The sequence below is a fragment of the Acinetobacter sp. ANC_7635 genome (genome assembly GCF_056779945.1).
In genome coordinates, this window is the sequence record NZ_JBWYIS010000001.1 from 690,186 (window position 1) to 778,208 (window position 88,023).

The following is an 88,023-nucleotide window of genomic DNA, read 5'->3' on the forward strand; positions in this document are numbered from 1 at the left end:
ACTTTGGCATTGACTGCTTGCGGTGGTGGCGGGGGTAATTCATCTTCTTCTAATAATGAGGGAGATAAAACACCTGTAGCTAATGCTGAAATCACTGGTGTTTACACTGGCAAGACCAATCAAGCGCAAAATGTTATTGGGTTGGTAGATAAAAATAATAAATTCTGGTTTCTATATACACCACCTTATTCTAACGGAATTACTGGCTTCATGACTGGTGACTTAACTGTTTCTGGTAACACAGTAAAAGCGATTAAAGGGAAAGACTTTTATTTTGGTGGTAGTGCAGTTTACGACACATCTATTAATGGTACTTTTGAAACTAAAAAGAGCCTAAATGGAACGATCACTTATACGCCTTCAAATCAGGTTACATTTGACACTTTATATGATGCTGAATTAAATAACTCGGTATCCAATCTCACGACAATTGCAGGATCTTATATAGGTCAATCAGCGATAGTTGAAGGTATTGAAGAAGCAACCTTAACAATTTCAAATACGGGAGTGATTTCAGGTAAGGGACAAAGTGGCTGCACGTTCTCGGGGAAAATAGCAGTTGAAGAAAATGCACCTTACTACAATGTTGATTTAGCTTTTGGTTATTCACCTTGTCTCTTAGCGGGACAGACAGTTAAGGGTGTGGTTTATTATGATTCATCAATTAAGTCACTTTATGCTGTAGCAGAAAATAGCAGTCGTCAAAATGCAGTGTTGTTCCTAGGAACAAAGCAGTAATTTAGATCCTCGAATTAAGTAAAGGGCGTGATTCCGCCCTTGCATGAAAGCACCTTAGGGTGCTTTTTTAGTGTCTCTCATATTTGAGGGGTGCTCTGCAAATTTGCAGATGCTTGATGCTCAGATTTGAGCATCATATCCAAACCTCATATTTGAGGAGTGTTGTTTCATCAAATTAACCTTTGTTTCAAGAGGGTTAATAAGCTCGCCCATCAATGCGATCAACATCTCTTCTTAATTCGGATTGATCGTATTTTAGACTATCAACTTCATTTTCAAGGCTTTCGAGACGACATATAAGATCTTTTAGATGATCGTCTTGCTCAAATGTGGTCTCAAGTCGCAATATTAATTCAGCAGTTAGTGTTCTGCCATTTTTCTTGGCAGCTTCGTCCAGCTTATCTTTGAGTTCAGCAGGTATTCTAAAGTTAACTTGTGGGTCTGTGCGTGCCATAGGTTTATAACAACTAATGTTCCAATGTACATAAACTATAGAGTGCTATAAATAAATAGTCAAAAATTTGTTGACACCAAATAAAGCACCTGCTTTAATGTGATTGTGATGTTAAATTACATCACATGCTATAAGGAGAATCTAATGGCAAGACAAGACCCACAGGTAAACGTGCGTATACCTGAAAAAACTTTAGAGCGATTTAGAGAGGAAACTCAGAAAGACCGCAGAACTATCACGGCTCAGCTAAATATGATCATTGAAGAATGGTTAGATAAGCGAGAAAAAGAGAGTGCGAAAGCATGAAATCAACAGACAACAAAAAAGCCCAACACTTGCAGGCGGCGGGCTTCAATGTTGTTAACAAAGGAATATCAACAATGAATAGTTTACAACAAATCACAGTACCTTTCCACAATGCTGAATTATTTTTAGTTGAGCATAATGGGCAACCATACACACCTATGAAGCCTATTGTTGATGGCATGGGTTTAGACTGGGGTTCTCAATTTGTGAAGCTAAAACAGCGCTTCGCTTCAACCATTGTGGAAATCACAATAGTTGCAAATGATGGTAAAGATCGTCTTATGACGTGTTTGCCAGTTAAAAAGTTATTTGGCTGGCTTATGACTATTAGCCCAAACAAAGTAAAACCTGAACTTCGAGACACGGTTATTAAGTATCAAGAAGAATGTGATGATGTACTTTGGGATTATTGGGCTAAAGGTAAGGCTGTTAATCCACGTAAAACAACTCCTAAAGATCGTGAGAACTTACGTCATGCTGTATCAAACTTAGTATCGCGTGTGAAAATCAACTTTTCAGATGCGTATATCATGGTTCAACAGCGATTTAATGTTGATCACATTGACGAAATACCATTAGAAAACTTGGATGATGCGGTCGAGTATGTTCATGGATTAATTTTGACTTTCGATAAATACCAATCTCACGCCCCAGTAGATGTAAATGCTATTCAGAATTGTCACGGCGTTTTACAGTATCGTTTGATTGAGTACCAAAAGAATTTGGAAGCCGAGGTTAAACGCTTAGGTGGAAAAATGCCTGAACATCCATCCTTTAATCCTGAACAAGTTGCTCAGGCATTAATGTCGGAGATACTTCAAGGCAAGCAAATGACTGTAAAACTGAATTATCAGGGTGGGTTTGCTATTGACCTTGTGCCCGAAAACGCCGTGATGATTGAGTCTAATAAAATCCCAGAATTGGTGAATCGTACAGATTTAGTTTCAAAAGAGCAGCTCCCTTTAATTATGCAAAATGCTATGGAACGCCTAGTTAAATAACCCTAAAAAAAATTCGAAGGTGTGGTGATTTTCACCATACCTTGACTGACTACAACCGCCTCACGGCGGTTTTTTTATGCCTGCGAGATAGGAATTATGAGCAACAATCGAGTGGAAGTGCACGTTGGTGCGAAGACTTCTGAACTTAAAAAAGGCATGAATGAAGCCGAAAGTATTGTTAAAGATACGGCGCAGGAGATTGAAGTCACAGGTAAGAAAGTGGACTTTCAGATTGACGTGTCTGGTGTGCAAAAGATCTTCGATAATCTTTCAAGCAATATCTCAACGCAGATGCTGGGCCTAGGTAAAAAAATTGCTGCTGGTATTGGTTCTGCCTTAGCTGTAGATGGATTGGTCAGTTTCACTCGCAATGCAATTAGCACCGCTTCAGAAGTTCAGAAAATGTCTGACATGCTGGGTGAATCGGTAGAAGACCTCCAATACTTTGCCAAGGGTGCTCAAACAGCTGGATTGTCATTAGAACAGTTCGGCATGATGGGTAAGGACGCGCTAGATCGGCTCGGTGAAGCACGCCGTGGTGAAGGCGAAATGATGGACTTCTTTGAAAAGGTTGCGCCTAAGATTGGTGTGACCATCGATATGTTCAAAGATTTAAGTGGTCCAGAGGTTATCCAGGCATATTACGATGGTTTGGAAAAAGCCAATTTATCGCACGCTGAAACTATCACTTACATGGAGCAGATCGTCAATGATGGCAGTTTGCTTATTCCGTTACTCAAAGACGGCGGTGCAGGATTTAAAAAATGGGGTGAAGAAGCCAAGAATGCTGGCGCTATCATGTCTAAAGATATGGTGGACAACCTCGGTAAGGCTAAAGAAAACCTTTACACACTAGAGCTTCAGTTCCAAGGCTTCCAGGCAATGCTGATCAATTCAGTAACGCCTGCAGTGACTGCTATTGCGCAGAACTTTGACAATATCAAAGCTGTGGTCATCGCTTTAGGTGCAGCTATTTCAGCTAAACTGGTTCTTCAATGCGCCGTATTAGCTAAAGAGTTTGTGATTGGTGTTGCCCAAGGCATGGCTTATCAAATGCAATTGTCTGCGCTTCAAGGACAGGCAATGCGTACTGCTACGGCGATGGGTGTACTGCGAAGCGCATCCGCATTGCTCGGTGGACCTGCTGGCTTAGGTATGTTGGCATTTCAAGGTTTAGCGGCAGGTGCTGCATTCCTTTACATGAAACGAAGCAGTGATGAAGCTGTTACCGCCTTAAGCACACAAGGCAAAACAGTTGCTCAACTTCGTGAGGAATATGAAAAGCTCGATAAGGCTCAACAGCGTGTATTGACGCGACAAGCCACAGCGGATCTAGCAAAAGCTGAGCAGGGTTTCCGTAAACAGGAAATTGCATTACTTGGCTTAGTGCGTGCGGTTGTTAATCATTCCGATGCATCAGATGCTGATAAAAAAGCAGCTAAAGAGCTCCACGATCAATATATTCAAGGCAAGCTGAATTCAGATCAACTAGCCACAGGTATTAATAACCTACGAACAGTTGAGTCTAAACATAAGGCTGGAATTGATGAGAAAGCTGCTGCCGTTAATAAAGAGCGTAAAGCAGTCATTGATGCTCAGGGTGTTCTAAAGACTTATAACCAAGTTGTGACACAAGGTACTAAGGATAATAAGGAACACACCAACTCCATCAACGATAAAGCAAATGCATTAGCCAATTTGACTGCGAAGCAAATGGAGTATGTTCGTGAATCCAACAAACAGTCTGAACGAGAACGCTATATTCAACACAACATGAAAGTTGGTGGTGTGTCGCGTGAGCGTGCTGAGCACATGGCAGATGCTCGTGATAAGGCTGGTATGGGATACACCGCTAAAGACGGTGCAATGCCTGAAGCTGTTAAACAGGCTGAAGAGGCGGACTGGAAACGTAAGCAAGCAGCTGAAGCGCGTGAAGATGCAGAGAAAAAGGCTGAAGAAACTCAAAAACGTCAAACTAAGGAGCTTGAAAAACAGCAACAGATCTTGCAGGTCAATGCGCGTGTAAAAGCGAATGCTGAAAAGTTTAACTATTCGGGCTTTGAAGCCAAGTATGGCTTGCCGAGTGGCATGCTATCAGCTCTTAACATGCAAGAGACTAAGGGGCGAAATGTTGAAGGCGTTCAGACTAAATACGGCACGGCGAAAGGCAACTTTCAAATGCTGGATATGACCGCCAAGCGCTTTGGCGTATCTGATCCATTCGACACAAAACAAGCTGCTGAAGGCGCAGCCAGATACATGCGTTTCTTGCTAGATAAGTATGGTGATATCAACAAGGCTATTTCTGCTTATCATGCAGGTGAAGGGAATGTTGATCGTAGTACCGGTATTGGTCCAATTAATCGCCAGTACGTGAAAAACGTCAAGGGTTACATGGCTGGCGTTAACGGTGTAGAAGCAGGGACTGAATCTTCAGATTTTGATAAATCACTTCAAGAGCAAATCCGCAAAGCTGAAGAAGCTGAAAAGGAAATGCTAGCACTGCAGTATAAATATGCAGATGAAAGCAAGCAGGTTGCTTTAGATCTTAAGAAAGAACTAAGTGACATTGATTCTTCTATATTGTCAGCTGAAGAAAAGAAAGCTTTTTCAATCAAAGCTGAGCAGGAAGCCGCCGACAAAATCAAAGCGATTCGTGTTGAACAACTTGAAAAACTCAAGACGCTTCATGAGGAAGAGCTTCAAGGCAAAATGATTTTGTCTCAGCAAATATTCGAGCTAGAAATGGCACGTTTGGATGCTGATTTTGATGCTGGAAGAATCAATAATGTTGAAAAGGTACGTCTTGCAAAGCAACTTGAAGAACAGTTGTATGCCATCAAGCGTATTGGATTGGAGGAGCGCCTAGATCTTGAACAAGAGCTAAGTCAACTCACTGGGAATAGTTCTGGGGTAAGTGGCGTAACCAATGAAATCAGTGCATTAGATCATCAAAGATCAGTGTCTGATATCCAAGCACCAGGCATGATTTCTGATGCCCAAATGAAAGACTTTGAAGATAAGTTTGGGAATCTAACGTCACGAATGTCTGGTCTATGGGATAAAGGCATTCAGTCCATGATGAATGGAACATTGACCTGGAAAAATGCCATGAATGCCATTTTTACAGAACTAGCAGGGGCATTTATTCAAAGCATGATTAGTGAACCACTGAAAAAATACGCTGCAAGTTTAGCAACTCGTATGGCGATTAAATTAGGGTTTATCAAATCAGAGACGGCGGCTGAAGTAGCTGGACAAGCTGCTCAGACTGGTGCTGTGGTGGCTGGTGAAGGCATGAAAACCGCTGCAACTTCAACAGGTGTAATTGCTCGTTTAGGTTTAAAGCTCATGGAAGTCTTAAAGTCAATCATGATGTCGGCTTGGGAAGCTATGGCTGGTGCTTGGGCGGCGCTTTCGTCAATACCAATTGTAGGCCCTGCATTGGGTGTAGCTGCTGGTATTGCCGCATTTGCTGGTGTATCTGCAATTGTGGGAAAAGTGGCATCAGCCCGAGGTGGTTACGATATTCCTGCAGGTGTAAACCCTATGACACAACTTCACGAAGAAGAAATGGTTTTACCTAAGCAGCACGCAAATACGATTCGTGCCTTAGGTAAGTCACTAAGTGCAGATGGAGGCTTTGGCACACCTCAAACTCCAAGTCAGCAAGTGAGTAACCATTTCTCAATTCAAGCCTTTGACTCACGTGACGTAAAGCGTTTCTTTGAAAAGCATGGTCGTGAATTGGCGAGTGGATTAAAGGGCCATCGCCGTAATTTCGGTACCTAAGGAGGTTTTTGTGTCTGATGTATTATTTCCTGAATTACCTGGTCTTGAATGGGAGTTGTCAAAAACTCCCATTTTTAATACCAAAATAATGACGTCTGTGAACGGTCGGGAACTTCGCGCAAGTTACCAAGCCATTCCTAAGTATGAAATCTCAATGTCATTTGCATTTTTACGTGAAAACAATGGTAGGAATGAATTACAGCAACTTGAAAGTTTCTTTTTAGAGCGCCGTGGTGCTTTCGATTCATTTCTTTTCAAGATGCCTGATGATTATGAGTTTAATTGCACTTTTCAAGGTGATGGTGAAACCACTTCTTTTCAATTGCATAAGAAAATGGCCAGCCTAGAAATACCGGTAAGTCATACGGCTGAGTTTGTATCTGAAGACCCTCTTATGTGGAGTGATGATCTTGATCAACCAATGTGGACTGATCTTGAGGCAAAAATGTGGGTAACACAGTATGAAATTACAAAGAACGGTTTGTTAAATTTACCGATACCCCTTGCTGAAGGTGATACGTTGCAAGTTGATGGCATTTTTTATTATCGGTGTCGATTTGCTGATGATGAGCAACAGTTTACGAACTTTATGCATAAACTTTGGAACGCAAAAAGAGTTGATCTGGTGGGATCTTTAGGAAATAAAGTATGAGAGCTGCTTCTCCAAAATTAATTGCGTTGCTTGATGCAGATCGGTTTGTAATGGCAGATCTCTATACGATTACAACTGTGCAGGGTGATGTATTCAGATATACCAATTATGATTTTGATTTGACTGTTGCAGGTCAAGCATATAGTTCGAGAGGTCCGATCATCAGTCGTGAAGGAATTAGCCTGTCACTCGGTATTGAAGTTGATAATTTATCGATCAGCATTAATTGTATTGATGATAATGAATGGAATGGCATTAATGTTGTTCAAGCGTTTCATAATGGCCAATTAGATGGTGCTCGATTTAAGCTGGAGCGCATATTTATGGATATGAGTATGCCAACGGACACCAGTGCCGGCACCATTAAGTTGTTCGAAGGTCGAATCATTGAGCCTGACTTAGATCGTAATTCAATTCAAGCCAGTGTTGCATCAGATCTGGATGAATTGAATGTGCAAATGCCGCGAAATCTGTATCAGCCAAGTTGTACCAATACGCTATTTGACACGGCATGCGGTCTCTTGCGGCAAAACTTTATGGTGCAGACAACCATTGAAGCAGGCAGTACTTCAGCTCGAATTTTATGCCAGGTGAATCAGCCACAAGGTTGGTTTACCCAAGGCGTGATCGAGTTCTTGGACGGTGGTAATGCTGGTCTAAAACGGACGATCCGAATGCATGAATCGGGGGCTTTATTATTGACTTTGCCATTGCTGGAAACACCGCAGGCAGGGCAACGAATCAAGGTTTATCCAGGATGTGATAAACGCTTAGAAACTTGCCAAAACCGTTTTAATAATTTTGTTCGTTTCCGTGGTGCGCCTTTTATACCGGTACCTGAAACCGCAGTTTAATCAAATTTGTAATAATCCATACCCAGCCTTGAGCTGGGTTTTTTTATGGGGTAGGAAAATGCCTTTACCAAATATTATTGAATTCATTGGTACCAATATTACTCAGCGTAAATTTCAAGCTGCCCAAGAAAAGCTTTTAAATTATGTAGCTACTGAGCTACCAACAAAAGTTGAAATGTCGTCAAAAGCCGAGAAAACTTATGTAGATGGCGCATTATCAAGCTTTCAAAATGGAGCAATAAAAACTTATCCAACTCTTGCTGCAGCAAATGCTGATATTGCTAATATTTCATTAAATACCAAAGTATCGGTACTTAGCGAAACAGATGGTGGTGATTATTACAAAGAATCTGTAGAGGCTACAAGCTTAACAAAAAGCTCTTATGATCCATTATCAAGTTCAAAAAATTATACGGATCAAAAAACAGCGTTTTGGCAAGTTTCCAACACGAATGTAAAAATGTTTGACTCATTTTCAGAATACTCAGTTGGTTTTGTGGGGCAAAACGGGAAAATGCCATTAGGCATTAAAAAAGATGGCACTGTAGTTTCTGAAAAAATAGAAGCTCAGAATCTTGCTGTTGAAGAATTTAATGTGAATGAATTTCAAGCAGAACAACAATCTATCGCAGGCATGAAAATGCAAGCATTAGATCCATTCTCTGGGTATGTTTTTGGCATCGGCAACGGACATAAATACCCTATTGCACTCCGCAATGATGGTGTTATTCAGATTGATAAATTGAAAGTCAATAAAATTGAACTTTCAACCGAAGAAACAAAGAGTGAAAAATTTGGAAAAGCATCTCAAGAGTGGTGGATTCATCCGATCCACACATATACAGAAAAGCCATACCCTCGCGTTATTTCTGGTATTTATGGGGAAGATGGTTCAATTTACGTTGGAGAATACGTCATTGGTCGCGGGATTACACGAAAGGTTAAAGTTGGACAAACTGCGCTTATAGATGATCACAACGCCCCATCTGTGTTCATAAAAGATAATCGCAGATCAATTGTGATGTGGCAAAATCACGATAAAACGCAGTATTTATCAGCCAAGGTTTCAACGAAAGATGGCGACATTTCAACATTAGAGTTAGCTGCTGAACAACAGATTGCAGCGGGTGTAAATATCTCATATACACAATTGCATCACATTGAAAGTGAAAGCACGGAAACAGAAGATATTTTCTATATTTTCTCGCGATTTGCGCAGAGATCATGGGGTTTTACAAAGATTTCTGTAAATCAAGAAACAGGAATTATCACAACCCTTGATCAGCATAATATTTTAACTGCGGATGCACAGTATTACATAACGTCAACGCTTGCAGACAATAAGTTGCGTATTGCTTCTTATTATAACCCTTCTCAAGCCCTAAACAGCATTCATTATTGGGAAATTGATATTGTCTCTGGTGATTTAACAGATCATCTCGGTACGACAATAGCAAACGTAAAGACGCATGCAAATCTTCCAATCAATATAGCTAATTTTGTCCCTGTTTTGGCTCATAACGCATCTATAGATCGGCGCATGTTCTATGTTCGATCATTACCTATGTCGCCTGCAATTCTTTATTTAGAGTGGACCGCAGGGCAGCTACAAAACACAGGGAATTACAAAGTAATTTCTCTTGAATCTGACGGCAGCTGGAAAATTCGCACCTATGCAGCATCAGGTAAGCCCTTTTATTCCAACTACTTCGACGGTGCATCATTTCCTGATCCATGTATGAAAGATGAAATTATTGTTTGCAGGTATGACAACGCAAACAACCAAGGTGTACTCGAACGAGTAATTAATGACAATGAAACAATGATTACGATTGAATCTGCTCGCGTTGATGCAGAACATTTAATCAGACCTATTTCGCCAAGAAATGGTGGGAATTTGTGCACGTACGTTCAGTTGCATGCTTACGCAACTACAAGTGCTTTCAGTTTTGAAAGTGATGTTAATTTTATATTTTTAAAATAAGGAAAAATCATGACTGGCGTAAAATTTATTATTGATCGTGACTTCGATTACGGTATTAATGTAAATGAAACAGACGTGCGCTTAAATGCTGGCTCATTAGTTTTAATTGAGCCGGCACGCGATGGAGTAGCTGGTATTCCAACTCACTTGGTGAACTATGCCGCTGATCAAGCACGCACAATCACAGGTGCAACAATTAACAGTATTGAAGTGCGCAATACTTTAGCAGAAGTGGGTGGACTTGCAGAACGAACTTCGAAAGGCGGTCTTCACGGCATTTATCCTCAAGATATAACTAACCAAACTCCCCGAGGTGTTTTAAGTGGTGTTCTACCTACTGCAATTAATGATTACTGCATGGCACACCCAAACCATGCGTTTTATATTTCTTTAATGGGCGTAGTAACTAGAAATTCACTTGAAAATGCGTCTGCGTTTACTTTAGCTGGCGTGCGTAGTTTAAGTAATCCGATTACTGCTGCAAGATATACACCATCTGTTTATCAGCAAACTTCAAACGGGACAATTGTAGGAGCTAAGCCAGGTGACAACTTGATTGGTCGTCAAAATGCGGCAACCCCAAATTCACCCTGGCTGGCTGATGGTGCTCAAACGCTATTTAATCCTCAAGACTCTACGAATGTAAACAGTATTGCATTTGAGTTATTCACGATTGGTTCTCATTCAAATTCAAGCGTAATCGTAGGTCAACCATCTTGGATTTTGTATAGCCTCTATCTTGAAGATCTAACTGTGAGTGGTCAAACTTATGAACAAGCACATGAGAGTTCGCAAGCTGTATTCGACTTACGATTTGGTGAAGGTGGAATCTATTCAAATGACAGTTGGTCTACACCATAAAGCAGTTGCCGAAGCCATGACTTGGCTCGGCACACCATACCATCACCAAGGTCGTGTGAAAGGTGTGGGTGTGGATTGTGGAACGCTGATCTGTGAAGTCTATGAAAAAGTGGGCTTGATGGAACATTTAGATCCGCGTCCATATCCACCTGATTGGCACATGCACCAGCTCGGCCAACGATATTTGGAGCACGTTTTATCTGTGTGCTATGAAGTCGATAAGCCACAGCCTGGTGACATTGTTCTCTATCATTTTGGCAAGTGCATCAGTCATGGTGCAATTGTCGTTGAATGGCCAACAATCATTCATTCATACATCCATCAGGGGGTCATCCTGCAGGATGGTACCAAGGGAAGTCTAGCTCGCAGAATTGCGGGCTTTTTTCGTATGAAGAGGCTAAAAGAATAATGGGCGGAATACTTGGAAGTACGACGATCAGTACGTCTGATAAGCGCATCAATTCGATGCGCATTCAGCAATCTGCATATGGTCTGACTCAGCCGTTGGTCTATGGCAAAAATCGTGTTGCAGCCAATATGTTTTGGTACGGGGATTTTAAATCCACTGCTCATACTACGACGACTAAATCTGGTGGTAAAGGTGGAAAAACCAAGACCAAAAACACAACATATACTTATTCTGCATCTTTGATGCTTGGTCTATGTGAAAACAAAATTAAAGACATTGGCATCATTTGGCGTGATAAAGAACAGATCGTCACAAAAACCGAAGGCGGTGTGCAACTCAAGCCAATAGATCAAGTTGGATTTGAACTCTTTGATGGTGATCACAATCCTGTTTGGGGATATTTAGCATCCAAGCATCCTGATGAAGCAGTGCATTATCCGTTCCTTGGATATGTGGCATGTGCAAATTATGATCTAGGTGGTAGTGCAGCATTATCGAATCATAATTTTGAAGTGATTAGCGATATTACATTTTCAGAAACGATCCATGATGCGAACCCAGCGGATGTGATTGAAGACTTCATCACAAATCCACGGTACGGTGCAGCACCGAGTTTGAATATGGCAGATTTATCTGAATTTCGAACCTATTGTGCAGCCACTAATTTGTTGATCAGTCCTGCTTTGACAGAACAACGTGAAGCATTTGAAATCATCAATGAAATTGTGGAAGCGGTGAATTGTGCTGTGGTACCGAGTCCAGACGGCTTGAAAATCCGTTCATTCGGTGACAGTGCAGTGACGGGTAATGGTGTGACATTTACGCCAAATCTTGAACCGGTATATCACTTAACAGATGATGATTTCTTAGGTGAAGATCAGCCAGTACGTGTACGTCGAAGTCGTGATACAGATGCATACAACCACTGCCAAATTGAGTACGTGAATCGTTTTAACCAATACAATACTGAAACGGTTGAAGCAAAGGACCAAGCAAATATTGAAATGTTTGGGCTACGTACACAAGATCCAGTTAAGTTTGACTTTTTCTGTGAGCCAAAAATTGCTCGTCATGCGGTGCAATTGCTATTACAGCGAAAACTCTATGTTCGAAATGAATATGAGTTTGAATTGGGCTGGAAGTACTGCCGACTTGAGCCGATGGATATTGTGACGATTACGGATGAATCCTTAGGTTTGAATCAGTTTCCAGTACGAATCACACGAGTTGAAGAAGATGAAGAAGGAGTGCTTTCGATTACAGCTGAAGAGTTAGCCGTCGGATCTCGCTCAGCAGTTGAGTATGACCTGCAATCATCGAATGGGTATCAAGGTGGCAATGAAGAACCAGGTAATGTCAATGCACCGGCTATTTTTGAGCCTCCTTTAGAATTGACTGATGGTAAAAATCAGATTTGGGTAGCTGCGTCAGGTGGTATTAATTGGGGTGGCTGTAACGTCTGGGCAAGTATAGACAATACGACTTATGAAATGATCGGCACTATCTATGGTTCAGCGCGTTACGGTACATTAGTTTCAGCAATTGATGCAGATGACACATTGATGCAAGTTCAATTGAATACTTCTAGTCAAATCTTTGGTGGTACGCTTGAAGACGCTGAAGTTGATGCAACACTGTGTAAAGTCGGTGATGAATATATCAACTATATCGATGCAACCTTGGATGGATCAGGACGTTATACATTAAGTGGCATGCTTCGTGGGCGTTTTGACGATGCAGGCTCACACAATGCAGGTGAATCATTTGTTCGTATTGACCGAGCCATTTTTGAGTATGACTTCAACTCAAATATGGTTGGTAAGCAGATTTATCTGAAGTTCACAAGCTTCAATGGTCTTGAGCAAAAGGAAGAAACCTTGGATGAAGTGACGGCATACAGTTACACAATCAATGGTGGTCGTCCTGCAGGTGTTAAAGGTTTATCGCTGCAGTCTGCATTTGAAGGCACAAGCTTTAAAGTTCAATGGCAAAGTGCAGCTGGTGCGACAGGTTATATTGTGCAGATTTGGTCGAATGGTGTATTGCTTCGAACTGTTGATACAACAAATACCGACTATTCATACAGCATGGATGAAGCAAAAATCGATGGTATTCAACGTGCTTATACAGTACGTGTTGCAAGTAAAAACGGTTCGATTGTCAGCACTTTTGCAGAGCTGAATATCAGTAATCCAGTGCCACCACAATTGTTGAACGTGTACACATCGGCAACTGCAGATTCGATCACAGTGACTTGGATTCCAAGTGAAGTGCCTGATCTGAAAGATTACCAGGTGTGGATCAGTACCAATGCGAACTTTGATCCTGATACAACGGCAGCACGTTGGACAGGGACTGAAAATGCTTGCACGATTACTGGTTTGCAATCAACGACTACATATTATGTGCGTGCTGCTGCGCGAGACGTGTGGAAGCCGACCTCGTGGAACTATTCAACACGAATCACACAGGCAACTGCTGATAGTTAAAGTTTTCAACCATAAAGCACCTTCGGGTGCTTTTTTATTACCAAAATTTAGGGGGCGAGATGTCTGAAAAGGCGCAATTAGCCGTAGATGCTGCGGTTGCCGCGTCCACAGCTACAAAATTTACATATGGGTGTCTAGGAATAGGCACCCTTTTTTCATGGGTGGCAACTATCAACTGGATTCCTTGGCTGAGTCTGCTATTGGCATTTCTCACATTTCTAGTGAATTGGCATTACAAACGACTTGAAAACAAACGTGCTGAAGAAAAGCACAGAGGTAAAAATGAAATTAATTGATAATTGGAAACAGGCTTGGAAACTCAAGTCAGTACAAGTGGGCGCATTTGGCGCCTTTTTTTATGCCTTGATTTTATTCTGTGATCAGTTTGTGCAGGTGTGGAATGTTATTCCACCAGAGCTAAAAACCTACATTCCAGAACAATGGAAAGAATTTGTCGGGTGTTTTGTTGGTGTAGCAATGGTGCTCGCGCGCTTAAAAGCTCAACCTGAACTGCATGGCGTAAATCAGTTTGTAACTGTAACAGCAGGGCATTCAAATTCTGATCCTGGTGCGGTAAATGGCAGTCTTAAAGAAGCAGATTTAGTTGTAACCATTCGAAATGCTTTGGCTTATTACTTAAAGCACGCGGGCTTACAGGTTAAAACTGATGGTATCGGTACTCAGAACGATCCATTGTCTTCAGCACTCAAATTGATCAAAGGCTCTAAAATTGCTCTAGAGATTCACATGAATGCAGCAGCAAACAAAACTGCTGTTGGTATTGAAACAATCTCATTACCTAAAGATAAGAAATTGGCTCAAGAGATCTCTAAAGCCGTTCAGAAAATCACAGGTTCACGACTTCGTGGAGATAGTGGCTGGATTGATCAATCTAAATCGGCTCGAGGCAAATTGGCTTTCGTACAAAATGGAGGTTTAATCCTTGAAGTTGGTTTTATCTCTCATGATGCTGAAGCAAAGCTAATTCAAGATCAAGCATGGTTGATTGCCAGGGAAATCTCAAAAGTAATTATTGCTAATCAGTAAAGAGATAGCCCTCTAAATGAGGGCTAATTTATTTAAATATAATAAAATTTTTAAAATACAGTTTTCTGCCTGATTCACTATCTATTAATTTATATACATATAAATCATAATTATTCCTATGCTTTAAATCATATACATTTTGTTTGTAATCACCATCGAGCATTAATTTTCTGAAATATAAATTACGTTTTAAATCGAATGCACTTAGAATTTTTTTCATTTGCGACCTCTATCTCTATATACCTTGTGTAGATGACTTTCCAGAACCCAAATATCACCATCGATGACAACTTTATTGCCATCGTAAATAGATAAATTCTGGCCATAAAAATCTGTAATGTTATTTAGTTTCCCTTGATAATTATAGTTTGCCCAAGCACATCTACGATCACTGTGGTTTGACTCTTTGTGAAAAACGAGGATTACTTGAGGGTATTTAATCATCATGAGTTTAATTCTCGGCACTAATATAATCTGGTATTTCAACAAAGTAAGCTTGATTAGTAGCAATACTTACCCATTGCAACGTCCCGATTTTATTAATGAGTTTAATATTATTGTTATCGTATAAGCTGATTAATACATTATTATCATCAAAAAACCCAACATATTGAATAGCTGGATTTCTGTGAAAGTTTTCATACATTTTATGGACTTTAACTTTAACAATATTCATTATTTATCCTAATCACCTAAAAGGAGTTAAACCTTTTAAATGATTTAAGAATTCTGAGTTATAAGTTATTTTTTAACTTCGACCTCAGTATGCTCTTTCGGAGCATCTTTAGTTTGTCTGTTCTCAGCATTTAATTGCTGTTCCTTATTTTTTTCTTGCTGAGTTTTTTGCGTATTATCGCCTGCAGGATTTGATTGTTGCTGGTTATGTTGTTGCTGGGTTTTAGAGTCACTTGACTTTGTGAAATTTGACATAATGATTGTCCTTGAATTGTCAATAGTATTATCGACAAACTCAGCATGTGCCTTATATTTATTAATAGATACCCTGAATATGTATCAAGATTTATAGTTTTAGAAATATTTATTATGAGTGCCTGATATTAATCGATTATTAATATAATATTTAAATTAATATATTTGTAATTTATAAAAACTCTTACTCATGCATTGTCATAAATTTATACATTAGCAATTTAGCAGTAATTTCCTCATCAAACTCTATTACCGCAGTCTAGTACGATTCAATCTATAGATTGAAATTTTTTCAATACTTTGCAAGTTATGCTATCCGCTGAATTCTCAAAAAAGAGAAATAGCAAAATTGGGTAGGAAACCTTATAGGTAAAGTATAAAATTTCTTTAGTAACTTACTAACAATTAATTCTGATGAAAATGATCACAGAATTATTTTCTAAGACGTAAATATCTTCAGTCTACAAAAAATGAAGAGTCTACAAAAAAATAAATTTGTAGACTGATTTGTAGACTGATGAAGTGCAATTACACCTAAGTGGTAACAAATGTATGCAACTATTAAATGATATTAACTTATTGAAAATACTGGTAATTGCAATATGATACAAGCGTTGCCAATTAAAACAAAATTAGGTGGATTCTACTTTTTCTACTATGCGATTGTCGGTACCTTCATGCCGTATTGGAGTCTATATCTGCAAGATCAGGGATTTAGCTTTTTAGAGATTGGGTGGCTTAGTGCAATTGCAATCATGACACGTTTTTTTGCGCCGTTTATTTGGGGTTGGGTGGCGGATAAAACGGGTAAAAGAATGCTATTGGTGCGAATCGCAACATGGATGGAAGCGAGTATATGGTTCCTCATTTTTATTATACCCAATAATTTTCAATCAATTGCCTTGTTAATGTTGATCTTCAGCTTTTTTCAAAATGCGATACTTGCTCAATTTGAAGGCGTTACATTATTTTGGTTAGGCGAAAAACGAAATGAACTTTATGGCAAAGTGAGAAAATGGGGATCGATTGGGTTTATTGTTGGTGTTTTCTTTATTGGTCTAATTCTTGAAATCATCGATATTCAGTATCTCCCGATTTTATTACTGAGTATTTCATTTCTAGCGTTCTTATGGTCATTTACAGTAAAAGAACCGAAGGGCGCACCAAAAGCCCAAAAAACACTTGAATCCATTATTCCAGTCTTAAAACAACCAGTTGTGAAAGCAATTTTCTTAATTGAGTTCATTATGTTGTTTGCTCAAGCACCATTCTATAGTTTTTATAGCAATTACTTACAGTCATCTGGATTTAGTACCACAGCAACAGGATTTCTTTGGTCAACAGGTGTTATTGCTGAAATCATGATGTTTGCCTATGCATCATTTTTTTTAAATCGTTTTACATGGCGTCAGTTGGTTGCGATCTGTTTATGGATGACTGGGCTTAGGTTTTTGATTGTTGGTTTATTTCCTGAAAGTTTTGTTCTCCAATTTCTCTCCCAGACAATGCATGCATTCAGTTTCGGTTTATTTCACTTATTGGCGATGCGCATTATTTTTGAGCACTTTTCTGCTGGGCAGCAGGGTAGAGCTCAAGCTTTGTATAGTACGATGTGGGGCTTGGGTGTGGCATCTGGAAGCGTATTGGCAGGACAATATTGGGAGCTGATTTCTGGCAGCTATATTTTTATCATTGCAGGAGCTTCAACGTTGATTGGTTTCATATTTTTATCCGCTTTACCAAATCTCAAGCCCACTGAAGCAAGATAGTGACTTATGATGTTTGAGTAAATAGTAATTGCGGATCCACGCATAATCTATTTCGTCCTTCAGATTTCGCTTGATAAAGGGCAACATCTGCACGATTAATCAATTGTTGGAATGGGGTGCCAGACGGAAGTTGTTGATAACTTAAACCTATGCTTACACTAATATTGAGATGTTGATTTTGCCTGATCATAATCGGTGTTTCTGCCACGCTGTCGCATATACGCTGTGCGATTTTAATGCAGGCTGGTAGGTTACTATCTTTAATTAAGATGGCAAATTCTTCACCGCCAACTCTACCGAATAAATCATTTGATCTAATTTGAGATCTGACGATATTGCTAAAGTCTTTGAGAACAATATCACCTATTTCATGTCCATATTGATCATTAATTTTTTTAAAGTGGTCAATATCGAGTAGTAGAATAGACACGCTGTGAATATTGGATTTCGCCTCCCTATGAGTTGAGTCTATCGTCTTTTCGCTTTCTTCATAAAAATATCGGCGATTCATAGTTGTTGTTAAACTGTCATGGTTCGCTAAATATAATATTTGGTGATATAGCTTTTGGCGATTCAAACTAATAATTGATAATGTTAGTGGGCCTAAAGCCAGCATGAAAAGACCGATGCGAACAGACAGTGTTGTCGAAATAAATGCTTCGGGAGATTCTGTTAGATAATATGCACTTAAGCTGTTGTATAAGAACATACATACAAAGCAGTTGATGATTGCAACCAACAATAAATTGTAGGTTAATGCTGCCCAGATGAGTGCTCCGATCGGGAACATGATGGCGCCAGGGCCAATAAAAAAGTGAGTTAGAATTACAGATACAACGACAAATATGAAGGGTAAGACAAGGGGCAAACTTAAACGTTGATTTTTTTGATTTACAAAATATTGTTGAACTGTAGTTTTGTTTGGTAATGCGAGAACAATAGGTAAAAAAGCGACAAAGTTAAGAATTTCACCACTCCACCACATGCCAAAATCAACCCAAATACGGCTGAGTTCCATAAAGCTGTTAGGAACATAAGGGATGGTTAAAATCGCAAAGGTTGGGCTCGCTAGGCACCCTCCAAAAGCACTAATTAAAAATAAGTAAACAAATGTAAGACCTTTATTGAATTCTTGATAATTGATTTTTAACCGGTTCAGTAGGTATAAGGTCACTAATGGGTTTAGCAAGTTAGCAAGAGTTAACAACCAAGTAAGTTGTAAAGTGTTGCCAGTACCTAGGTCTGCAAGCATATACCCAGAAAAGGCCCCAAGCCAGCCACCAAGATTATTGAGATAACTAAATCTTAAAAAAAGACCAAGTAGTACGGCATTTGCAGGCCAGAAAATTGCAAGAAATGAGAGAGGTCGACCAAGTATTCCAGCCAAAGCACAAAGTGTAATGATGAGCATGACAATCAAAAAAGATTGTGCATTGTTTTTAATCAGCTCTGTTCGTATCCATATGGTCATACTTAACGTATATTCCCTTGCATAAAATCTTATATTTTTAAGCTTTCTGTGAGGTATAGAATGAATATTATTCTGATAAGAATATATTTTTGGACTAATAAATCAATAGATCGCATTAAACTGCTGATGATTTAAAGTTCATCAATAGGGAATTCATTTTCTTATATAAAATTGTTCTTATCACGTTAATTCTATGAGTTTTCTTGCTGAAATGTGCTAATTTAGTTCTAAACGTTGACCTATAGATGTTGTATGAAAAAAACAGTTTTTTTTGCACCTTTACTTTTATTAATGACGTCTTTTTCTTCTGCCGATCAAAATGTCCAAGCGCAAGCTAAAGGTGCTGATTTACAACAGCCTGAAAATAATATTCGAATCAACATGCGCCCAGAAATTTTAGGTTTATGGGGAATGGAAATTCCAAATAATAAAAAATGTGTTGAGTATTATAATTTCCGTGGTAACAATGAGGTGGTCGTGAATAGTGCTAAAGAGTGGTCGGTCGGTTTATTTGAGTATCAACCATCTCAAGACAGCTCTTCGGGCTTGTTGCCTACCTTGGTCATGCAAGTCAATTATGAGAACAACGAAAAAGACTGCTCTGGTAATCAAGTAGATCAGGCAGGAGATTTGTCTCAATATTTTGTAAAATGGGACAATCCGAATCAAATCAATTTCTGTGCATCTGAAAAGGGTGGACAATGTTTTGCAAAACTTAATCGTATATTGCCTTAAGCTAAAATCTTTGCAGTCTATTCTTCAATAATAAAAAAGCCTCTTGAAAAAGAGGCTTTTTTATTCATCTTGTAAAGCTGTAATTACTCAGCTTCGCTATGTCCTTGTACCTGTTTCAACAAATGTTTCTCTAAGTAGTGAATATCCATAGCCTGTTCTGCAAAGTTCTTATCTTCAAGGATGAGATCTTTGTGTAGCGGAATATTGGTTTTGATTCCAGTTAAGATCATTTCATCTAAGGCTTGTTTCATACGAGCCAAAGCGGTTTCGCGATCTTTACCATGTGCGATTAATTTAGCAATCATCGAATCATAGTAAGGTGGAATGCTATAACCTGGATAGATATGAGAATCTAAACGGATGCCTGCACCACCAGGTGTGTAGAATTGCTCGATTTTACCTGGTGATGGAAGGAAGGTGGTTGGATCTTCTGCATTAATACGGCATTCAATTGCATGACCGTGTACTTTGATTTGATCTTGTTCTAGATTTAAACCAAGACCAGCGGCTACACGAAGCTGTTGTTCAATAATATCGACACCCGTTACCATTTCTGTCACAGGATGTTCTACTTGAACACGTGTATTCATCTCAATAAAGAAGAACTCACCATCTTCAAATAAGAATTCGAACGTGCCTGCGCCACGATACTGCATTAATTCGCATGCTTTTACGCAAGCTGCTAAAATTTCAGCACGAGCTTCTTCTGGAAGGTTCGGAGCAGGAGCTTCCTCAAGAACTTTTTGATGACGACGTTGTAATGAACAGTCACGATCATATAAATGTACGGCGTGACCATTACCATCGCCAATCACCTGTACTTCAACATGGCGTGGCTTTTGAAGGAAACGTTCCATGTAAACCGTATCATCACCGAACCACATTTCAGCATCACGTTGAGCTGCTTGTACAGACTCCAACAGTGTATCAACACGTTCAACAATTCGCATACCGCGACCGCCACCACCAGCAGCAGCTTTTACGATAAGTGGGAAGCCAATCTCTTTTGCTTCCGCCAAGGCATTGTTTGGTGTTACAGCATGAGCTGAACCTGGAACGGTTGGTACACCAGCTTTACGCATCGCCATAATCGCTGACACTTTATTCCCCATAAGGCGAATATGTTCAGGACGTGGACCAATAAAGATAAAACCAGAACTTTCTACAATCTCAGCAAATTCAGCATTTTCTGATAAAAAGCCATAACCTGGATGAATTGCATCTGCACCAGTCACTTCCGCTGCTGTAATAATTGCAGGAATATTTAGATAACTTTCGCTACTTGCACCAGGACCAATACAAACGGCTTCATCAACAAAGCGTAAATGCATGAGGTCTTTATCGGCATCCGAGTAGATACCGACTGTTTTAATACCGAGTGTTTTGCAAGCACGTGTAATACGCAGTGCAATTTCACCTCGGTTGGCAATGAGAACTTTTTGCAACATACCAACCCCCAACGATTACGCGCGGTAGCGGAATAAAGGTTGACCGAATTGGATTACATCACCATTTTTAACTAAAATTTCTTCAATCACACCACTTTGAGTTGCCTCAATTGGGTTCATGATTTTCATTGCTTCAATAATTCCAAGCGTTTCGCCTGCTGAAACAGTTTGTCCTACATTTACAAATGGTGCTTCGCCTGGACTTGGTGCAGCATAGAACACGCCAACCATTGGTGAGGTTTCAACAGCACCACGAGAAGCGGGTTTCACAACTGGAGCTTCTGGCGCAGCAGATTGTATTGGTGCAACACCAGCGGCTACGATAGGATTACGACGCGCTAAAGCAATGGATTGATCACCTTCTTTTACTTCAATAGATTGAAGATCCGATTCAATCATTAAGTCGATGAGCTTTTTAATTTTGCGAATATCCATGAATTCGTATTCCTAAGGTTAAAGAGGTGTAGAAGTTTGAATTTTTTGCACGGCATGAGTTAATGCAAATGAATAACCCTGTGCGCCTAGTCCACAAATGACACCGACAGCTTTATCTGAGAGATAAGAGTGGTGTCTAAATGCTTCACGTGCGTGAACATTTGAAAGATGAACTTCAATAAATGGGATCGCAACACCTAATAGGGCATCACGTACTGCTACTGAGGTGTGGGTCAGTGCAGCAGGATTGATGATGATAAATTTTATACCATCAATCTGGGCTTGATGAATTCGGTCGACAATGGCACCTTCCCAATTGCTTTGGAAGGTTTCAAGTTGAATTGAACTTTCTTGAGCTTGCTGTATGAGTTGATGATTGATATCGTCTAAAGTTAAATGTCCGTAAACTTCAGGTTCTCGCTTTCCTAGCAAGTTTAAATTTGGTCCATGTATGACCAAAATGGTCGAACTCATGAAGACAGCTCCAATATGAAAGTTGCAATATAACCTTGCAAGATGTCTGCAAAGTTTGCATATTATGGCATGTTTTTAAGCTTTTCATTTATATTTTGTTTCAAAAATAGCAAAAAAACAATGTCGTCAGTGAGCTGTATTTTGAGAACTTTGCAGTCAATTGGCAATGTTAAAAAATTACATTTTTCTTTTAATTCTTCGAGTCTGCTATTTTAAACCGAATTGACCAAAAGTATTCATTTGTTTTGTGTAACCGCCATATGTGAGTCATCAATAGTCAGCATTTCTGACCATGAGGTGGTATAGCGTGGAGAGTGGTGCAATTGCTTCATTTTCCATTGTTGTTGATTGGTATGATAGCCCACTTGAATACAATGCTTTCCAAAGCGGTTTTTCATAGCGCCAATTGTTGTCATGAGCGAATCTCGCTGCTGGATTAAATCATGAGGCTGCCAAAGGTCGTGTGTATGTGTTTTTTTAGCACTCAAAGCAGAAAACATGACGGAAACTTTTACATAACGTATATTTTCTTTAAATAAAACATCAATTTGCTGTTGTGCTGCATGAGTCAGGAGTAATAAATCATCCGTCGGATATTCCAAACCAATTACATGAGAATGTGATTTCTTGAATGGTTTTACTGGAATTTTTTCATAAAGAGACACATGGACACAGGCGCATAATTGTTCTTGCTTGGTTAAACGCTCATGAGCCCGACTTAAATGAAAAATCATGGCTTGCTTGATTAATGCTTTATCCTTTAATGCTGATGCAAAACTTCGTGATGCTAAGATTCGTTTAGACGGTAAATCAGGATCTTCTAGTGAAATACAGGACTGACCTTTTAGCTCACGAATGGTACGCCCCATAAGCACTGAAAACTGCTTCATTAAATAGTGTTCATTGGCAAAAGTTAAGTCATAGCAATTATAAATACCGTAACTTTCAAGTTGTTTACTAATTTTTCGACCTACGCCCCAAATTTCCGACACTGAGGTTTCTATAAGTAATTGATCAAAACTGCATGGATCCAAATCCAATAAAGAACAAACTCGGTTAAAACCAGAACGTTTTTTGGCAAAGTGATTGGCGAGTTTAGCTTGCGTTTTACTGTAACCAATCCCGATACAACAAGGTAAACCGATCCATTGTTGAATACGGTCGATTAATTCCCGACAAAATTTTTCTAAATCAAAAAGACTTTGATAATGTGTTAGACGAATAAAACATTCATCAATTGAATAGGGCTCTAGATCTGAATCTGCATGAAAGTGTTGCTCTAAAATAGTGAAAAAACGACTAGACATATCGCCGTAGAGGGCATAGTTGCTTGAAAATACTTTAACACCAGCTTTAAGCATATCTTTTTCAATTTCATACCATGGCACGGCCATGCCAATATTGAGAGCTTTCGCTTCCTCACTACGAGATACGACACAACCATCGTTATTACTTAAAACAACGACCGGTTGACCATTTAAACTTGGATTAAATACACGCTCACAACTGACATAGCAGTTATTAATATCAATGAGCGCAAAAATCTCTTGATGATAAATATTTTGCATAGGAGTAGGGTGAATTGCTTAGATCAATTTATTTCAGTTTTTTTAAAATACAAGTCACTACACCCCAGACCATGATTTGTTCTTCGCTACGAGGATAGATGTCAGGGTAGTCTGGATTCTCGGCTTTTAACCATAAAAGGATCGTTCCATCATTCTGTTTTTCTAGCATTAATCGTTTTACTGTGAATTCATTATTAATCAGCGCCAAGACGATATCACCATGTTCTGCATTCAAACTCCGGTCAATCAAGATTTGATCACCAACTTCAATCCCTGCATTTTTCATTGATAACGAATTTACGCGTAGTATAAAAGTAGAAGCTACGTTGTGAACCAAGTATTCATTTAGATCAATATGTCCTTCTACATAATCTTGTGCTGGGGAAGGGAAGCCTGCTGCCACAGATTCAATAGGATAGGCGATTTTTAAACGTGTTCTAAATTGGATCGGTGAAATTTCAATTTGTTGATTGAAATCATCTTCAGGTCGTATTTTTAACCATTCTTTAATTTGAATCACTTTTGATTCAGGAACACGCATTACTACTGTTTTTTCTGAAAACTGTGATTTTCGACCTGCATTGGCACGTTTACCACCATGTAGAGAAGCGGTATTTGTTGCTGAAATATTTGAATTGCTGCTCATATGAAATTCCCCCCATTTAATCTTGAATATGTAACAAAATCAAGATAGCAAAAAAAACATTGTAAAAACAGATTGTTTCGTCGGATTGATTGTGCTTATACGACACTATGCTTAAAATTAGGTCTGAATTTATGATGAAAATGGAATCATCCATGTTGCAAGATTTTATTGAAGAGCAAAAATTAGTCTGTGAGGAGTTTGATTCTGCTTACATCAAAGTGAATGAAGATGATGTTGTTGCTGTGGCTAAGCATACTTTAGATCAAGAGCCAATCGTCGGTTTGCGTAATAAGCCTGAACCAGGTGAGAAAGTGGCATGGTTTATTTATGGTGGTGAATTAGGCGAGGGCGAAGATTTTTTTGAGACGATGACGGTGAAAGAGCTTGAAGAAATTTTACCCGACGCAATTCCATTTCTTGCATTGGAAACAGGTTTCCGTTTTATGATTGATCGAGATGATTATGAGGATGTTTGGAAAGCTGAGCCTGATTTAGGAATCTAATGTGCATGTTATGGGTGAGGTTGATTTTTGTAGGTTTAAGTTTTTTTGTATCACAACAGGTTGTAGCGAATGATTTGATTGATGCACAACAGATGGTGTATCAGCAAAAACTGGATCATGAAATGCAGCTGATCGAACAAACCAAGCAGATTTTAGATGATGAACACAGTACAGCCACACCGATGGAGCAACAACTTGCTTTATGTGGAAGGTTAAAGGCCTATCTAAACATTGTTGGTTTAGCAGACGAGTTTATTCAAGTTGAACAAGCACATGTAGTGAAACGTATTGCGCAATTTTATTTAAATCAGCAATCTACGAGTTTTCAACAATCGGGCATGACAATTGATGATTGGTGTAGCGCAAACTAGCAAATTTGTCAGATATTGATATGAATTTGGACTGAATTGATAACTCGAACTTTATTATAATTTTTTGCGTTGAGTTGACGTATTCCAATTTCCCTGATTGACACGCGACATCTTAACCATCATTAGTCTAGGTGATGTCTAAACCCGCTGCATAGCGGGTTTTTTAATGTCTATTTCACTGATTAATTCATTTTTTAAAGCTACGAACTGACTCGATATGCTATGTAAATCAAAAAGTAGTTTTGGTTTACAGACAATTGGCAGGCTTTGGTATTCCGGCTAATCGACTTAGATGGCGAGCAACTAGGCCTGTTTTAAACTTTTCTTGCAATACTGCATTATCAATGTCAGCGCTGACGTGTTTCATTAAAAATTTGATTAAGGGACGAGTTGCAGGAGAATGACCAAATTGAGCGTAGAACTGACGCACCGCATGCAATACTTCGAAATGCCAAGCTGTTAGCTCAAGCTCGAGCGTATTCGCGAGTACTTGCGCTACATTTTCATTCCAAATGGTATAGTCAACTAAATGACCATCTTGATCGAGTTCAAGGGATAATTCAGTGGTCATGGTAAAACCTAAGTCAATAAATTTGTTTTATTTAAGGCTAATACAGCGTGTAAAGCCCAGAATGATATCTGCAAAAGTGGTGTAATCAATCACTTCAATTTGAAAATACTCGCCGTTCAATAGATGCGAAGGTAATAACTCAGCATCTCGATCTAAAACGTAGACCTTGTTTTGAATCGTAAGTACAGATGGTGTAAACAATGCCAACACCGCATCCCCCATAAGCACTAAAGCATCATTGGTATCCAGTGTTTTTTGAACCTGTTGAATACAATGTTCAGTATTTGCAAATTGAGATTGTATTAAATAAAGCGTTTTATCGGTCATATGAGTTACCAATACAGTACATGGTCAAAGCTTTGAATTAACTCTTTATTAAATTCAATAAATTTAATTTCATGCGTAGTATGTTGAACAAAGGGATTATCTTGTTGATTTGATTCAACCAAAATAGGGCTTAGATCATAAAACTCAAAGCTATCGACGAGGTTGGAAGCCAGTTTAAACGCATGTTTAATGGGTTCGAAGCTTAATTCGGAACGGAGTAAACTTAAGGCTGCGCCTTGCAATAAAACTTTTACTTCAGCGCCAAAAGTTGCTAAAACCATGGTTGCAGAAAGGCTCTCATGAACTTGTAGCGAGTTGAGATTTGATTGGGTTAATATAACCAGTACAGATTTCACACAATTTACCTTTCAATTGCAACAATCAATGAAAAATGAATAATTTAGAATTGAACTAGACGTGCTGAAGATGAGACAGCATCTGCCAATTCACCGAGTCCTACCAGCTGAAAACCTTCAGCCAGATTATGGGACTCAATGTGATGGCGTTGAGCATTTTCAGCATCAGTGATTCCACGTGCTAGGGCAGCACTTACGCAAACAGGAAGTTTGATATTTAATTTTTGCCACTCTTGTGTGAGACTTCTTTGATCATCTGGCGACCACTGTAAGTTGTTTGCAACTTGAACGCCGTCTTGATAAAAGAAAACTCGAAAAATTTCGCCTTTCGCTTGCAATGATTGTGCGAGTCCTAATGCATGCCAAGCATGGATTGAGCTAGGTGCCGAGGTAATTAGTAATAACGTACTCATTTAAAACTTCGCATAGGGTGATCAAACTGAAAATAGCTTGTTCAGGCTTTTAAACAAAAAGGTAGTATACAATGATTTTAGTGACAGGTGGATTAGGCTTTATAGGTTCACACGTTGTTTTAAGCTTATTGGCACATGGTCAAGAAGTCGTCATTGTAGATAATCTTGCCAATGCGAATTTACAAACGCTTGAACGTCTTGAATACATTTCTGGGATGTATGTACCTTTTGTAAAGCTAGATGTTAGAAATACGCCTGCTCTGAATAAAGTTTTTGAGCAGTACTCAATCCGTGCTGTTATACATACTGCAGGATTTAAGTCTTTAGAGGAGTCTCGCTTAAAACCGCTTGAATATTATAATGATAATGTCAGTTGCATTATGAGTCTGATGCGTGCAATGCAACGAACTGGTGTACGAACATTATTGCATCTTTCAAGTATGGCGGTTTATGGCACTTCGAGTTTGAATTTAAATGAAGAACATCCTCTCAATTTTGCCAATCCAAACCCTTATATTAAATCCCAGCAAATGATCGAAGAGATCATCCGTGATACCTCTAAAACGGACGAAGAATGGAGTATTGCGATCCTGAGACTAGCAAATGTAGCTGGTGCTTTTGAACATGGAGTTTTGGGTGAAGTGGTTGCCCCTTTACCTAAAAATATTTTGCCTTTGGTGTTACAAATCGCAGCCATGCAGCGCGATTCCATTCAATTACAAAAGAATGCCAAGACAAAAGACCAAACGGTTGAACGAAGTTTTGTGCATGTCATTGATGTGTGCGAGGCAGTCATTGCAACTTTAAAGTGGTTATTTAATCAAAGATCAACGTGCGAAGCATTTGATATCGCAGGTCAGCCAAGTTCAATTCAAAACTTGATTAATACTGTAGAAAAAGTGACTGAAACAAAAATTAGAACTGAGGAAACTGATTATGTTTTCCAAGAATTAGATCAAATTGGTTCGAATAGTTTAAAAGCATTAGAATTATTGCAATGGAAAGCACATCGATCACTAGAACAAATGATTGAAGATCAATGGCGATACTATCAAAGCACCTTTAATAATTAAAATGATAATCATTTACATTTATGGGTTTTTTGATTAGCATCAAATCAACGGTGGATGAATCCGAATCAAACATGATTCTTCCAAGGAATAGCGAAATATTTGAGGCTGATATGCAAACACGTATAGAACACGACACGATGGGTGATGTAGAAGTACCAAGTGATGCGATGTGGGGGGCTCAAACCCAGCGCAGTTTGCAAAATTTCAAAATTGGTGGTGAGCGACTTCCTCGTGCGATGATCCGTGGTATGGGGCTGGTCAAAAAAGCTTCTGCACTTACTAATGCTGAGTTAAATCAGATTCCTGCTGAATTGGCGAATTATATTGTGGGTGCTGCAGAAGAAGTGATTACGGGGCAATGGGACAGTCAATTTCCATTAGTGGTATGGCAAACAGGTTCTGGTACTCAAAGTAATATGAACTGTAATGAAGTCATTGCAAATATTGCGAATCAAAAGCTGGGTAATCCGCTTGGAGCACAGAAACCCGTTCATCCAAATGATCATGTTAATCGAGCTCAATCTACAAATGATTCATTTCCAACAGCGATTCATGTCGCTGCTAGTTTACAGATCAATGAGTTACTGATTCCAGCAGTTCAAGCTTTACGTGAAACTTTACATCAGAAGTCTCAAGAATTTTCAAATATCGTTAAGATTGGGCGTACACATTTACAAGATGCAACGCCGTTAACTTTAGGCCAGGAATTCAGTGGTTACGTATCCCAACTCGATCATGGATTAAAGCGTCTAGAGCAAGCTTTAGAAGGGTTATATGAATTGCCATTAGGTGGTACAGCTGTCGGTACAGGTCTAAATGCTCATCCTGATTATGCTATAAATGCAGCAAAAAAATTGGCTGAGCTTACGGGTTTACCTTTTGTGACTGCACCAAATAAGTTTGAAGCACTAGCAGGACGTGATGCTGCAGTATTTGCTTCTGGCGCACTGAAAACACTTGCTGCGAGTTTAAATAAGATTGCCAATGATATTCGTTGGTTAGCGAGTGGTCCTCGTTGTGGTTTTGGGGAGATTCGTATTCCTGAAAATGAACCAGGTTCGAGTATTATGCCAGGTAAGGTGAATCCTACTCAAAGTGAAGCTATGACGATGGTTGTTGCGCAGGTTTTGGGTAATGACACGACAATTAATATCGCTGGTGCTTCAGGTAATTTTGAACTAAATGTTTTTATGCCGGTTATTGCTTATAATTTACTGCAATCAATTCAACTGCTAGGTGATGCATGTAATAGCTTTAATGAGCATTGTGCTGTGGGGATTGAGCCAAACCAAGATAAGATCGATTATTTCTTGCATAACTCGTTGATGTTAGTTACTGCATTGAATCCTGTGATTGGTTATGAAAACGCGGCTAAGGTTGCGAAAACTGCCTATAAGGAAGGAAAGACTCTGAAACAAGTTGCTGTAGAGCTGAATTTAGTCACAGCTGAGCAGTTTGATGAAGTCGTTGTACCTGAGAATATGGTTTCACCTAATGTGAAGTGATTTTGATTTGGTGAATTTTATGATTTGAATGTTGATAACATATATTGACAAGCAACTGTCTTTAATATATTGACCAATTATTCATTTCAGAATACTATTTATATAACGACCTTTCATACGTCACTTAAGGCTTTTATAAAGGAGACAATCATGAATAATTATAAAGCTCGTCTAATCCTTGAAGAAGGCTATGGATTAGGTTGAGACTCATTTAAATTTGTGTAATAAAGCATCCATTAGGGTGCTTTATTTTTGAGTAAAATAAAATTGAATTACTTTTATACTTATCTTTTGATTATTCCATATGTCACTGTAATTGCTTATTTTTATATTTATCGTAGAGATAATTTCTTTATTAAGATTAGAAGTAGTAATCAACTCCTTCTCATCTTAATTTTATTAGGTATCACGTTTGTAGAAATATTAATTTGGAAAAGTTTTTTTGAAGATTATAAATTTCTAAATTTTGATATAGAAAATACAGATGGGCAGTTTAAAACGACAGCATTAGTTACGGTTTTAGCAGCTATAGCTGCCGTTTTTGGTTGGATTTTTACTTCAAGGGTGCAAATTATAAACACTATAAGAAGTCATTCAGTACAAGTATTGATGAATAGTAGGAATTCTACTGCGTATATTGCTAAGGTTGATATTGCAACCAAAATAAGAAGGAATTTGGGGAAGGATCAAAACGTAGAGTCGAAAGATAAAGTGCAATTGACTAGAGAAAAATTTAATTCATTGGAAGATGAGGAAAAATCGGCTGTAACATATTTATTAAATTTTTTGGAATTTGTAGCAATTGGAATCAGACATAACAACTTAGATGAAGAATTAATAAAAAGTAGTTTCAAATCAATACTTAAAGCTAATTACAACCTCTTCCAACCTGTAATTGAATATTTAAGAGAGATTGATAGTCCTAAAATTTACAATCAACTCGAAATTTTGCATAAAAGGTGGGAAGAGAACAAAGAACCAGAATGTATCAATTGTAAGCAAGGTATTGATGATGAAGTTCAGAATAGAAAGAAACATAAATTTAATAATCTTCGGAACATTACATTAACAATTTTAACGGGCTCAGGGTGGCTAATAATGATAGCTATCATGAGATTAATAGAGAAATTAACGAAATATTCAACGGAGGAAGATTTATTATGCGATAACTGTAAAACATTAAAAAAATAAGTAAAAACTTCATCACATAGTCATGTAATTATTATGAGATTGATTAACTCGTCACAATTGTTAAAATACACATTGCTTTTAATTGCTGTTGTATCAAAGTTCTTATCTTAGACTTAAGACAGCCAATCTACGGAAATTTTCAATGCTCGATATATATTTAACAGATGTTCAAAAAAATGTTCAATTTCAAGATTATCCAGGTGAACATCCTGTTAAATTTATTCTTAACTTTAAAAAAATCTTCCCAAGTATCATGGAATTACTACTTCCTGTTCTGCCTAAAGATGAAAATCTAGAAGACATGACGTGGGAATCAACAACAAAAGATTTTGAAACGTTCAAACTTCTACTGACAGGTTGGGGTGTTATTGAACTGCGTCTAAATGCCATTACACAATTCAAAAATCGTGAATTTGCAGATCAGCTAGTAAAAACTGCTCAACAAAAAAGAGCAAAGTTTTCTAAAGAACAACCTAAGCTCAGTACGGTAGATTTAGACTATTTGTTCATGCATGAAGTTCATACGGCGATTGATGCTGAATTAGTAGAGTTAGGTGAAAAATTCTATTTGCCAACCTTACGCTCCCTATGGAAAAACCAAGTATCGGCTCAGGTTCTTGAGGCTAAATTTTAAGCTTACATATGCCAAGAAAAGCCCTCTATCATGGAGGGCTTTTTACTATTGGGTAAAAAAATACGAATAAAATCAAATCTTCGAATTAGGGTTCAAAATGGATAGATGTTGGTCTGATAAATGCTTAATGTAACACTACAACATATTTGATTTGTTGAATATTTAATGTTTGGTTAAGTATTTCTAAAGAATTAAAGGTCATAGTATCGTATTTCCCCGAGGAAATACCAAAGGATTTCAGAAAATGTCGAATCAATTTTTAGATTTAATTCAAAAACGCCGTACGATTTATGCTTTAGGAAAAGCAGTTGAACAATCTCCTGAGTACTTAACAGATCTTATTCAGAATGCGATTAAACAAAGCCCATCATCTTTTAACTCTCAATCTTCACGTGCGGTGATTTTATTTAACGCTGAACATGAAAAGTTTTGGGGCTTTGTGAAAGAGAAGCTAAAGTCATATGCGAAGGACGAGGCGAGTGCAGCAAAAACTTCTGCAAAAATGGATAGCTTTGCTGCAGGCGTAGGCACTGTATTATTTTTCGAAGAAATGGATACAATCACTGACTTACAAGAGAAATATCCTTCGTATGCGGAAAACTTCCCAATTTGGGCGGAACATTCAACAGCAATGGCACAGTTTGCGGTTTGGACAGCTTTACATACAGAAGGTTTAGGTGCAAACCTTCAACATTATAATCCGATTGTAGATGATCAAGTCCAATCTGAATGGGCTGTACCGGCTTCGTGGAAACTACGCGCACAATTGGTATTTGGATCTAAAGAAGGAGAGGCTTTCGATAAAGGCTATATTGACGACGCCACACGTTTTAAAATGTTTAAATAAAATATGGAAAAGCACTCATTGGAGTGCTTTTTTTAAACCCATAAATAGCCTAAGCAATATTCATATTTCTAACTTTATTCCCATGTAATACATAATATAAGACAATGCAAAATAAAGTACCCATAGCACTATATAAATAGAGTTGTTGGTAACTGATCAAATCTAAAGCTAAACCTAAGAAATAAGGACCGAATCCCAAACCTGCATCTAAAAAGATAAAATAAGTTGAGGTTGCAAATCCCATTCGTTCCAAACTAGTACTTTTCACTGCAATCGTTTGGCAAATTGACTGGATATTACCGTAGCCTAAACCTAATAATCCTGCGCAAATCAACAAAAGGCCCGAACTGTTAGCTTGGCTCAACAAGAAGAATGCAAGTGCCATAATGAGAAAGGCCGGATACATAATTATATTTTCGCCTTTTTTATCCATCAGTGGTCCCGTAATAGGACGAGAGAGCAGAATCGTCAAAGCATAAATGAGAAAGAAAAATGATGCTGCTTCAACCAGATCAATTTCTTTGGCATAAAAATTAATAAACGATAGAACACCAGAGTAAAAGAGGGAGCTTACCAACATGATCAGAGCAATGGGTAAGGCGCTCTTTTCAATATATTGAGATAGAAAACTATTTTGAGTATGGGCCTGATCAGGTATAGACGAAACCTGTTGCAATTGAGGAACTTGAATAAATAAAGCTGTAATTAAACATAAAACTGCAAGGATTGAAGATAGGGCAAAAATAATGTTGTAACTGACATGAAGCATTAGCCAGATTGCCAAAAATGGTCCAATTGCAGTTCCTAAAGTACTACTCATACTGTAGTAACCTATACCTTCACCACGACGAGTAGCTGGAATAATTTGAGCGATAATTGTGCCAAATACGGTGGAGGCAACCCCCATCATAAAGCCATGCAAGAATCGAACGATTAATAAAGCTCCAACCTCTAAATGGAGAAAATAAAAGCCTGAAAATATGAGAAATCCAGTGAGTCCGACCAGCATGGTGACTTTAGAACCGAATTTAACGAGGAACTTAGCCACCAATAAACGACCAATCAGTGTACCCACAATAAAAAGTCCTGATACTAAACCAGCCTGCGCCGTCGTCGCTCCAAGTTCTGCTATCGAAAATCCCACAATGACAATGACGAGAAGATAAAAAGTCAGTACCAATAGAAAGTTAATTAAACTGACCAAAATAAAGTTACGTGTCCAAAGAGGCTGATTAACTTGATTTGAGGAAGTACTCATAACTCCTCCACAATATTTAAGCTTTTATAACGCTCTAAAATAGACAAAAACAGTTGAAGTGTCTCAGCACTTTGAGCAATGTCTTCAGGATTTACTTGATTCAAAAACTGTTGTTCAAATTGATCAATCTGAATTGTACAAATTTGATAAAGATCTCTACCTTTTTCGGTTAATTGAATTAATTTTTGGCGTTTATCAGATGATTCTAAAAACTGAATAACATCTAATTTATGTAAAGTATTAATGCGTTTTGCAATTGATGGTTTCGAAACATTGAGTTCATGAGCCAAATCAATTGAAGTGATGGAGTCATGATCATAGATATGATAAATCAACTGCCACATTGAATAGTTCAGTTGGTATTGAGCCAAGATATCATTTAAACGGTCACTAAAGAGTCGCGCACTTCGCAGCAATACGACACGGAATTTGGGAGAGTTTTGCATATAGTTAACCAAGCTAACTAGTTTGTTGGCTTGAATTTACGCTCAATTATTAGACAAATCAAGCGTAATGAACTTATTGATAATCAGGGTATTGAAAATATTAGTTTTTTTGTTTTCTAAAAGTACTTGGTCGAATAGGACGGGTCCCGCGCCATAGACCACGTTTATTGCGTTTTGCATTATCTTGCAGCGAGATCATATATTTTAATTGCTTTGGATCACGTATGTATTCTTCGTAAACCCACGCACCACCACGCCTCACTAATTCTTCATTCATATTCTTGCGATAGAGGTAGACCACACCTACGCAACGTCCATAACGATCTATATCCGTGATTTTTACACGAACAATTTTACCTTGAACCATTTTCTTAACTAAACGTTGAGATTCAAGCCCATAACTTTGATTAGATTCAGGCGCATCTACAAAAGCAAAGCGTAATTTAGTTTTAGAACGTCTCAAATTCAAACGACGGCAGGAGAGGGTGTCACCATCACTCACCGCTGTAACACGGCACCAATAAGTTTTTCCTTTTTTAAAAGGTTTAAATACTTGAAGAAGATAAATTCTTACTTGTCTAAAAATGATAAGAAGTAATAAGCATAAAATCGCACCTAGCCCAATAAGCCATGATGCAGGGAGTTGATCAAACATAGAAAACACAAGAGAAAACAAGCCTTAATATGATAAATCAACTCGAAGTGAGTGTTTGATTCAATATTGAACAGATGGTGTTCACACAGATTTTCAACTAAATAGCCTAAGCAAAAATTTTATTAATTTCTGAAATTAAATATTCAAACTTTTGATGTGATGCTAATTGTGAGTTCCAATAAATTCCCATTTTCATTAAAGGAAATTCAACAGGAAGTTCAGAAATTTTTAAATCTTGAGGTAATTTCAAATTTTTTAAAATACTAAAAGGTAAGGTTAGCAATGTGTCAGGATACTCCTTCAAAATTTGTAGTGCTGTTGAATAGTGTTGACAGCGTAAAAAAATATCACGTTGAATATTCAACTTTTTAAAATGTAAATCTTCAATAAGCACACCAGAATGCCTTGATGAAACACCAATATGTTGGGCATGTTTGTATTGTTCTAAATTTTCGATGGTTGTCAAACCACATATGACAAAGCGATCATTCACTAAAGGGTTAAAATAAATTTTCTCATCAACTTTCTGTTGAAGATCGACCACTAAATCAAGTTGCTGTGACAATAAATCTTTTGCCCAGTTAGTTCGATCTAACTTGATACTTTGAAACCGTGTCGCTAGTCCTAAATCACGAAAATGACGAATTAACTGCGGAAAAATTAAAGGCTCAATTTCATCATGAATTGCTATACGAATAGATTGAATCGTCAGTGGATCAAAAGATATATGATGAGTCGAGATATGCTGAATTGCGATTAATGTTTCTTTTATTCGTGGATAAATTTGATGTGAAAAGGGTGTCGCAACCATCTTTATACCACTTCGGATAAAAAGATCATCTTTCAATTGTAGTCTTAATCGCTGTAAAGCATGACTGGCTGCAGATTGTGTAATACACATCAAATTTGCGGCTTTGCTGATACTTTGATGTTCGTATATCGCAATAAATAATGGATATAGATTGATATCAATGTGTGAAAAAGCGCTCAGGTCCACAGATTCCTGATGAATTCTATTCATAAAGTAATATTTAAATAAATCATTTTATTCATAGTAGATTTCAAGCTATGTTGATGTAAAGCGTGACGAGAATATAGTTTGAGGGATTAATGTTTGAATTAACGGAAAAAGCTAAACACTTTTACGATTTAGCACAACGCTTTATTCAAGACGAAATAGAGCCTATAGAACAAGAATTTTGGCATAAAGTTCATCAATTAAATCCAAGTGATGATTGGACATCATGGATGTGGCCAGCAGAACTTGAAGTACTCAAACAAAAAGCTAAATCACAAAATCTGTGGAATCTTTTTTTACCAGACCCAGAATTTGGTCAAGGTTTAACAGTTCAAGAATATGCACACATTGCTGAGTTAACTGGCCGTAATTTATTGGCTCCTACAGTTTTCAATTGTAATGCGCCAGATAGCGGTAATATGGAGTTAATTTGGCGTTATGGCTCAGCACAACAAAAAGAGCAATGGTTAAAACCTCTTTTAGACGGAAAAATTCGATCCGTATTTTGCATGACTGAACCAGAAGTTGCTTCTTCAGATGCAACGAATATGCAAGCCACTGCTGTAATTGAGGGAGACGAAATTGTTTTAAATGGACGCAAATGGTGGTCGTCAGGCTTAGGCGATCCTAATGCAAAACTGATTATATTTATGGCACATACACCAGACGCAAATAAAGGTCGACATCAACAACATTCAATGGTTTTAGTTCCAGTTGAAACTGAGGGCGTGAAAATTGAAAGAATGTTACCTGTATTTGGTGATTATGATGCGCCACACGGTCATGGAGAAGTAACCTTTAATAATGTTCGTGTTCCAGTCACTCATTTTATTGGTGGAGCAGGTCAAGGGTTTGAGATTGCACAGGGGCGACTTGGTCCAGGACGTATTCATCATTGCATGCGTTGTATCGGGGCTGCTGAGAAATCATTGGAATTAATGATTGATCGTGGAATGCAAAGAAAAGCATTCGGCAAGGAAATTTTGAAACTTGGTGGTAATTTGGAAAGAGTCGCGGAAGCACGTGTTGCCATCGATCAAGCACGTCTTTTGACCTTATATGCGGCATATAAAATGGATAAACTGGGCAATATGGCTGCACTCACTGAAATCTCTGCAATTAAAGTCGTTGCACCTAGTGTTTTGGAAAAAGTTGTCGATATGGCAATGCAAATTCACGGCGGTGCAGGTCTATCTAGAGATACGCCATTGACAGGTTTTTTTGCACAAGCGCGTGCATTACGTTTGGCAGATGGGCCAGATGAGGTGCATAAAGGCATGATTGCAAAATTGGAACTTGCGAAACGTGGTTTTTCAACTCGTCATTCTCAATAAGATGAGCACTCGATTTAAGGAAGAAATATGTCAGTTATAGATACAGCAGGGCAAGTCAGACGTGGTGAAGAGCTCGATATCGTTTCAGTCACAAACTGGTTAAATCAAAATGGCGTGGAAGTGATTGAGCCTGTAGAAGTTACACAATATTCTGGTGGAGCTTCAAACTGGACATACCGGCTCAAATATAGCAATGCAGATCTGATATTAAGAAGACCACCCACAGGAACCAAGGCCAAATCTGCTCATGATATGGTTCGAGAACATAATGTTCAGAAAGCTTTAAAAGATCTATATCCAGTCGTGCCCAAAATGCTGACATTATGTCAGGATGAATCTGTACTCGGATGCGATTTTTATGTGATGCAGCGAATCGAGGGAATTATACCAAGGGCAAAGCTTCCACCAGAACTAAAACTCACTGAATTTGATGTGCATCAGCTTTGTATAAATGTTTTAGACAAATTGATTGAATTGCATCAAGTTCCTTATCAAGGAACAGCACTTGAAAAAATTGGAAAAGGTGAGGGTTACTGCCGTCGTCAGATCGAGGGTTGGGACAGTCGCTACGACAAAGCCCATACCATCAATGTACCGACCTTTAAGTTTGTAAGAAATTGGCTTAAAGACAATATTCCTGAGGATTCAACCAACTGTATTATTCACAACGATTGGCGTTTTGATAATGTCATTTTGAATCCTCAACAGCCTACTGAGGTCATCGGGGTGTTGGATTGGGAAATGGCGACAATTGGTGATCCACTTATGGATTTAGGATCAGCCTTAGCATATTGGGTTGAAGAAAACGACAATATGATCTTTAAATCGACACGTCGACAACCTACACATCTTAAAGGCATGTTTACACGTAAAGAAGTTGTGGATTATTACCTTGAAAAAACAGGACTAAAGCCATCTAACTGGACGTTTTATGAAGTATTTGGGATCTTTAGATTAGCGGTCATAGCACAACAAATTTATTATCGTTATTACCATAAACAAACGGATAATCCTGCATTTAAGGATTTTTGGATTGTGATTCATGCATTACATATTCGTGCTTTAAAACTCATAGGTATACAAAAGCTTGAAGCGAATGAAATTGCAAAAACTTATCTCGCAAAATTACAGGATATTCTGCCAAGATGACGACAATATATTTGGTCAGACATGGTCAAGCTTCATTTGGTGCTGAAAGTTATGATCAGCTTTCTCAGAAAGGTGAAGTTCAAGCACGTGTGTTGGGACAATATTTTCAAAAGTTAATACAAGAGCAGCCCTATGTATTAGCTGGCTCGATGAAACGTCATCAGCAGACGGCGGATATCTCTTTGAAAGAGTGTTTTCCTGACAGTCAGATTGATATCGATCCACATTGGAACGAGTTCAATCATCAACAAGTGTTTGCAAAATATGAACCACGTTTTGCAGATCCTGCATTACTTAAAAAAGATGTTAGTCAAGCGGTAGATCCACGTGCCTATTTAGGAAAAATTTTTGAAGGTGCAATTCAACGTTGGACCAATGGTGATCATCATCATGATTATGACGAAAGCTGGCTTCAATTTCAGCAAAGAGTACTTCAAGGCTTGAACAAACTATGTGTACAACTTGAAAAGGAAAAACCTCGCTATGCCGTAGTTTATACGTCTGGTGGTGTTATATCTGTTGTTGCAGGGCATTTACTTGGTTTAAGTGCAGACAAAACTTTTGCATTGAACTGGGCAATCACCAATACCAGTTTTACCACCTTAAGATTGGTTGGTACAGAACCACAATTACTCAGTTTAAATGAACATCATTATTTAAAAGAACAAGATCGTGATTTGCTCACTTGGATTTGATCAAGGCTATATGCCATAGAGAGAAAATGGAATGAACAAAACTATATTAATTACAGGTGCAAGCTCAGGTATCGGTGCTGGGATGGCACAAGAGTTTGCAAAAAAAGGATATAACCTAGCGATCTGTGCACGTCGTTTAGAAAGGTTGTATGCTTTAAAAGATGAAATAGAACAACGCTATCAGGTAAAAGTAAGTGCGAAGGTATTGGATGTCACGGATGATGAGCAAGTCTTCCGTGTATTTAAAGAGTTTAAAGATGAGCTAGGCACTATCGATCGAGTGATAGTCAATGCTGGTGTGGGCGAAGGACGTCGTATCGGTAAAGGTAATTTTGCGATTAATAAAGCAACAGTTGAAACTAATTTTATTTCTGCGATGGCACAATGTGAAGCAGCGGTCGAAATTTTTAGATCTCAAAATTCAGGACATTTAGTTGTAATTTCGTCGATGAGTGCTTTGCGTGGTATGCCAAAACATCTTACAGCTTATGCTGCCAGTAAAGCGGGAATTGCGCATTTAGCCGAAGGGATTCGGGCTGAACTTCTTGGAACACCAATTAAAGTTTCAACGATTTATCCTGGTTACATTCGAACTGAAATTAATGAAGGTGCTGGAAAATTACCTTTTGAGGTCGATCAAGCCACAGGATCACGACTATTAGCTGAAGCAATCGAAAAGCAACCAGTCAAAGCATATGTACCAAAGTGGCCATGGTTGCCATTGGGTTTTGCAATGAAGGTTTTACCGCTTCAGCTCGTCAATAAGCTGAGTTAAAATAACGTCTTATAAATCCCACATTTAGTGGGATTTATTTTTAAAGAAATATTTCAAAGCATCTTGTATGACGATTTGCCAAACGGCATATGAATGTCCGCCTATATATTCTTGATAGTGAACATTGTGTCCCTGATCGATTAAATCCTGAGCGACAATCGGAGAGGTTTCTAGAATGCTTAAGCTATTATTTTGTCTCGAATTTTCATAGCTATTGGCTGAAATATACCAATTGAGTTTCTTTGTATTGTCTAATGTTGAAGCTCTGATCAGTTTACTCATACCATTGATTGTATCGTTTGGATCAGATTTCCACCAAAATGAACCAGAAAGTGACACGACGTGACTAATATCATTGGATGTTTTTAACGCCAAATAAGCAGAACTCAGACCACCTAAACTTGAACCCAATAAGACTGTTTTGTTGTGATCACGTTGGTTGGGCAAATGTTGACTCATCCAAGGCAATAATTCTTCTTGAAAAAACTGTGTGTATTCTGGATTGGGGCTAAGTTCTTTAGCACGTAATTGATCATTTGGGTGTCCAACAAAAACAGCCTGTATAGGTGGGAGTTGCTGTTGTTCAACCAACTGATCTAATATCTGGGGAACTTTAACTAAATGCGCATATTGTTCACCATCAAAAAAAATCAGAGTGATATATGATTTTCCGACTTGAGGTGGAGTTGCATAAATCTGAATAAGACGATCATTTCCCAAAACTTTACTTTTCAACACGGAAGAAGTTAATTGTTTTTCACTTTTTTCAGCCATTTGAGTTGGATCAATAAAATTGGGCGCTCGACTGAGTTTTGCGATATTTTCATTCCTCAGCGTGGTATTCGTTTTTAAGGCAATGTTTTTAGAATCAAACCACTTATGAGGATTGAAAGGGTCGAGTTGTTGTACCTTTAAAATAGATCGACGCTGATCTCGTGATTCTTTTAAATTTGGGTTTAAATGTGGACAGTAATTTGATAAATATCCATCGATATTCGGTGAATCCACAGCAAAACTATAACTTCCGATAAATCTTGAATCGACAATACTTTCTTTAAACCAAATATCAGTACCTTTAAGTCGAGTTAACCACTCATGATCATTACTCGGACCACCGATTAATCGCACATTGTGTTTTGCACCACGATATAAATAAATGACACGTTGGTGTGTTTCATTAAAATCTTCAATTATTGGGGTTTGATTTTTACGAATTTCCGACCAAAATTGATCGAGGAGATGATTTTTTTGATCAGGATACATCTGAATCTGTTTTTGGATTTGTTGAAGCACCTTACTCTTAGCATCCATATCCTCACATACAGGGGCATAGGATTGAGTGCTGACTTGTAATGAATGATTTACAGAGAGATCAGCACTTACTGCGGAACGCACTAACATCAATATACAAAAAAATTTGATAGGATGATTCATGGATTTTAGCTTTGAATTAATTATGTAAATGATAATTATTTTCAATAATAAATAGCAATGAAAATATCAAAAAATCGTTTAAAATAGGAAATATCAAAACCTAAAATCAAATACATGTTTCTTAAATTAGCGACAATCGCACTCATTCCAGCTTTACTTGTGCAAGGTTACCAAGTCAAGAAAAATACACCTCGTTTAGCAGAAGCTTTGGGGGAAAGAAATGGTTTGGTTGGTAATGGCCCTCAAATATCAATTTTAATTTTAGGTGATTCAGCTGCTGCTGGTGTGGGTGTGCAATTTCAAGAAGATGCGCTAAGCGGAACATTGTTACAAGAACTAAGAGATCATTTTCAAATTCGCTGGTCATTAATTGCAAAAACTGGAAATCGTACTTCAGATGTAATTCGAACTATACAGGCTATTAATAACGATCAGTTTGATATTGTAGTAACTTCGATAGGGGTCAATGATGTAACACAGCTCATCTCACCACAAAAATGGATCTGCCTACAAGAACAATTATATTCACTGATCGCTGAGAAATTTTCACCCAAGCTCATTATCGCGACTGGAGTTCCACCGATGAATGAGTTTCCTGCATTACCAAATCCTTTAGCTTGGTTGTTTGGAAAATATGCCCATCAAATGAATGTTGAATTGGAAAATTGGATTGAACCACAACCAAAATTTGAATTGGTTAAATATGATTTGGATGAGTATAAACAACTCAATTTGAAGATGGCTGAGGATGGATTTCATCCAAGTAAAGAAATCTATCAGCTTTGGGCAAAAAAAATTAGTTCGATTATTCAAAATCACTGTAGATCGAAAAGTTAGACCGAAATTTGATATGAGTGATATCGAAACACATCCACTTGAGCCATTTGTACCTCAACAAGCCAAATTGCTCATGCTTGGCAGTTTTCCTCCGCCGAAAGCAAGATGGAAAATGGATTTTTATTATCCGAATTTTCAAAATGATATGTGGAAAATATATGGGTTGATCTTTTTTCAAGACTCTCATTATTTTCTAGACCGTGAAAATAAACAATTCAAAGAGCAAATGCTGAAAGATTTTCTAAATGAGTTGGGCATTGCAATATTTGATACAGCCTATCAAGTACGGCGTTTGAAAGACAATGCCTCAGATCAATTTCTAGAAATCGTTACACCGACAGATATGTTTCTATTGCTTAAAAAAATTCCATATTGTCGAGATATTATGACCACAGGTGATAAAGCAACTGAGACCTTATTAAAGTCAATGAATGCGTCTGTACACACTAAAGTTAAAATGGGTACAGTCGTGGATCTGCAATTTGATAACAAAGATATCCGAATTCATCGTATGCCATCTTCTTCAAGAGCTTATCCTTTAGCTCTTGAAAAGAAAGCCGAATACTATCGTGAACTTTTCCAGTCAATTGGATTAATTTAACAACCTGTTAAAGTCAATCGAGATGCTTATTACACATCATAATCTACATAATCCCACAAGTTTAAACGTGATTTAATTTCTTTACGAATATGTGGAAGCATATTGAGTAGAGTACCATCAATCCATAAAGATAATGCTTGAGCAGATAATTCTTGTCCTTCTTCATCAACTAAGCGGGCACCCTTCACAATCACGAGCGTTTGTTCTGAGACAGAGGTTTCAATGCCTTTGAAAAAAACTTGTAACTCATGACCATTGTCTAAAATTAACCAAGCCAATTCAATTTGAACATTATGGTTAGATTTTAACGTGATAGAACCTTCAACTAAGTCTTCATCAGTAAGGCAATCATAATCAACACTAATTTTAGCTAAATACCATTCATGCTGAGATAAATCTTCAAGTGATAAAAAAGGGGTGAGTATGTCGTTCAGATTATACTGTCGACTAAGATCAAAAAATTGCATGGGAGTAGAGTAGAACCAAGGGTTCAAAAAATAAAACGTGAATAATAATGCAATTTATCCTGGTTGTACAAACCAGTCACAACAAAGAATTTACATCATCCATTCGATTGGGAGATAGGACAAAGACTTGAACATAAATCTCTGAAAACGAGTCGTTTCAGGGTCATGATCATGTATTAACTTTTCTTCACCTCGTTGTTCTTCCCATCTTAAGTTTTGATGTGCATCCAAATGTAGTTGATAGGCAACTTTGGGAAGATTTTCATCTAAAGATTGAGATATCTCTGTTTTAAAATCGGCTGACTCAATGATCAGTCCAAGTTCAGTATTCAAATACGCTGAACGTGGATCAAAATTGAATGTTCCAATAAAAACTTTATCATCTACAGTAAAAAATTTAGCATGAAGACGCGACGCATTTTTTCCTTTCGCAGGAATAACATTACCCGTCATAATTTCATACCAAGTCCGATCAGACCGTTCAATATAAGGTTTAAACTCGTAAAGTTTTACATCTGACCTTAAGAGTGGGGTTCGATATTTTTGATAAAATGCATGAACAATCGGGACATCATTTGCCAAATATGAGTTTGTTAAAACTCGAACTTTGACATTCTGCTCACTCAATTGTTTGAGGAAAGACTCACCATGAACAGTAGGAACAAAATAGGCAGACACCAAGTTTATTTCTTGAGCAGGTTTCCCCATAATGGATTTGAACTGATTAAACAGCAGTTCATGAGATTGAGCTTTCGCTCTGATTTTATTGGGGCTGTCTGCAACAAAATGAGCTTTAGACCAACGAATAGGATGTTTTTTTAAATTTTCTTCTAAAAAACGTTCTGCTTGATCAATACGTTTTTTAGTTTCAGCACCTTGAAAATTTTGCTTGGTTGAATAATGCGATCTTAAATACGCTAATTCTTTTTGAGACTGAGGAATTATTTGCTGAATATTATAACTCAGCTCATCATTCCAAAATTGGTGAAACACCGTGTTTGCAGCTGAAACTGATTGACCTGCAAATAAAATATCCATATCCGCGAATTGAAAATTGTCACTGGCATCAAAATATTCATTACTGATATTACGCCCCCCAGTAACAGCAATCGCTCCATCAGCAATAATCAATTTGTTATGCATTCTATGATTGATTTTATTAAAGCGAAACACATAATCCAAAACTCTAAAGCTGCGAAATTTGTAGGGATTGAATAGTTTAATTTCAATATTAGGATGTTTAGACAATGCACTTAAGGTCGAGTCTAATTGAGTGCCATTTTGATCATCAATTAACAGTCGAACCTTCACATTACGATCAGCTGCTTTGAGTAGGTCAGACAATAAATGCTGACCTATCACATCATTTTCCCAGATATAGTACTGTAAATCGATCGTATGTTGCGCTTCACGTATTAAGTGAACACGTGAGGCCATACTCATAAAAGGATCATGAAGTGGTAAAAATGCGGTTAAACCTTGTTCAATATTGCGTCTTGTTTCTGGTGTATTGCTGAGCCAATGTGTGGTATGAGGTTGGATTGGGGCTTGTTTTATACTTGTATTCATCGCCAAATTACATCCAGTTAAAATAAAGAATGTGAGTAAACACAATATATATCGCAACATAAGCATCAAAGCTGTCGTTCCTAAATCTTATTATTCAGTTGTATGGCTATAATATCATCAATCAAATAGTTGAATGTTTTTATCAAAAGCGGTTACTGTAACTTATCTGTTAAATCTTAATTTACAAAGGAAGTTTTCATCATGAAATCTCGTGCAGCGGTGGCATTCGGTCCAGGTCAGCCATTACAAATTGTTGAATTAGATGTTGCTCCACCACAAGCTGGTGAAGTATTGGTGAAAATTACGCATACAGGTGTTTGTCATACTGATGCATTTACACTTTCTGGTGAAGACCCAGAGGGCGTATTCCCTGCGGTACTGGGTCACGAAGGTGCAGGTATTGTGGTTGAAGTTGGTGAGGGTGTAACCAGTGTAAAACCAGGTGATCATGTCATTCCGCTTTATACTGCAGAATGTGGCGAATGTTTGTTCTGTAAATCAAATAAAACAAACTTATGTGTCTCTGTACGTGCCACTCAAGGCAAAGGTGTTATGCCTGATGGAACGACTCGATTCTCTTATAACGGCGAACCTATTTATCATTATATGGGATGTTCAACATTCAGTGAATACACAGTTGTTGCCGAAGTATCGTTAGCAAAAATTAATCCTGAAGCAAACCCTGAACACGTTTGTTTATTGGGTTGTGGCGTAACGACTGGTATTGGTGCGGTTCACAATACTGCTAAAGTACAGGAAGGTGACACTGTTGCTGTATTCGGTTTAGGTGGTATTGGTTTAGCAGTTGTTCAAGGTGCTAAACAAGCCAAAGCTGGCCGAATTATTGTAGTGGATACTAATCCAGAAAAATTTAAATTGGCTGAGCAGTTTGGTGCTACAGATTTCCTCAATCCTAAGGACTATGATCAACCTATTCAACAAGTCATTGTAGAGATGACTGGCTGGGGTGTTGATCATTCATTTGAGTGTATCGGTAATACAAACGTAATGCGCTCAGCGCTTGAATGTGCACACCGTGGTTGGGGGCAATCTGTCATTATCGGTGTGGCTGGTGCAGGTCAAGAAATCTCAACTCGTCCATTCCAATTAGTGACTGGACGTAAATGGATGGGTACAGCATTTGGTGGTGTAAAAGGTCGTACTCAATTACCAAAAATGGTTGAAGATGCGATGAAGGGTGACATTCAATTAGAACCTTTTGTTACTCATACTATGGGGCTAGAAGACATTAATAAAGCCTTTGACTTAATGCACGAAGGTAAATCAATCCGTACAGTTGTACATTTTTAATTGGGCAATAAAAAACGGGCGATATGCCCGTTTTTTGTTTTTAAGCGGTAGCTTTCAAAACTTCTGCAATTGATTCAGCCACATAATCAATATTATTCAAGTTTAATCCTGCTGCGCACATACGGCCACTACGGACTAAATAAATACCATATTTATCTTTCAAAATATCCACTTGTTCGCCAGTCAAACCTGTATAACTGAACATACCTTGTTGTTTTACTAGATAGCTAAAGTCACGTTCAGGCAGAGCCGCACTCAATTTAGCATTTAACAATTCACGCATTTTAATAATACGTTCACGCATTTCTTGTAATTCAGCTTGCCATTGAGCAGTTAGATCTGCGTTGTTTAACACGTTTTCAACCAACAATGCACCTGTGCTTGCTGGACTAGAATAAATACGGCGTACAGTTGCTTTTAATTGTCCAAGCACTTTTTGAGCAGTAGCTTTATCATCACAGACAAATGTTAAGCCGCCGACACGCTCACCATACAGTGAGAAGATTTTTGAGAATGAATTACTCACAATGAAATTCATACCTGATTTATCTAAAGCACGAATAAGGTATGCATCTTCTTCAAGACCTTTACCGAAACCTTGGTAAGCGATGTCAAGGAATGGAATAAGATCATTCGTCTTAAGTACTTCGATCACTTGATCCCATTCTGCTGGCGTTAAATCTGCACCAGTTGGGTTATGGCAGCAAGGATGAAGTAATACAATACTTTTTGCTTTTAGTGTTTTTAATTCCTCAAGCATTGCTGGAACGTTAACGCCATTTGTTTCAGCATCAAAATAAGGATAGAAATGAGATTGGATACCAGCGCCATTAAAAATTGCGATATGGTTATCCCAAGTTGGCTGACTTACCCAGATATCTGACTCAGGGAAATATTTTTTCAAAAAATCAGCACCGACTTTAAGTGCTCCTGAGCCACCAAGTGTCTGAATCGTGACAGCACGACCATCTTTACGTGCTTGACTATCAGGACCTAAAACTAATGCTTGAGTCGCTTCGTTATAAGATTTCAAACCATCCATTGGTAAATAAAGTTTAACTTTATCGTTGCTCGGTTCAATATTTTTGTACGCAGCTTTGACCGCATTTAACTGAGGTACAATACTGTCTTCGTTATAATATAGACCAATACTCAAATTCACTTTTTGAGTACGCTCATCTTTACTATATTCTTCCATAAGTGAAAGAATAGGGTCACCTGCATAAGCATCTACATGATGAAACATGGTCTAAATTTCCTAAAATGTTCAAAGTAAAAAGTTTAATCGGATAATATATATAATTTCCGCACGATCACAAGATCGAATTACAGGACTAATTTTTATAAAACTCAATACTTTTACTTATAACCGAATTTTTTTGATTGTCTTTAATTTACTGAATTATATAAATAAAAATTAAACTAACACCAAAATACAAACTCTACTGTTAGAATTTGAATCACATTTTTAAAGCTATTTGAGTATATATATGCGACTAAATGCTGAGATCACCAAATCAAATGCGAATCAACGTCAACCTGCTCTTGTTCTGATTCATGGTCTTTTTGGTAGTTTATCGAACCTCGGCATGCTCGCGAGAGCATTTCAGGAAACGCATGATGTCATCCAAATTGATTTGCGTAATCACGGTTTATCACCTCATTCTAATCAAATGAGTTATCAACTCATGGCGCAAGATGTTGTAGAAACTTTAGATGATATGAATGTGCAACAATTTCACATCATTGGTCATTCGATGGGGGGGAAAGTTGCCATGCACTTAGCAAACCTTGTACCACATCGAGTAGTTAAGTTGATTGTACTTGATATGGCACCCGTCGCTTATCAAAAATCTCATCATGATCAAATTTTCAAAGCTTTAGAAGAAGTTCAAAAAGCTCAAGTTGTTTCAAGAAAGGAGGCAACCGAGTTGATGCAGAAATATATTAATGAAATTGGCGTTATTCAATTTCTGCTCAAATCTTTCCGCAATGGACATTGGCTATTCAACTTAGATGCACTTAAACAACAATATTTTCAGATTTTGTCATGGGAACGTCTTAATCCACAATCGAATGAAACTTTGTTTTTAAAAGGAGAATTATCCGATTATATTAATCTCGAGCGTGATAACGATCTTATTCGGTTCCAATATCCTAAAGCTAAATTTGTGACGATTGATGGCACTGGACATTGGTTACATGCAGAAAAACCAAGTGAGGTGATCAAAAACATTAAAGATTTTTTATAATAAATTAATAATAAGTTTAGATTATTTTTATATTATTCAACACCTACTTAATATAAGTAGGTATTTTTTTAATTAAAATCGGAATTATTTAATTCTAAGATGTCGAATTATCAAATAAATTCATTATTGTGTCGTATTTCATTATTTTTTATGCATTTTGTCTATTTAATATTCACAAGTGATAAAAATTATGTATCATGCAGAAATGGTATTTGTATTAATTTAGTCCATTTAAGTGTTATTATTATCACGTATTTTAAAATTAATGATGATTAATAATCATTATTAACTAAATTTAAATACTGATTAATTAAATTCTAAATTTTTACGCTGATTTTTGTATTCGTCATTTTGATGGGTTGTTATTTTCGAATAGGTGAACTATGAGCATTCTGGATCTGAATAGAGCTGATCATTTACAGTCCAAAGCTGTGCCTTTGCATCTAACACTGTCAGATGACTTTAAATTTGCACTCGATTTACTGCCCAATTTGATTTGGGTCAGTCACACCAACTCAGGGTATTGTAATCTCGCACTTAAACAATATATCGGTGCGGATACGCAAATCTTACGTGACGTAGACTGGCTTAAATTTGTTCATCCTGATGATGCTGAACATCTTTATCAGATTTGGAATGATGCTCAAAAAAACGGTCAGAAATTTGAAAAAGAGTGTCGTATAAAAAATAAATCAGGTGAATATCTTTGGTTCTTAATGCTTGCTGAACCTAAGGTGATTCAATCCAACCAGCAAAATTGGATGATAAGTTGCACAAATATCCATGATCGTACAATCAAAATGCGTGAAACTGCTGAGGCCTTGCGTGCGAATACAGATATGCTCGATGTCAGCGTAGACTGTATAAAAATTATCACACCAGATGGCAAGCTTGAACACATGAACAAATCTGGATGCATGGCATTACTGGGTCAAGAGCGTGTTAAGAAATTTGGAATGGATTGGTTAACGCTGTTACCACCTGAAGTACGTGAACAGGGGGCAAAAGCGATTAAAACAGCAGCTCGAGGGAAGAATGCCCGTTTTGCGGGGATGAGCACACACGGCGATACTGTGATGTATTGGGATAATATTTTAACACCTGTGCATGATGAACAAGGAAATACGACCAGTATTCTCTGTGTATCACGTGATATTACCCGTCAACGTGTTGCCGAAGCTAAACTAAAAATCAGCAGTGAATATGATGATCTGACGGGTCTGATGAATCGTCGTGCCTTCAAAAATAAATTAAAAGCGGCGATTTCACAAGCAAATCGTGAAAAAACACTTATTGGTATGATGTTTATTGATCTCGATCATTTTAAAAACATTAACGATACTTTAGGTCATCCTGCTGGAGATCATCTACTTAAAGTCTTATCTAAACGTCTGCAAAAGAGTTTGGATCGCAAGTGTATTGTTTCACGTTTAGGTGGAGATGAATTTGCAATTATTGTCTCAGGGATGACCTCAGAAGAAGAATTACATCAAACTACACAGAAAGTGCTTAAACAAAATATTGCCCCCATTACTTATGCAGGAAAAGTGATTAATAGTGGGATGAGTATTGGATGTGCCATTTATCCTAAAGATGCTCAAGATGTATTCGGATTGATGAAATGTGCGGATACCGCTCTAAATGATCTTAAAGAAAAAGGTCGTGGTGGGTATCGTATGTATGATGACGAAATGTTTGCACTTGCTGAAAAGAAGATGCAACAACTTGATACTGCTCGCTATATCATACAGGACAATTTAATCGAACCGTATTATCAACCTAAGGTTCGCTTAGATAACTGTCAGCTAATCGGATTTGAGGCTTTGATGCGTTGGCATGATACACAGCAGCAACTTCATTATCCAGCTTCAATCTCAGAAGCGTTTAACGATTATGAGCTGGCCAGTAAAATCAGTGAAATCATGCATCAAAAGATTTTCAGTGACATGGCAGATTGGATGTCTAAGGGCGTTCAACTTGTACCGATCTCAATTAATGCCTCTCCAGTTGAATTCATGCGTGACAATTATGCAGAATTGTTAATTCAACGTTTAGAACGACATCAAATTCCTGCTCATTTAATCGAGGTTGAGATTACAGAACATATTCTGGCTGAGCGTGGAATAGAATTTGTGATTCGAGCACTACAAAAGCTCAAAAATTATGGTCTTCGAATCTCATTGGATGATTTCGGAACCGGTCATTCTTCAATGACGCATTTAAGAGATTATCCTGTCGACTGTCTCAAGATTGATTATGCTTTTGTGAATCGAATGAATGAGGAGAAGTCAATCAATTCAATTGTAGAGGGCATTGCTAAGCTCGGACCTATTCTGTCATTGGATGTGATCGCAGAAGGTGTCGAAACATGCCAACAGCTCTTAAGTCTTCAGGATGTTGGCTGTGCATATGGTCAAGGCTTTTTATTTAGCCAAGCGATTTGTAAGTCTGAGGCTGAGCAACTGATGCTCAAACAAGTATGTGCTATAAAAGATTGGCTTCCTACAGATAAGCAATAAACCATTGATATATTTGAGTTATGATTGATATAACAATATTTTTTATATAAATTGCTTGTCAATCAGTCTATTTATGCGTATTTTACTTTTAAGGGTTATATTTTAGATAATTTGATGAAAACGACACACTTGATTACTAACGCTTATTATTATTTTTGGCAATTTAACATCTAGTTGCCTAGACGCGTTCGGGCAACAAAAATGTTGCCCATCAAGTTTATACCTGATTGGCAACACCAATCAGGTTTTTTTTCATCTCAACAAATATAGGAGCATCTCATGAAAACATTGAATACTTTTTATTTTAGCAACGGTTATTGGTTCTATTTTAGTCAAGAACAAAACCCAGCCAATAGACACCTCACGCTCAAATAAAAGATAGGGCAATTGCTGCCCAAAGGAATTCAAGATGAATGCAATTAATTCTCAGCTTATAACCACAGCTCAACATACTTTAGAAAAAAAATTAAGCTTACCATTAGAACTAAAATCAGCTTTACCAGTTAGTCCGATAGTTTCACTTCAAATTCGTCAACATCGCCAAACAATACAAGACATTTTAGCGGGTCATGATCCACGTTTATTGGTCATTACTGGTCCATGTTCGATTCATGATCCTAAAGCAACCCTCGAATACGCACAAAAATTAAAACAACTGCAAGAACAAGTCAAAGATCAGATTTTCATCGTGATGCGTACTTATATTGAAAAACCTCGCACCACTGTAGGATGGAAAGGCTTCTTGTATGATCCAGATTTAAATGGTTCAGCAGATATGCAAAAAGGACTTGAACAGTCTAGATCACTCTTCATTCAAATTGCTGAAATGGGTTTGCCGTTGGCCACAGAAATCTTAAGCCCAATGGCAACAGGATATTTTGATGATTTGATTTCATGGGGCGCGATTGGGGCGAGAACAAGCGAGTCGCAAATTCACCGTGAAATATCTAGCCATATGCCTTATAGCATTGGGTTCAAAAATGGTACAGATGGATCAATCCAAATTGCATTGGATGCCATTCAGTCCGCTTCACAACCGCATCAATTTCTTGGTTTAAGTCAAGATGGTGGTCCAAGCATTTTATCTTCAAAGGGTAATCCGCACGCACATTTGATCTTACGTGGATCGAATCAGGGTACAAATTACCAATTCGCTGAAATTAAAAAGATTCAAGAAAACAATAACCATGTATTACCAGCTTTGATTATTGATTGTAGCCATGGGAATAGTGCTAAAAATCCATTGAATCAACCTGCTGTATTAAAGCAAATTGTGAATGAACGACCTCAAACACAAGTCCGTGGCGTCATGCTAGAAAGCTTTTTAGTCGATGGCAATCAGAAAATTTCTGATCACATGACTTATGGTCAATCAGTGACTGATGGATGCTTGGGTTGGTTAAGTACAGAGCAATTGATTTTGGATGTTGCTCAACAACTCTCCTAATATAATTTATAAAAAAGAACCCATGAAATATGGGTTCTTTTTTTTGCCTTTAAGATTTGAATGTTTGTTTAAAGCATTAAATATTTGATGAAACAGCTGAAATAACCTTATATTTCTATTAGTATTTTAAGTATTTAATATTTATAACTTGGGGAAATTAATGTTCAGTAATGAATTACTTAGCGAAGCTCGGCAATTCATGTTCAGATTGCTTAAAAGCGTTTTTGAACATGAGGGATCAGATTTATTTATTTCAGCTGATTTTCCTCCAAGTATGAAACATCAAGGTTCAATGAAGCCTTTAAGTTCTCAAGCTTTGACTGCAGAAAAAACAAAACTATTCGCTTATAGCTTAATGAATGAAAAACAAAGAGCAGAATTTGAGAGTGAATTAGAATGTAATTTTGCCATTAATGTCCCAGATGTATCGCGCTTTCGCGTGAATGTTTTTCAACAGCAACTTAATGTAGGGATGGTCATTCGTACCATTACCTCTGAAATTCCAAACTTTGAAAAGTTGAAATTACCAGAAACATTGAAAGATGTGGTAATGGAAAAGCGAGGTTTAATTCTAGTGGTTGGTGGCACTGGATCGGGTAAATCTACTTCACTTGCTGCCATGATTGATTACCGTAATGAGAACTCAGCAGGGCACATCATTACTGTAGAAGATCCAGTTGAATACGTGCATAAACATAAAAAATCAATGGTCACTCACCGAGAAGTCGGAGTGGACTGTCACTCATGGCATAATGCGCTTAAAAACACACTTCGTCAGGCACCAGATGTAATTTTAATTGGCGAAATCCGTGATACGGAGACCATGGAGCATGCGATCGCTTTTGCAGAGACTGGTCATCTGTGCTTAGGCACGTTGCATTCGAATAATGCCAATCAAACCTTGGATCGAATTATCAACTTTTTCCCTGAAGAACGGCGCAATCAGTTGCTTATGGATCTTTCATCAAATATGAAAGCCATTATTTCTCAACGTTTAGTTCGAACTGAAGATGGTGTCGGACGTAGAGCTGCTGTAGAAGTCATGCTAAATACACCTTTAGTTTCTGATTTGATTTTGAAAGGTAACTTTCATGAGTTGAAAGAAATTATGACCAAGTCGCGAGAACTTGGTATGCAAACATTTGACCAAGCATTATTTGATTTATATAACGAAGGTGCGATCAGTTATGATGAAGCCATTCGTAATGCTGACTCTAAAAATGAATTACGTCTACAGATTAAGCTAAAAAGTACACGCGTCCGAGAGAATGCTGAAACCTCTTCACAAACCTTCAGTATGTTTGATGAAGATGCAGAGAGCTAATTGAATAAAAAAGCCTTCATCTGAAGGCTTTTTTTTGGACAAATTTTTAGCTCTCTAGACCACTTTTACTTTAGTTTGAACAACGAAGCGGTAAAACAGCAAGCTTAATAGCGTCAATATCGCGCATAATATATATGCAATCGAATACTGATAGTGTGTGATCACAATACCTAGAATAAAAGAACCTAATGCGATGCCAATATCGTAAAAGGTGTAAAAAGTTGAACTCGCATGTCCAACTCGTTCACGTGCTACAGCTTGAATGGCTTGCGTTTGGAGACATGGCTGAGCAGACCCAAAGCCTATACCAATAAAGACAGCAGATATCAATAATCCGGAAGCAGAATGAATTTGGCTTAGAATGAATAGCCCAATGCTAAAGCTCACAATCGCTGGATAGACAACGTAGGCAGGACCCTTAGAGTCATATAACTTTCCTGTGAAGGGTCTTAGAAGCATCATGGAAATTGCAAAAACAGCAAAGAATAAGCTCGCATAGGTCAATAAATTTTTTGATTCAGCATATGTCGAGATAAAAGACATGATACTTGCATAAGAAAATGAGATGAGCATCGCCATCATCGCAACAGGTAAAGCTTTAATCTCAACAAAATCATGAACACTAATTTTTGTTTTGCGCTTAACAGTTTGAAATTGTGTCTGGATCGGAATCAAAAAGCAGAACAAATAACCAATAAAAACAATTGCAGCTAAAAGTGTAGCCACTGGAATATATCCCCATGGTTGAATGAGAATCAAGCCCAACATGGGTCCTAGTACAATGGCAAGATTGACTGACATGACAAAATAGCCCATGCCTTCACCTTTACGCTGATTTGGAATGAAGTCATTGACGATTGGTATCATGGCAGTGGTCAAAATACTGAACCAAATTCCTTGTAGTAACCGAATGACCAGTAATAGGGTTAGATTATCAGCAAAGATATAAGCGAAAGAGAGCAGTACAAAAAATGACTCAGAGATATAAAGTGCTTTTTTAAGCCCAATCTTCTCGATAATGAGACCAGTAAACGGTCGTATTGCGATCGATGAAGCTAGAAACAAAGTCAGTGCAAGCCCAGCTTGGGTAATATTACCATTTAAATCATTAAGAATATAAATTGGCAATATCGTTGTCTGAGCAAAATAGAAGATGAAAATAAATAAGTTATTAATTAGACACAGAATAAAAGATTTATTCCATAGATGCTCAGCATGTATAGAAGACATAGACAACCTTGAAATATTGAACCATTAAAAGCTTCAATCTGTGCCAAATAAAATTATTTTTGGTTTTGGTCAGCAATGAAGTAGGGAGAGAAGTTGAATTAATTATAATCAAATTACATGAAAATTACAGCAAAAAGTGAGCCATTCATCCGAAAATGTATAAATAAAAAACCAGTCCGTAGACTGGTCATAAATATCACAAACCTGATTCATAATCTGTATTTGAGAGAAGTTGTTCTACATCTGCCAAATTAGATGGTTTAATTTTGTAGATCCAGCCTTTGCCATAGGGATCATCATTTACAAAATCTGGATCATCTTCTAGATTTTCATTAATTTCTACAACTACACCACTTACAGGAGCATGAATATCAGAAGCTGTTTTCACAGACTCAACTACACCCGCTTGTTCACCAGCAGTCAATTCACGACCTACTTCAGGTGCTTCTACATAGACAAGATCACCCAATGCATCTTGTGCGTGATCTGAGATCCCAGTAACAACGAGATCACCTTCAATACGTACCCATTCGTGTGTGCGAGCATATTTAAGCTCTGAAGGATGATTCATCACGACTCCTCAATTCGATTTGAAAAATTTTCTTGTGTTATACAGTGTTTTATTTAAAAACGAAAGTTCTATAAATATGGATCTTTACGCCAACTGCTTGGACTTCGACCACTCCAACGTTTAAATGCACGACTGAAATTCGCAACATCTGAATAACCGAGTTCATCTGCGATTTGTTCAAGTGAATAGTCAGTACGTGACAGTAGGGAGGTTGCATGACGATATCGAACTTCATCCACTAAGGTTGAAAAAGAAGTTCCTTCTGCAGCCAACTGACGTTTCAGTGTACGATCAGACATATGCAAGCGATCTGCCACATTTTCAATACTTAAATAGTGTTGTTCAGAATGTGTCAAAATATCGCGAACACGCATTGAAATTCGACGGCGTTCGCCCAGCTCTGATAGTTCTGCTTCGCACTGATTAATTGCAATTTGACTGGCAATCGGATCTGCGTTAACCATCTTCAAGCCTAAATAACTTTTATCGAAACTGGCAAGAAAATGAGTCTGGTCAAAATGAATAATCGTTTTGGGATGTAGACGACTGATGTATTTGTCAAAGCCTTCAGGTTTCGGGAAGTCAAAATTAATTTCGCCATACAAATCATTAATGCCTGTCAGTGCTTTTGCCATGGTAATGACACCAAAAGTCAAAGCCATGACAATTTCAGTTCTCAGCGGTTCAAGATCAATATCACATTGTAACTGCAAAGAAACTTGTTCTGTAAATGTCGAGAAATGAAATTGCAGAAAAGGCATACGCAGTTGTATAAAGCGATTGGCTAAAATAAGTGCATCAGTAATCTCATTCGAGGTCATAATGGCATAGCCAATAAAACCATGGATAGAAATCCGCATTTGGTTACCAAGATGATAACCAAGAGAACTTTCACCTGTCATTTTGCGCGCGAGAATAATCATCTCATTCGCTACATGTAGTGGAATTCTAAATTCAGGATCGGCAAGTTGCTCGTTGGTGAATCCAAAGGGAGCGAATAGCGACTCAGCACTATAACCCCAACGAGAAACAACATCTAAAAGTAAGAGTCCGTAAACACCTGGAATGCCTAAATCTGGGCGAACTGAAACTGTTTTCATGTGCGATCCATTGCTTTACACAATTTTTTTCATAATTTTTGGTGAAAATAATACTGACATAAATTCCAGATAGAAAATACCAATTTTGTCGGACAAATCTAGTGTGAAACCGATGTTTAAGCCTTAAAAACGACAATTTTTGTGGTTGAAATCAACAAAACATCACCATGCTGATTTTTTGTTTGTGTGACATAACTCACAATTCCACGATCTAGCTTTGTTTTTGAAGGATTGATAGCAACAATTTCAACTTCCACATGCAAACGATCACCTGCACGAGCTGGTTTTGGCCATCTTAAGCTTGACTCTGAACCGATAAGCCCCTTGGCAATTGGAAAACATTCAGTCCAGAGACGCATGGTAATGGCTGAAGTTTGCCAACCACTGGCTGCGATACCTTGAAAAATAGGATGATCTTTAGCAGCCTCTTCATCAGTATGAAAGACTTGAGGGTCGTATTTTTGTGCAAATTCTTTAATTTCTTCGAGTGTTAACTCATATTCACGACTTTTAAACTGATCACCCACTTTTAAATCATCAAGATAAAGCATCTTCGTCTAATTCCTTGTCTTTCACTTTTTGTTCAACTAAAAATCCACCCGTTTGGCGTTGCCAAAGTTGGGCATAAATTCCATTCTGTTGGATCAGCTCATCGTGAGATCCTTGTTCTACGATATTTCCTTGATCCAAAACAATTAATCGATCCATTTGAGCAATTGTTGAAAGGCGGTGTGCAATTGCAATTACCGTTTTACCTTCCATCAAGTCATCAAGGCTTGCCTGAATCGCAGCCTCCACTTCTGAATCGAGTGCGCTGGTTGCTTCATCTAAAATCAAAATTGGAGCATCTTTTAGGAATACCCGTGCAATTGCTATACGCTGTCTTTGCCCACCAGATAATTTTACACCACGTTCACCCACATAAGCGTCATATCCTGTCTGACCACGTAGATCTGTAAGCTGAGGGATAAACTCTTCTGCTCGAGCTTTACGGACAGCTTCATACATTTCTTCATCAGTCGCTTCAGGTCGACCATATTTAATATTCTCAGCAACACTTCGATGCAGCAAAGAAGTATCCTGCGTCACGAGAGCAATGTTTTTTCTTAAACTATCTTGGGTGACTTCATCAATCGCTTGGCCATCGATATAAATTTTACCTTGTTGGGTTTGATAAAAATGAAGTAGTAGTTGGATCAGTGTCGATTTTCCAGCACCAGACCGACCGACAATTCCAATTTTTTCACCCGGTTTAATTTCTAAATTCAAGTGATTAATAACATTTTTTTGATTATATGCAAAGCTCACATTATCAAATTTAATCGCACCAGAGTGTACCTCGAGTGGCAGTGCAGCTTCTTTGTCTTGAATTGCTATTGGTTTTGCTAGCGTGGTCATCCCATCTTGGATGGTACCAATATTTTCAAATAAGGCTGAAGTTTGCCACATCATAAAAGAAGCCATACTATTCAGCTTTAAAATCATGGCTGTCGTTGCGGCGATCACACCGATGTTTGCTTCACCAATAAACCAAAGCCAAACTGCTGTACCTAAAACGCCAAAGAATAAAATTGCGGTCAGTAGATTAATGCTAATTTCATAAGCAGTTCCCAGACGCATCTGGGTATACACCGTCTTCATAAAAAGTTGCATAGACTCTTTGGCATATTGGCTTTCACGACCAGCATGTGCAAACAATTTTACTGTTTGTATATTTGTATAAGCATCAGTCACACGACCAGTCATCACCGCGCGTGCATCAGCCTGCTTTTTTGAAATTTTTCCAAGTCGCGGGATAAAGAAGGATGCCGCGCCAATGAATAAAATCAACCATGCCATCAGGGGAATAAGGAGTAGAGGGGAGACGTTTCCTAAAACCACACTGATGGTAATAAAATAAATCACCACATAAGTAACGATATCCCCCAAAATTACCCAAAATTCACGAACAGCAAGTGAAGTTTGCATGACTTTAGCTGACAATCGACCTGCAAAATCATTGTGAAAAAAGTCCAAGCCTTGAAGAAGTAATAAATTGTGAAAACGCCAACGCAAGCGCATTGGAAAGCTGCTGAATAATATCTGATGCCTTATGATTGATTGCAAACTTGCAAAGAAAATATTAGCCAGTAGAAAACCAGATAAAATCATTAGATTTGTTTGGTTATTTTCGAGAAAATTTTCAGGCGTCGATGCGGATAACCAATCAACTAAATGACCAATTTGAGAGAAGAAAATAGCTTCAAATGAAGCTGTTGCTGCAGTAAATAACACCAACGCCAGGAGATAACGCTTAACTCCTGATGCTGCTTGCCAAACAAATGGAAAAAATTTCTTCGGCAAGGGCTGATTTAAATCTTTGGATGGATATGGATCAACGAGTCTTTCAAACCACTGCAGCATACGACTAATCTTAATTCATCTAATCAAAACTCAGTTTACTGTGTCTTGAGGAATCTTGAAATCATTCCCAGAAGGAATCTGGAATATTTTTAATCCAAACTCAGGAAGAATCGCCAAAAGATGATCAAAAATATCGGATTGGATCGCCTCATAAGCCACCCATGCTGTCGTATTTGTAAAAGCATAAATTTCTATAGGCAAACCTTCACCTGTCGGTTGTAATTGACGAACGATTAAGGACTGATTTTGTGCAATACCTGGATGATTTTTTAAATAGTATTCAATATATGCGCGGAATGTTCCTAAATTGGTTAAACGACGTTGGTTATTGACCCCATTATTTGCGTATTGCTGATTAAAGTTTTTTAACTCAGTTTGTTTCTCATCCAGATATTTTTCTAAAATCAGAAATTCTTTAAGTTTGCTGTATTCCATTGCAGATAAGAAGTGAACACTATTTTGATCGATATAGAGTGCACGTTTAATACGACGAACACCTTGCTCTTGCATACCTCGCCAGTTCTTAAAAGTATCTGTCACCAAACGATTGGTCGGAATAGTGGTATAGGTCTTATCAAAGTTTTGTACGGTCACCGTATGTAATGACATATCAATGACATCGCCATCCGCATTTAAGGTTGGCATTTCAATCCAATCACCAATCCGAACCATGTCATATGAAGAGATTTGAACTGAAGCCACTAGAGATAGAATTGTATTTTGGAAAACCAGCATGAGCACTGCTGCCATTGCCCCGAAACCTGCCAATAGCGTGAAAACATCTTTTTTAAGAAATGTTCCTATGACCATCAGTGCACAAACAACAAAAATAATGAGTTTAACTAACTGTAAATAACCCTTAATTGGCTTATTGTGAGATTTAGGATTACGTTGATAAATAATATTAAAAATGGTGAGAAGCTGACTAATTGCCAAGGCAATGGTTAAGAAAATGAAGGCTTGTGCAAACATCTGAATCAATGTAATGACTTTTTCAGACAGGTGAGGAACCGTCACAATTCCATTCATAATCACCAATGCTGGGACAATGTTTGCAATTCTTCGAATAACGCTATGTTCCGCTAAGACATCACTATAACTAAAACGTAGTTTGCTAATAATTTTGCGAATACCACGGACGACCACTTGTTTAGCAATAAAATTTGCGATAAATGCAATGAGAATAAGAATGCTCAGAGAGGTCAACATCTCTAACCAAGGAAATTGATCTGACCATTCTTGGATTTGAGTTACAAAATTTAATCTGTCCAACTTGATCACCTCTAAATGAATTGGCATTAGCTTAATGGTTTAAGTTATTAAATTTATTAGAGTTAACGTTTATCAAACAGAATAGATTAAATAAATTACTAAATACATTTTATGAACTTCTATTTTCAATAAAATTAAAGTGAAGTAAGGCACACTATAAAATTTCGTAGATTATCGTCATTACATTTTCAAATTATAAAACCCATGTTTAAATCTAATTTAATCTTTTTTATATCGATCTCTCTGTGTTCATTGCTTTTTGCGAAAGCTCCTCAAAGAAGCATTATTGAACTTGTGCATTTTCAGCATTTATAAAATGAAAAAATAATGTGAGAAAATCAATCCATTATTTTTTTAAAGCTCTCCAAAACAACATCGATTGAAAAACAAATCAGAGAATAGAATAAGAGCGCCGAAATTTGACAGATTCATCTAGTGTTGGTTAGAAAAAGCAATATAACTTCAAAGCATCTTTAATCGTGAATTTATAGCTGCTACACCGCAATCTGAATCACACATTAAGGGTAAAAAAGCCTAATAAATTAGGCTTTTGAGGAATTCACCACATTAAATCATCTGGAATAACATAAGCTGCATATGGATCTTCCTCATCTGTAATAGCCTCATTTTTCTCAGCATTATTCACAATAATAAATCCTTCGACTTTTTCATTAATCCGCTCAGATAACGCTCTTGGTAGAACAGCATAACCTGCTTGATCTTTGGCGATAACTAACGTGCCTGCCACGAGTGCATTGTAAACTTGTTGATTAATATAAATTTTCTTGATTTTATTTTCATCAACGAACTGGTAGCTGATTTCACCATCAATATCCTTGATTTTATGCTGACCAATCATTTGCACTACTGCTGCACGCAATGCTTTCTCATCTTGCTGGCGTTTGATTTCAAGATTAAGATTCTGATCTTTTTCTAATTTTTGCTTTAAATCTTGTTCAATTTTAGCTTTAATTTCAGCTTCATTGCTTTGACCCGTGCGTTGCTCATGCACAGCTTGTTTAGAAAGTTTTTTAGCCTTTTTTTGATCGACTAAACCAGCTTTGAGCAATTGTGCTTGCAAGGCATTTTTTACCATGAGTAATACCAACTACGATTTTTGAAAATAACAATGATGGAAATATAAAATCCAATAGATCAGGGTCAGTAAAAAACTTAAACCTGCAGGAATTAAAAACGCTTCTAATTGTAAATAAGGATAGCTGAATGCCGCAACAGTACTGCCAATAATAAAACCAAATAAAATCACTAAATGCAAAATAACTTTTCTGGATTCCGTTGTAAGACCTCTTACAAAATATCCAAATGCTAAACCAAGATCGGTTAAGACACCAGAAAGGTGAGTCGTGCGAATAATCGCACCTTTATAATGACTTACCATGGCATTTTGTACACCCATCGCACAACATGCCCATAGCAGTGCATAACGAGGATAATAGGGAATAAATACCCAACAGAGCAGAATAAAAAAAGTCACTAAACTCAATGGTAGACCATATCTGCGTCCGAGTTTAAATTGACTATTCCCCAATATCAGACCGCTAAAACTAGAGCCTAAAACATAACTCAGGATAATAAGAATCAGAAAAAATACAGCTTTGAAATCATGGTCAATAATACCGATCGCAAGCAGACTTGCATTGCCTGTCATATGTGAAACTGACTGATGTAATAGAGAAATGAGACCCAAAACGTTGATCATGCCTGCATTTACTGCAAGCATGAAAGCCCCAAATTGTACCCAGTTTGGAAGGAATTGAAATGGCATATCTTTCATTCTAAAAGTTTATGCCATGAATATATTATTTTGAAGGAGCGCGATCAACCGCAGCAGTAAACAATACATCTGTAGATGAGTTGAGTGCTGTTTCAGTTGAATCTTGTAGAACACTGATCACCATACCGATGGCTACAACTTGCATAGCCACATCAGGTGAGATATTGAAGAGCCCACAAGCGACAGGAATCAATAACAGTGAACCACCTGCTACACCAGAAGCCCCGCAAGCAGAAACTGTAGCAACAACAGAAAGAACAAGCATCGTGGTAAAGTCAACAGAAATACCAAGTGTATTCACCGCTGCTAATGTTAATACGGTAATCGTTACTGATGCGCCCGCCATATTAATTGCAGCACCCAAAGGGATTGCTACACTCGCTGTCGATTCATTCACGCCCAAACGCTTGGCAAGATCCAAGTTCACCGGAATATTTGCTGCTGAACTACGGGTGAAAAATGCGGTGATCCCACTTTCACGTAGACATTGAATAACCAATGGATAAGGATTTGAACGCATAACAAATGCCACCATAATTGGGTTAATTACAAGTGCAACAAAGAACATAGTCCCTAATAGAACAGACAATAATTGTGCATAACTTGCTAAGGTTTTAAGACCTGCATCTGCAAAAGTAACCGCAACAAGTCCAAAAATACCGAAAGGTGCAAAACTGATGACAAGACGAATCACGTGATTCACGGCATTCGCAGCATCCGTCAGACACTGTTTTGTGGTGTCTGTGGCATGACGAAATGCTATACCCAGTGCAACAGCCCAACCCAAAATCCCAATAAAGTTTGCTTCACTTAATGCAACGATAGGATTCGCAACAAAACTGAGTAATAAATTTTTAAGAATTTCAGTCAAGCTGCCAGGTGGTTGTAAATCAGCTTGCGCAGCGACATCTAAGAAAAGAGTGCTTGGAAATAGATTACTCACAATGACAGCAGTTAACGCAGATAAAAACATACCTACGGCATACATCATCATAATGGGTTTGATTTTCGCACTGCTGCTATCACCAACTTTAAAGTTTGCAATCGAAGAAAGGACCAAAACAAAAACAAGAATTGGTGCAACAGATTTAAGGGCTTTAATAAATAAATCACCCAGCAAGCTTAATTGTGGTGCAACTTGAGGAAAAAATATAGCCACCAAAACGCCAAGAATAATGGCGATAATGATTTTGGTGACTAAACTCAAACGTGCTAGAGCAGTGAACATAACTGAACCTAATAATGCCGAGTCTGGCTTAAAATCGGATAAATAAGTCGGGTATTCTATACTTAAAAATGATTTTAAATATAAAACTTATTCATAATAAAAATTAAGTGAATCAAATCACTGGATTTTTTTTGATAATTCTTACTTAAGAATATCAAATTCTTATGCAAAAGATGATTTATTTTGGCTGAAATGCGGGTCTAATTCATATACTGCTTGGAAATGAGTGAGGTATATTTTACCTGTCAGATGTTGTATCCAGTTGGTTGAATTTAAGCGATCCATAACAGGACCTTTGACTTCGCTTAAGTGTAGTTGAATATTGAGTTTAGATAACTCAGAATTCATTTCCTCAAGAGTCTCTAAAGCTGAGTAGTCAATATTACTGATACTGGAACAGTTAATGACAACATGTTGAAGCTCATCATGTTGGCTAACTTCTGAAATAATAAATTCCTTCAGGGTGTTTGCATTGAGAAAACTCAAATTTTCATCAATTCTCACCGAAACGAGCCTTTTACTGGTAATAACCTGGTGTCTTGAAATATTTCTAAAATGCTGCGTACCTTCAACGAGACCAATCACTGCAATATGTGGACGACTAATTCTCCATAACAGCAACACAAATGTTGAAATAATACCCACCATTAAGCCTGTTGTAATATCTACACACAGCACCCCTAAAAATGTAAGAGCCATTGCCAAACCATCTGCTTTGGAATATTTCCAAGCCTCTATAAAGGGTTTAATTTCAACAAGTTTCCATATCGACACAATGATTGTTGCAGCCAATACTCCTAAAGGTAAATATTCAAATAGGCTTGTAAAATATAGACTGACCACAATAATAAGTAGGGAGGATAAAACGCCAGCCATAGGTGTTTTAGCACCAGCATCAGCATTGACCACTGTACGTGATAAGCTACCAGTGACAGGAAATGCGCCACTGATTCCAGCGCCAAAATTTGCAACACCGAGTGCAACAAGCTCTTGATTACTGTTCAAATTGCTACGTGATTGAAAAGCCGTAGCTTGCGCGATCGAAATAGATTCAACGAAACTCACCATAGCGATCATTGCTGCACCAGGAAGCAGTATTTTCACCATGTCCCATGTCCAGTACGGCATTTGAATAGGGGGTAATCCACTTGGAATTTCACCTACTGTCTTAATTCCATAGGCAGTTAAATTAAAGGATTGAACCAGTAAGATTGAAAATAGCACTAAGCATAACGGTAATGCTTTTTGTACAAATTGCATTAATTTTTGATGATTTGAAAATGCTGAAATTTTAAGTAATTGAGGTAAATAAATGAGCGCTAAAATTGAAGCTAAACCCAAAGATAAGCTGGCCAAATCATATAAAGAAATGTATTGAGCCAAACTTGCAAAAAATTCGATTAAATTGCTGGATTGCAATGGAATATTAAGAATAAATTTTATTTGACCTAACGCAATTAAGACGGCAGAAGCAATGATAAAACTCTTAATCACAGGATGGCTTATGAGACGAATCAAAAAACCAAATCTAAACAGTCCCAATAAAAATGAAATTATGCCAACCATTACTGCTAGCAAATAGGCAGCTTGGATATAGACTGGTGAACCCACTTCATATAATGGCTGTAGCGTGGCAAAAGTCATCATGGAGATTAATGCAACTGGACCAATTGAAAGGGTAGTACTCCCTCCAATCAATGCATAAACAATCATAGGGATAATACTGGCATATAACCCCATAATTGGAGGTAAGCCTGCAATCATGGCATATGCCATGCCTTGTGGTACAAGCATTGCAAGTACGATCACAGATGCAAGGAGATCAGATTTAAAATCTTGAGTATTGTATTTTTTTAACCATTTCCAAGCTGGGATGATTCGTTCCACAGAATGCTTCGTTAAATCCATACAAATCTCTAAATCACATTTATGTATATATTATGCATAAAAAGTGATAAACAAGCACTGAGTATTGTTGATAAGGATCATCAAGAATTTGATTAATGATCCTTAGTGTATGAATTTAATCGTATATTTTTTTAAAAGGTTGTATCTGTTCAAGCTGATAAGCGAGATCTATCAGTAAACGTTCTTGTCCCAAATCAGCAGAAAGCTGAATACCTATCGGTCTTGAATCTAATTTGGTCATACCCATTGGTAATGATATCGCAGGCGCTCCAGCGATATTTTGAATAGGTGTGAATGCCACATAATTCCTTAAACGCTCAAATAAAACATCAAATTCGAGTTGAGGTGAAAGATATCCAATTTGAGGCGAAACATGCGCTAAAACTGGCGAAAGGATGACATCATATTGTTGGAAGATTTGTTGATAGATGCGCTGGATTTGCTTTAAACGGTATAAAAATAAAGGGGTTTTATAGAAATTTTTCTTGTACAAGTTTGCAAGCCCAACTGTTAGATGATCTAACTCATTCACGTTAAAATCTTTGCCAAGTAGCGGTTTTCCAAACTGTTGAATCATAAATGATAAAAAACCCCAATAGTGGCTGAAATCATCTACAAACGAATCTGAAATAGGAAGTGAAAATTCTTCAATATGATGACCTAAATTCCTGAGTAATTGAGCAGTAGACTCAACAGTTTGACGCGTCTCAGCATCAGTATTGGTTTGCAATGAATCATAAACAAGACCAATCCGTAAAGGTTTGCTGGATGGATGCTGGATTAAGCCAATTTCGGTTAATTTTTTTGGCTTATATTGTTTTTCCATTTCAGCAAAGAAAAACGCGGTATCACGCACAGAACGTGTTAAAACACCATCTGAAACAAGGTCAATTGGTAAATACTGCGAACCTTCATTTGGATGCCAACGACCACGTGTCGGCTTTAAACCGACTAAACCGCAATTTGCTGCAGGAATTCGTATCGAACCACCACCATCATTTGCATGTGCAATTGGTACTACGCCTGATGCAACGAGTGCCGCAGCTCCACCTGAAGAAGCTCCACACGAATAATCAGTATGCCAAGGATTGCGTGTGTAATCCCCAGACTTAAATTCTGTTGAAGCATTTAAGCCAAATTCAGGCATTTTGGATTTACCCAGTGCAATTAAGCCTGTATCTAACATTTGTTGAGTAATTTTAGAGTTTTTGATCTTTTCCTTGGATTTGAACGATGTTGATCCTTGTTGCGTAGGAAAACCAATAAGATCCAAATTATCCTTAATAAATGTAGGGATTGCAGAAAAAATCTGATTTGGTTTAAAAGTAGGCGATTTAAGTAATTGTTCGAAGTTTTCGAATTCAATTGCATTTAGCAGAGGATTTACGAATTTTGCGCGTTCAATCGTAGCTCTTAAAACTTCATCAATTGAGATGTCTTTAGATTGAATTCTGTTTGAGAGCTCAATCGCATCACTTGTACCTAATATATCATCCGTGAAAGCATGAATTCTTTTTTGATTATCCATAATCGATTTTCTTTAAAATTGACTAAGCATATGTATACACATGAAATATTGATTTGTCGATTGACCAGAGATTGATTCTCCATAATTTCGCATAATGTATATTATGTTAAATAGAATATCTGGAACAACAACCCTTAACATTGGTTTATATAGTTTGTGATGGCTAAGCATTCGGCATTAAAGAATCTTCGATGAAATTCGTCATTGAGAAATAAGTTTTGATGAAAGAATCAGATGTAATACATGCTCTGATTAAATATTACTTGAAGAATCTAAAGCCAAAAGAAGCTGTAAAATACCAATAATAAGTTTTGGGTTAAGAGGATTAACAGCCCTTTTTATTCTAAATTTAAGACTAGCGCCCACTATTAGATAATGTGGACTCTTTTTTTATATTATATTGTCAGCAGACATAGCACAAATAAGTCGATGATCACTGACACGATAAATACTAGGATCATCTAAATCTTGAGAGCCAATAAAAAATACCCAACTTTTTAGTTTCGTTTTATTATTCTTACTATAAGCGTTGATCCCTTCACGACGGACAAAATCTAACTCTTTAGTAATAACTGTTTTTCTATTTTTACTCCAATTACTAATATCAATAATTAGAAATGAATGTTTAGTTACACGTTTTTTCTGTATTTTATCATCATAACTCCAAAAACCTTGAGATAACTCAATACGTATTTCATTTTCTGTAACTTCTAATCTAGTAAAACGCATCTGACACATAAGTATTTTTGAGGTATCAGCTATTTTAAAATCACTAGGTATTTTTTTGAATAAATCCTTATAAGTCGATAATTCATTATTAGGTATTTTTAATGGTATTTCACGATCAAAAGGATAGTCTATATATACAGAACATAGTCTACGTATAGACTGTACTACCCCTCCTGACCGCCTAACAACTCTTTCATTTTCTGAATCAATTCCCTTTTCCACACCAGAAGAAATATTTTGAGAATTGCTTATTCCTGTTCCATCTGTTTTAGAATTAGTATCTATGAGCTTTAAAATTGTGGGAATGAAACTTGGCAAAGTTTCATTCGGATTAAAAACTTTTCGTTTTCTACCATTACTTTTAGATTCTTTTTCACCAATTACATCACAATCAATTTTATGAGGATGGCTACGATGTTCTCTGAAATGCGGTCGCTGAACATTAAACTCTTTATCGTATGATGCAGGTGTAACATTCACACCACATCCAATACAATAATAACCATCCCTATCAACATCACCATTCAATTCCCATAAATCTTCACCGTTAACAAGGTGACCATCTTTATCAAATGCAGTATCCATAAAAACTCAAAAATAAATAAATAAAAATTAGAAAAATAAATAAAAAACACTAATATACATTTAATAATTACCCCATAGGACAAAAAAATGTCAAGATCAACAACGTTAACAAATGTAGAACGTCTAATTCTTGCGAATCAATATGAAATTTTGAGCCAACAAACTGATAATGAGTATGACACTGTAAAATTTCTTAGAACTGCAAAACAGTTAAGAGATGGTCACAAATGGCTATATGAACAAATTTTCGAATATATTGATGATGACTTAGACAATGAAAATGCTGAATTTGTTGTAAACGTACTCTCATTGCATAGAGCACTTTTATCTAGCTATGAAGAATTAGATGATAAGAGTGATATAAAAGAAAAAGATGTTATTTTTAAAGGTTTTGATGGTAATAATGAAGGTTCACTGATGTATTTTGCGGAAGCACTTAGTGAAGATGGTCGCTTTTGTGAAGTTATTGAAAAAGGTAACTTAAATTCACACTGCCCAATGATTCGTAAATACCAAGAAATGCTACAAAAGTGGGAAAAATTCGATAAAGAATATGAGTTATCAAAAGAGCAAATTTTGGAAATTATTGATAAGTAGTCATTCTGAAGTCGCAACTTCATTTTATGTTAAATAGGATATCTAGGGACAGCACCCTAAACATTACTTGCAGTTGGTGCTGCACTTGACGGTTTCGATAATAAATAATCTTCCCGTCAAGTGTATCCCAAGAAACATAATATAAGTTATGCAGAAATTAGACCGCTACTAAACTTGCGTATTTGTCTAAGCCTAACGCAGGTCTGCGTGTCTATGACCTTTAAATCTTGTGAAAGCTCATTGTTAAGATGCCTATTGTGAATTTATTACCCGCATATTATAAATCGGGGGTTGAAGTCCTTCTTTCGCAGTCAAACTATGAGTATCTGTGTTTTTACACGAACTGGTTATTTTTTTATTCAATTTTTAAATTACTGAATTATCTTTATAATTAGAAACTTAAAACATTGTCGTATATTTAAATTATCTTTTTGTAGATTTAGTAGGTTTACAAACATCCTGGCATGGGTGAGGCTATATTAAGTAACGATATTAGCGACTAAATGAAAAACCAAAACACAATCTGTCATTTTTGATGGACCATTGAGTATAGAAAGCAACGTTCTCAATTTTTGTCTAGCTCAGGTTATAATGCTCATCTTACACAATTTAGTTGATCAATTATGAACACATCCAATGACCCTTTACATGGCAAAAAACTCGCTGACATTTTAGATGAGTTATTGGATTACTACGGAGGATTTGAAGGATTAAGTCGTAAAATTGAAATTCGTTGTTTTTGCATCGATCCAAGTGTTAAATCATCTTTACGATTCCTGCGGACTACACCATGGGCACGTGAAAAAGTAGAAAGCTTATATTTGTATGTTCTCCGTCAAAAAGCTAAACAGAAATTCTAGCCAACAAAAAACTTAAGATATGTTTAACTTTTTATACCCAATTGTAGAATAGCCTTAATGAGTATCTATCGTTTTTGTTCACATCGTGTAGTTATGGGTGGAAGCCCCACTCTCCTACTACATTGAACGACGATCAATCATCTAAATCCAGTCTTATCAAGTCTAGAGCTAAAAGCTATAATATGTTTTTAAAAAGTTTTAGATCATATGCTCGAACTCATTCACTCATATCCTCAAGCCAAATTGGTGAATACTTTCCAAGCATTAGCGAATGAAGTTTTTGAAGACCATGTCAATGCTTTATGTTGGTATAGGCATTTAGATTACAATTTCAAAGAAATCGTTGAAAAACTTACACTCATAGAAGATATTACTGAAATTTCCATCGCACAATTAGAGCAACTCAAACTTTCAGACTCTGCAAGCAAAGCGAGAGACGTTATTATTAATGATATAATGTTGCTCACCGAATTGGGTGCATCGCCGTCTTTAAACTTAATCAAAGAATATCAGCGTGATGAAGAATTGGATTTTATCAGCACTGATGTATATTCTTTTCATGTAGATCGATCGCCATTAGCAACGGATACATATCTATGTACCTATTACGGGGCGGCTAGCGATATTATTTCCAATGATGAGGTTGAACAAAAAATTCATATTCCAGAAATCCGTCAAAAAATTAAATCATTGTTTGATGGCGAAGACCATGAGTTTGAGGATTTTCTTAAAGAGACCTATATGGATCTTCACTATCAACCTAAAAATGGTGCAACACCTTTAAATTTAGGAATCGGTCATCTCTGGCGTTTGGCTGTAGATCATCCTGATCAGAAAGTACTTCCTTGTGTTCACCGTGCTCCAAAAGAAAATGCAGGAGAACTCAGATTACTCTTAATTTGTTAAGGAATTCCTTGCTCAATTTAGGCGAGTAATTCTTTTTCAGCTTCAAATGGATTAAAGAAATTACACCAAACGATTGGTCCTAAACTCATCTCCGAATCAGTAAGTAAACATTGATCAAAATTTTGGATTAATTGCTCTTTATCCATCTCTTGTCCAATTAAAACAATTTCCTGTCTGGCATCACCCGTTTCTGGATGCCAACTCGATTCAATTTCCTGAATAGATTGCGTATCTTGTGGCCATTCCTCTTGTGGTACCGAAGCCCACCAATATCCTGCTTGACCATGCCGAGCCATACCTCCAGCTTGTGACCAAGACATAGCCATTGTTGGTTCCGCAGCAAGCCAAAAAAATCCTTTTGAGCGTATAACACCTTTCCATTCTGAATGAATAAAATTGTAAAAACGTTGTGGGTGAAAGGGTCTTCTTGCTCTGTATACGAAACTTTCGATTCCATATTCTTCAGTTTCAGGCTTATGCTCTCCTCTCAACTCTCTTAACCAACCAGGTGCTTGTGAGGCTTCATCAAAATTAAAAAGCTCTGTGTTGAGTATTTTATCGAGTTCAACCTGACCAAATGTAGATGACTCAATTTTTGCTCTAGGGTTAAGCTTTTTGAGAATCGCATAAAGCTGGGACTTCTGATGCTCATCGATTAAATCAGTTTTGTTTAGAATAATAACATCACAAAATTCGATTTGATCTATCAATAAATCCACAACAGTACGTTGGTCAAATTCTCCAAGTGATTCGCCACGATCATGAAGAAGATCATATGAACGATAATCACGTAAAAAATTGAATGCATCGACTACGGTCACCATGGTATCTAAACGAGCGTACTCATTTAGAGATACGCCGTCTTCATCTTCAAACGTAAATGTTTCGGCTACAGGTAGAGGCTCTGATATTCCGGTAGATTCAATGACGAGTTGATCAAATTTTTTCTCTTCCGCTAATCGTCTTACTTCTACTAATAAATCTTCTCTCAAAGTACAGCAAATACATCCATTACTCATTTCAACGAGTTTTTCTTCCGTTCGTGATAATTCCGCCCCACCTTCTCTGACTAAAGCAGCATCAATATTGACTTCTGACATATCGTTCACAATTACTGCGACACGTTTTCCTTCTCTATTATTTAAAATATGATTTAAAAGTGTGGTTTTTCCTGCACCAAGAAATCCAGATAGCACAGTGACAGGTAATTTATACGGTTGTGAAGAATCAATATTCATGGTGAGTTACTCGTTTTCATGTTCAACCACATCATTTGATCGCTTATTGCAATCAATGAATGATCTTGATTTTTGATGTAACTAAATCATAATTGTTATGTTATAACATTTCAACATGTTTAATGTTTAGTTAAACTTTAATAAAATTTATTTATAGTGATTCTAAATTGTATTGATCACTGTAGAATCATAAGTAAAACTAAAGAATCTATGTCTTAATTTTTATAATCATATGAGCATATAACAATGAATTTAATCAATCTTATTATTCGTACCACTTTAAGTACTTCTCTGTTACTTGGAGTTTCGAATACGTATGCCGTGGTTGCAGGCGGAATGGTTTCTACTGACTACCATTGGAACAATATTCCTGCTAACGGCTTTGCAATACTTGAAAATCAAATCATCATTACCAATGAGCCAGGAAATGATGGTAATACATTTTGGGCCAATCAATTTTCTATCAAGCATGGAGATGGTGGCTATGTTGGATTGCAACAACGAAGCAATGATCAGAAATATTTAAATTTCTCAATCTGGAAAGCGACATCTTGGAAAACAGGATACCCTGCGTATTGCAGACAATTCGATCACGAAGGTGATGGCGTTCAATGTGACTTACCTTATGAATGGAAGGAAGGAACGAAATATAATTTTAAGATAGTGAAAAATAATGACAGTACAGTCTCAACCTTTGTTAAAGACATGAGTACTGGTAAACAACTTGAAATTGCAAAAATCAATGTGCCACAATCTTGGGGTGGTTTTGACAGCCTAACTACATTTACCGAAAATTTCAGACAACACAAACAAGCCAATGGCATTTATGGCTATAACAGCTGTGCTGATGTTCATACATCTGTTTCTGCGACCTATCCTGCAATAGCAAATTCTTCAATCAAGTCTAAATCACAAACGACTAAAACTTATGGAAACTGTGTACAAGTGGCATCAGCGCATTGCACGGATGATTCTACTTGTATTTCTACTGTGAATAATGCCAATTATACCCAGCAAAAACCTTTCATTTTGAAAAATGGTGCACGAGGTTTTTGTGCAGATAGCTTGAATGGTGGTCAACAAATGGGATTGTATTCATGTGATCTCAACAACGGTAATCAACGTCTGAGTACGGATCACACCCATCGCTTATATTTAACTCATCGGGATGCGTGTTTGATGGGCGATGTTAAAGATAATTTCGTTAAAGTTGCGCCGTGCAATAATGATAGTAGTCAACGATGGATGTATAGTCGCCACACAAGCCAATATATCAACTTAAAAACAGGTCTATGCCTTGATGCCGCTGATGGTGCAAATAGTATGGCACGCCTACAAATGATTGGATGTCAAAGCAATAATTTATATCAAACCTGGAAAATTACACGTTAACTTATTAAATTCAGAGCTTTAGCATTCAAAGCTCTGAATTTTAATGCTGAAATTTTAATTTTTTTGCTTTCTTTGAGTGACTCGTACTAATTTTAGTAAAATTAGATATCTAAATTAGAGATTTTACTCATAGATAAGCCAGCTCACTCAGGTTAAAAGCATTCTTAATACTGGCTCAAAAAGCGAAATAAGTTCAATGATTTTAGGGAGATATTGTCTAAGGTATATTTGTAATATTGATGACAGCAATAAAATAAAAACAATTAAAAATATTCTTCATAAATCTTTGCTATTTTTCCGATAGCGCCGTTAAGGATGAGAAAAATATTCTTCAAAATATTAAAACTTAATAAATGAGATTAGACGTTTAGTTGTTTATTTCTGAAGATAGAAATCAAAAGCCCTTTTTTAATATTGGAGAGAATCAAATTCTAACCTTATGTTTAATATGAACATTCATAGTTCTATTTTTCAATGCATTGCCCTTCACTAGTTATAAGTTATGAGTATCTAGTTGATTTATGAATTTGGCTGAAATGATTGAGTACTCGAGTATAGTCATCTATGTAACCTCAAAAAACCTTAGTGAACTTTTTTCACAACAACTATTTCTAAATAGATTCTTGAAAAATTTTGCGTAAAATTTTACTCTCCTCGTGACATTCATAACCTTATTTTGGTCAATCCTCACTTATATTACTCATTAAATAAATACTAAGTTGATAGGTTTTTTTAACAATCTTTTATGTGTCGAGATTTTATTTATTAATGAGTATAATTTTTAAATTACACTTTTGCTTAGGCTATTTTGGTATTCAAAATTTAAGCCTAAGCATTTGAAGATTTTCTTAAATTAGAAACTATAGGTGAAAGCCACTACACCTAAATTTTTCTGTTTTTCGTTATAGCGGTTCTTACCACCAAAAATATATTGTCCACTCAATCCGAGTTCTGGTGTCAAGGCATAATCTAGCCCGATAGATGAGAAGCGATAAGCAAATTCTCGTTTTGTATCACCGAGCTCTAGACCTTCATATTTCCCATTATCATTAAAATAGCTCGCTGCAGCACTTGCTGTAGCAGATAATTTATCATTGAGTTGGTGGGTATATATTACGTTTAGATAAGTATCCCCTTGGTTTGCATACACGACATCATATGTATATGCAGATAAACTGGTTGATAAAGAGTTTTTATCATTGAGTTGGTGTGTGGCAGTTACCCCCATTTCATTGGAAGTTGTATTTGACGCGTTCGGATAGAAATAAGTGGCATTCCAAATATTCCAATTTGTCCTACCAGTATCAAAACTGTAGCCGACAATAAAGTCGTGCTCTAATTTATCAGTTTTACGGCGCTTATCACCTTGAAGTTCAGCATAAGAGTAGCCTAGTGTAGAACCCCAATACCCGACATAGAAGTTGTTATAACTGAGGTTTAGACCTGTTTGAATTGCGAGGTCATCATTTTCTGGTGCATTTGTTAAACCACGTGAAATGTAATTGGAGGTTAATGTGACATATCCATCAAATTGAATTGGTGAATTTGTTTCTTGATTCGTAGAATTTGCATAACTGGGTAAAATAATAAAGCTAGCAGTGCTCAACAGCACTGCTTGAGTCGTTTTAATCATCATAAAATTTATAATTAAGAAAATGAAGGTGAAGTTTCTGCACGATAAAATGGTGCATCTGAAGGGGTTAAAGCAGGTCGATTACGAATGTGATCTGCAATCTTCTCGGCCATCATGATCGTCGTTGCATTGAGGTTACCAGTAATAATCAGCGGCATGATAGAAGCATCGACCACTCGCAACCCATCTATTTCATGGACACGACCGTAACCATCCACAACAGCTAAATCATCTTCGCCCATTTTACAGCTACACGAAGGATGATACGCTGTTTCTGCATGATTTTTTACAAATTCATCAATTTGCTGATCTGTTTTTAATGCTGAACCTGGACTAATTTCTCTACCTCGATACTGATCTAATGCAGGCTGATGCATAATTTCTCGTGTAATTCTCACTGCATCACGGAATTCGCGCCAATCTTGTTCAGTGCTCATGTAGTTAAATAAAATGCTCGGATGATCAAAAGGATTTTTCGAGGTTAAGCGAATTCTTCCTCTTGACGGCGATCGCATAGATCCAACATGTGCTTGAAAACCATGTTCATTGATTGCATTGGTACCATTGTAGTTAATTGCAATTGGTAAAAAGTGATACTGGAGATTCGGCCACTCAAACTCATCACTAGAGCGAATGAATCCACCTGCTTCAAACTGATTGCTTGCACCAATTCCTTTACCCAAAAACAGCCATTCAGCGCCAATTTTAGGTTGGTTATACCATTTTAATGCAGGGTAAAGACTGACGGGCTTCTTACATTGGTATTGAAGATACATTTCTAAATGATCTTGCAAATTTTCACCCACTCCCGGTAAATCTTGCACAACCTTTACATCCAGTGACTCTAATAATGACTTAGCTCCTACCCCTGAACGCTGTAAAATTTGAGGTGATGCAATAGCACCTGCGCACAGCAATACTTCTCGCTCAGCATAGACCTTGTGTAAATTTGTTGCATCTTGACCAAGAATGTATTCAATACCGATAGCTTGTTTTTTTTCAAATAAGATTCGATTGGTTGTGGCATGCGTAATAATCGTTAGATTCTGACGACCTTTAGCTATATCTAAATAGCCACGAGCGGTACTGGAACGTCTGCCTTGAGGTGTCACCGTACGATCCATTGGACCAAAGCCTTCTTGTTGGTATCCATTTAAATCATCCGTACGTGGATATCCAGCTTGCACACCCGCTTCAACCATTGCATGAAATAACTCATTATTGTCTGACTTTGGCGTAGCAACACTAACTGGGCCTTGATCACCGTGATATTCATTTGCACCAATATCTCTAGACTCTGCTTTTTTATAGTAAGGTAAACATTCAGCATAACGCCAATGACTGAGTCCTTTTATTTGAGACCATTGCTCTAAATCCATGGCATTCCCACGGATATAACACATACCGTTAATTAATGATGAACCACCTAAACCTTTACCACGTCCACATTCCATACGGCGGTTATTCATATGTGGTTCTGGATCGGTCAAATATGCCCAATTATAACGTCGACCTTGTAAAGGATAAGCCAAAGCAGCAGGCATTTGAGTTCTAAAATCTAAACGGTAGTCAGGGCCACCCGCTTCAAGGAGCAGAACTTTAATATCTGGATCTTCGGTGAGTCTCGCTGCAAGTACATTCCCAGCAGAACCTGCACCTATGATAATGTAATCATATGTCATAGTGTTCTCCTTAGGCTTTAAATACAGATTGAAATGGACTTAATTCCACTTGTACCGATTTGATTTGCGTGTAGTGTTGTAAAGTCGTTAAACCATTCTCTCTTCCTACACCAGAATGCTTATAGCCACCGACTGGCATTTCAGCTGGCGATTCACCCCACGTATTGATCCAACATATACCTGCTTCAATTTGGTGGATGATTCGATGTGCTTTGACAATATCAGGGGTAACCACGCCAGCAGCCAATCCATAAGAAGTATTATTAGCGCGACGAATCACTTCTTCTTCTGATGTATATGTCAAAATACTCATCACAGGACCGAAGATTTCCTCTTGAACAATGGTCATCTCATCTCGACAATCACTGAAGATTGTAGGCAGTACAAAAGCACCATTTTTTAAATGATCATCTGTTGCTCTAGAACCACCACACACTAAACGTGCTCCCTCGCTTTTAGCAGAATCGATGAATGCCAAAATTTTATTCATATGCGCAAAGCTAGATAATGGTCCAAAATTTGTTTCTGAATCGAGCGGATTACCTAAGCGGATATAAGGAATACGTTCTAATAGCTTTTCTTCAAATTTTAGTTGTAATGATTCTGGAATAAACACTCGTGTCCCATTCGTACATACCTGTCCAGAACTATAGAAATTTGCCATCATTGCAATATCTGCAGCTAAGTCTAAATCAGCATCTTCACAAATAATTAATGGTGACTTCCCACCCAACTCCATCGTGACCTCTTTAAGACTCGATTCAGCAGCTTGAGCCATCACTTTTTTTCCAGTGCTCACACCACCAGTAAATGAAATTTTCGCAATATCTACATGCTGGCTTAAATAGGCACCAATATCACCGCCCCCTGTTACAACATTGAATACCCCATCTGGCACTCCAGCTTCGGTATAAATTTCTGCCAATTTAAAGGCTGTTAATGGGGTAATCTCGCTGGCTTTGAAAATCATTGCATTCCCCGCCGCCAAAGCAGGTGCTGACTTCCATAAGGCAATTTGAATTGGATAATTCCATGCTCCTATACCAGCTACAATTCCCAAAGGTTCACGGCGTGTATAGACAAATGAATCTGTTCTTAAAGGAATCTGTTGACCCTCGAGTACAGGTAAAATTCCAGCGTAGTATTCGAGTACATCAGCACCTGTCACAATATCTACAGTCGATGTTTCACTATAGGCTTTCCCACTATCTAAGGACTCAATGGTGGCAAGTTCATCATTTCTTTCACGTAAAATAGCTACAGCTTTATTTAAAATTCTTGAACGCTGCATATAAGTCATTTCAGCCCAAACTTTCTGTCCTTGTTTGGCAGATAGAATGGCTTGATCCACATCCTGTTGAGAACATGCTTGAATGGTCGCGAGAACTTGCCCCGTGGCTGGATTAATCGAATCAAAAGTTTGACCTGATTGAGCATCGACGAATTGTCCATGAATATAAGGACGTTGTAATGGGAATTTATTCATACGATTAGCCTCAGATATAGTAAATATTAAAAATTATTGTGTAAGTTGCTGCTGGATAAAGGCATGGCAAAGACGGATAGAAAGATCAGTATCAATCTCAATTCTTGTTAATGCGCCCCTTAACCAGAACCCATCAATTAATGCAGCCAACCCTTGAGCTGCTTGCTCAGCTTTTAGGGGGCTTAAACGTTTTAAAAACTCATGTTTTAAATTTGAATGTAGACGACAGTGATTCACTTGCTGTAATCGGTGTAGATCGGGTTGATGCAAACTAATAGCCCAAAACGCTAGCCATACTTTCATCGCGGCTTGATTGGTCTGAGGAGTAGCAAAATTCGCTTTAACAATCGCCATTAAACGATCTTCTGGAGAATGTCCAACCTCTGATTTTAGATCCCTTACACTTTCTCCAAGTTGCTGTAGTAAATAGCGCATGGTTGCCTCAATCAATCCATTCTTGCCACCAAAATAATGACTAATAATACCCGTGGAGACACCTGCTCTTTGCGCGATCTGTTGAATGGATGCATCAGCAAAACCGAGCTCATTTACAGTGGAGAGAGTGGCATCAATCAATTGTTGACGACGAATGGGTTGCATACCAACTTTTGGCATAAGATGACCTAAACTTACAGGAGATTATAATTAGCGTTTATCAATAAGAACGCTGTAACATTAGTAAACGTTTTTTTAATTGAACGTTCAATCAATAAAAATTATAGTGCTATTACTTCCATGATGTACAGCTCAGTTTGTTTTGTATTTGCAAAAGTTTGTAATTGTGGATCAAGCAAGCTTCTATCAGGATATAAATCGAACTGCGCTGTAGATCATTTCATTACACATTGAATGGTCACGAATTTATGCATAACAAAAATGATCAAACGCAGGATAGTTTGAATAAGGTCGTGTTCTATGTATCAGCATCATTGATACTTTTGTTTTCGATCACCACAATTTTGTTTAATGAAGCTGCTAATAACGTCATTACACAAACCCTCAATTGGGTAAGCAGAACCTTTAGTTGGTATTACCTGTTGGCTGCGACACTCTATTTTGTCTTTATTGTATTTATCGCATGCTCTCGATATGGCGAAATTAAATTAGGACCTAAACACTCTAAGCCTGAATTTAGTTTACTAAGTTGGTCTGCAATGCTCTTTTCTGCGGGTATTGGTATTGATCTCATGTTCTTTTCCGTGGCTGAACCTTTATCGCATTACATGAACCCACCTGTGGGTGAAGGACAAACCTTTGAAGCAGCACGTCAGTCCATGGTATGGACCTTGTTTCATTATGGTTTAACTGGTTGGAGCATGTATGCATTGGTTGGTGTAGCCTTAGGTTACTTCAGTTATCGTTATAACCTTCCCCTTACGATCCGTTCAGCTCTCTACCCTATTTTTGGAAAAAAAATTAACGGCCCTATAGGTCATACTGTAGATACAGCAGCCGTCTTAGGTACAATTTTTGGTATCGCGACTACCTGTGGTATTGGTGTCGTACAACTCAATTATGGTCTTCATGTTCTTTTCGATCTACCTGAAAATTTGTGGATTCAAGCTGGTCTAATCGGGATCGCGGTGGTCATTACTGTAATTTCAGTAACGGCAGGTGTGAATAAAGGGATTCGCGTACTTTCTGAAATCAATATCTATGTCTCTATTGGGTTACTCCTCTTTATTCTTTTGATTGGCAATACAGAATTCTTGCTCGCAGGCTTAATCCAAAATTTAGGTGATTACCTCAATCAATTCCCAAAATTGAGTTTAATGAGTTTTCCATTCGAACAACCTAAAGAATGGATGAACAGTTGGACGCTTTTCTTTTGGGCTTGGTGGATTGCATGGTCGCCATTTGTTGGTCTGTTTTTAGCACGTATTTCTCGTGGTCGTACCATTCGTGAATTTGTATTTGGTACGTTGATTATTCCGCTACTATTTACACTGACTTGGCTATCCATCTTTGGAAATAGTGCGCTTCACAATGTAATTTTTGATGGCAATGCGCAACTCGCAACTACCGTTTTAGAAAATCCAGCGCATGGTTTCTATGACCTACTTGCACAATATCCTGGTTTTACGTTCTTAGCAGGTATAGCAACAATTACAGGATTATTATTTTACGTTACTTCTGCAGACTCAGGCGCTCTTGTTTTGGGTAATTTCACAACAAAATTCACCAATATTGAGCATGACTCTCCAAGATGGCTTAGCGTATTTTGGGCTATAGCCATTGGTTTACTCACCTTGGCGATGCTGATGGCAAATGGTATTACTGCCTTACAGAACACAACCATCATCATGGGTCTGCCTTTTAGCTTTGTCATATTCTTTGTGATGGCGGGTTTGTACAAATCCTTGAGATTGGAAGATTTCAGACAAGCCAGTACTAGCTTAAATGCTGCGCCAGTCGTGGGCAATGTGGATATTCTCAATTGGAAAAAGCGACTCAGTCGCGTAATGCTGCACCCAAGCCATGAACAAACATTAAAAATGTTAGATGACGTGTGTAAACCTGCAATGGATGCCGTGGCACAGGAACTTTTATCCAAAGGTGTCAAAGTCGATGTGAATACTAAGCCTCTTGAAGATAATGCTGAGCTTTATCATTTGGACCTCATTATTCACTTGAATGAAGAAGAAAATTTCGTATATGAGATTTGGCCCGTTCGTTATGACACCCCTAACTTTAGTACCCGTGCTAAACGAACAAAGCGTTATTACTATCGTTTAGAAAGTTACTTGTTTGAAGGTTCGCAAGGTAATGATTTGGTCGGATACAACAAAGAACAAGTGATTAACGACATTTTGGACAAATATGAACGTCATATGATGTACCTTCATATTAACCGAATCAGTCCAGGTAAACGTCCACAATTTCCGGATCGTGACATTTAGTTAGTAGTAGCTCATCTAAACAAGGAAAATGACCATGTCAGAAAGTCTAAACGCCTTTGCTCTATTTTTTTCGTTGCTTAATCCCTTTTTAATGAGCATTTATATGCTTGGGATTATTCGAAATTCAGATGCAAAAGTTTTTAATATGGCCCTGATCCAAGGTAGTTTGATTAGCTTTGTGGTTTTTGTCATTTTTGCTAAAACAGGTGAAGCTTTTTTTAATGATGTACTTCATGCACGATTTGAATCTTTCCAAATTTTTGGTGGAATCATTTTCTTGGTGATTGGTTATCGTTATGTATTTGAAGGTGCTGATACGATTGGGGTCATGCGTGGAGCACCAAACCATTTGGCTGGTACGATCGCCATGCCTTTTATGATCGGTCCAGGAACAATCTCTGCATCTGTAATCACTGGCATTCAATTAAGTTTATGGCAGACGATCACAGTCATCTTTATGACCTTATTCTTAACCTGTAGTCTTTTGATATTAATGAAATATTTGCATGATAATTTACAGCATAAATATTCTAATTATATCGACTTATATGTAGATATCGTGGGTCGTGTTGCTGCATTGCTTATCGGTACGATTGCCATTGATATGATCGTGACTGGTGTTACTGGGATCATCAATGGCTAATTGAAGGTTGTTGTTGATATTTATAAAAAAGGAGTCTTATCATTGACTCCTTTTTTTTAAACCCTAATATTTAGAATCTATATCCGATATTTAAACTATACACCGTTGGATCTACGTCCACACTTCCTACCTTTTCTCCATTTACTTTTACATCAGTTTTGATATCCGCATATCGGATATCAGCACCAACACTCCATTGAGGGTTAAATTGGTAATCTACGCCTATTTGACCAGCCCAACCAAAAGAATCTGAGAGATCGAACTTATCACCACTATATAATCGGTCATTAAAAAAATAGGTATAATTTAAGCCCAGACCCACATAAGGTTGTAACTTTTCATTGGGTAAGAAGTGATATTGCACACTGAAAATTGGAGGTAAATGTTTTGTTTTTGCGACTTCATTACCAGCAACATTAATTTTATGCTCTGGTGGCAAACCGACTAATACATCAAATGCAATATTTGGTGTATAAAAATAAGAGATCGTGCCAGTGACTCCCCAAGCATCATCTATTGTGACGGGTGCTGTTTGATTAAAAATACTACCTGGAGAAGATGTGGGATCAATATTGCTAATCGCACCTCTTATCTTCCATTTATAATCTGCGCTGTGCGCATTAGAACTTAATGCCATGGTACTCAATAAAATCGCGAATAAACCAAAACTTAATTTATCATTCATATCATTACCCATTTTTTATAAATATCTGAAATTTTGAAGATTGTTAATCAATTAAATTGAATGCTTTAGATCATATCGATAATTCTTTTTGTTGGTTATTTTTTATTCTGATTTGTTTTGATGATTTTTTATTTAAGAAAATTTATTCAATTTAAATGGATTTTTGGAATATTGTTTTTAATTTAAGTGAGGAAAGAACATACGCCTAATTTGGATTCCAATCAGTAATGATGAAACAAGAAACAAATCTTATTGACCTTACCACAATGGGAAGGTTTAGAATGATCGTGACCTTATTTCAATCAGCATATGGAGTTAAGTATGTCATCTACTTCAACTAAATCTATTCAAATCAAAATTGAAGGAATGACCTGTGCTGCTTGTGTAAGCCGAGTTGAAAACTCATTAAAAAAAGTCGATGGTATTCAAGATGCCAGTGTGAACCTCGCCACTGAAATAGCTCAAATTGTGTTAACAACAGACGTAACAGATCAACAAATCATTCAAGCCGTAAATAAAACAGGTTTTAACACTAAAAAATGGGCAACAATAAAATTAAAAATTTTAGGCATGACTTGTGCTGCATGTGTGAGTCGAGTTGAACGTTCTTTACTAAAAATACCCGGTGTATTAGCAGCACAAGTAAGTTTGGCGACTGAGACAGCAAGCATTGATCTACTTTATCAAGTTCCTGTTGATCAAGTTATTGAGCGTATTGAAAGATCAGGGTTTGAAGCTGTACTTGAACAGCAAACGATCACAGCACTTCCAAATCGCGAACTTGAATCAAAAAAAATTCTCAAGCATTTTATTATCGCACTTGTACTCAGTATACCTATATTTATCATTGAAATGGGGTCGCACATCTTGCCTTCATTTCATCATTTTATAGGTACTTACATCAGTCAAAATCAGAGTTGGTTATTCCAATTTATTCTTGCGACTTTAGTTATTTTTATACCTGGACGGCATTTTTTCTCACAAGGTATCAAGTCACTGATAAATTTACATCCTGACATGAATTCTTTGGTGAGTTTAGGATCAGGAGCTGCCTATTTATATTCTATTGTTGCTACGTTCTTCCCAAATTTATTGCCACAACAGTCAGTGCATGTCTATTACGAACCTGCAACACTCATTATTACATTTATTTTATTAGGAAAATTTCTAGAAGCACGAGCTAAAGGTCGAACTTCCGCAGCGATACAACATCTGATTGGCTTACAACCTAAAACAGCGCGGGTTAGAGTATCTGACCTCCAGACTGAAGATATCTCGATTGATAAAATTACAATCGGTATGCAGGTTGAAGTGCGGCCTGGTGAAAAAATTCCTGTAGATGGCGTGGTTATTTCAGGTGAAGGCTTTGTAGATGAGTCAATGATCAGTGGAGAATCTTTTCCAATCCAAAAATTGATGGGTTCAGAAGTTGTTGGTGGAACCCTCAATCAAAATGGATTTCTTGTCATTGAAACCAAACATACTACTGAAAGTAGCATTTTATCGTCAATTATTCAGTTGGTTGAAAATGCTCAGACACAAAAGCTCCCCATACAATCTTTAGTCGATAAAGTCACCTTATGGTTTGTTCCATTTATCCTCTTTATTTCGATGATTACTTTCATCGCGTGGCTGGTGATTGGACCTGAACCTAATCTCAGCTATGCTATGATTAACGCCGTTTCTGTTTTGATTATTGCATGCCCTTGTGCGATGGGACTTGCAACCCCGATGTCGATTATGGTTGCGACGGGACGTGCTGCTGAACACGGAATTTTATTTAAAAATGCGACTTCACTTCAAAAACTTCGAGAAATTTCAACATTTGCATTTGATAAAACTGGAACCCTAACAATAGGTCAACCTGCGATTAGTCATATCGAGATTTTCGCACCATTTACACATCAACAGGTTCTACAAACTGTTGCATCTGTTGAATATCATTCCGAGCACCCAATTGCTAAAGCGATTGTTCAATATGCATCCGATCATCGTGTAAAGATGATCGAAATTTCAGAATTTAAGAGTATTTCAGGATTCGGAATCCAAGCACAATTGAATGGTCAGGATATTAAAATTGGATCTGTAGAGTTCATTACTCGAGAAAATGCTAAGATTTCTCATGCACTCTCTCACCATCAAAGATTACTAGATGAAGCTCAAACACCAATCGCGGTCTCCATCGATGGTGAGCTTGCATCAATTATTTTAATCACGGATCAATTAAGACCTGAAACCTACGAGGTTATGACTCAACTTAAAAAGAACGACAAGCACATTGCTTTGATTACTGGCGATCATCAAAATTCAGCGCAATATGTGGCGAATCAACTTAATATCAATGCAGTTTATGCACAGGTCAAACCACATGAAAAGTTAAACATTGTTGAGACCCTTCAAACGCGATATGGAAATGTTGCTTTTGTTGGTGATGGGATTAATGATGCTCCAGCACTTGCGCAAGCTCAAGTCGGTATTGCGATAGGTTCAGGTACGGATGTCGCCATTGAAACGGCTGACCTTATTTTAATGTCATCAAATTTGAATAACTTATCTAAAGCCATCAAATTAAGCGAAATAACTATTAGAAATATTCATCAAAATCTGTTCTGGGCTTTTTTATACAATATTTGTCTGATTCCAATTGCTGCAGGTATCCTTTATCCCTTAACAGGTATCCTGCTCTCACCTGTTTTGGCTGCGATCGCAATGGCACTTTCTTCGATATTTGTATTAGCGAATGCTTTAAGACTCAAAACTTTGAAACTAAATTAGACGCTTAAAGCAAAGGAAAGATCATGAATATTGGCGAATTAGCACGACGTTCAGGCTTAACTGCTAAAATGATTCGATATTACGAGAAAATCGATCTCATTTCTGTTCCGACCAGAAGCACTAGCGGTTATCGTGTTTACACAGAGCAAGACCTTTCGACTTTAAGTTTTATTAAACATGCTAAAGATCTTGGTTTTTCGATCGTTCAAATCAAGAGTTTAGTTGAGCTTTGGAAAAATCCTGACAGAAAAAGTGCTGATGTGAAAAAAATTACAGATCAACATATCCACTTTTTGACAGAACAAATTCATTCGATGCAATCAATGATTTTAAAATTAAAGGCTGCGAGTCAAATGTGCTCAAATGATTCGACTTCAAACTGCAGTATTCTGAATAAAATTGAGTATATTAATTAGATCATAACGATGATTGGTATTAACTAAGGTAAGATTTTTATGAAATTATATATTGAAAATATTAGTTGTTCTGGTTGTGCTAAAGGTGTCACTGCTTCAGTAATTTCACTTGATCCTAATGCAAGCGTCAATGTAGATGTTGCCAACAAAATTGCAGATATTCGTACAACATATAGCTTTGAAAAAATCGCTGAAGTTTTGACTGAAGATGGTTTCCCTCCTGAATTAAAAGATTAAATTGGTATAAAAAAGGCGAAACAATGTTTCGCCTTTTTTTTGTAAAACGCATACCGAAGTATGCGTTTTTAAATAATTAATAAATGATTTGACCGTTTTGAAGTAACTGCTCCAACGTCAGATCTGCATTTTGAGGACCAATATTCAGCAATTGAGTAGCTTCAAATTGTGTACCTTCACCATCGCGATCGATTGAAATTACAGAATCTTTAACAGTGATGTATTTACTTAAGATATCCGCAACTTGATCAGTCGAATCAGTTGAGAATGTAGTTGAAGTATTAGCATCAACAAATAGTTGAGATACATCAATTACATCGACACCTGCTTCGAAATCTGACCACGTATCAAAACCATTTCCACCCGTTGCATCGGCTTCATCAAGTAAGTTGAAGATTAATTTATCCGCACCAGAAACAAGGTTGAAAGTATCATTTAACCCACCACTGCTTACTACATTCGCATTTTCATCGCCATTTATAGTTTGAGTATAGCCAAAGACAAGTTCAGCCGTATCTTGACTTCCATTAACCGAAGTAGTCACATAAGTAAACTTGTCCTCACCAAAAGAATTCTTAGATGGTGTGTATGTATAATTGCCGGTATGATCTATTTCAAGTACGCCGTGCTCACCTTGAATTTTGATCTTATCATTACCAAATTTCGTATAAGCAGTTTGGTTTTGAACTTGAATTGAAGTTACTGAATCAGAACCAAGATCATTATCGAAAATGTTACCAGTAACAGGTTCAAGTGATTGTGAGTCTGTAGGTAGATATTCAGTAATAACTTGTTCCATTTTAACAGAACCAGAGAAATATGAAGAACCTGTAACATTCAACTCCAAAGTATAAGATCCTGCAGGAAGATTATTAACTTTGATTGTGTTTGTTGTAGTTTTAGACACTTCTACATCGCCACTTGCCACTGGATTCCCAGCTTTATCTTTGACGATGTAAGTCATTTTACGACCATCACCATTAATTGCTAATGTTGTTCCAACAGTGAATGTAACGTCAGCTGTAAGATCTTTCTCATAGTAGACAACATCACCTGATTTTATTCCTTCGACTTTAAATGCTTTCGAAACAGATGAGCCACTAGTTGCACCAAGATTTTCACTATAAGTACGCTCAGCGATTTCTGCCTCTACATTAATCACATCATTAATGTCGTCGTTTGATAAAAATGAATCTAAACGAATATTTAATGTAGTAGTTGCTAACTCACCTGTATTAGGATTTTTCAAATGAATTGAGAATGTTTCTACATCTAATTGACTTACTTTAACATCTTTATTCAATGTATATACATAAGTGCCGTCAGGATTGACCGTTAGCTTACCAAACTTTCCTTGAACTTCTGAATCTTGAGAAGTATTGAAACCATTTACTTTGATGACAATGAAATCATCTAAATTTTCAGTAGTCACATCGCCATTTATTTTTTGACCTTCAACGACAGTTTCGTAAGAAATAATCTTATCCGATACTGGTGTTAATGTAATGGTAGGTAAAACAGCAATACCAACTGTACTACCAGTCGTAATGGCTTTATATTGGCCTGGTTCTAAAACTACGTCAACATTTTGCTGAGATTCACCATAAGCAACTACAGCACCAACGATCGTGAACCAATCAGGAGTATTTGAATAGAGCTCCCAAAGCCCAGTATCTTCGTTAAGTCTATAAATTTCAAGCGATACAGGAATTGCACCTAAGCCGATTGGGGCACCACCTGCGGCTTTAAAACTTACTTCTCTTAAATTACCTTCACTAACATTTATTTCAATGGCATCTTCAAAATTAGCAACATTTACTGAGGCTACACCACCAAGTCCAACACTCGCAACGATAACTTGATCAATCTTAGACAGTACTTCACCTTCAGGAATAGGTAATTCTGTAGGGACCAAATCTACGATAAAATTTTCATCAATAACGGTGTAGTCAACATCTTTATTGTTGATAGTAATATTCAATTTAGCTTCAGATGTCTTACCTGTTTCAGGATCCTTTATTTGGTAAATGAAAGTTTCAACTGCACCAATTGAAGGTTTCTTCGAGCTGTCAATCACGTAAGTATATGAACCATCGAATTTTACAGTCAACGTTCCATACTGCCCAGCGTATTCTTTAGTCCCATTAAGTCCAACTTCAACAAATTGCGAAGTTGAATCCTGTGGTTTTACAGCAATTTGTGTATTTAAGTAATACATATCATGACCAGATTGGCCTTCAACCTGATTAACATCAGATAAAATATTACCTGAAATTGATCCACTAAGATTCGTTGGGTTATTGCCGTCGTTTATTTTAAGCTCTTGAACTTCGAGACGATTACCTGAAGCAATTGCAACACCACTATTACTTTGGATTAGTACGCGATAATTACCTTCATCTAAAGTTATAGAGCCTGTTTTTGAACCACCAAATGCAACAACTTCTAACCAATCTGTGTACAGCTGATCGACTTCCCAAACATCTGGTGCTACTTCTTTCAATACAATTAGATTAAATTTATTGCCAAGACTTATCCCACCGCTAACAGCTTTTAAACTAATATCAGCAGTGTTATTTTCTTTAATATTGAATGACAAATATTGATCAAAATCTAGCGCACTGACATCGGCAGCACCACCAATACCAACTTTTGCTACTCCAAATCCTGTTGCTGAATTACCATCGAATCCTGTATCTTCAAATAATTGAACGACATCTGTCTTTAATACTGGTTGACCTTCAACCAACTCAATAAATGATATAACTGATGGATCAACTGTTGCCACTATATTCACATCATTATCAACAGCTAGAATTTCAACTACAGTTACTAAGCCATCAATCGCTGATTGAAGTTCTTTTTGCGCTGGCAATACAGATCCTTCAAGACTTGGATTCGGTTGATTAGGATCTTTATATTGCGAAATTACAGCCTTAGCATCTGCAATCTCTTTAGTTAATTCACTTAAAGAGTTTTCAGTATACTTATCACGAGCTGTTTCGTTTTGAACAACCTTGTTTTCTGCTTGTTCAACGAGTTTTTCAAGATCTTCAATTGATTCTGCTAATAATTTCTCATTTTCAGCTGCTTCTTGTTGTGCATTGGTTTTTAATGCAGCATCTGCAGCGTCTAATTCATCAGTTGCTTTTTTAACTTCTTCTTTAGTTACATTTTTTGATGGATCACGACCATCAGCAACGAGTTGTAAAGCTTCATTAATTTCTTGTTGAAGTGCATCACGTGTTTCATCAGTATATCTTGCTGACTCTTCCAACT

Annotated in this window: 81 protein-coding genes (1 of these 81 cut by a window edge); 41 read left to right on the forward strand and 40 right to left on the reverse strand. The window is 37.4% G+C overall.

Translation table 11 applies throughout. The features are described from left to right. Window positions 1-738: the 3' portion of a hypothetical protein gene (locus AC1M89_RS03565; protein ID WP_481613921.1), read on the forward strand. Its footprint begins 30 nt before the window's first position; the window shows 738 of its 768 coding nt (coding positions 31-768); its start codon lies off the left edge, out of view; it ends in the stop codon at window positions 736-738. 196 nt (window positions 739-934) lie between these two features. Here the strand turns inward: AC1M89_RS03565 and AC1M89_RS03570 are convergent, their stop codons facing one another. After that, window positions 935-1,192: an Arc family DNA-binding protein gene (locus AC1M89_RS03570; RefSeq protein ID WP_481607363.1), complete on the reverse strand. Its 258-nt coding sequence runs from the start codon at window positions 1,190-1,192 to the stop codon at window positions 935-937. Window positions 1,193-1,336: 144 nt separating this feature from the next. Here AC1M89_RS03570 and AC1M89_RS03575 point away from each other — a divergent pair, with 144 nt between their 5' ends. The 11 genes from AC1M89_RS03575 (at window position 1,337) to AC1M89_RS03625 (ending at window position 14,587) form a co-directional block, all read left to right on the forward strand. Next, on the forward strand, window positions 1,337-1,498 hold the full coding sequence (locus tag AC1M89_RS03575; RefSeq protein ID WP_481607362.1) for an Arc family DNA-binding protein: 162 nt from the start codon (window positions 1,337-1,339) through the stop codon (window positions 1,496-1,498). A 74-nt stretch (window positions 1,499-1,572) separates the two neighbouring features. Then, window positions 1,573-2,499, forward strand: coding sequence for a phage antirepressor N-terminal domain-containing protein (locus AC1M89_RS03580; protein ID WP_481607361.1), 927 nt, complete (start codon window positions 1,573-1,575; stop codon window positions 2,497-2,499). A 96-nt stretch (window positions 2,500-2,595) separates the two neighbouring features. After that, complete coding sequence (locus AC1M89_RS03585) at window positions 2,596-6,291, forward strand: lytic transglycosylase domain-containing protein (RefSeq protein ID WP_481613922.1); 3,696 nt, start codon at window positions 2,596-2,598, stop codon at window positions 6,289-6,291. Window positions 6,292-6,301: 10 nt separating this feature from the next. Beyond that, window positions 6,302-6,943 (forward strand): DUF2460 domain-containing protein, encoded by a 642-nt coding sequence (locus AC1M89_RS03590; RefSeq protein WP_481595298.1) that lies wholly within the window; start codon window positions 6,302-6,304, stop codon window positions 6,941-6,943. After that, entirely contained in the window at window positions 6,940-7,797 is an 858-nt protein-coding gene (locus tag AC1M89_RS03595) for a DUF2163 domain-containing protein (RefSeq protein WP_481595297.1), read from the forward strand. Before AC1M89_RS03590 ends, AC1M89_RS03595 begins: the two co-directional genes overlap by 4 nt. A 58-nt stretch (window positions 7,798-7,855) precedes the next feature. Then, on the forward strand, window positions 7,856-9,781 hold the full coding sequence (locus tag AC1M89_RS03600) for a hypothetical protein (RefSeq protein ID WP_481595296.1): 1,926 nt from the start codon (window positions 7,856-7,858) through the stop codon (window positions 9,779-9,781). A 9-nt stretch (window positions 9,782-9,790) separates the two neighbouring features. Beyond that, window positions 9,791-10,642, forward strand: coding sequence for a hypothetical protein (locus AC1M89_RS03605; protein ID WP_481595295.1), 852 nt, complete (start codon window positions 9,791-9,793; stop codon window positions 10,640-10,642). Further along, window positions 10,620-11,051 (forward strand): NlpC/P60 family protein, encoded by a 432-nt coding sequence (locus tag AC1M89_RS03610; protein WP_481595294.1) that lies wholly within the window; start codon window positions 10,620-10,622, stop codon window positions 11,049-11,051. Before AC1M89_RS03605 ends, AC1M89_RS03610 begins: the two co-directional genes overlap by 23 nt. Then, window positions 11,051-13,540, forward strand: coding sequence for a phage tail protein (locus tag AC1M89_RS03615; RefSeq protein ID WP_481595293.1), 2,490 nt, complete (start codon window positions 11,051-11,053; stop codon window positions 13,538-13,540). The genes AC1M89_RS03610 and AC1M89_RS03615 overlap by 1 nt, the downstream gene beginning before the upstream one ends. 59 nt (window positions 13,541-13,599) lie before the next feature. Next, entirely contained in the window at window positions 13,600-13,836 is a 237-nt protein-coding gene (locus AC1M89_RS03620) for a holin (RefSeq protein ID WP_481595292.1), read from the forward strand. Then, window positions 13,823-14,587: an N-acetylmuramoyl-L-alanine amidase gene (locus tag AC1M89_RS03625; RefSeq protein ID WP_481595291.1), complete on the forward strand. Its 765-nt coding sequence runs from the start codon at window positions 13,823-13,825 to the stop codon at window positions 14,585-14,587. Before AC1M89_RS03620 ends, AC1M89_RS03625 begins: the two co-directional genes overlap by 14 nt. Before the next feature lie 451 nt (window positions 14,588-15,038). On the opposite strand, the gene AC1M89_RS03630 is transcribed toward AC1M89_RS03625, so the two are convergent. Then, window positions 15,039-15,263 (reverse strand): hypothetical protein, encoded by a 225-nt coding sequence (locus tag AC1M89_RS03630; RefSeq protein ID WP_481590017.1) that lies wholly within the window; start codon window positions 15,261-15,263, stop codon window positions 15,039-15,041. A gap of 65 nt (window positions 15,264-15,328) precedes the next feature. Further along, window positions 15,329-15,517: a hypothetical protein gene (locus AC1M89_RS03635; protein WP_481595290.1), complete on the reverse strand. Its 189-nt coding sequence runs from the start codon at window positions 15,515-15,517 to the stop codon at window positions 15,329-15,331. Window positions 15,518-16,122: 605 nt separating this feature from the next. Here AC1M89_RS03635 and AC1M89_RS03640 point away from each other — a divergent pair. Then, window positions 16,123-17,286 carry an MFS transporter gene (locus AC1M89_RS03640; protein WP_179998280.1) on the forward strand — a complete coding sequence of 388 codons (1,164 nt, stop codon included), beginning with the start codon at window positions 16,123-16,125 and terminating at the stop codon, window positions 17,284-17,286. A 4-nt stretch (window positions 17,287-17,290) separates the two neighbouring features. Here AC1M89_RS03640 and AC1M89_RS03645 read toward each other — a convergent pair whose 3' ends face one another. Further along, window positions 17,291-18,757: a GGDEF domain-containing protein gene (locus AC1M89_RS03645; protein WP_481613923.1), complete on the reverse strand. Its 1,467-nt coding sequence runs from the start codon at window positions 18,755-18,757 to the stop codon at window positions 17,291-17,293. 252 nt (window positions 18,758-19,009) lie between these two features. Here AC1M89_RS03645 and AC1M89_RS03650 point away from each other — a divergent pair, with 252 nt between their 5' ends. After that, on the forward strand, window positions 19,010-19,492 hold the full coding sequence (locus tag AC1M89_RS03650) for a hypothetical protein (protein ID WP_035270703.1): 483 nt from the start codon (window positions 19,010-19,012) through the stop codon (window positions 19,490-19,492). An 83-nt stretch (window positions 19,493-19,575) separates the two neighbouring features. On the opposite strand, the gene accC is transcribed toward AC1M89_RS03650, so the two are convergent. From accC to AC1M89_RS03675, 5 genes are all read right to left on the reverse strand, one after another. Then, window positions 19,576-20,940, reverse strand: coding sequence for an acetyl-CoA carboxylase biotin carboxylase subunit (gene accC / locus AC1M89_RS03655; protein ID WP_035267832.1), 1,365 nt, complete (start codon window positions 20,938-20,940; stop codon window positions 19,576-19,578). A 15-nt stretch (window positions 20,941-20,955) separates the two neighbouring features. After that, the gene (gene accB / locus AC1M89_RS03660) at window positions 20,956-21,375 is read right to left on the reverse strand and encodes an acetyl-CoA carboxylase biotin carboxyl carrier protein (RefSeq protein ID WP_035267829.1); all 420 of its coding nucleotides are present in this window, start codon (window positions 21,373-21,375) and stop codon (window positions 20,956-20,958) included. An 18-nt stretch (window positions 21,376-21,393) separates the two neighbouring features. Then, window positions 21,394-21,849, reverse strand: a complete 456-nt coding sequence (gene aroQ, locus AC1M89_RS03665; protein WP_481608605.1) for a type II 3-dehydroquinate dehydratase — start codon at window positions 21,847-21,849, stop codon at window positions 21,394-21,396. Window positions 21,850-22,085: 236 nt separating this feature from the next. After that, a complete protein-coding gene (locus tag AC1M89_RS03670; protein WP_481608606.1) occupies window positions 22,086-23,417 on the reverse strand; it encodes a Y-family DNA polymerase in 1,332 nt (443 codons plus the stop codon). A gap of 28 nt (window positions 23,418-23,445) precedes the next feature. Further along, window positions 23,446-24,063 (reverse strand): LexA family protein, encoded by a 618-nt coding sequence (locus AC1M89_RS03675; protein WP_257219868.1) that lies wholly within the window; start codon window positions 24,061-24,063, stop codon window positions 23,446-23,448. 152 nt (window positions 24,064-24,215) lie between these two features. Between AC1M89_RS03675 and AC1M89_RS03680 the strand changes: the two genes are divergently transcribed. Both AC1M89_RS03680 and AC1M89_RS03685 read left to right on the forward strand, forming a co-directional pair. Further along, the gene (locus AC1M89_RS03680; protein WP_035267817.1) at window positions 24,216-24,566 is read left to right on the forward strand and encodes an immunity protein Imm33 domain-containing protein; all 351 of its coding nucleotides are present in this window, start codon (window positions 24,216-24,218) and stop codon (window positions 24,564-24,566) included. Continuing rightward, window positions 24,566-24,937: a hypothetical protein gene (locus AC1M89_RS03685; protein ID WP_481608607.1), complete on the forward strand. Its 372-nt coding sequence runs from the start codon at window positions 24,566-24,568 to the stop codon at window positions 24,935-24,937. Before AC1M89_RS03680 ends, AC1M89_RS03685 begins: the two co-directional genes overlap by 1 nt. Before the next feature lie 247 nt (window positions 24,938-25,184). Here AC1M89_RS03685 and AC1M89_RS03690 read toward each other — a convergent pair whose 3' ends face one another. The 4 genes from AC1M89_RS03690 to tusD are packed head-to-tail and all read right to left on the reverse strand — an operon-like array spanning window position 25,185 to window position 26,604. Further along, window positions 25,185-25,508, reverse strand: coding sequence for a TusE/DsrC/DsvC family sulfur relay protein (locus AC1M89_RS03690; protein WP_035267814.1), 324 nt, complete (start codon window positions 25,506-25,508; stop codon window positions 25,185-25,187). Between the two features lie 27 nt (window positions 25,509-25,535). Next, window positions 25,536-25,835, reverse strand: a complete 300-nt coding sequence (locus AC1M89_RS03695; RefSeq protein ID WP_035267811.1) for a DsrH/TusB family sulfur metabolism protein — start codon at window positions 25,833-25,835, stop codon at window positions 25,536-25,538. A 5-nt stretch (window positions 25,836-25,840) separates the two neighbouring features. Next, on the reverse strand, window positions 25,841-26,191 hold the full coding sequence (locus tag AC1M89_RS03700) for a hypothetical protein (RefSeq protein ID WP_035267809.1): 351 nt from the start codon (window positions 26,189-26,191) through the stop codon (window positions 25,841-25,843). Between the two features lie 44 nt (window positions 26,192-26,235). After that, a complete protein-coding gene (tusD, locus tag AC1M89_RS03705; protein WP_035267807.1) occupies window positions 26,236-26,604 on the reverse strand; it encodes a sulfurtransferase complex subunit TusD in 369 nt (122 codons plus the stop codon). 71 nt (window positions 26,605-26,675) lie between these two features. Here tusD and AC1M89_RS03710 point away from each other — a divergent pair, with 71 nt between their 5' ends. The 5 genes from AC1M89_RS03710 to AC1M89_RS03730 all read left to right on the forward strand — a co-directional run bounded on the left by AC1M89_RS03710 (window position 26,676) and on the right by AC1M89_RS03730 (window position 31,854). Further along, window positions 26,676-27,677 carry an NAD-dependent epimerase/dehydratase family protein gene (locus AC1M89_RS03710; RefSeq protein ID WP_481597083.1) on the forward strand — a complete coding sequence of 334 codons (1,002 nt, stop codon included), beginning with the start codon at window positions 26,676-26,678 and terminating at the stop codon, window positions 27,675-27,677. A 110-nt stretch (window positions 27,678-27,787) separates the two neighbouring features. Next, window positions 27,788-29,182: a class II fumarate hydratase gene (gene fumC / locus AC1M89_RS03715; protein WP_481597084.1), complete on the forward strand. Its 1,395-nt coding sequence runs from the start codon at window positions 27,788-27,790 to the stop codon at window positions 29,180-29,182. A gap of 252 nt (window positions 29,183-29,434) precedes the next feature. Beyond that, entirely contained in the window at window positions 29,435-30,373 is a 939-nt protein-coding gene (locus AC1M89_RS03720; RefSeq protein WP_481597085.1) for a DUF4760 domain-containing protein, read from the forward strand. Window positions 30,374-30,515: 142 nt separating this feature from the next. Further along, a complete protein-coding gene (locus AC1M89_RS03725; protein WP_035267803.1) occupies window positions 30,516-31,007 on the forward strand; it encodes a hypothetical protein in 492 nt (163 codons plus the stop codon). A 244-nt stretch (window positions 31,008-31,251) separates the two neighbouring features. Next, window positions 31,252-31,854 (forward strand): nitroreductase family protein, encoded by a 603-nt coding sequence (locus AC1M89_RS03730; protein WP_481597086.1) that lies wholly within the window; start codon window positions 31,252-31,254, stop codon window positions 31,852-31,854. Between the two features lie 49 nt (window positions 31,855-31,903). Here the strand turns inward: AC1M89_RS03730 and AC1M89_RS03735 are convergent, their stop codons facing one another. The 4 genes from AC1M89_RS03735 to AC1M89_RS03750 form a co-directional block, all read right to left on the reverse strand. Then, window positions 31,904-33,112 carry an MFS transporter gene (locus AC1M89_RS03735; protein WP_481608608.1) on the reverse strand — a complete coding sequence of 403 codons (1,209 nt, stop codon included), beginning with the start codon at window positions 33,110-33,112 and terminating at the stop codon, window positions 31,904-31,906. Beyond that, entirely contained in the window at window positions 33,109-33,558 is a 450-nt protein-coding gene (locus AC1M89_RS03740) for a MarR family winged helix-turn-helix transcriptional regulator (protein ID WP_179997997.1), read from the reverse strand. Before AC1M89_RS03740 ends, AC1M89_RS03735 begins: the two co-directional genes overlap by 4 nt. A gap of 100 nt (window positions 33,559-33,658) precedes the next feature. Then, entirely contained in the window at window positions 33,659-34,213 is a 555-nt protein-coding gene (locus tag AC1M89_RS03745) for a thermonuclease family protein (RefSeq protein ID WP_481613924.1), read from the reverse strand. 106 nt (window positions 34,214-34,319) lie between these two features. Beyond that, window positions 34,320-35,234, reverse strand: a complete 915-nt coding sequence (locus AC1M89_RS03750; RefSeq protein ID WP_481588128.1) for a LysR family transcriptional regulator — start codon at window positions 35,232-35,234, stop codon at window positions 34,320-34,322. 89 nt (window positions 35,235-35,323) lie between these two features. On the opposite strand from AC1M89_RS03750, the gene AC1M89_RS03755 reads away from it, so the two are divergent. Genes AC1M89_RS03755 through AC1M89_RS03770 form a run of 4 tightly spaced genes read left to right on the forward strand, consistent with a single transcriptional unit; the run spans window position 35,324 to window position 39,184 of the window. Then, complete coding sequence (locus tag AC1M89_RS03755; protein ID WP_481608609.1) at window positions 35,324-36,565, forward strand: acyl-CoA dehydrogenase family protein; 1,242 nt, start codon at window positions 35,324-35,326, stop codon at window positions 36,563-36,565. Between the two features lie 27 nt (window positions 36,566-36,592). Further along, window positions 36,593-37,714 carry a phosphotransferase family protein gene (locus AC1M89_RS03760; protein ID WP_481608610.1) on the forward strand — a complete coding sequence of 374 codons (1,122 nt, stop codon included), beginning with the start codon at window positions 36,593-36,595 and terminating at the stop codon, window positions 37,712-37,714. Beyond that, window positions 37,711-38,409 (forward strand): histidine phosphatase family protein, encoded by a 699-nt coding sequence (locus tag AC1M89_RS03765; protein WP_481613925.1) that lies wholly within the window; start codon window positions 37,711-37,713, stop codon window positions 38,407-38,409. Before AC1M89_RS03760 ends, AC1M89_RS03765 begins: the two co-directional genes overlap by 4 nt. Window positions 38,410-38,440: 31 nt before the next feature. After that, window positions 38,441-39,184: an SDR family oxidoreductase gene (locus AC1M89_RS03770; RefSeq protein ID WP_179997992.1), complete on the forward strand. Its 744-nt coding sequence runs from the start codon at window positions 38,441-38,443 to the stop codon at window positions 39,182-39,184. Window positions 39,185-39,208: 24 nt separating this feature from the next. Here AC1M89_RS03770 and AC1M89_RS03775 read toward each other — a convergent pair whose 3' ends face one another. Further along, window positions 39,209-40,585, reverse strand: coding sequence for an alpha/beta hydrolase-fold protein (locus tag AC1M89_RS03775; RefSeq protein ID WP_481613926.1), 1,377 nt, complete (start codon window positions 40,583-40,585; stop codon window positions 39,209-39,211). Between the two features lie 147 nt (window positions 40,586-40,732). On the opposite strand from AC1M89_RS03775, the gene AC1M89_RS03780 reads away from it, so the two are divergent. Together AC1M89_RS03780 and AC1M89_RS03785 are read left to right on the forward strand one after the other, a co-directional pair. Next, window positions 40,733-41,455 carry an SGNH/GDSL hydrolase family protein gene (locus AC1M89_RS03780; protein ID WP_481587907.1) on the forward strand — a complete coding sequence of 241 codons (723 nt, stop codon included), beginning with the start codon at window positions 40,733-40,735 and terminating at the stop codon, window positions 41,453-41,455. A 13-nt stretch (window positions 41,456-41,468) separates the two neighbouring features. Continuing rightward, complete coding sequence (locus AC1M89_RS03785; RefSeq protein ID WP_481587908.1) at window positions 41,469-42,056, forward strand: uracil-DNA glycosylase family protein; 588 nt, start codon at window positions 41,469-41,471, stop codon at window positions 42,054-42,056. Between the two features lie 29 nt (window positions 42,057-42,085). Here the strand turns inward: AC1M89_RS03785 and AC1M89_RS03790 are convergent, their stop codons facing one another. Both AC1M89_RS03790 and AC1M89_RS03795 read right to left on the reverse strand, forming a co-directional pair. Next, window positions 42,086-42,523 (reverse strand): hypothetical protein, encoded by a 438-nt coding sequence (locus tag AC1M89_RS03790; protein ID WP_481595276.1) that lies wholly within the window; start codon window positions 42,521-42,523, stop codon window positions 42,086-42,088. 90 nt (window positions 42,524-42,613) lie between these two features. Beyond that, window positions 42,614-44,158 carry a phospholipase D family protein gene (locus tag AC1M89_RS03795; protein WP_481608614.1) on the reverse strand — a complete coding sequence of 515 codons (1,545 nt, stop codon included), beginning with the start codon at window positions 44,156-44,158 and terminating at the stop codon, window positions 42,614-42,616. A gap of 135 nt (window positions 44,159-44,293) precedes the next feature. Between AC1M89_RS03795 and AC1M89_RS03800 the strand changes: the two genes are divergently transcribed. Further along, window positions 44,294-45,403 carry an S-(hydroxymethyl)glutathione dehydrogenase/class III alcohol dehydrogenase gene (locus AC1M89_RS03800; protein ID WP_092766302.1) on the forward strand — a complete coding sequence of 370 codons (1,110 nt, stop codon included), beginning with the start codon at window positions 44,294-44,296 and terminating at the stop codon, window positions 45,401-45,403. 40 nt (window positions 45,404-45,443) lie between these two features. On the opposite strand, the gene AC1M89_RS03805 is transcribed toward AC1M89_RS03800, so the two are convergent. Beyond that, entirely contained in the window at window positions 45,444-46,649 is a 1,206-nt protein-coding gene (locus AC1M89_RS03805) for an amino acid aminotransferase (protein ID WP_481608615.1), read from the reverse strand. A 244-nt stretch (window positions 46,650-46,893) separates the two neighbouring features. Here AC1M89_RS03805 and AC1M89_RS03810 point away from each other — a divergent pair, with 244 nt between their 5' ends. The 4 genes from AC1M89_RS03810 (at window position 46,894) to AC1M89_RS03825 (ending at window position 52,945) form a co-directional block, all read left to right on the forward strand. Further along, the gene (locus AC1M89_RS03810; RefSeq protein ID WP_481587912.1) at window positions 46,894-47,655 is read left to right on the forward strand and encodes an alpha/beta fold hydrolase; all 762 of its coding nucleotides are present in this window, start codon (window positions 46,894-46,896) and stop codon (window positions 47,653-47,655) included. A 383-nt stretch (window positions 47,656-48,038) separates the two neighbouring features. Next, window positions 48,039-50,174: a sensor domain-containing protein gene (locus AC1M89_RS03815; RefSeq protein WP_180027846.1), complete on the forward strand. Its 2,136-nt coding sequence runs from the start codon at window positions 48,039-48,041 to the stop codon at window positions 50,172-50,174. A gap of 409 nt (window positions 50,175-50,583) precedes the next feature. Continuing rightward, the gene (locus AC1M89_RS03820) at window positions 50,584-51,621 is read left to right on the forward strand and encodes a 3-deoxy-7-phosphoheptulonate synthase (protein ID WP_481608616.1); all 1,038 of its coding nucleotides are present in this window, start codon (window positions 50,584-50,586) and stop codon (window positions 51,619-51,621) included. A gap of 160 nt (window positions 51,622-51,781) precedes the next feature. Then, entirely contained in the window at window positions 51,782-52,945 is a 1,164-nt protein-coding gene (locus tag AC1M89_RS03825) for a PilT/PilU family type 4a pilus ATPase (RefSeq protein WP_035267499.1), read from the forward strand. Window positions 52,946-52,999: 54 nt separating this feature from the next. Here AC1M89_RS03825 and AC1M89_RS03830 read toward each other — a convergent pair whose 3' ends face one another. From AC1M89_RS03830 to AC1M89_RS03885, 12 genes are all read right to left on the reverse strand, one after another. Then, window positions 53,000-54,175 (reverse strand): MFS transporter, encoded by a 1,176-nt coding sequence (locus tag AC1M89_RS03830; RefSeq protein WP_481608617.1) that lies wholly within the window; start codon window positions 54,173-54,175, stop codon window positions 53,000-53,002. A 196-nt stretch (window positions 54,176-54,371) separates the two neighbouring features. After that, window positions 54,372-54,746, reverse strand: coding sequence for a glycine cleavage system protein GcvH (gene gcvH / locus AC1M89_RS03835; protein ID WP_035267502.1), 375 nt, complete (start codon window positions 54,744-54,746; stop codon window positions 54,372-54,374). Window positions 54,747-54,814: 68 nt separating this feature from the next. Beyond that, window positions 54,815-55,846, reverse strand: a complete 1,032-nt coding sequence (locus tag AC1M89_RS03840; protein ID WP_179997980.1) for an AraC family transcriptional regulator — start codon at window positions 55,844-55,846, stop codon at window positions 54,815-54,817. A gap of 116 nt (window positions 55,847-55,962) precedes the next feature. Continuing rightward, window positions 55,963-56,397 (reverse strand): MaoC family dehydratase, encoded by a 435-nt coding sequence (locus AC1M89_RS03845; RefSeq protein WP_035267505.1) that lies wholly within the window; start codon window positions 56,395-56,397, stop codon window positions 55,963-55,965. Beyond that, the gene (locus tag AC1M89_RS03850) at window positions 56,384-58,249 is read right to left on the reverse strand and encodes an ABC transporter ATP-binding protein (RefSeq protein ID WP_481608618.1); all 1,866 of its coding nucleotides are present in this window, start codon (window positions 58,247-58,249) and stop codon (window positions 56,384-56,386) included. Before AC1M89_RS03850 ends, AC1M89_RS03845 begins: the two co-directional genes overlap by 14 nt. 30 nt (window positions 58,250-58,279) lie before the next feature. After that, window positions 58,280-59,521: a mechanosensitive ion channel family protein gene (locus AC1M89_RS03855; RefSeq protein WP_228143075.1), complete on the reverse strand. Its 1,242-nt coding sequence runs from the start codon at window positions 59,519-59,521 to the stop codon at window positions 58,280-58,282. A gap of 559 nt (window positions 59,522-60,080) precedes the next feature. Then, window positions 60,081-60,617 (reverse strand): DUF2058 domain-containing protein, encoded by a 537-nt coding sequence (locus AC1M89_RS03860; RefSeq protein ID WP_481595267.1) that lies wholly within the window; start codon window positions 60,615-60,617, stop codon window positions 60,081-60,083. 12 nt (window positions 60,618-60,629) lie between these two features. Continuing rightward, window positions 60,630-61,307 (reverse strand): YoaK family protein, encoded by a 678-nt coding sequence (locus AC1M89_RS03865; protein ID WP_481608620.1) that lies wholly within the window; start codon window positions 61,305-61,307, stop codon window positions 60,630-60,632. 34 nt (window positions 61,308-61,341) lie between these two features. Further along, window positions 61,342-62,544 (reverse strand): serine/threonine transporter SstT, encoded by a 1,203-nt coding sequence (gene sstT, locus AC1M89_RS03870; RefSeq protein ID WP_035267513.1) that lies wholly within the window; start codon window positions 62,542-62,544, stop codon window positions 61,342-61,344. A 162-nt stretch (window positions 62,545-62,706) separates the two neighbouring features. Further along, a complete protein-coding gene (locus tag AC1M89_RS03875) occupies window positions 62,707-64,452 on the reverse strand; it encodes a SulP family inorganic anion transporter (RefSeq protein ID WP_481613927.1) in 1,746 nt (581 codons plus the stop codon). A 115-nt stretch (window positions 64,453-64,567) separates the two neighbouring features. Further along, on the reverse strand, window positions 64,568-65,980 hold the full coding sequence (locus AC1M89_RS03880) for an amidase (RefSeq protein WP_481608622.1): 1,413 nt from the start codon (window positions 65,978-65,980) through the stop codon (window positions 64,568-64,570). Between the two features lie 390 nt (window positions 65,981-66,370). Next, window positions 66,371-67,294 carry a hypothetical protein gene (locus AC1M89_RS03885; RefSeq protein ID WP_481608623.1) on the reverse strand — a complete coding sequence of 308 codons (924 nt, stop codon included), beginning with the start codon at window positions 67,292-67,294 and terminating at the stop codon, window positions 66,371-66,373. An 87-nt stretch (window positions 67,295-67,381) separates the two neighbouring features. Between AC1M89_RS03885 and AC1M89_RS03890 the strand changes: the two genes are divergently transcribed. The 3 genes from AC1M89_RS03890 (at window position 67,382) to AC1M89_RS03900 (ending at window position 69,657) form a co-directional block, all read left to right on the forward strand. Continuing rightward, window positions 67,382-67,891 carry a YfbU family protein gene (locus AC1M89_RS03890; protein ID WP_481613928.1) on the forward strand — a complete coding sequence of 170 codons (510 nt, stop codon included), beginning with the start codon at window positions 67,382-67,384 and terminating at the stop codon, window positions 67,889-67,891. A 623-nt stretch (window positions 67,892-68,514) separates the two neighbouring features. Continuing rightward, a complete protein-coding gene (locus tag AC1M89_RS03895) occupies window positions 68,515-68,751 on the forward strand; it encodes a VF530 family protein (RefSeq protein WP_481592470.1) in 237 nt (78 codons plus the stop codon). A gap of 207 nt (window positions 68,752-68,958) precedes the next feature. Beyond that, the gene (locus AC1M89_RS03900) at window positions 68,959-69,657 is read left to right on the forward strand and encodes a DUF1826 domain-containing protein (protein WP_481608624.1); all 699 of its coding nucleotides are present in this window, start codon (window positions 68,959-68,961) and stop codon (window positions 69,655-69,657) included. A 17-nt stretch (window positions 69,658-69,674) separates the two neighbouring features. Here the strand turns inward: AC1M89_RS03900 and zigA are convergent, their stop codons facing one another. Continuing rightward, window positions 69,675-70,895, reverse strand: coding sequence for a zinc metallochaperone GTPase ZigA (zigA, locus tag AC1M89_RS03905; protein WP_481613929.1), 1,221 nt, complete (start codon window positions 70,893-70,895; stop codon window positions 69,675-69,677). A 246-nt stretch (window positions 70,896-71,141) separates the two neighbouring features. On the opposite strand from zigA, the gene AC1M89_RS03910 reads away from it, so the two are divergent. Next, a complete protein-coding gene (locus tag AC1M89_RS03910) occupies window positions 71,142-72,287 on the forward strand; it encodes an RICIN domain-containing protein (protein WP_481613930.1) in 1,146 nt (381 codons plus the stop codon). Between the two features lie 853 nt (window positions 72,288-73,140). Here AC1M89_RS03910 and AC1M89_RS03915 read toward each other — a convergent pair. From AC1M89_RS03915 to betI, 4 genes are read right to left on the reverse strand one after another with little or no spacing between them, the layout of a single operon-like run. Beyond that, entirely contained in the window at window positions 73,141-73,920 is a 780-nt protein-coding gene (locus AC1M89_RS03915; protein ID WP_481608641.1) for a TorF family putative porin, read from the reverse strand. A 14-nt stretch (window positions 73,921-73,934) separates the two neighbouring features. Next, the gene (betA, locus tag AC1M89_RS03920; protein ID WP_481608626.1) at window positions 73,935-75,602 is read right to left on the reverse strand and encodes a choline dehydrogenase; all 1,668 of its coding nucleotides are present in this window, start codon (window positions 75,600-75,602) and stop codon (window positions 73,935-73,937) included. A gap of 10 nt (window positions 75,603-75,612) precedes the next feature. Next, window positions 75,613-77,088, reverse strand: coding sequence for a betaine-aldehyde dehydrogenase (gene betB / locus AC1M89_RS03925; protein ID WP_481608627.1), 1,476 nt, complete (start codon window positions 77,086-77,088; stop codon window positions 75,613-75,615). A gap of 33 nt (window positions 77,089-77,121) precedes the next feature. Continuing rightward, complete coding sequence (gene betI / locus AC1M89_RS03930; protein ID WP_481613931.1) at window positions 77,122-77,703, reverse strand: transcriptional regulator BetI; 582 nt, start codon at window positions 77,701-77,703, stop codon at window positions 77,122-77,124. A 248-nt stretch (window positions 77,704-77,951) separates the two neighbouring features. On the opposite strand from betI, the gene AC1M89_RS03935 reads away from it, so the two are divergent. Further along, window positions 77,952-79,988 carry a choline transporter gene (locus tag AC1M89_RS03935; protein WP_481613932.1) on the forward strand — a complete coding sequence of 679 codons (2,037 nt, stop codon included), beginning with the start codon at window positions 77,952-77,954 and terminating at the stop codon, window positions 79,986-79,988. A 34-nt stretch (window positions 79,989-80,022) separates the two neighbouring features. Further along, complete coding sequence (locus tag AC1M89_RS03940) at window positions 80,023-80,631, forward strand: MarC family protein (protein ID WP_035268656.1); 609 nt, start codon at window positions 80,023-80,025, stop codon at window positions 80,629-80,631. Between the two features lie 70 nt (window positions 80,632-80,701). Here the strand turns inward: AC1M89_RS03940 and AC1M89_RS03945 are convergent, their stop codons facing one another. Then, on the reverse strand, window positions 80,702-81,316 hold the full coding sequence (locus AC1M89_RS03945) for an OmpW/AlkL family protein (protein ID WP_481607322.1): 615 nt from the start codon (window positions 81,314-81,316) through the stop codon (window positions 80,702-80,704). A 309-nt stretch (window positions 81,317-81,625) separates the two neighbouring features. On the opposite strand from AC1M89_RS03945, the gene AC1M89_RS03950 reads away from it, so the two are divergent. Genes AC1M89_RS03950 through AC1M89_RS03960 form a run of 3 tightly spaced genes read left to right on the forward strand, consistent with a single transcriptional unit; the run spans window position 81,626 to window position 84,744 of the window. Beyond that, window positions 81,626-84,091, forward strand: a complete 2,466-nt coding sequence (locus tag AC1M89_RS03950; RefSeq protein ID WP_481608629.1) for a heavy metal translocating P-type ATPase — start codon at window positions 81,626-81,628, stop codon at window positions 84,089-84,091. 23 nt (window positions 84,092-84,114) lie between these two features. Next, entirely contained in the window at window positions 84,115-84,507 is a 393-nt protein-coding gene (locus AC1M89_RS03955) for a MerR family transcriptional regulator (protein WP_481608630.1), read from the forward strand. 39 nt (window positions 84,508-84,546) lie between these two features. Then, window positions 84,547-84,744 carry a heavy-metal-associated domain-containing protein gene (locus AC1M89_RS03960; protein WP_481608631.1) on the forward strand — a complete coding sequence of 66 codons (198 nt, stop codon included), beginning with the start codon at window positions 84,547-84,549 and terminating at the stop codon, window positions 84,742-84,744. A 76-nt stretch (window positions 84,745-84,820) separates the two neighbouring features. Here AC1M89_RS03960 and AC1M89_RS03965 read toward each other — a convergent pair. After that, on the reverse strand, window positions 84,821-88,023 hold a 3,203-nt coding region (locus tag AC1M89_RS03965; RefSeq protein ID WP_481595250.1), incomplete at its 5' end, for a BapA/Bap/LapF family large adhesin.

What these genes read in the sequence shown, in the direction of transcription:
- AC1M89_RS03570 (WP_481607363.1), bottom strand. Translation starts at nt 1,192, where the DNA reads ATGGCACGCACAGACCCACAAGTTAACTTTAGAATACCTGCTGAACTC.
- AC1M89_RS03575 (WP_481607362.1), top strand. Translation starts at nt 1,337, where the DNA reads ATGGCAAGACAAGACCCACAGGTAAACGTGCGTATACCTGAAAAAACT.
- AC1M89_RS03580 (WP_481607361.1), top strand. Translation starts at nt 1,573, where the DNA reads ATGAATAGTTTACAACAAATCACAGTACCTTTCCACAATGCTGAATTA.
- AC1M89_RS03585 (WP_481613922.1), top strand. Translation starts at nt 2,596, where the DNA reads ATGAGCAACAATCGAGTGGAAGTGCACGTTGGTGCGAAGACTTCTGAA.
- AC1M89_RS03595 (WP_481595297.1), top strand. Translation starts at nt 6,940, where the DNA reads ATGAGAGCTGCTTCTCCAAAATTAATTGCGTTGCTTGATGCAGATCGG.
- AC1M89_RS03600 (WP_481595296.1), top strand. Translation starts at nt 7,856, where the DNA reads ATGCCTTTACCAAATATTATTGAATTCATTGGTACCAATATTACTCAG.
- AC1M89_RS03605 (WP_481595295.1), top strand. Translation starts at nt 9,791, where the DNA reads ATGACTGGCGTAAAATTTATTATTGATCGTGACTTCGATTACGGTATT.
- AC1M89_RS03610 (WP_481595294.1), top strand. Translation starts at nt 10,620, where the DNA reads ATGACAGTTGGTCTACACCATAAAGCAGTTGCCGAAGCCATGACTTGG.
- AC1M89_RS03615 (WP_481595293.1), top strand. Translation starts at nt 11,051, where the DNA reads ATGGGCGGAATACTTGGAAGTACGACGATCAGTACGTCTGATAAGCGC.
- AC1M89_RS03620 (WP_481595292.1), top strand. Translation starts at nt 13,600, where the DNA reads ATGTCTGAAAAGGCGCAATTAGCCGTAGATGCTGCGGTTGCCGCGTCC.
- AC1M89_RS03625 (WP_481595291.1), top strand. Translation starts at nt 13,823, where the DNA reads ATGAAATTAATTGATAATTGGAAACAGGCTTGGAAACTCAAGTCAGTA.
- AC1M89_RS03630 (WP_481590017.1), bottom strand. Translation starts at nt 15,263, where the DNA reads ATGAATATTGTTAAAGTTAAAGTCCATAAAATGTATGAAAACTTTCAC.
- AC1M89_RS03635 (WP_481595290.1), bottom strand. Translation starts at nt 15,517, where the DNA reads ATGTCAAATTTCACAAAGTCAAGTGACTCTAAAACCCAGCAACAACAT.
- AC1M89_RS03645 (WP_481613923.1), bottom strand. Translation starts at nt 18,757, where the DNA reads ATGACCATATGGATACGAACAGAGCTGATTAAAAACAATGCACAATCT.
- AC1M89_RS03650 (WP_035270703.1), top strand. Translation starts at nt 19,010, where the DNA reads ATGAAAAAAACAGTTTTTTTTGCACCTTTACTTTTATTAATGACGTCT.
- accC (WP_035267832.1), bottom strand. Translation starts at nt 20,940, where the DNA reads ATGTTGCAAAAAGTTCTCATTGCCAACCGAGGTGAAATTGCACTGCGT.
- accB (WP_035267829.1), bottom strand. Translation starts at nt 21,375, where the DNA reads ATGGATATTCGCAAAATTAAAAAGCTCATCGACTTAATGATTGAATCG.
- aroQ (WP_481608605.1), bottom strand. Translation starts at nt 21,849, where the DNA reads ATGAGTTCGACCATTTTGGTCATACATGGACCAAATTTAAACTTGCTA.
- AC1M89_RS03670 (WP_481608606.1), bottom strand. Translation starts at nt 23,417, where the DNA reads ATGCAAAATATTTATCATCAAGAGATTTTTGCGCTCATTGATATTAAT.
- AC1M89_RS03675 (WP_257219868.1), bottom strand. Translation starts at nt 24,063, where the DNA reads ATGAGCAGCAATTCAAATATTTCAGCAACAAATACCGCTTCTCTACAT.
- AC1M89_RS03680 (WP_035267817.1), top strand. Translation starts at nt 24,216, where the DNA reads ATGTTGCAAGATTTTATTGAAGAGCAAAAATTAGTCTGTGAGGAGTTT.
- AC1M89_RS03685 (WP_481608607.1), top strand. Translation starts at nt 24,566, where the DNA reads ATGTGCATGTTATGGGTGAGGTTGATTTTTGTAGGTTTAAGTTTTTTT.
- AC1M89_RS03690 (WP_035267814.1), bottom strand. Translation starts at nt 25,508, where the DNA reads ATGACCACTGAATTATCCCTTGAACTCGATCAAGATGGTCATTTAGTT.
- AC1M89_RS03695 (WP_035267811.1), bottom strand. Translation starts at nt 25,835, where the DNA reads ATGACCGATAAAACGCTTTATTTAATACAATCTCAATTTGCAAATACT.
- tusD (WP_035267807.1), bottom strand. Translation starts at nt 26,604, where the DNA reads ATGAGTACGTTATTACTAATTACCTCGGCACCTAGCTCAATCCATGCT.
- AC1M89_RS03710 (WP_481597083.1), top strand. Translation starts at nt 26,676, where the DNA reads ATGATTTTAGTGACAGGTGGATTAGGCTTTATAGGTTCACACGTTGTT.
- fumC (WP_481597084.1), top strand. Translation starts at nt 27,788, where the DNA reads ATGCAAACACGTATAGAACACGACACGATGGGTGATGTAGAAGTACCA.
- AC1M89_RS03725 (WP_035267803.1), top strand. Translation starts at nt 30,516, where the DNA reads ATGCTCGATATATATTTAACAGATGTTCAAAAAAATGTTCAATTTCAA.
- AC1M89_RS03730 (WP_481597086.1), top strand. Translation starts at nt 31,252, where the DNA reads ATGTCGAATCAATTTTTAGATTTAATTCAAAAACGCCGTACGATTTAT.
- AC1M89_RS03735 (WP_481608608.1), bottom strand. Translation starts at nt 33,112, where the DNA reads ATGAGTACTTCCTCAAATCAAGTTAATCAGCCTCTTTGGACACGTAAC.
- AC1M89_RS03740 (WP_179997997.1), bottom strand. Translation starts at nt 33,558, where the DNA reads ATGCAAAACTCTCCCAAATTCCGTGTCGTATTGCTGCGAAGTGCGCGA.
- AC1M89_RS03745 (WP_481613924.1), bottom strand. Translation starts at nt 34,213, where the DNA reads ATGTTTGATCAACTCCCTGCATCATGGCTTATTGGGCTAGGTGCGATT.
- AC1M89_RS03750 (WP_481588128.1), bottom strand. Translation starts at nt 35,234, where the DNA reads ATGAATAGAATTCATCAGGAATCTGTGGACCTGAGCGCTTTTTCACAC.
- AC1M89_RS03755 (WP_481608609.1), top strand. Translation starts at nt 35,324, where the DNA reads ATGTTTGAATTAACGGAAAAAGCTAAACACTTTTACGATTTAGCACAA.
- AC1M89_RS03760 (WP_481608610.1), top strand. Translation starts at nt 36,593, where the DNA reads ATGTCAGTTATAGATACAGCAGGGCAAGTCAGACGTGGTGAAGAGCTC.
- AC1M89_RS03765 (WP_481613925.1), top strand. Translation starts at nt 37,711, where the DNA reads ATGACGACAATATATTTGGTCAGACATGGTCAAGCTTCATTTGGTGCT.
- AC1M89_RS03770 (WP_179997992.1), top strand. Translation starts at nt 38,441, where the DNA reads ATGAACAAAACTATATTAATTACAGGTGCAAGCTCAGGTATCGGTGCT.
- AC1M89_RS03775 (WP_481613926.1), bottom strand. Translation starts at nt 40,585, where the DNA reads ATGTTAGTGCGTTCCGCAGTAAGTGCTGATCTCTCTGTAAATCATTCA.
- AC1M89_RS03780 (WP_481587907.1), top strand. Translation starts at nt 40,733, where the DNA reads ATGTTTCTTAAATTAGCGACAATCGCACTCATTCCAGCTTTACTTGTG.
- AC1M89_RS03785 (WP_481587908.1), top strand. Translation starts at nt 41,469, where the DNA reads ATGAGTGATATCGAAACACATCCACTTGAGCCATTTGTACCTCAACAA.
- AC1M89_RS03790 (WP_481595276.1), bottom strand. Translation starts at nt 42,523, where the DNA reads ATGCAATTTTTTGATCTTAGTCGACAGTATAATCTGAACGACATACTC.
- AC1M89_RS03795 (WP_481608614.1), bottom strand. Translation starts at nt 44,158, where the DNA reads ATGCTTATGTTGCGATATATATTGTGTTTACTCACATTCTTTATTTTA.
- AC1M89_RS03800 (WP_092766302.1), top strand. Translation starts at nt 44,294, where the DNA reads ATGAAATCTCGTGCAGCGGTGGCATTCGGTCCAGGTCAGCCATTACAA.
- AC1M89_RS03805 (WP_481608615.1), bottom strand. Translation starts at nt 46,649, where the DNA reads ATGTTTCATCATGTAGATGCTTATGCAGGTGACCCTATTCTTTCACTT.
- AC1M89_RS03810 (WP_481587912.1), top strand. Translation starts at nt 46,894, where the DNA reads ATGCGACTAAATGCTGAGATCACCAAATCAAATGCGAATCAACGTCAA.
- AC1M89_RS03815 (WP_180027846.1), top strand. Translation starts at nt 48,039, where the DNA reads ATGAGCATTCTGGATCTGAATAGAGCTGATCATTTACAGTCCAAAGCT.
- AC1M89_RS03820 (WP_481608616.1), top strand. Translation starts at nt 50,584, where the DNA reads ATGAATGCAATTAATTCTCAGCTTATAACCACAGCTCAACATACTTTA.
- AC1M89_RS03825 (WP_035267499.1), top strand. Translation starts at nt 51,782, where the DNA reads ATGTTCAGTAATGAATTACTTAGCGAAGCTCGGCAATTCATGTTCAGA.
- AC1M89_RS03830 (WP_481608617.1), bottom strand. Translation starts at nt 54,175, where the DNA reads ATGTCTTCTATACATGCTGAGCATCTATGGAATAAATCTTTTATTCTG.
- gcvH (WP_035267502.1), bottom strand. Translation starts at nt 54,746, where the DNA reads ATGAATCATCCTTCAGAGCTTAAATATGCTCGCACACACGAATGGGTA.
- AC1M89_RS03840 (WP_179997980.1), bottom strand. Translation starts at nt 55,846, where the DNA reads ATGAAAACAGTTTCAGTTCGCCCAGATTTAGGCATTCCAGGTGTTTAC.
- AC1M89_RS03845 (WP_035267505.1), bottom strand. Translation starts at nt 56,397, where the DNA reads ATGCTTTATCTTGATGATTTAAAAGTGGGTGATCAGTTTAAAAGTCGT.
- AC1M89_RS03850 (WP_481608618.1), bottom strand. Translation starts at nt 58,249, where the DNA reads ATGCTGCAGTGGTTTGAAAGACTCGTTGATCCATATCCATCCAAAGAT.
- AC1M89_RS03860 (WP_481595267.1), bottom strand. Translation starts at nt 60,617, where the DNA reads ATGGTAAAAAATGCCTTGCAAGCACAATTGCTCAAAGCTGGTTTAGTC.
- AC1M89_RS03865 (WP_481608620.1), bottom strand. Translation starts at nt 61,307, where the DNA reads ATGCCATTTCAATTCCTTCCAAACTGGGTACAATTTGGGGCTTTCATG.
- sstT (WP_035267513.1), bottom strand. Translation starts at nt 62,544, where the DNA reads ATGTTCACTGCTCTAGCACGTTTGAGTTTAGTCACCAAAATCATTATC.
- AC1M89_RS03875 (WP_481613927.1), bottom strand. Translation starts at nt 64,452, where the DNA reads ATGGATTTAACGAAGCATTCTGTGGAACGAATCATCCCAGCTTGGAAA.
- AC1M89_RS03880 (WP_481608622.1), bottom strand. Translation starts at nt 65,980, where the DNA reads ATGGATAATCAAAAAAGAATTCATGCTTTCACGGATGATATATTAGGT.
- AC1M89_RS03885 (WP_481608623.1), bottom strand. Translation starts at nt 67,294, where the DNA reads ATGGATACTGCATTTGATAAAGATGGTCACCTTGTTAACGGTGAAGAT.
- AC1M89_RS03890 (WP_481613928.1), top strand. Translation starts at nt 67,382, where the DNA reads ATGTCAAGATCAACAACGTTAACAAATGTAGAACGTCTAATTCTTGCG.
- AC1M89_RS03895 (WP_481592470.1), top strand. Translation starts at nt 68,515, where the DNA reads ATGAACACATCCAATGACCCTTTACATGGCAAAAAACTCGCTGACATT.
- AC1M89_RS03900 (WP_481608624.1), top strand. Translation starts at nt 68,959, where the DNA reads ATGCTCGAACTCATTCACTCATATCCTCAAGCCAAATTGGTGAATACT.
- zigA (WP_481613929.1), bottom strand. Translation starts at nt 70,895, where the DNA reads ATGAATATTGATTCTTCACAACCGTATAAATTACCTGTCACTGTGCTA.
- AC1M89_RS03910 (WP_481613930.1), top strand. Translation starts at nt 71,142, where the DNA reads ATGAATTTAATCAATCTTATTATTCGTACCACTTTAAGTACTTCTCTG.
- AC1M89_RS03915 (WP_481608641.1), bottom strand. Translation starts at nt 73,920, where the DNA reads ATGATTAAAACGACTCAAGCAGTGCTGTTGAGCACTGCTAGCTTTATT.
- betA (WP_481608626.1), bottom strand. Translation starts at nt 75,602, where the DNA reads ATGACATATGATTACATTATCATAGGTGCAGGTTCTGCTGGGAATGTA.
- betB (WP_481608627.1), bottom strand. Translation starts at nt 77,088, where the DNA reads ATGAATAAATTCCCATTACAACGTCCTTATATTCATGGACAATTCGTC.
- betI (WP_481613931.1), bottom strand. Translation starts at nt 77,703, where the DNA reads ATGCCAAAAGTTGGTATGCAACCCATTCGTCGTCAACAATTGATTGAT.
- AC1M89_RS03935 (WP_481613932.1), top strand. Translation starts at nt 77,952, where the DNA reads ATGCATAACAAAAATGATCAAACGCAGGATAGTTTGAATAAGGTCGTG.
- AC1M89_RS03940 (WP_035268656.1), top strand. Translation starts at nt 80,023, where the DNA reads ATGTCAGAAAGTCTAAACGCCTTTGCTCTATTTTTTTCGTTGCTTAAT.
- AC1M89_RS03945 (WP_481607322.1), bottom strand. Translation starts at nt 81,316, where the DNA reads ATGAATGATAAATTAAGTTTTGGTTTATTCGCGATTTTATTGAGTACC.
- AC1M89_RS03950 (WP_481608629.1), top strand. Translation starts at nt 81,626, where the DNA reads ATGGAGTTAAGTATGTCATCTACTTCAACTAAATCTATTCAAATCAAA.
- AC1M89_RS03955 (WP_481608630.1), top strand. Translation starts at nt 84,115, where the DNA reads ATGAATATTGGCGAATTAGCACGACGTTCAGGCTTAACTGCTAAAATG.
- AC1M89_RS03960 (WP_481608631.1), top strand. Translation starts at nt 84,547, where the DNA reads ATGAAATTATATATTGAAAATATTAGTTGTTCTGGTTGTGCTAAAGGT.